The sequence below is a fragment of the Enterovirga sp. CN4-39 genome (assembly GCF_049446235.1).
In the GTDB taxonomy this organism is placed as follows: Bacteria; Pseudomonadota; Alphaproteobacteria; order Rhizobiales; family Beijerinckiaceae; genus Enterovirga.
This window is the reverse complement of sequence record NZ_JBMSEF010000002.1, coordinates 165,069-276,840: the sequence shown is the minus strand read 5'-3', so window position 1 is coordinate 276,840 and position 111,772 is coordinate 165,069. Positions and strand designations below refer to the sequence as shown.

Annotated in this window: 101 protein-coding genes, 2 tRNA genes, 1 other RNA gene and 3 pseudogenes (2 of these 107 only partly in view); 50 read left to right on the top strand and 57 right to left on the bottom strand. The window is 68.1% G+C overall.

Annotation, left to right across the window (positions count from 1 at the left end):
* Positions 1 to 210, bottom strand: the 5' portion of a protein-coding gene (locus ACO2SS_RS05060) for a Mut7-C RNAse domain-containing protein (protein ID WP_423276502.1). Its footprint begins 264 nt before the window's first position; 210 of the gene's 474 nt are visible here — the first part of the coding sequence; its start codon is at positions 208 to 210; the stop codon falls past the left edge of the window.
* A gap of 117 nt (positions 211 to 327) precedes the next feature.
* Here ACO2SS_RS05060 and ACO2SS_RS05055 point away from each other — a divergent pair, with 117 nt between their 5' ends.
* Entirely contained in the window at positions 328 to 1,353 is a 1,026-nt protein-coding gene (locus tag ACO2SS_RS05055; protein ID WP_423276501.1) for a hypothetical protein, read from the top strand.
* A gap of 9 nt (positions 1,354 to 1,362) precedes the next feature.
* Here the strand turns inward: ACO2SS_RS05055 and ACO2SS_RS05050 are convergent, their stop codons facing one another.
* Both ACO2SS_RS05050 and ACO2SS_RS05045 read right to left on the bottom strand, forming a co-directional pair.
* The gene (locus ACO2SS_RS05050) at positions 1,363 to 1,977 is read right to left on the bottom strand and encodes a cysteine hydrolase family protein (protein WP_423276500.1); all 615 of its coding nucleotides are present in this window, start codon (positions 1,975 to 1,977) and stop codon (positions 1,363 to 1,365) included.
* Positions 1,978 to 2,007: 30 nt separating this feature from the next.
* A complete protein-coding gene (locus ACO2SS_RS05045) occupies positions 2,008 to 4,056 on the bottom strand; it encodes an NAD(+) synthase (RefSeq protein ID WP_423276499.1) in 2,049 nt (682 codons plus the stop codon).
* 134 nt (positions 4,057 to 4,190) lie between these two features.
* Between ACO2SS_RS05045 and ACO2SS_RS05040 the strand changes: the two genes are divergently transcribed.
* The 5 genes from ACO2SS_RS05040 to ACO2SS_RS05020 all read left to right on the top strand — a co-directional run bounded on the left by ACO2SS_RS05040 (position 4,191) and on the right by ACO2SS_RS05020 (position 7,601).
* Positions 4,191 to 4,481 carry a BrnT family toxin gene (locus ACO2SS_RS05040; RefSeq protein WP_423276498.1) on the top strand — a complete coding sequence of 97 codons (291 nt, stop codon included), beginning with the start codon at positions 4,191 to 4,193 and terminating at the stop codon, positions 4,479 to 4,481.
* A 10-nt stretch (positions 4,482 to 4,491) separates the two neighbouring features.
* Positions 4,492 to 4,761, top strand: coding sequence for a BrnA antitoxin family protein (locus ACO2SS_RS05035; RefSeq protein WP_423276497.1), 270 nt, complete (start codon positions 4,492 to 4,494; stop codon positions 4,759 to 4,761).
* Entirely contained in the window at positions 4,758 to 5,312 is a 555-nt protein-coding gene (locus ACO2SS_RS05030) for a sugar O-acetyltransferase (RefSeq protein ID WP_423276496.1), read from the top strand. The genes ACO2SS_RS05035 and ACO2SS_RS05030 overlap by 4 nt, the downstream gene beginning before the upstream one ends.
* Before the next feature lie 32 nt (positions 5,313 to 5,344).
* Positions 5,345 to 5,854: a cupin domain-containing protein gene (locus tag ACO2SS_RS05025; RefSeq protein WP_423276495.1), complete on the top strand. Its 510-nt coding sequence runs from the start codon at positions 5,345 to 5,347 to the stop codon at positions 5,852 to 5,854.
* A gap of 208 nt (positions 5,855 to 6,062) precedes the next feature.
* The gene (locus tag ACO2SS_RS05020; protein ID WP_423276494.1) at positions 6,063 to 7,601 is read left to right on the top strand and encodes a YifB family Mg chelatase-like AAA ATPase; all 1,539 of its coding nucleotides are present in this window, start codon (positions 6,063 to 6,065) and stop codon (positions 7,599 to 7,601) included.
* Positions 7,602 to 7,640: 39 nt separating this feature from the next.
* On the opposite strand, the gene ACO2SS_RS05015 is transcribed toward ACO2SS_RS05020, so the two are convergent.
* The 3 genes from ACO2SS_RS05015 to ACO2SS_RS05005 are packed head-to-tail and all read right to left on the bottom strand — an operon-like array spanning position 7,641 to position 9,363.
* Complete coding sequence (locus ACO2SS_RS05015; protein WP_423276492.1) at positions 7,641 to 8,078, bottom strand: acyl-CoA thioesterase; 438 nt, start codon at positions 8,076 to 8,078, stop codon at positions 7,641 to 7,643.
* Positions 8,079 to 8,080: 2 nt separating this feature from the next.
* On the bottom strand, positions 8,081 to 8,443 hold the full coding sequence (locus ACO2SS_RS05010; RefSeq protein WP_423276491.1) for a DUF427 domain-containing protein: 363 nt from the start codon (positions 8,441 to 8,443) through the stop codon (positions 8,081 to 8,083).
* Entirely contained in the window at positions 8,440 to 9,363 is a 924-nt protein-coding gene (locus tag ACO2SS_RS05005; protein ID WP_423276490.1) for a methyltransferase domain-containing protein, read from the bottom strand. Before ACO2SS_RS05005 ends, ACO2SS_RS05010 begins: the two co-directional genes overlap by 4 nt.
* 75 nt (positions 9,364 to 9,438) lie before the next feature.
* On the opposite strand from ACO2SS_RS05005, the gene ACO2SS_RS05000 reads away from it, so the two are divergent.
* Entirely contained in the window at positions 9,439 to 10,188 is a 750-nt protein-coding gene (locus tag ACO2SS_RS05000; RefSeq protein ID WP_423276798.1) for a ComF family protein, read from the top strand.
* On the opposite strand, the gene uvsE is transcribed toward ACO2SS_RS05000, so the two are convergent.
* Positions 10,185 to 11,237 carry a UV DNA damage repair endonuclease UvsE gene (gene uvsE / locus ACO2SS_RS04995; RefSeq protein ID WP_423276489.1) on the bottom strand — a complete coding sequence of 351 codons (1,053 nt, stop codon included), beginning with the start codon at positions 11,235 to 11,237 and terminating at the stop codon, positions 10,185 to 10,187. The genes ACO2SS_RS05000 and uvsE overlap by 4 nt on opposite strands.
* Before the next feature lie 146 nt (positions 11,238 to 11,383).
* Here uvsE and grxC point away from each other — a divergent pair, with 146 nt between their 5' ends.
* The 12 genes and pseudogenes from grxC to ACO2SS_RS04935 all read left to right on the top strand — a co-directional run bounded on the left by grxC (position 11,384) and on the right by ACO2SS_RS04935 (position 22,590).
* Positions 11,384 to 11,641, top strand: coding sequence for a glutaredoxin 3 (grxC, locus tag ACO2SS_RS04990; RefSeq protein ID WP_423276488.1), 258 nt, complete (start codon positions 11,384 to 11,386; stop codon positions 11,639 to 11,641).
* A gap of 17 nt (positions 11,642 to 11,658) precedes the next feature.
* Positions 11,659 to 12,519: a carbon-nitrogen hydrolase family protein gene (locus tag ACO2SS_RS04985; RefSeq protein WP_423276487.1), complete on the top strand. Its 861-nt coding sequence runs from the start codon at positions 11,659 to 11,661 to the stop codon at positions 12,517 to 12,519.
* A gap of 74 nt (positions 12,520 to 12,593) precedes the next feature.
* On the top strand, positions 12,594 to 13,076 hold the full coding sequence (locus ACO2SS_RS04980) for a DUF1178 family protein (RefSeq protein ID WP_423276486.1): 483 nt from the start codon (positions 12,594 to 12,596) through the stop codon (positions 13,074 to 13,076).
* Between the two features lie 12 nt (positions 13,077 to 13,088).
* A pseudogene (locus tag ACO2SS_RS04975) lies at positions 13,089 to 13,606 on the top strand (metallophosphoesterase family protein).
* A 67-nt stretch (positions 13,607 to 13,673) separates the two neighbouring features.
* Entirely contained in the window at positions 13,674 to 14,546 is an 873-nt protein-coding gene (locus tag ACO2SS_RS04970; RefSeq protein ID WP_423276485.1) for an MBL fold metallo-hydrolase, read from the top strand.
* 149 nt (positions 14,547 to 14,695) lie between these two features.
* On the top strand, positions 14,696 to 15,310 hold the full coding sequence (gene rimP, locus ACO2SS_RS04965; RefSeq protein ID WP_423276484.1) for a ribosome maturation factor RimP: 615 nt from the start codon (positions 14,696 to 14,698) through the stop codon (positions 15,308 to 15,310).
* Positions 15,311 to 15,322: 12 nt separating this feature from the next.
* Positions 15,323 to 16,930 (top strand): transcription termination factor NusA, encoded by a 1,608-nt coding sequence (nusA, locus tag ACO2SS_RS04960; protein ID WP_423276483.1) that lies wholly within the window; start codon positions 15,323 to 15,325, stop codon positions 16,928 to 16,930.
* Positions 16,931 to 16,948: 18 nt separating this feature from the next.
* A complete protein-coding gene (locus tag ACO2SS_RS04955; protein WP_423276482.1) occupies positions 16,949 to 17,620 on the top strand; it encodes an RNA-binding protein in 672 nt (223 codons plus the stop codon).
* A 6-nt stretch (positions 17,621 to 17,626) separates the two neighbouring features.
* Positions 17,627 to 20,542 carry a translation initiation factor IF-2 gene (infB, locus tag ACO2SS_RS04950; RefSeq protein WP_423276481.1) on the top strand — a complete coding sequence of 972 codons (2,916 nt, stop codon included), beginning with the start codon at positions 17,627 to 17,629 and terminating at the stop codon, positions 20,540 to 20,542.
* A 124-nt stretch (positions 20,543 to 20,666) separates the two neighbouring features.
* Positions 20,667 to 21,089: a 30S ribosome-binding factor RbfA gene (gene rbfA / locus ACO2SS_RS04945; RefSeq protein WP_423276480.1), complete on the top strand. Its 423-nt coding sequence runs from the start codon at positions 20,667 to 20,669 to the stop codon at positions 21,087 to 21,089.
* Positions 21,089 to 22,069, top strand: a complete 981-nt coding sequence (truB, locus tag ACO2SS_RS04940; protein WP_423276479.1) for a tRNA pseudouridine(55) synthase TruB — start codon at positions 21,089 to 21,091, stop codon at positions 22,067 to 22,069. The genes rbfA and truB overlap by 1 nt, the downstream gene beginning before the upstream one ends.
* Positions 22,066 to 22,590, top strand: a complete 525-nt coding sequence (locus ACO2SS_RS04935; protein WP_423276478.1) for a GNAT family N-acetyltransferase — start codon at positions 22,066 to 22,068, stop codon at positions 22,588 to 22,590. Before truB ends, ACO2SS_RS04935 begins: the two co-directional genes overlap by 4 nt.
* A gap of 24 nt (positions 22,591 to 22,614) precedes the next feature.
* Here ACO2SS_RS04935 and ACO2SS_RS04930 read toward each other — a convergent pair whose 3' ends face one another.
* Complete coding sequence (locus ACO2SS_RS04930; RefSeq protein WP_423276477.1) at positions 22,615 to 23,157, bottom strand: DUF892 family protein; 543 nt, start codon at positions 23,155 to 23,157, stop codon at positions 22,615 to 22,617.
* Between the two features lie 274 nt (positions 23,158 to 23,431).
* Between ACO2SS_RS04930 and rpsO the strand changes: the two genes are divergently transcribed.
* Together rpsO and pnp are read left to right on the top strand one after the other, a co-directional pair.
* Positions 23,432 to 23,701, top strand: coding sequence for a 30S ribosomal protein S15 (gene rpsO / locus ACO2SS_RS04925; RefSeq protein ID WP_423276476.1), 270 nt, complete (start codon positions 23,432 to 23,434; stop codon positions 23,699 to 23,701).
* A 239-nt stretch (positions 23,702 to 23,940) separates the two neighbouring features.
* A pseudogene (gene pnp, locus ACO2SS_RS04920) lies at positions 23,941 to 26,097 on the top strand (polyribonucleotide nucleotidyltransferase); the annotation flags it as partial.
* Between the two features lie 250 nt (positions 26,098 to 26,347).
* Here pnp and ACO2SS_RS04915 read toward each other — a convergent pair.
* Both ACO2SS_RS04915 and ACO2SS_RS04910 read right to left on the bottom strand, forming a co-directional pair.
* On the bottom strand, positions 26,348 to 26,638 hold the full coding sequence (locus ACO2SS_RS04915; protein WP_423276475.1) for a hypothetical protein: 291 nt from the start codon (positions 26,636 to 26,638) through the stop codon (positions 26,348 to 26,350).
* Between the two features lie 103 nt (positions 26,639 to 26,741).
* On the bottom strand, positions 26,742 to 27,974 hold the full coding sequence (locus tag ACO2SS_RS04910; RefSeq protein ID WP_423276474.1) for a pilus assembly protein TadG-related protein: 1,233 nt from the start codon (positions 27,972 to 27,974) through the stop codon (positions 26,742 to 26,744).
* A gap of 191 nt (positions 27,975 to 28,165) precedes the next feature.
* Here ACO2SS_RS04910 and ACO2SS_RS04905 point away from each other — a divergent pair, with 191 nt between their 5' ends.
* Positions 28,166 to 28,951: a 3-hydroxybutyrate dehydrogenase gene (locus ACO2SS_RS04905; RefSeq protein WP_423276473.1), complete on the top strand. Its 786-nt coding sequence runs from the start codon at positions 28,166 to 28,168 to the stop codon at positions 28,949 to 28,951.
* The gene (locus ACO2SS_RS04900) at positions 28,948 to 30,012 is read left to right on the top strand and encodes a patatin-like phospholipase family protein (protein WP_423276472.1); all 1,065 of its coding nucleotides are present in this window, start codon (positions 28,948 to 28,950) and stop codon (positions 30,010 to 30,012) included. The genes ACO2SS_RS04905 and ACO2SS_RS04900 overlap by 4 nt, the downstream gene beginning before the upstream one ends.
* On the opposite strand, the gene ACO2SS_RS04895 is transcribed toward ACO2SS_RS04900, so the two are convergent.
* From ACO2SS_RS04895 to ACO2SS_RS04885, 3 genes are all read right to left on the bottom strand, one after another.
* A complete protein-coding gene (locus ACO2SS_RS04895) occupies positions 29,958 to 30,227 on the bottom strand; it encodes a hypothetical protein (RefSeq protein ID WP_423276471.1) in 270 nt (89 codons plus the stop codon). The two genes, ACO2SS_RS04900 and ACO2SS_RS04895, sit on opposite strands and share 55 nt — an antisense overlap.
* Positions 30,228 to 30,288: 61 nt before the next feature.
* Positions 30,289 to 30,972, bottom strand: coding sequence for a TerC family protein (locus tag ACO2SS_RS04890; RefSeq protein ID WP_423276470.1), 684 nt, complete (start codon positions 30,970 to 30,972; stop codon positions 30,289 to 30,291).
* A 116-nt stretch (positions 30,973 to 31,088) separates the two neighbouring features.
* Positions 31,089 to 31,448 (bottom strand): hypothetical protein, encoded by a 360-nt coding sequence (locus tag ACO2SS_RS04885; protein ID WP_423276469.1) that lies wholly within the window; start codon positions 31,446 to 31,448, stop codon positions 31,089 to 31,091.
* A gap of 199 nt (positions 31,449 to 31,647) precedes the next feature.
* On the opposite strand from ACO2SS_RS04885, the gene ACO2SS_RS04880 reads away from it, so the two are divergent.
* Complete coding sequence (locus tag ACO2SS_RS04880; protein WP_423276467.1) at positions 31,648 to 32,454, top strand: extensin family protein; 807 nt, start codon at positions 31,648 to 31,650, stop codon at positions 32,452 to 32,454.
* A gap of 185 nt (positions 32,455 to 32,639) precedes the next feature.
* On the opposite strand, the gene ACO2SS_RS04875 is transcribed toward ACO2SS_RS04880, so the two are convergent.
* From ACO2SS_RS04875 to ACO2SS_RS04825, 11 genes are all read right to left on the bottom strand, one after another.
* Positions 32,640 to 34,073 carry an MFS transporter gene (locus ACO2SS_RS04875; protein ID WP_423276466.1) on the bottom strand — a complete coding sequence of 478 codons (1,434 nt, stop codon included), beginning with the start codon at positions 34,071 to 34,073 and terminating at the stop codon, positions 32,640 to 32,642.
* Entirely contained in the window at positions 34,066 to 34,878 is an 813-nt protein-coding gene (locus tag ACO2SS_RS04870) for an SDR family oxidoreductase (RefSeq protein WP_423276465.1), read from the bottom strand. Before ACO2SS_RS04870 ends, ACO2SS_RS04875 begins: the two co-directional genes overlap by 8 nt.
* A 2-nt stretch (positions 34,879 to 34,880) precedes the next feature.
* Complete coding sequence (glgB, locus tag ACO2SS_RS04865; protein ID WP_423276464.1) at positions 34,881 to 37,160, bottom strand: 1,4-alpha-glucan branching protein GlgB; 2,280 nt, start codon at positions 37,158 to 37,160, stop codon at positions 34,881 to 34,883.
* Complete coding sequence (gene treS / locus ACO2SS_RS04860) at positions 37,160 to 40,414, bottom strand: maltose alpha-D-glucosyltransferase (protein WP_423276463.1); 3,255 nt, start codon at positions 40,412 to 40,414, stop codon at positions 37,160 to 37,162. The genes glgB and treS overlap by 1 nt, the downstream gene beginning before the upstream one ends.
* 61 nt (positions 40,415 to 40,475) lie before the next feature.
* A complete protein-coding gene (locus ACO2SS_RS04855) occupies positions 40,476 to 43,880 on the bottom strand; it encodes a maltotransferase domain-containing protein (RefSeq protein WP_423276462.1) in 3,405 nt (1,134 codons plus the stop codon).
* On the bottom strand, positions 43,877 to 48,739 hold the full coding sequence (locus tag ACO2SS_RS04850; RefSeq protein ID WP_423276461.1) for a malto-oligosyltrehalose synthase: 4,863 nt from the start codon (positions 48,737 to 48,739) through the stop codon (positions 43,877 to 43,879). The genes ACO2SS_RS04855 and ACO2SS_RS04850 overlap by 4 nt, the downstream gene beginning before the upstream one ends.
* Complete coding sequence (treZ, locus tag ACO2SS_RS04845; RefSeq protein ID WP_423276460.1) at positions 48,736 to 50,559, bottom strand: malto-oligosyltrehalose trehalohydrolase; 1,824 nt, start codon at positions 50,557 to 50,559, stop codon at positions 48,736 to 48,738. The genes ACO2SS_RS04850 and treZ overlap by 4 nt, the downstream gene beginning before the upstream one ends.
* Before the next feature lie 4 nt (positions 50,560 to 50,563).
* A complete protein-coding gene (gene glgX / locus ACO2SS_RS04840) occupies positions 50,564 to 52,654 on the bottom strand; it encodes a glycogen debranching protein GlgX (RefSeq protein ID WP_423276459.1) in 2,091 nt (696 codons plus the stop codon).
* A gap of 25 nt (positions 52,655 to 52,679) precedes the next feature.
* The gene (locus ACO2SS_RS04835) at positions 52,680 to 54,086 is read right to left on the bottom strand and encodes an alpha,alpha-trehalose-phosphate synthase (UDP-forming) (protein ID WP_423276458.1); all 1,407 of its coding nucleotides are present in this window, start codon (positions 54,084 to 54,086) and stop codon (positions 52,680 to 52,682) included.
* 255 nt (positions 54,087 to 54,341) lie between these two features.
* Positions 54,342 to 55,109: a trehalose-phosphatase gene (otsB, locus tag ACO2SS_RS04830; protein ID WP_423276457.1), complete on the bottom strand. Its 768-nt coding sequence runs from the start codon at positions 55,107 to 55,109 to the stop codon at positions 54,342 to 54,344.
* Positions 55,110 to 55,119: 10 nt separating this feature from the next.
* On the bottom strand, positions 55,120 to 55,500 hold the full coding sequence (locus ACO2SS_RS04825) for a DUF2934 domain-containing protein (RefSeq protein WP_423276456.1): 381 nt from the start codon (positions 55,498 to 55,500) through the stop codon (positions 55,120 to 55,122).
* A 149-nt stretch (positions 55,501 to 55,649) separates the two neighbouring features.
* Between ACO2SS_RS04825 and ACO2SS_RS04820 the strand changes: the two genes are divergently transcribed.
* The 3 genes from ACO2SS_RS04820 to ptsN all read left to right on the top strand — a co-directional run bounded on the left by ACO2SS_RS04820 (position 55,650) and on the right by ptsN (position 57,657).
* Complete coding sequence (locus ACO2SS_RS04820) at positions 55,650 to 56,465, top strand: TrmH family RNA methyltransferase (protein ID WP_423276455.1); 816 nt, start codon at positions 55,650 to 55,652, stop codon at positions 56,463 to 56,465.
* Between the two features lie 69 nt (positions 56,466 to 56,534).
* The gene (gene hpf, locus ACO2SS_RS04815; protein WP_423276454.1) at positions 56,535 to 57,152 is read left to right on the top strand and encodes a ribosome hibernation-promoting factor, HPF/YfiA family; all 618 of its coding nucleotides are present in this window, start codon (positions 56,535 to 56,537) and stop codon (positions 57,150 to 57,152) included.
* Positions 57,153 to 57,192: 40 nt separating this feature from the next.
* On the top strand, positions 57,193 to 57,657 hold the full coding sequence (gene ptsN / locus ACO2SS_RS04810) for a PTS IIA-like nitrogen regulatory protein PtsN (RefSeq protein ID WP_423276453.1): 465 nt from the start codon (positions 57,193 to 57,195) through the stop codon (positions 57,655 to 57,657).
* 26 nt (positions 57,658 to 57,683) lie between these two features.
* Here the strand turns inward: ptsN and ACO2SS_RS04805 are convergent, their stop codons facing one another.
* Positions 57,684 to 58,931 carry an MFS transporter gene (locus ACO2SS_RS04805; protein ID WP_423276452.1) on the bottom strand — a complete coding sequence of 416 codons (1,248 nt, stop codon included), beginning with the start codon at positions 58,929 to 58,931 and terminating at the stop codon, positions 57,684 to 57,686.
* A 160-nt stretch (positions 58,932 to 59,091) separates the two neighbouring features.
* On the opposite strand from ACO2SS_RS04805, the gene ACO2SS_RS04800 reads away from it, so the two are divergent.
* The 6 genes from ACO2SS_RS04800 to ACO2SS_RS04775 all read left to right on the top strand — a co-directional run bounded on the left by ACO2SS_RS04800 (position 59,092) and on the right by ACO2SS_RS04775 (position 64,383).
* Entirely contained in the window at positions 59,092 to 60,174 is a 1,083-nt protein-coding gene (locus tag ACO2SS_RS04800) for a TRAP transporter substrate-binding protein (RefSeq protein ID WP_423276450.1), read from the top strand.
* 40 nt (positions 60,175 to 60,214) lie between these two features.
* A complete protein-coding gene (locus ACO2SS_RS04795; RefSeq protein ID WP_423276449.1) occupies positions 60,215 to 60,991 on the top strand; it encodes a phosphatase PAP2 family protein in 777 nt (258 codons plus the stop codon).
* Positions 60,992 to 61,084: 93 nt separating this feature from the next.
* A complete protein-coding gene (locus ACO2SS_RS04790; RefSeq protein WP_423276448.1) occupies positions 61,085 to 61,510 on the top strand; it encodes an OsmC family protein in 426 nt (141 codons plus the stop codon).
* A gap of 82 nt (positions 61,511 to 61,592) precedes the next feature.
* A complete protein-coding gene (locus ACO2SS_RS04785; RefSeq protein ID WP_423276447.1) occupies positions 61,593 to 62,390 on the top strand; it encodes an inositol monophosphatase family protein in 798 nt (265 codons plus the stop codon).
* A gap of 50 nt (positions 62,391 to 62,440) precedes the next feature.
* Positions 62,441 to 63,364 (top strand): flagellar motor protein MotA, encoded by a 924-nt coding sequence (locus tag ACO2SS_RS04780; protein WP_423276446.1) that lies wholly within the window; start codon positions 62,441 to 62,443, stop codon positions 63,362 to 63,364.
* The gene (locus tag ACO2SS_RS04775; protein ID WP_423276445.1) at positions 63,364 to 64,383 is read left to right on the top strand and encodes a peptidoglycan -binding protein; all 1,020 of its coding nucleotides are present in this window, start codon (positions 63,364 to 63,366) and stop codon (positions 64,381 to 64,383) included. Before ACO2SS_RS04780 ends, ACO2SS_RS04775 begins: the two co-directional genes overlap by 1 nt.
* 4 nt (positions 64,384 to 64,387) lie before the next feature.
* Here the strand turns inward: ACO2SS_RS04775 and ACO2SS_RS04770 are convergent, their stop codons facing one another.
* From ACO2SS_RS04770 to ACO2SS_RS04760, 3 genes are read right to left on the bottom strand one after another with little or no spacing between them, the layout of a single operon-like run.
* A complete protein-coding gene (locus ACO2SS_RS04770) occupies positions 64,388 to 64,693 on the bottom strand; it encodes a DUF86 domain-containing protein (RefSeq protein WP_423276444.1) in 306 nt (101 codons plus the stop codon).
* Between the two features lie 41 nt (positions 64,694 to 64,734).
* Positions 64,735 to 65,028, bottom strand: coding sequence for a nucleotidyltransferase family protein (locus ACO2SS_RS04765; RefSeq protein WP_423276443.1), 294 nt, complete (start codon positions 65,026 to 65,028; stop codon positions 64,735 to 64,737).
* Between the two features lie 24 nt (positions 65,029 to 65,052).
* The gene (locus tag ACO2SS_RS04760) at positions 65,053 to 66,465 is read right to left on the bottom strand and encodes a sodium:proton antiporter (protein ID WP_423276441.1); all 1,413 of its coding nucleotides are present in this window, start codon (positions 66,463 to 66,465) and stop codon (positions 65,053 to 65,055) included.
* A gap of 139 nt (positions 66,466 to 66,604) precedes the next feature.
* Between ACO2SS_RS04760 and ACO2SS_RS04755 the strand changes: the two genes are divergently transcribed.
* Positions 66,605 to 67,351, top strand: a complete 747-nt coding sequence (locus ACO2SS_RS04755; RefSeq protein WP_423276440.1) for an SDR family NAD(P)-dependent oxidoreductase — start codon at positions 66,605 to 66,607, stop codon at positions 67,349 to 67,351.
* 5 nt (positions 67,352 to 67,356) lie between these two features.
* Positions 67,357 to 67,638, top strand: a complete 282-nt coding sequence (locus ACO2SS_RS04750) for a hypothetical protein (protein ID WP_423276439.1) — start codon at positions 67,357 to 67,359, stop codon at positions 67,636 to 67,638.
* A gap of 21 nt (positions 67,639 to 67,659) precedes the next feature.
* Here the strand turns inward: ACO2SS_RS04750 and ACO2SS_RS04745 are convergent, their stop codons facing one another.
* Complete coding sequence (locus ACO2SS_RS04745; protein WP_423276797.1) at positions 67,660 to 68,580, bottom strand: DMT family transporter; 921 nt, start codon at positions 68,578 to 68,580, stop codon at positions 67,660 to 67,662.
* Positions 68,581 to 68,788: 208 nt separating this feature from the next.
* On the opposite strand from ACO2SS_RS04745, the gene ACO2SS_RS04740 reads away from it, so the two are divergent.
* The gene (locus ACO2SS_RS04740; RefSeq protein WP_423276438.1) at positions 68,789 to 70,513 is read left to right on the top strand and encodes an L-lactate permease; all 1,725 of its coding nucleotides are present in this window, start codon (positions 68,789 to 68,791) and stop codon (positions 70,511 to 70,513) included.
* Between the two features lie 9 nt (positions 70,514 to 70,522).
* Positions 70,523 to 70,846 carry an MmcQ/YjbR family DNA-binding protein gene (locus ACO2SS_RS04735; RefSeq protein WP_423276436.1) on the top strand — a complete coding sequence of 108 codons (324 nt, stop codon included), beginning with the start codon at positions 70,523 to 70,525 and terminating at the stop codon, positions 70,844 to 70,846.
* Positions 70,847 to 70,858: 12 nt separating this feature from the next.
* Here the strand turns inward: ACO2SS_RS04735 and ACO2SS_RS04730 are convergent, their stop codons facing one another.
* Both ACO2SS_RS04730 and ACO2SS_RS04725 read right to left on the bottom strand, forming a co-directional pair.
* Entirely contained in the window at positions 70,859 to 72,025 is a 1,167-nt protein-coding gene (locus ACO2SS_RS04730; protein ID WP_423276435.1) for a M20 aminoacylase family protein, read from the bottom strand.
* 142 nt (positions 72,026 to 72,167) lie between these two features.
* Entirely contained in the window at positions 72,168 to 73,553 is a 1,386-nt protein-coding gene (locus ACO2SS_RS04725) for a PLP-dependent aminotransferase family protein (RefSeq protein ID WP_423276434.1), read from the bottom strand.
* A 117-nt stretch (positions 73,554 to 73,670) separates the two neighbouring features.
* On the opposite strand from ACO2SS_RS04725, the gene ACO2SS_RS04720 reads away from it, so the two are divergent.
* Complete coding sequence (locus tag ACO2SS_RS04720; RefSeq protein WP_423276433.1) at positions 73,671 to 74,531, top strand: DMT family transporter; 861 nt, start codon at positions 73,671 to 73,673, stop codon at positions 74,529 to 74,531.
* A gap of 19 nt (positions 74,532 to 74,550) precedes the next feature.
* Here ACO2SS_RS04720 and trmD read toward each other — a convergent pair whose 3' ends face one another.
* The 8 genes from trmD to ACO2SS_RS04680 form a co-directional block, all read right to left on the bottom strand.
* Positions 74,551 to 75,246 carry a tRNA (guanosine(37)-N1)-methyltransferase TrmD gene (trmD, locus tag ACO2SS_RS04715; protein ID WP_423276432.1) on the bottom strand — a complete coding sequence of 232 codons (696 nt, stop codon included), beginning with the start codon at positions 75,244 to 75,246 and terminating at the stop codon, positions 74,551 to 74,553.
* On the bottom strand, positions 75,243 to 75,632 hold the full coding sequence (locus tag ACO2SS_RS04710) for a glyoxalase superfamily protein (RefSeq protein WP_423276431.1): 390 nt from the start codon (positions 75,630 to 75,632) through the stop codon (positions 75,243 to 75,245). The genes trmD and ACO2SS_RS04710 overlap by 4 nt, the downstream gene beginning before the upstream one ends.
* A complete protein-coding gene (gene rimM / locus ACO2SS_RS04705) occupies positions 75,629 to 76,249 on the bottom strand; it encodes a ribosome maturation factor RimM (protein WP_423276430.1) in 621 nt (206 codons plus the stop codon). The genes ACO2SS_RS04710 and rimM overlap by 4 nt, the downstream gene beginning before the upstream one ends.
* A 9-nt stretch (positions 76,250 to 76,258) precedes the next feature.
* Positions 76,259 to 76,648, bottom strand: a complete 390-nt coding sequence (rpsP, locus tag ACO2SS_RS04700; RefSeq protein WP_423276429.1) for a 30S ribosomal protein S16 — start codon at positions 76,646 to 76,648, stop codon at positions 76,259 to 76,261.
* A 115-nt stretch (positions 76,649 to 76,763) separates the two neighbouring features.
* The gene (gene ffh, locus ACO2SS_RS04695) at positions 76,764 to 78,344 is read right to left on the bottom strand and encodes a signal recognition particle protein (protein WP_423276428.1); all 1,581 of its coding nucleotides are present in this window, start codon (positions 78,342 to 78,344) and stop codon (positions 76,764 to 76,766) included.
* Position 78,345: 1 nt separating this feature from the next.
* On the bottom strand, positions 78,346 to 78,564 hold the full coding sequence (locus ACO2SS_RS04690; RefSeq protein WP_423276427.1) for a glutathione S-transferase: 219 nt from the start codon (positions 78,562 to 78,564) through the stop codon (positions 78,346 to 78,348).
* A 253-nt stretch (positions 78,565 to 78,817) separates the two neighbouring features.
* The gene (locus ACO2SS_RS04685) at positions 78,818 to 79,105 is read right to left on the bottom strand and encodes an HdeA/HdeB family chaperone (RefSeq protein WP_423276426.1); all 288 of its coding nucleotides are present in this window, start codon (positions 79,103 to 79,105) and stop codon (positions 78,818 to 78,820) included.
* Positions 79,106 to 79,198: 93 nt separating this feature from the next.
* On the bottom strand, positions 79,199 to 79,720 hold the full coding sequence (locus ACO2SS_RS04680) for a PAAR domain-containing protein (protein ID WP_423276425.1): 522 nt from the start codon (positions 79,718 to 79,720) through the stop codon (positions 79,199 to 79,201).
* A gap of 158 nt (positions 79,721 to 79,878) precedes the next feature.
* Here ACO2SS_RS04680 and ACO2SS_RS04675 point away from each other — a divergent pair.
* Both ACO2SS_RS04675 and ACO2SS_RS04670 read left to right on the top strand, forming a co-directional pair.
* Positions 79,879 to 79,948, top strand: a tRNA-OTHER gene (locus ACO2SS_RS04675).
* Positions 79,949 to 80,024: 76 nt separating this feature from the next.
* Positions 80,025 to 80,101 (top strand) — tRNA-OTHER (locus ACO2SS_RS04670).
* Positions 80,102 to 80,142: 41 nt separating this feature from the next.
* On the opposite strand, the gene ssrA is transcribed toward ACO2SS_RS04670, so the two are convergent.
* Positions 80,143 to 80,464: a transfer-messenger RNA gene (gene ssrA, locus ACO2SS_RS04665) on the bottom strand.
* A 15-nt stretch (positions 80,465 to 80,479) separates the two neighbouring features.
* The gene (locus ACO2SS_RS04660) at positions 80,480 to 81,238 is read right to left on the bottom strand and encodes a pentapeptide repeat-containing protein (RefSeq protein ID WP_423276424.1); all 759 of its coding nucleotides are present in this window, start codon (positions 81,236 to 81,238) and stop codon (positions 80,480 to 80,482) included.
* 480 nt (positions 81,239 to 81,718) lie between these two features.
* Here ACO2SS_RS04660 and ACO2SS_RS04655 point away from each other — a divergent pair, with 480 nt between their 5' ends.
* On the top strand, positions 81,719 to 82,306 hold the full coding sequence (locus ACO2SS_RS04655) for a hypothetical protein (protein WP_423276423.1): 588 nt from the start codon (positions 81,719 to 81,721) through the stop codon (positions 82,304 to 82,306).
* Between the two features lie 44 nt (positions 82,307 to 82,350).
* On the opposite strand, the gene ACO2SS_RS04650 is transcribed toward ACO2SS_RS04655, so the two are convergent.
* The 3 genes from ACO2SS_RS04650 to ACO2SS_RS04640 all read right to left on the bottom strand — a co-directional run bounded on the left by ACO2SS_RS04650 (position 82,351) and on the right by ACO2SS_RS04640 (position 84,828).
* Positions 82,351 to 82,515 (bottom strand): hypothetical protein, encoded by a 165-nt coding sequence (locus ACO2SS_RS04650; RefSeq protein ID WP_423276422.1) that lies wholly within the window; start codon positions 82,513 to 82,515, stop codon positions 82,351 to 82,353.
* Positions 82,516 to 82,604: 89 nt separating this feature from the next.
* Positions 82,605 to 84,383 (bottom strand): SLC13 family permease, encoded by a 1,779-nt coding sequence (locus ACO2SS_RS04645; protein ID WP_423276421.1) that lies wholly within the window; start codon positions 84,381 to 84,383, stop codon positions 82,605 to 82,607.
* A 265-nt stretch (positions 84,384 to 84,648) separates the two neighbouring features.
* On the bottom strand, positions 84,649 to 84,828 hold the full coding sequence (locus tag ACO2SS_RS04640; RefSeq protein ID WP_423276420.1) for a Flp family type IVb pilin: 180 nt from the start codon (positions 84,826 to 84,828) through the stop codon (positions 84,649 to 84,651).
* A gap of 251 nt (positions 84,829 to 85,079) precedes the next feature.
* Here ACO2SS_RS04640 and ACO2SS_RS04635 point away from each other — a divergent pair, with 251 nt between their 5' ends.
* Positions 85,080 to 86,087 (top strand): LLM class flavin-dependent oxidoreductase, encoded by a 1,008-nt coding sequence (locus tag ACO2SS_RS04635; protein WP_423276419.1) that lies wholly within the window; start codon positions 85,080 to 85,082, stop codon positions 86,085 to 86,087.
* 37 nt (positions 86,088 to 86,124) lie between these two features.
* On the opposite strand, the gene ACO2SS_RS04630 is transcribed toward ACO2SS_RS04635, so the two are convergent.
* From ACO2SS_RS04630 to ACO2SS_RS04605, 6 genes are all read right to left on the bottom strand, one after another.
* On the bottom strand, positions 86,125 to 88,962 hold the full coding sequence (locus ACO2SS_RS04630) for a phosphoenolpyruvate carboxylase (protein WP_423276418.1): 2,838 nt from the start codon (positions 88,960 to 88,962) through the stop codon (positions 86,125 to 86,127).
* A 130-nt stretch (positions 88,963 to 89,092) separates the two neighbouring features.
* Entirely contained in the window at positions 89,093 to 90,706 is a 1,614-nt protein-coding gene (locus ACO2SS_RS04625) for a GMC family oxidoreductase (RefSeq protein ID WP_423276417.1), read from the bottom strand.
* A gap of 146 nt (positions 90,707 to 90,852) precedes the next feature.
* The gene (locus ACO2SS_RS04620) at positions 90,853 to 91,668 is read right to left on the bottom strand and encodes an alpha/beta fold hydrolase (protein WP_423276416.1); all 816 of its coding nucleotides are present in this window, start codon (positions 91,666 to 91,668) and stop codon (positions 90,853 to 90,855) included.
* On the bottom strand, positions 91,668 to 92,579 hold the full coding sequence (locus ACO2SS_RS04615; RefSeq protein WP_423276415.1) for an alpha/beta fold hydrolase: 912 nt from the start codon (positions 92,577 to 92,579) through the stop codon (positions 91,668 to 91,670). Before ACO2SS_RS04615 ends, ACO2SS_RS04620 begins: the two co-directional genes overlap by 1 nt.
* A gap of 188 nt (positions 92,580 to 92,767) precedes the next feature.
* The gene (locus tag ACO2SS_RS04610) at positions 92,768 to 93,535 is read right to left on the bottom strand and encodes an alpha/beta fold hydrolase (RefSeq protein ID WP_423276414.1); all 768 of its coding nucleotides are present in this window, start codon (positions 93,533 to 93,535) and stop codon (positions 92,768 to 92,770) included.
* A gap of 1,184 nt (positions 93,536 to 94,719) precedes the next feature.
* Positions 94,720 to 95,226 (bottom strand): hypothetical protein, encoded by a 507-nt coding sequence (locus ACO2SS_RS04605; RefSeq protein WP_423276413.1) that lies wholly within the window; start codon positions 95,224 to 95,226, stop codon positions 94,720 to 94,722.
* Between the two features lie 412 nt (positions 95,227 to 95,638).
* On the opposite strand from ACO2SS_RS04605, the gene ACO2SS_RS04600 reads away from it, so the two are divergent.
* The 4 genes and pseudogenes from ACO2SS_RS04600 to ACO2SS_RS04585 all read left to right on the top strand — a co-directional run.
* Positions 95,639 to 97,690, top strand: coding sequence for an ATP-binding protein (locus tag ACO2SS_RS04600; RefSeq protein WP_423276412.1), 2,052 nt, complete (start codon positions 95,639 to 95,641; stop codon positions 97,688 to 97,690).
* 46 nt (positions 97,691 to 97,736) lie between these two features.
* Positions 97,737 to 97,958 (top strand): hypothetical protein, encoded by a 222-nt coding sequence (locus tag ACO2SS_RS04595; protein ID WP_423276411.1) that lies wholly within the window; start codon positions 97,737 to 97,739, stop codon positions 97,956 to 97,958.
* 7 nt (positions 97,959 to 97,965) lie between these two features.
* Positions 97,966 to 98,787, top strand: coding sequence for an SOS response-associated peptidase (locus ACO2SS_RS04590; protein ID WP_423276409.1), 822 nt, complete (start codon positions 97,966 to 97,968; stop codon positions 98,785 to 98,787).
* 266 nt (positions 98,788 to 99,053) lie between these two features.
* Positions 99,054 to 99,334 (top strand): annotated as a pseudogene (locus ACO2SS_RS04585) (DNA ligase D); the annotation flags it as partial.
* Positions 99,335 to 99,362: 28 nt separating this feature from the next.
* On the opposite strand, the gene ACO2SS_RS04580 reads toward ACO2SS_RS04585, so the two are convergent.
* The 7 genes from ACO2SS_RS04580 to ACO2SS_RS04550 all read right to left on the bottom strand — a co-directional run bounded on the left by ACO2SS_RS04580 (position 99,363) and on the right by ACO2SS_RS04550 (position 107,896).
* On the bottom strand, positions 99,363 to 102,536 hold the full coding sequence (locus tag ACO2SS_RS04580) for an efflux RND transporter permease subunit (protein WP_423276408.1): 3,174 nt from the start codon (positions 102,534 to 102,536) through the stop codon (positions 99,363 to 99,365).
* On the bottom strand, positions 102,533 to 104,005 hold the full coding sequence (locus ACO2SS_RS04575; RefSeq protein ID WP_423276407.1) for an efflux RND transporter periplasmic adaptor subunit: 1,473 nt from the start codon (positions 104,003 to 104,005) through the stop codon (positions 102,533 to 102,535). Before ACO2SS_RS04575 ends, ACO2SS_RS04580 begins: the two co-directional genes overlap by 4 nt.
* Positions 104,002 to 104,397, bottom strand: a complete 396-nt coding sequence (locus ACO2SS_RS04570) for a FixH family protein (protein ID WP_423276406.1) — start codon at positions 104,395 to 104,397, stop codon at positions 104,002 to 104,004. Before ACO2SS_RS04570 ends, ACO2SS_RS04575 begins: the two co-directional genes overlap by 4 nt.
* Before the next feature lie 622 nt (positions 104,398 to 105,019).
* Complete coding sequence (locus ACO2SS_RS04565) at positions 105,020 to 106,138, bottom strand: L,D-transpeptidase family protein (RefSeq protein ID WP_423276405.1); 1,119 nt, start codon at positions 106,136 to 106,138, stop codon at positions 105,020 to 105,022.
* A gap of 55 nt (positions 106,139 to 106,193) precedes the next feature.
* Positions 106,194 to 106,703: a signal peptidase II gene (lspA, locus tag ACO2SS_RS04560; RefSeq protein WP_423276404.1), complete on the bottom strand. Its 510-nt coding sequence runs from the start codon at positions 106,701 to 106,703 to the stop codon at positions 106,194 to 106,196.
* On the bottom strand, positions 106,700 to 107,395 hold the full coding sequence (locus ACO2SS_RS04555; RefSeq protein ID WP_423276403.1) for a class I SAM-dependent methyltransferase: 696 nt from the start codon (positions 107,393 to 107,395) through the stop codon (positions 106,700 to 106,702). The genes lspA and ACO2SS_RS04555 overlap by 4 nt, the downstream gene beginning before the upstream one ends.
* 93 nt (positions 107,396 to 107,488) lie before the next feature.
* Positions 107,489 to 107,896, bottom strand: coding sequence for a MerR family transcriptional regulator (locus ACO2SS_RS04550; RefSeq protein WP_423276796.1), 408 nt, complete (start codon positions 107,894 to 107,896; stop codon positions 107,489 to 107,491).
* A 106-nt stretch (positions 107,897 to 108,002) separates the two neighbouring features.
* Between ACO2SS_RS04550 and ACO2SS_RS04545 the strand changes: the two genes are divergently transcribed.
* From ACO2SS_RS04545 to ACO2SS_RS04530, 4 genes are all read left to right on the top strand, one after another.
* Complete coding sequence (locus ACO2SS_RS04545; RefSeq protein ID WP_423276402.1) at positions 108,003 to 110,150, top strand: heavy metal translocating P-type ATPase; 2,148 nt, start codon at positions 108,003 to 108,005, stop codon at positions 110,148 to 110,150.
* Positions 110,147 to 110,764 (top strand): cation diffusion facilitator family transporter, encoded by a 618-nt coding sequence (locus ACO2SS_RS04540; protein ID WP_423276401.1) that lies wholly within the window; start codon positions 110,147 to 110,149, stop codon positions 110,762 to 110,764. Before ACO2SS_RS04545 ends, ACO2SS_RS04540 begins: the two co-directional genes overlap by 4 nt.
* Before the next feature lie 30 nt (positions 110,765 to 110,794).
* Complete coding sequence (locus ACO2SS_RS04535) at positions 110,795 to 111,268, top strand: DUF411 domain-containing protein (protein ID WP_423276400.1); 474 nt, start codon at positions 110,795 to 110,797, stop codon at positions 111,266 to 111,268.
* A 141-nt stretch (positions 111,269 to 111,409) separates the two neighbouring features.
* Positions 111,410 to 111,772, top strand: partial view of an SCO family protein gene (locus ACO2SS_RS04530; protein ID WP_423276399.1) — the 5' portion only. 174 nt of this gene lie beyond the right edge of the window; 363 of the gene's 537 nt are visible here — the first part of the coding sequence; it begins with the start codon at positions 111,410 to 111,412; its stop codon lies beyond the right edge, outside the window.

Sequence of the window (111,772 nt, the reverse complement as noted above, 5' to 3'; positions counted from 1 at the left end):
CAGAAATGCGCCCGCGCCCATCGAAGCGGCGAGCTGCCGGTCTCGGGTCAGCAGAAGGCGCCCTTCCGCCTCCGCTTGCAGGATCAGCTGCCGATCCGGGTGCTCGGAACCAGCGAAGGCCGCGTCGTGGCCGGCCGCCCGCAGCAGCCGCGGGAGCCGTGCCAGCATGACGTCGCACAGCCAGCGATCCGGAACACCTCTCGATGTCATCACGCTGAAAGCCCTGCGGGGCTGCGCCGTTCCGTCACGCGGGCTCCGGCGTCACGGTAAGGCTTTCGTAAACGAGCGTGGTTAGCCTTTCCTCAAATTGCAGTTGTGGAAGGTGCCATGATCCCAGCGACCTGGTTCCGGAAGGGCGCGACCCCTGAAGCGAGTTCGTCCGCGGCTCCCGCTTCGGACCCGCAGCCGGCCACCCCTCCTCCCGCGATCGAGAGCGCAGCGCCGCCGGTGGTCGAGGAGCCCGTGAAGGTCGAATCCGTCGCGCCTCCGGAGAAGGACATCAAGGCGGAGCCGAGACCGGCTCCGACTGCCACATCCAAGGCGTCCCGCTTGGTCGAGGCCGGCAGCAAGGGCTCCGCCAGCCTAAAGGCCCGCCTCGCTGCCGCCGCGGCCGGGACCCAGCCCTGGGCCAAGCCTGCCGCCGCGGCTGCTGCGATCCTGGTCGCGGGCACGCTCGGCTATGCGGGCGGCCAGGCATCCGCCGGGCGCGATTCAGCCGACGATGTGGTTGTCGCGCGCTGGGCCGAGGCTGCCTCGGGCATCCGGGAGAACCGCGAAGACGTGGCCCGCCTCGCCTCCGACATGAAGGCGGTCCGCACCGCTCTCGACGGCCTCAGGAGCGAGCGCCGCGGCGGGGATCCGGCGGCCCGGCAGGCGCAGCTGATCGAGCGCTCCTCGGCCGATACCTCGGCCAAGATCGCCAAGCTCGCAGAACAGCTCGAGCGGATAGAGAAGACGCAACGCGATCCTGCCCGGCTCGGGGCACTTGTCGAGCGGCTCGACCGCATCGAGAAGCAGGTGCAGACGGCTTCAGCTGCGCCGGCTGCCGCTCCGAAGCCCGTCGCCGCCGCACAGGCCGACGTAACCCAGACCGGCAGCCTCCCCACCCCTGTCGTCGACGCGCGCCCGCCGGCCCGCCCGGTCGAGCCGGTCGATCCCCGCAAGCAGCAGGCGGAGGGCTATGTCCTGCGCGACATCGAGGACGGCTTCGCGCTCGTGGAGGGGAGGAATGGCCGCTTCTTCGAGGTCGCGCCAGGCATGAACCTGCCCGGGCTCGGCCGCGTGGAGGCGATCGAGCGGCGTGGCCGGCAATGGGTCGTGGTCACCCCGAAGGGCTACGTGGCCGAGCGCTGAACCGGCAGCTTATGGCCAGTTCGCAACGATGGTCGCGGCCGTCGCGACCTCGACCTGCTGGCCGTAGCGGCGCTGGTACAGCGTGATCGAGGCGTCGTGCGCCGTGTCGGAGGACGAGCACAGGCAGTCCTTCCCGACCACGACGCGATAGCCGCGATCGACCGCGCCGAGCACGGCCGCGAGCACGCAGACGTCCGTCTCGCCGCCCGTCACGATCAACGTGTCCGTCCGCCGCCTCTGCAGCTCCTGCGTCAGCGCGGGCTGGAACCAGGGCGAATAGACCTTCTTGTCGAGCACGGTGGCGGGCGGCACGAAGCGCGCCAGCTCCGGGACGAGCTCGACCATGTCCGGCTCGAGCCGTTCGAGGGTCAGGTCGGCCCATTTCTCGTAATAGGTCTTCCAGGTGCCAACGCCCTCTCCCGGCCGTTCGGCCGGGATGAAGCGCGTGAAGATCGTGCGCTCCGGATGGGCTCCGACGACCCGAACGACCTCCGGCAGCACGCGCCCCATCCAGGGCGTATGCCACGGCGTGTCGCGAGCGAAGATGTTCTGCATGTCGACGCAGAGATGGACCGCGTTCTTCGGCAGCGGGCCCCGCGTGAGTTCCTCGTCGTCCTTGGGCAAGGTCTCCCCCATTCCGGCGCGTGAAAACGCTCAGGCGTGGGGAACGTTGCGCTCCAGTTCGGCGAGCCATGCTGCGGCGTTCCCGTCCGATGGCGCGCGCCAGTCGCCCCGCGGAGAGAGTGAGCCGCCATGCGAGACCTTCGGGCCGTTCGGCAGGGCCGAGCGCTTGAACTGCGCGAAGGCGAAGAAGCGCCGAAGGAACACGTCGAGCCACTTCCGGATGGTCGCGAGCTCGTAGGCGCGCCGCCGCTCCTCCGGGAAGCCCGGCGGCCAGTCGCCCTTTGCCGCATCGCCCCAGGCATGGAGGGCCAGAAAGGCGATCTTGGAAGGCCGGAAGCCGTAGCGCAGCGTGTAAAAGAGGTTGAAGTCCTGCAGCTCGTAGGGCCCGACCTTGGCCTCCGTCGATTGCGGCGTCTCGCCCGCCTCGACGGGCACGAGTTCCGGCGAGATCTCGGTGTCCAGGATCGACAGCAGCGTCCGGTTGATGCCCGTCCCGTGCTCGAACTGCTCGGAGGAGACGACCCAGCGGATCAGGTGCTGGATGAGCGTCTTCGGCACCCCGGCATTGACGTTGTAGTGGGACATCTGGTCCCCGACGCCATAGGTGCACCAGCCGAGGGCGAGCTCCGACAGGTCTCCCGTACCGACCACGATCGCGCCCTGCTGGTTGGCGAGGCGGAACAGGAAGTCGGTCCGCAGCCCCGCCTGCACGTTCTCGAACGTCACGTCGTAGACGGGCTCGCCGCGCCCGAACGGGTGGCCGAGATCGGACAGCATCTGGCGCGCGGCCGGCTTGATGTCGAGCTCGTGCCAGGTGACGCCGAGCGCCTCCATCAGGGCGATCGCGTTCGTCTTGGTCTCGTCGGAGGTCGCAAAGCCCGGCATCGTGTAGGCGAGGATGTCGGTGCGCGGCCAGCCGAGCCGGTCGAAGGCCTTTGCGGCCACGATCAGGGCATGGGTCGAATCGAGGCCGCCCGAGACGCCGATCACGACCCGCTTCGTGCCGATCGCAGAAAGGCGCTGCGCGAGGCCCGCGACCTGGATGTTGTAGCCCTCGTAGCAATCCTGGGCGAGGCGGACGGGATCGTCCGGCACGAAGGGGAAGCGGTCGACCCGGCGCTCGAGCCCGACATCGTCCAGCGGCGGGTCGAGCCGGAAGGGGATCGTCCGGTAGGAGAGCCGGCCACCCTGCGCCCGCCGGTTGTCGTCGAAGGTCCCCATGGCGTTCCGCTCCTGGCGGAGCAGGTCGAGATCGACATCGGCGATCGTGATCTGGTCGGTTGCCGCGAAGCGCTCGCCCTCGGCCAGCAGCACCGCATTCTCGTAGATCGAGGTCTGGCCGTCCCAGGAGAGGTCGGTCGTCGACTCTCCGGCGCCACCGGCCGCGTAGACATAGGCGCAGAGGCAGCGCGCCGAGGTCGACTGGCAGTAGAGCGCGCGGCTCGAAGCGCGGCCGATCGTGATCGGGCTGCCTGAGAGGTTCGCCAGCACCGTCGCACCGGCGAGCGCCGCCTCCGCCCCCGGCTGCAGCGGAATCCACATGTCCTCGCAGATCTCGACGCCGAGGGTCAGGCCGGGGACATCCTCCGCCGGGAAGACCAGGTCCGTCCCGAAGGGCGCCTCGAGCCCGCCGATGCGGATGGTCTCGCCCCGGATGCCCTCCCCCGACGCGAAATGGCGCGCCTCGTAGAACTCGCGATAGGTCGGCAGGTAGACCTTCGGGACAACGCCCAGCAGCCGCCCCCGATGGATGATCAGCGCGGTGTTGTAAATGCGAAGGCCGAAGCGCAGCGGCGCGCCGACCACGAGCACCGGCAGGAGATCGGCCGAGCCTTCGACCAGCTCCGTCACCGCTTCCTCGACGGCATCGAGGAGCACGTCCTGCATCAGCAGGTCCTCGATCGAGTACCCGGACAGGAACAGCTCCGGATAGACCGCCACCGCAACCGCCCGCTCGTGGCAGCGCCGGGCCAGCTCCAGCACGGCTTCCGCGTTCCGCGCCGGATCCGCAAGATGGCAGCGCGGCACCACGGCCGCGACCCGCGCGAACCCTCGAGCATAGATGGAGCGGAAGGTCATCCTGATCCTGCGTTCTCTCTCCGCCCACCTTGGCGGCGGACGAGTTCCCGAGTTCTATACTACGCTCCCGCCCATCCGGATCCCTTCCGGTGATCTCCTCCCGCTGAGTTGTTTCCTGTAGCTACGGGAATTATATGGCGATCACGTTCGATCCGGCCAAGCGGGACTGGACCTTGCGCGAGCGAGGGCTCGATTTTCTCCTCGCCGAGGAGGTGTTCGCCGGGGTCCAGTTGTCATTCGAGGATGAGCGCTTCGACTATCGCGAGACCCGGATCGTGACCGTCGGCATGCTGGATCATCGAATGGTCATCGTCGTCTGGACTGCTCGAGGAAAAGATCGTCACATCATTTCGATGAGGAAGGCCAATGCCCGCGAACAAGCCCGCTACGCGCCCCTCCTTCGATCCCCGGTTCGGGGAGACTGACTTTGCGAAGGTGGATGCCTACGTTCTCACGCAGGCGGATTACGACGAGATCCCCGAACTCACCGATGAGATGATCGAGAGGGCTGATCTCTACGTTGGGGACAAGCTGATCCGCCGAGGGCGGCCCAAGAGCGAGCGGCCGAAGCAGCAGGTGACGATCCGGCTCGACGCCGACGTGCTCGAGCGGTTGCGGGAGACGGGGCCCGGATGGCAGACCCGCATCAACGAGGCGCTCCGCGAATGGCTGGAGCGGCAGCCTGCGCCGGCACCCGCCCCATGACGGAAAAGCAAAAGATGCTGGCCGGCGAGCTGTACCGGCCGGGCGATCCCGAGATCCAGGCAGACCTCGCGGCCACCAAGGAATGGCTCGTGCGCTATAACGCGGCGCTCGCGGCCTCGCCGGCTGAGCGACGGGCCCTGCTCGCCGAGCGCCTCGCCTCGGTTGGCGAGGGTGCCGTCATCCGGCCGCCCTTCCACTGCGATTACGGCTTCAACGTCCATCTCGGCGCGGATGTGTTCCTGAACTTCAACTGCGTGATCCTCGACGTGGTCGAGGTCCGGATCGGCGCCGGCACCCAGATCGGTCCTGCCGTGCAGATCTATGCAGCCGATCATCCGCGCGATGCGGAGATGCGCCGGAGCGGCCTTGAATTCGGCCGGCCGGTCCGCATCGGCGAGCATGTCTGGATCGGCGGCGGCGCGATCATTCTGCCCGGCATCACGATCGGGGACGATGCCGTGATCGGAGCGGGCAGTGTCGTGACCCGGGACGTACCCGCGAACGGAACCGTCGTCGGCAACCCCGCGCGGCCCGTCCGCTCCCCCGCTTGAGCCGGCCCGGACCCAGGGCCTACGATAGGCGAATGAGCCACCATCACGACCACGACCATCCGCACGAGCATTCCGGCGAGCCGCGCTGGAAGCATGACGGCGTGCGCGTCATCAAGGGCGACCAGCTCGATCCGAACACGGCGCAGACGCCCGGCATGTTCCGCCAGGCCGCCATCAATGCCGCCCGGGTCGGGGCGCAGAAGATCTGGGCCGGGACCGTCGCCATCCAGCCGAACGCCAAGACGGGCGTGCACCACCACGGCGAGCTGGAGAGCGTGATCTACGTGGTCCGCGGCCAAGCCCGGATGCGCTGGGGCGACAAGCTCGAATACGTGGCCGTGGCCGGACCCGGCGACTTCATCTTCGTTCCGCCCTTCGTGCCGCACCAGGAGATCAACGCCTCCACGGACGAGCCGCTCGAATGCGTGCTCGTGCGCTCAGACAATGAGGCCGTGGTGGTGAACATCACGGATGTGGAGCCGGTCGAGAAACCGGAAGAAGTCTACTGGGTCGACCCGATCCACAAGCATCCGAACGCCTGAACCGATCCGACATCGGCATGCAGGCCGAGTGCCGTGTCCTCGGGAGATCACCGCTCCGTTGAAATGCTTGCCTGATCGGAAAGCCTAAGATCTTTGGCGTCTCCGCCACGGTGATCAAGGCGAGCATGTCGTTGTAGATTCCGCCTGTTCTTGACCGCCTCTGCCGGACAGCTACCATCGCGCCAGCGGCTCGGGGGTGATGTCCGGCATGGTCACGCGCGTCTCCACCGTCGCCTTCGAGGGGATCGAGGGACGCGCCGTAGACGTTCAGGTGCAGATCTCCGCCGGCAATGTCGCGTTTTCCGTGGTCGGCCTGCCCGACAAGGCTGTGGGCGAAAGCCGCGAGCGCGTCCGCTCGGCGCTGATCGCCTCCGGTCTCGCCCTCCCGGCCAAGCGCGTCATCGTCAATCTCGCGCCCGCCGACCTGCCAAAGGAGGGCTCGCATTACGACCTGCCGATCGCCCTCGGCATCATGGCGGCGATCGGGGCGATCCCGTCCGACGCCCTTTCCGGCTACACGGTGCTCGGCGAGCTGGCGCTCGACGGCACGATCACGCCCGTGGCCGGGGTGCTCCCGGCGGCGATCGCTGCGAATGCCCGTGGACACGGGCTGATCTGTCCCTTCGCCTGCGGGCCCGAGGCGGCATGGGCCTCGGGAGACGCCGACATCCTGGCGCCCCGCTCGCTGATCCAGCTCGCGAACCACTTCAAGGGCGACCAGGTGATGGCGCGGCCGGAGCCGGCCGTGGCGCCTCCCTCGGGTCCTCTTCCGGACCTGCGCGACATCCGCGGGCAGGAGAGCGCCAAGCGTGTGCTCGAGATCGCGGCCGCCGGAGGGCACAATCTCTTGATGTCCGGACCACCCGGCGCAGGCAAGTCGATGCTCGCCCAACGGCTCGCCTCCATCCTGCCGCCGCTCTCGCCCCGCGAGCTGCTCGAGATCTCGATGATCCAGTCGGTCGCGGGGCAGTTGCAGAATGGTGCGCTATCGAGCCGGCGCCCGTTCCGGGCGCCCCACCATTCGGCCTCCATGGCCGCCCTGGTCGGGGGCGGCATCAACGCGAGGCCGGGCGAGATCTCCTTGGCGCATCATGGCGTGCTGTTTCTCGACGAGCTGCCGGAGTTCCAGCCTTCCGTGCTCGACGCGCTGCGCCAGCCGCTGGAGACCGGCGAGGTGATGATCGCCCGCGCGAACCACCGCACGACCTATCCGGCGCGCGTCCAGCTCGTCGCCGCCATGAACCCGTGCCGCTGCGGGCACGCCACGGATCCCGGCTATGCATGCCGGCGCCAGCCGAACGACCGCTGCATGGCGCAGTACACGGCGCGCATCTCCGGCCCGCTGCTCGACCGCATCGACCTCGCGATCGAGGTGCCCGCCGTCACGGCCGCGGACCTGATCCTGCCGCCGGCGAGCGAAGGCTCGGCGGAGGTGGCGTCCCGCGTCGCGCGAGCGCGGGAACTCGCGATGCGGCGCTACGCGGCTCTCGGGATCGAGCGCGTAACGACGAACGCATCCTGCCCGAGCTCGGTCCTCGAGGAGGTGGCCAAGCCCGACGAGGAGGGACTCCGCTTCATCCGCGAGGCAGCCGACGCCATGCGGCTGTCCGCCCGCGGCTTCCACCGCATCCTGAAAGTGGCGCGCACGCTCGCCGACCTCGACGGCGAGCCGCGCGTGCGCCGCCTGCACCTGGCGGAAGCCATCTCCTACCGCACGGCCCTCGACCGGCCGGTCGTCCCGGCCTGAGAGGCGCCGGGATGCTGCCCAGCCAGGCCGGTTTCGCTCTCAAGCCTGCAAGGGCTCCAGCACGGCGCGGGTCGCGGCCGGGATCTCGACCGGCCGCCCGGAGGCCCGATCGACATAGACGTGGGTGAAGCGGCCCTGCGCGGCCGCGAGTTCCGCACGCTCCTTGAAGATGGCGACCCTGTAGGTCACCGAGGAGCGCCCGAGCTTGTCCAGGGCGATGCCGGCCTCGACGGTCTCCGGGAACGAGATGGATTCGAAATAGGTGCAGGAGGTCTCGACCACGAGGCCCGTGACGGGGCTCGTCGCCGGATCGAGCACGCCGTTATCGACAAGATGCGCGTTCACGGCCGTGTCGAAGTAGGAATAGTACACGACGTTGTTCACGTGGCCGTAGACATCGTTGTCCATCCAGCGGGTCGGCACGGGCCGAAACAGACGGAAGGCGGAGCGGGACAGTCGCTCGGGACGTTCGGCCATTCTCAGTAAAGCTCCTCGATTGCATCGACTTTTTCGGGATAGAAGGCGAAATATCCCGCGATCTTCTTAGCGGCCGGCAGGGGAGCCTCGTAGCTCCAGGCTGCGTCCCGCCGCTCCAGCCCGCCGCCCGTGACCGTGTAGTAGCTGGCATCGCCCTTGTAGGGGCAGTGGGACCGCCGTTCCGTGCGCTCGAATAGGTCGAGCTGCACGTCGTCGCGGGGGATGTAGAACACGGGCGGCAGGTGGCCCTCGCGCAGCGTGAGGGCGCGCGTTGTCTCGGCCACGATCGTGCCGCCGAGGACGACCCGGATGCGGTTCGGGTTCGGCTCGATCCTGATCGGATGGGCGCTCGCGGATCCGGTCAACCTTCCCCCTCCTCGCTCTGCTTCGCAGGCCCGATCCGCTGCTCCGTCGTGCCGAGGGCATCGGCCAGGCGCGAACGCGCGGAACCGGGCCGGAGCGGCTTTCGCTGGCTCTCGTGAGGCGCCCAGCCTGACAACCACACCATATCGAAAGTGGCCCGGATCCGGCCATCGGGATCGGCGAAGCGCTCGGCATAGACGGCCGCCATGCGCAGGAGCGTCGCGCGCCGAAGCGGCGTCCGGCGCCGCTGGACGAGCGCGTTGCTCAACCCCATCGCCCGCAGATCCGCCATCAGGCGGAATGCGTTCGCGTACCGCACTGTCACAGTCTCGATATCGACCACCGGAAGCGCGAAACCGGCCCGCTGGAGCAGGCCTCCGAGCGAGCGCACATCCGCGAACGGCGCGACGCGGGGGCTCGCGCCGCCCTCGATCTCGCTCTCCGCTGCCGCGAAGGATTGGCGCAGCTCGGTCAGCGTATCGCCACCGAAAAGGCAGGCGAGTAGGAGACCGTCGGGCTTCAGGGCGCGGCGGATCTGCAGCAGCGCTCCGGGGAGGTCGTTGACCGATTGCAGGCCCAGAAGCGAGACGGCGAGGTCCACGCTCTCCGGCCCGACCGGCAATGCCTCCTCGTCCGCAACCGCGGCCGCAATTGCCCGGCCCGCGGCCGTGGACGGGGCCGGCGCGAGCCGCACGACGTCGATGCCGGCGCGAACCCTCGCGACCGCCTCGGCGGCAGCCGGCGTAGGCGTGCCGATGTCGAGCGCGACCGCGAACGGCCGGGTCACGGCTGCAAGCCGCTCCTCGAGATCGGCGACCGCGCGCTCGAGGAGAAAGCTCTCGAACCCGCCCGCGACGGCCCGGGCAAGCCGGCGCCGCACGAGCGGCCGGTCAAAGACGATGGGGGCGGCGCCGGGCTCCATGGGCCTCTATTGCGCCGTTCGCGACTTGAGCGAAAGATGCTCGCAGGCGGGAAGCAGCCCGCCATGCTGTCATCCATGCTCCAGGCCGCCTTCCCCGCTGTCGCCCGTATCGGCAATGCGCTGGCCGGGCTCGTCTATCCGCCGAGTTGCATCGGCTGCGGCGGGGGAACGGGCGAGCCGCATACCCTCTGCGGCAAGTGCTGGGCCGGTATCCGTTTCATCGAGCGGCCCTATTGCGAACGCCTTGGCACGCCCTTCGCGGTGGATCTCGGGATGCCGCTGGTCTCGCCCGCCGCGATCGCGGATCCGCCTGTCTTCGCCCGGGCCCGCGCGGTCGCCCGCTACGACGACACCGCGGGCAAGCTCGTGCACCGGCTCAAATATTCGGACCGCCTGGATCTCGCCCGCGCCCTCGGCGCCATGATGGCGCGGGCAGGGGCTGAGCTCGCCGGGGAAGCGGACGTCGTCGTTCCCGTTCCGCTGCACCGACTGCGCCTGTGGTGGCGCCGGTTCAACCAGTCGATGGAACTCGCCCGCATCGTGGCCGAGAGCCAAGGCAAGCCGTGCGATCCCTTCCTGCTCGAGCGGGTGAAAAGGACAAGCCCGCAGGTCGGGCTGAGCCGCCACCAGCGCGCAGAGAACCTACAGGGCGCCTTCAAGGTGCCGGAGAGCGCGCGGCCGCGCCTGAAGGGCAAGCGCGTGCTGCTCCTTGACGACGTGCTCACCACCGGAGCCACGGCGAATGCAGCATCCCGCGCCTTGATCCGCGGCGGCGCGAGCGCGGTCGATGTGCTGGCCTTCGCCCGGGTGGTAGCGGAGAGCTAGGCGGCCTCCTCGAGGGCGCCCTCGGTGCCCTCTTCCAGCGCCTCCTCCTCCGCCTCGAGCAGGGCGGCATCGGAGGAGGTCAGGCCGAAGCACGCGGCGACGTCCGGCGCATAGCGCAGGAGGTCGGGCCTGAGCTTCATGAGCGCCAGGTCCTTCGCCTTGCTCTCAAGCATGACGTCGAAGACGAGCCCCTGCGCGTCCCGCATGAAGCGGATGAACTCGAAGGGGTTGGTGAAGTCCGCATGCCCCGTCCAGACAGGCGGCAGCAGAACCTTCGTCAGCTTCTTCGTCTTGCGGTCGCGGCGCTTCAGCTCCCGGAGCTCGGTGCGCGGCGACGAATAGTGGATCTTGGGGCGGATTCCCTCCGGCCAGGTCGCCAGGATCCTGCGCAGGGTGTCCACCATGTCGAGCTGAGCGGGGTTCAGGCACCAGAAATGCTGGTAGTCGAAGATGAGGCGCACGCCCGTCTGCTCGTGGATCCACAGCACGTCGGCTGCGCTGAACCGGAGGTCGTCGTGCTCCAGCACCAGGCGGCGACGCACGTGCTCCGGCAGCGTCGGCCAGGTCTCGGCCCAGCGCGCCCGGCTTGCCTCGACGTCGCCGTAGGTCCCGCCGACATGGGTCACGACCACGGCCTCGGGCCCGAGCCCCATCCGGTCCAGCATCTCCGATTGCGAGGAGAGGTCCCAGATGCTCTTCCGCGTCAGCTCCGGATCGGGAGAGTTCAGGAGCACGAACTGGGACGGGTGGAAGGACAGGCGGATGTCGAGGCGACGCGCCTTCTCGCCGATCGCCCGCAACTCGGCATCGCTTTCCGCCACCATGTCATGGAATTGCGGCATGTCCGGATGCGTCGCGTACGGCGCGAGGTCGGACGACATCCGGTACATCCGGATCTTGTGCCGGGCGAGATGATCGAGGATCGCGTCGATATACTCGAGCGACGTTTTGAGGTGCGGGTTCTTCTGCCAGCGCCGCGTGTCGTTGCTCTTGAGGTCGGGGCGGCTCATCACCTTCACGGGGAAGCCGAGCCGCATCGCATCTGCCATATCCGCCCTCTCCTTCGCGAGGACAACGGGCCAAGGGAGCCCGCGTTCTGCGCAGAAGACGCCACGCACGCGATCGTGAGTGCGGCCGCAGCCTTTGGGAACGGCGGCCGGACTGCTACGTTGCCGTCGCAAACAGACCCACGGCCATGCCTCCCATCACGATCTACACCAAGGGCTGGTGCCCCTATTGCGCCGCCGCCAAGGACCTTCTTCGGCAGAAGAACGCGGCTTTCGACGAGATCGACATCGAGCGGCAGAGCGAGCGGCGCGGCGAGATGATCCAGCGCGCAGGCGGCCGCTCGACCGTGCCCCAGATCTTCATCGGCGAGCGCCATGTGGGCGGCTGCGATGACCTCTACGCGTTGGACCGGCGCGGCGATTTGGATACGCTCCTGGCCGCCTGAGCGTGCCGGAGAGCCTTATGACCGCATCGAAATTCGTGGCCGCCTGCGCGGGCATGCGGTCGGGCCGGGACCCTGTCGCGAACCGCGACGCGGCTGTCGCCCTGATCCGCGAGGCGGCGGGGCTCGGCGCCCACTATGTCCAGACGCCGGAGATGACGTCGCTCGTCGATCGCGGCCGGGCCTCGCTCTTCGAGAAGGTCGGCCCGGAGGAGACGGACGTCACGCTCGCCGGATTGCGCGAGGTCGCGCGCGAGAAGGGCGTCGTGGTGCATGTCGGCTCCATCGCGGTCCGGGCGGGCGACAAGATCGCGAACCGCGCCTTCGTGATCGACCGCGAGGGAGAGATCACGGCGCGCTACGACAAGGTCCATCTGTTCGACGTCGACCTGCCGAATGGCGAATCCTGGCGCGAATCCGCCACCTACACGGGCGGCGACAAGGCGGTCCTGGCGGAGACCCCGTGGGGGCTGCTCGGTCTCACCATCTGCTACGACGTGCGCTTCCCGGCGCTCTATCGCGCGCTCGCGGAAGGTGGCGCCAGCGTGCTGTCGGCGCCAGCCTGCTTCACGCGCCAGACCGGCGAGGCCCATTGGCACGTGCTGCACCGGGCGCGTGCGATCGAGACCGGCTCATTCATGATCTCCGCCGCCCAGGGCGGAAAGCACGAGGACGGGCGCGAGACCTTCGGCCATTCGGTGATCGTCGATCCCTGGGGCCGCGTCCTGGCGGACGGAACGGCCGAGCCGGGCCTCGTCATGGCCGAGATCGACCTGTCCCTCGTGGCGGACGCAAGGGCCCGCATTCCGGCCCTGCAGCACGGGCGCCCGTTCACGGTGGAGGTCGCCCGCGCCGAGGCGCGGCTTGCAGCAGCGGAGTGAGGTGTCGTAACGGGGCCGAAAGTGCTTATCTGTCAGGAAGATGACAGACGCTTTCTGAAGGCTCCGCGTCCAAGATGATCCGTTACGCCCTGGCCTGCGACAACGGCCACGATTTCGAGTCCTGGTTCCCGTCCTCGGCCGCCTATGACGAGCAGGCCGGACGAGGCCTCGTGGCCTGCCCGTTCTGCGACTCGACGCAGGTCGCCAAGCAGTTGATGGCGCCGCAACTCGGGCGAAAGGGGAGTTCCGCCGCGGAGCCCGCAGCAGCGCCCGCCTCGGAGAACCTTCCCGCCCCGGCCGCGGGGACTCAGCCCGTCGCGCTCATGTCCGAGCGGGAACAGGCGATCCGCGCCATGCTGAAGGCCGTCCGGGAGCACGTGACGAAGAACTCCGACTATGTCGGTCCCGCCTTCGCCGAGGAGGCGCGCAAGATGCATTACGGCGAGGCCGAGCATCGCTCCATCTACGGCGAGGCGAATGCCGCCGAGGCGAAGGCGCTGGTCGAGGAGGGGATCGAGTTCCACCCGCTCCCGATGGTGCCAGACGACCGGAACTGACTTGGCCCGCCCTTGGCGGTCTTCTTCACCTCCGACCAGCATTTCGGCGATCACCGGCGCCTTTTCATCGATCGCCGTCCATTCGGCTCCGTCGAGGAGATGGATGGCGCCATGGCGGAGCGCTGGAACGCGGCCGTCCGCCCCGAGGACGAGGTCTGGCATCTCGGCGACCTGACGCGCCTGCGCTCTGCCGAGCGAATTGAGCGCTTCTTTCGCGCCTCAACGGCCGCAAGCACCTGATCGCCGGCAACAACGACGGGCCGGCAACCCTGGCCGCCTCGGGTTGGGCCAGCGTCGGGCATTATGCCGAGATCGAGGAGGACGGCGCCAGGCTAGTCCTCTGCCATTACGCGTTCAGGACCTGGAACGGGTCCGGCCGCGGCAGCCTGAACCTCCACGGACACAGCCACGGGCGTCTGCGACCTGCACCCCGCCAGTTCGATGTCGGCGTCGACCTGTGGGATTTCCGCCCAGTGACGCTCGGCGAGATTCTCGCAAGCCGCAGCCGCCGGAGCCGAGCTTCCGGTTGAGTTTGCGCCGGCCCGGTCCGACAACATCCCCACAAGCCGCCCGATTGCAGCCACTGGAGACCCGCCGATGTCAGACCCTAGCCCGAACGGTTCCGGACGCGCCGTCCGCCGCCTGGTCGGCGAGATCGAGGTAATCGCGCTCAGCGACGGCGAGCAGACCATTTCGCCCGCGCTGTTCCCGGACGCGGAGCCGGAGGAACTCGCAGCGCTCGCCCGGGCGGCGGGTCATCCGGCCGATCCCATGCCCGTCCCGGTAAACACTTTTCTCATTCGGGCGGATGGCTGCACCTACCTGGTGGATGCCGGGACCGGCCCGTCTCGCGGAAGCCATCTCGGCCACGTGCCGGCCTCCCTCGCCCAGGTCGGGCTTACCCCGCACGATATCGACACCATCCTGATGACCCACATGCATGGCGACCACGCCGGCGGGCTGCTTCACCCTTCCGGCGATCCCGCCTTTCCATCCGCGGAGCTGTGGGTGGCGGAGGAGGAGGCCGCCTTCTGGGTCGATCCGGGCCTGCCGTCCCGCGCCCCCGAGAGGATGCAGGCGACGATCGCCAATGCCGTGAAGTCGCTCGGCGCTTATGGGGAGCGAACCACCCGCTTCTCCGCAGGTCGGGAGGTTGCGCCAGGGATCCGGTCCGTGCCTCTGCCCGGCCATACGCCCGGGCAGACGGGGTTCCTCGTGGAAAGCGGGGGCGAGCGGCTGCTGATCTGGGCCGACATCATCCATGTCGCCGCCCTCCAGTTCGCGCGGCCCGATTGGACTGTCGGGTTCGACGTCGACGGCGCGCAGGCAGCCGAGACACGCCGCCGCATCTTCGCCCGCGCCGCAGACGAGAACCTGCCGGTGGCCGGCATGCACCTGGCGTTCCCCGGCTTCGGACGTGTCGTGCGCACGGGGGAAGGCTTTGCGTACGAGGCGGATGCGGTCGCCTGAGGGCGCCGTCGCCTTGCACCTCGGCAGGTGCGATGCTATCTGACTGACGTCAGCTCTGGTGTGGTGCGAAAGCGCCATTGTCGGGAGCGGGCCCGAGAGGGTCCCGCTCTTTTTTATTGCCCCAACGCCGGAGGACGAGCAGCTCGATCATGACCGACGGATCAGAGGCCAGATTCTACCACGAAAAGGGCGTTGCGGCGCGCGTTGCCCAGGTCATCGAGCCCGCGCTCGAGGACCTCGGCTTTCGCCTCGTGCGCGTCAAGGTTTCGGCCCAGAACGGGACGACGGTGCAGATCATGGCCGAGCGTCCCGACGGCACGATGACGGTCGAGGATTGCGAGGCGGTGAGCCGCGCGGTGTCCCCGGTCCTCGATCTCGAGGATCCGGTGGCTCAGGCCTACAATCTCGAGGTCTCGTCGCCGGGGATCGACCGTCCGCTGGTGCGGGCGTCCGATTTCAGACGCTGGGCCGGCTACGAGGCTAAGATCGAGCTTGCCGTCCCGCTCGAGGGGCGCAAGCGCTTCCGCGGCCTGGTTCGGGATGCGGACGAGACCACGGCTTCGATCGAGTTGCCGGACAGTCCCGAGGGCGAGGAAGTGGTGGCGAAGCTGTCGCTCGCCGACATCGCCGAGGCACGGCTCGTGCTGACGGACGATCTGATCCGGGAATCGCTCCGGCGCGGCAAGGCGGCGGAAAAGGGTGACGCCCCGACTGACGAGCTCGATTCGCCTGCCTCTGAGCGGGCCGAGCAGAAGACGGACTAGAGGAGAACGGACATGGCGGTCAGCGCCAATCGGCTTGAATTGCTGCAGATCGCGGATGCTGTCGCCCGCGAGAAGGTGATCGACCGCTCCATCGTGGTCGCCGCCATGGAGGATGCGATCGCGAAGGCCGCCCGCTCCCGCTACGGGGCGGAGACGGACGTGCATGCCGAGATCCATCCGCGAACCGGCGAGCTGCGCCTATCGCGCCACCTGCTGGTGGTGGATCAGGTGGAGAACGACGCGACCGAGATCTCGCTCGAGGATGCGCGACGCCGCAACCCGGCCGCCCAGGTGGGCGATGCGATCTCCGAGCCGCTTCCGCCCTTCGATTTCGGCCGTATCGCGGCCCAGTCGGCCAAGCAGGTGATCGTGCAGAAGGTGCGCGATGCCGAGCGCGACCGGCAATACGAGGAATACAAGGACCGCATCGGCGAGATCATCAACGGCCTCGTCAAGCGCGTCGAATACGGCAACGTCATCGTCGACCTGTCGGGCCGCGGCGAGGGCATCGTGCGCCGGGACGAGCTGATCCCGCGCGAGACCTTCCGGCCGGGCGACCGCATCCGCGCCTATCTGTTCGATGTCCGCCGCGAGGCGCGCGGGCCGCAGATCTTCCTGTCGCGCACCCATCCCCAGTTCATGGCGAAGCTCTTCGCCTCCGAGGTGCCCGAGATCTATGACGGCATCGTCGAGGTGAAGGCTGTCGCCCGTGACCCGGGCTCGCGCGCCAAGATCGCCGTCACGTCCCGCGACAGCTCCATCGACCCGGTCGGTGCCTGCGTCGGCATGCGCGGCTCGCGCGTCCAGGCCGTCGTCGGCGAGCTGCAGGGCGAGAAGATCGACATCATCCCGTGGTCCTACGACCGCGCCACCTTCATCGTGAACGCCCTGCAGCCGGCGGAAGTCGTGAAGGTCGTGCTGGACGAGGAGGCCGAGCGCATCGAGGTCGTGGTGCCGGACGACCAGCTTTCGCTGGCCATCGGCCGCCGCGGCCAGAACGTCCGCCTCGCCTCGCAGCTCACGGGCTGGGACATCGACATCCTGACCGAGGCCGAGGAATCCGAGCGGCGCCAGAAGGAATTCGTCGAGCGCACCGAGCTCTTCATGGGCGCGCTGGACGTCGACGAGGTGGTGGGCCAGCTCCTCGCCTCGGAAGGGTTCCGCAGCGTGGAGGAGATCGCCGCCGCCGAGCCGTCCGAAATCGCCGCCATCCAGGGCTTCGACGAAGATACCGGGGCCGAGATCCAGCGCCGCGCCCAGGAATATCTCGACCGGATCGAGGCGGAGCAGGATACGCGCCGGCGCGAGCTCGGCGTCGAGGACGAGCTTCGCGAGATCGACGGCGTCACGACCCCGATGCTGGTCGCCTTCGGCGAGAACGACGTGAAGACGATCGAGGACCTGGCCGGATGCGCCACGGACGACCTCGTCGGCTATACGGAGGGCCGCGGCCAGGACGCCGTTCGCCACGAGGGCTTCCTCGATGCGTTCGGCATGTCCCGGACGGAGGCCGAGGCCATGATCATGCAGGCCCGCATCAAGGCCGGCTGGGTCGAGGCGCCTGCGGAGGAGCCGGCCGAGGAGGCCGAGCTCGCCGAGACCGAGGCGCAGCCGAGCTAAGCAGCGACCAGGATCGACGTGCCGAAGCCGGAACCCGAGCGCACCTGCATCGTCACGCGCGGCGCGCAGCCCGCCTCCGACCTGATGCGGTTCGTACTCGGGCCGGACGGCGTCGTGGTGCCCGACCTGCGCAACAAGCTGCCGGGCCGGGGTGCCTGGGTGACGCCGACGGCCGCGACGGTCGCCGAGGCCATCCGGAAACGCGCGTTCTCGCGAGCGTTCAAGACGGAGGCCAAGGTTCCGCCGACGCTCGTCGACGACATCGACGCCGCGCTGGTGCGGGACCTGAAGGGGGCGCTCTCGCTGGCCAACAAGGCAGGCGCGGTCGTGACGGGCTTCGGAAAGGTCGAATCGGCGATCGCCAGCGGGGGCGTCGGAGCGGTCATCCACGCGCGGGAGGCGGCCGAGGACGGTCGCCGAAAACTCGCCGGGGCATTGCGAAAGCGGGCCGGGGAACTGATATCAGGCATACCCGTCTTAGACGACCTGCCTGGTGACGATTTGGACGTGGCCTTGGGGCGCGTGCATGTGATACATGCTGCGCTTCTCGCGGGTCCTGGTAGTGAAGGGTGCCTGGCGCGGTGGCGTCGGCTTCGCCGTTTTCGCGGAGTTGACGATGGCGCCCAGCCTTCGCGGGACGTGGATATTCGGCAGGGCGAGGCTCGGTTCGATGCCGAGCGGCAGGACTAGATCTGTATGAGTGACACGAAGACCCCGGGCGATAAGACGCTGCACGTCTCTGCGAAGACGTTGTCGCTGCCGAAGCGCCCGGCTGAGCAGAATACGGTGCGCCAGAGCTTCTCCCACGGCCGCTCGAAGGCGGTCGTGGTCGAGACGGTGAAGCGTCGTACAGGCCCGGCTGCCCCGAAGGAGGCGGCGCCGGCTCCGGCCGCCGCCCCGGCAGCGCCGCGGCCGGTTGCTCCCGTAGCCCCGGCCTCCTCGGCCCGCCAGCCGATCGCGGTGAATCGCCCGGCCCCGCCGGCTGCCGCCGCGCCCGCGCCTGCCCCCAGACCCGCCGCGCCCGCTCCTCGGCCCGCTGCCCCTGCAGCCGCGCCTCGTCCGGCCGCGCCCACACCGGCTCCCAGGGCGGCAACGCCGCCCGCCGCCCCCTCTACGCCCCGGCCCGCCGCCGGCCAGGCCCCGGGCGGACGGCCGACCGGGATCGTGCTGCGCACGCTGACCGATCAGGAGCGTGATGCGCGCGTTCACGCGCTCACCGATGCCAAGCGGCGCGAGGAAGAGGACCGGCGCATCGCGGAGGAGAACGCTCGCCGCCGCGCCGAGCGCGAGGCCCGCGACCAGCAGGAGCGCGAAGCCGCCGAGACCCGCAAGCGCGACGAGGAAGACCGTCGCCGGCAGGAAGAGGAGCGCAAGCGCCGCGCCGAGGAAGAGGCGCGTCGTCGCCTTGGCGAAATCACGCCGCCTTCGCCCGTGACGCCCCGCCCGAGCGACGGGCGCCGGCCGCAGAATCTCGACATGATCGGCCGCCGCCCGGCCCCGGCCGCGCAGCCGACCAACAAGGATGCGCAGCAGCGCCCCGCCGCTTCGGCCGGCGCCGCCACCGCGCGCCCGGCCGCCCCGGGTGGCCGTACCGCGCCCGCAGCCGCTGCCGACGACGAGAGCGACCGCAAGGTGGTCATCCGCCGTCCCGGCATGCCGCTCAAGATCATCACGCCCCCGAAGGCTCCGAAGGGTCCGGGTGGCGGGAACCGTGATCGCCGTGGCCGTCTGACGGTGACGACCGCCACTTCCGGCGAGGACGAGCGCACGCGCTCCGTGGCCTCCTTCCGTCGCCGCATGCAGCGCATGAGCGGCCACCGCCAGGTGGAAGAGAAGGAGAAGCTTTCGCGCGAGGTGACGATCCCGGAGACCATCACCATCCAGGATCTCGCGAACCGCATGGCCGAGCGCGCCGTGGACGTGATCAAGCTCCTGATGAAGCAGGGGCAGATCCACAAGATCACGGACACGATCGACGCCGATACGGCGCAGCTCGTGGCGGAGGAGCTCGGCCACACGGTGCGTCGCGTCGCCGAGGCGGACGTGCTCGAAGGCCTCTTCGACGAGCCGGACCTCGAGGAGCACCTCGAGCCGCGCCCGCCCGTCGTTACCATCATGGGCCACGTCGACCACGGCAAGACGTCGCTCCTCGACGCGATCCGCAAGACGGACGTCGTGGCGGGCGAGGCCGGCGGCATCACGCAGCACATCGGCGCGTACCAGATCACGACGCCCTCGGGTGCGCAGATCACCTTCATCGACACCCCCGGCCACGCTGCCTTCACGGCGATGCGCGCCCGCGGCGCGAAGATCACCGACATGGTCGTGCTGGTGGTTGCGGCCGATGACGGCGTGATGCCCCAGACGATCGAGGCCATCAGCCACGCCAAGGCGGCCGACGTTCCGATCATCGTTGCCATCAACAAGATCGACAAGCCCGGCGCCAATCCGCAGCGGGTTCGTACGGAACTGCTGCAGCACGACATCCAGGTGGAGTCGATGGGCGGCAGCACCCTCGAGTTCGAGGTCTCCGCCCTGACCGGCCAGGGCCTCGATGAGCTGCTGGAAGGTCTGCTGCTCCAGGCGGAAGTTCTCGACCTCAAGGCCGACCCGCTCCGCAACGCGGAAGGGACCGTCATCGAGGCGAAGCTCGACCGCGGCCGCGGCCCGGTCGCGACCGTCCTCGTCCAGCGCGGATTGCTCGAGCCCGGCGACATCATCGTGGCCGGCGCCGAATGGGGCCGCGTGCGTGCGCTCGTCAGCGACACGGGCGAGATGATCGAGGAGGCGGGCCCGTCATATCCGGCCCAGGTCCTCGGCTTCAATGGCACGCCGGATGCCGGCGACCGCGTGGCGGTGGTCGAGTCCGAGGCCCGCGCCCGCGAGATCACCGAGTACCGTGCCCGCGTGAAGCGCGAGCGTGCTGCGGCGCGTGCATCCGTCAACCGCGGCTCGCTCGCGGACATGATGCGCGACCTGCGCGAGGGTGGCGGCCGGAAGGAATTCCCGCTCGTCATCAAGGGCGACGTGGGCGGTTCCGTCGAGGCCATCCTTACGGCGCTCGAGAAGCTCGGCAACGAGGAGGTCGGCGCGCGCATCCTGCACGGCGGCGTCGGCGCGATCACCGAGTCCGACGTCACCCTCGCCCAGGCTTCGGGTGCGGTCATCATCGGCTTCAACGTGCGCGCCCACAAGGAAGCGCGCGAGGCGGCCGAGCGCGCCGGGATCGAGATCCGCTACTACAACATCATCTACAACCTCGTGGATGACGTGCGGGACGCGATGTCCGGGATGCTGCCCCCGAACCTGCGCGAGGAGCGGCTCGGCGAGGCGAAGATCCTCGAGGTCTTCGACGTGTCGAAGATCGGCAAGGTCGCGGGCTGCCGCGTCATGGACGGCCGTGTGGAGCGCGGCGCCCATATCCGCCTGATCCGCGACAACGTCGTGATTCACGAGGGCGGTCGCCTGCAGACGCTGAAGCGCTTCAAGGACGACGTCTCCTCCGTCGTCGCCGGCCAGGAATGCGGTATGTCGTTCGACAACTACGACAAGATCCGTGTCGGCGACGTGATCGAGTGCTTCCACGTGCACGAGGAGCGGCGTTCGCTCTAGGCGCTCGTCTTGGCCGGGCTGGACCCGGCCAACCCCGGAACCTGTGAGACTGGCAGTACGTAGATGGCCGGGCCAAGCCCGGCCATGACGCATTGGAGCCGGTTCAATCCCGGCGATACGAATCATGCAGAAACGTCAGGACACCCCCAAAGGCCCGAGCCAGCGCCAGCAGCGCGTTGCGGAACTGGTGCGCCACGCGCTCGCCGACGTCCTCGGTCGCGGCGACCTTCAGGATCCCGTGCTGAACGCGCACGTGGTCACGATTCCCGAGGTCCGCATGTCGCCCGACCTCAAGCTCGCCACGGCCTTCGTGATGCCGCTCGGCGGCAAGGACGAACGTCCCGTGATCGAGGCGCTCGACCGCAACAAGAAGGCCTTGCGCCAGGAGGTGGCGCGTCGGGTGGACCTGAAATACGCGCCAGAGCTCCGCTTCCGGCGTGACGAGAGTTTCGACGAGGCGGCGCGCATCGACGCGCTCCTCCGCAGCGAGAAGGTGAGGCGCGACCTGGAACAGGACGCGGCTTCCGACGAGACAGAACAGGGCTGATGGATACGATGATCGACGAGGCGCCGCCCGCGGAGGAGCGGAGGCCGGAGGGCCGGCGAGAGCGCCGCCCCCACCAGGACCGCCCGAAGAAGCGGATCGTGAACGGCTGGGTCATCCTCGACAAGCCGGTCGGGATGACGTCGACCCATGCGGTCGCGGTCGTCAAGCGCGCCCTCAACGCCAAGAAGGCCGGCCACGCCGGAACGCTCGATCCGCTCGCCTCGGGCATCCTGCCGATCGCGCTCGGGGAGGCGACGAAAACCGTCCCCTTCGTGATGGACGGGAAGAAGTCCTACGTCTTCACCGTGACCTGGGGCGTCGAGACCGACACGGACGATGCCGAGGGGCGGCCCGTCCAGGCGACGAACCGCGTGCCCGATCTGGCCGATGTCGAGGCCCTGCTGCCCCGCTTCACCGGGCAGATCGAACAGGTCCCGCCGCGCTTCTCGGCCATCAAGGTGGCGGGCGAGCGCGCCTATGACGTGGCGCGCAGCGGCGGCGATCTCGAGCTGAAGCCGCGGGTCGTCGAGGTCGATCGCCTCGCCGTCATGCATCATGCCGAGGACAAGACCGTGCTCGCCGCCGATTGCGGCAAGGGCACCTATGTCCGGGCGCTGGCCCGAGATCTCGGCCGCGCGCTCGGCTGCCTCGGCCACGTCTCGGCGCTTCGCCGCACGCGGGTGGGGCCGTTCACCGAGGCGGAGACCGCCACCATCCAGGAACTCGAGACGGGAACGGCCGAGCCGGGCCGCACCACGCCGATCCTTCAGCCCGTAGCGTCCGCTCTCGTCGACCTGCCGTGCCTCCCGGTATCGCGGGATGCTGCCGGCCGCCTGATGCGGGGCCAGTCCGTCCTGCTGCGGGGCCGCGATGCCCCGACGGAGGGGCGCCTCTACGCGACCTGCAACGGCATCCTCGTCGCCATCGGCGATGTCGAGGAAGGCGAACTCGTTCCGCACCGGGTGTTCAGCCTGGCGTGAAGGCCTCGCAACTGGTGACCATCCGGCCTCTCGGGCGCCAGGACGCTGCTTCCTATCGGGCGCTGCGTATCGCGGCGCTCGAAGCGGAGCCGGAGGCCTTTTCGGCCGATCTGGAAGAGGTTCGGAGGCGGGATTTTGCCTGGTTCGAGCGTCGCCTCGACGTCCAGGCGCCCTCCGCGCACTTCGGAGCCTTTCTTGACGACAATCTCGTCGGCTTGGCGTCGCTGAGCGTCGAGTCGAGCGCCAAGCAGCGTCACCGCGGCCTCGTGACAGGCGTCTTCGTCGCGCAGGAAGCCCGCGGCCGGGGGCTGGCGGCCCGCCTTCTCGGAGGCGTCATCGCCTACGCGTCGAAGCATGTGGACGTACTCGACCTTGCGGTCGGGACAGACAATACGCCGGCTCGCGCGCTCTACGGGCGGCTAGGCTTCCGGCCGTATGGCGTCATGCGCGACGCGCTGCGGGTGGACGGCCGTTCGATCGACGAGGAACTCATGGCTCTCGATCTCCGGGCGCGAGATTAGGGCCTCGCGCCCGGGATCGTCCGGTCAGCGGTCCGCCTTCTCGCCGGCCGCGATCCGCGCCAGGTACTTGCGGGTGATCGGCTCGACCTGATCCTTGATCATCTGCGCCGCCTTCTCGTCCTCGCGCAGGTTCTGCTGGAGAGCCGTGACGAACCGCGTCTCGCCCACGACCTCCGCCATCGTGACGAGAGACTTGTAAGCCGCGACCTCGAAATTCTCGAAGGCATGGTTGGCGAAGGTGTTTTTCAGGATCTCGTCGCCCATCGGCACATGCGCGATGGCCGCGACATTGCCCATGATCTGCGTTGCCCAGTCCTTCAGGACCGAGCGATCCTCCCCCAACGCGTCGAGGATCTCATCCATGCGCTGCTCGTGGCCGTTCGTCTCCTCGAGGTGGCGCCGGACGAGCGCCTCCATCTCCGGGTAATTCGAGAGCCGCTCGAGCTGCCGGGACAGGATCTGGCGGGCTTCCTTCTCCATGGCGTGAGCGTTCTTCACGCCCGTGATGAAGACGGAACGGGCCGCGTCATTGGCCGAAAGGCTGCCGCCGAGTGTGGCTGTTGCCATAGGGGTCCTCCTGCGATGATGGGGGTCAAACCGGCGCTTCCAGGGCGGTTCCCTGTCACGGGCGGACGAAACCGGACGGAGCTGCGGTTGGACGCCCCCCTGGCGCCGCCTCGGGATTCGTGTATAAGGGCGCGTCCCCGATCCGGCTTTCCGGCCGGCGGGCGTTCTCGCGACAATCCGACTGCGCTGGACGACATCCCGGCCCGGCCGCGTTGCGCGAAGGCCGTCACAGCAATCGTGACCGGCCCATCCACACTCACCTGAAAGGAACCCGATGTCGATCACGGCCGAGCGCAAGCAGGCGCTCATCAAGGAATATGCTCGCGAAGCGAACGACACCGGCTCCCCGGAAGTCCAGGTCGCCATCCTGACCGAGCGGATCAACAACCTCACCAGCCATTTCAAGTCGCACGGCAAGGACAACCATTCGCGCCGCGGCCTGCTGAAGATGGTCTCGCAGCGGCGCTCGCTGCTCGACTACGTGAAGGGCAAGGACGAAGCCCGGTACCGGACGTTGATCGAGCGCCTGGGCATCCGCCGCTAAGGCCTTAAGACCTGGCCGGAGCCTGTCGCTCCGGCCGTTTCGCATCCGGGACGCGAAGCGACGTCCCGTTCAAGGCCGGCGGAATGGTCCGCTGGCCCATCAAGCCGGGCGGCCGAGGCCGGCCATGGCAGGATTGCCGGGGGCTCGCGCGGATCGCAGCATCCGCCCCGAGCCCGAGCCCCCCGTCATCTTGCACATGGCAAGGGAACGCCTCCGTCCGCCCCCACGGAAGGCAAGCTATGTTCGACATCCAACGCGAAGAGATCATGTGGGGTGGGCGCAAGCTCACGCTCGAGACGGGCAAGATGGCCCGCCAGGCCGACGGCGCTGTCGTCGCCACCTATGGCGAGACCACGGTCCTGGCGACCGTCGTCTCCATGAAGGAGCCGAAGCCCGGCTTCGACTTCTTCCCGCTCACGGTGAACTACCAGGAGCGCACCTATGCGGCGGGCCGCATCCCCGGCGGCTACTTCAAGCGCGAAGGCCGTCCGACCGAGAAGGAGACGCTGACCTCGCGCCTCATCGACCGGCCAATCCGCCCTCTGTTCGTCGAGGGCTACAAGAACGACACCCAGATCGTCGCGACCGTGCTCAGCCACGACCTCGAGAATGATCCGGACATCGTCGCGATGGTCGCCGTCTCCGCCGCGCTCACGATCTCGGGCGTGCCCTTCATGGGTCCGGTCGGCGCGGCCCGCGTCGGCTACATCAACGGCGGCTACAAGCTGAACCCGACCCTGGCCGAGATGGAGGCGACCACGCTCGACCTCGTCGTCGCCGGGACGAACGATGCCGTGCTCATGGTCGAGTCCGAGGCCAAGGAGCTCTCGGAAGAGGTGATGCTCGGGGCCGTCATGTTCGGCCACAAGCACTTCCAGCCGGTGATCGACGCCTGCATCCGTCTTGCCGAGAAGGCCGCCAAGGAGCCGCGCGACTTCACGCCGCCGGACCTGTCAGAGATCGAGAAGGTCATCCTCGAGATTGCCGAGCAGGACCTGCGCGCCGCCTACAAGATCACGCAGAAGGCCGACCGCTACGCCGCCGTCGACGCCGCGAAGGTGAAGGTGATGAACGCCCTTATCCCGGCCGAGGGCGAGGCACGCTTCGACCCCGAGAAGGTCAAGACCGCCTTCAAGGAGGTCCAGGCCAAGATCGTGCGCTGGAACATCCTGGACACGAAGAGCCGCATCGACGGCCGTGACCTCACGACGGTCCGCCCGATCCTCTCCGAGGTCGGCGTCCTGCCGCGTGCGCATGGCTCGGCCCTCTTCACCCGCGGCGAGACGCAGGCGCTGGTCGTCGCGACGCTCGGCACGGGCGAGGACGAGCAGTTCATCGACCAGTTGGAAGGCACCCGGAAGGAGAACTTCCTCCTCCACTACAACTTCCCGCCCTACTCGGTCGGTGAGACGGGCCGCATGGGCTCGCCGGGCCGCCGCGAGATCGGCCACGGCAAGCTCGCCTGGCGGGCGATCCACCCGATGCTGCCGCCGGCGCACGAGTTCCCGTACACGATCCGCGTCGTGTCCGAGATCACCGAGTCGAACGGCTCCTCCTCGATGGCGAGCGTCTGCGGCGCCTCGCTGTCGCTGATGGATGCGGGCGTGCCGCTCCGGAAGCCGGTGGCGGGCATCGCCATGGGCCTGATCCTGGAAGGCGAGCGCTACGCGGTCCTCTCCGACATCCTCGGCGACGAGGACCATCTCGGCGACATGGACTTCAAGGTGGCCGGCACGGACGGCGGCATCACGTCCCTCCAGATGGACATCAAGATCGCCGGGATCACCGAGGAGATCATGCGGGTCGCCCTCGACCAGGCCAAGGGTGGGCGCGAGCACATCCTCGGCGAGATGTCGAAGGCGCTGACCTCGGCCCGCGCCGAGCTCGGCGAGCATGCTCCGCGCATCGAGATGATGAAGATCCCGACGGACAAGATCCGCGAGGTCATCGGCACGGGCGGCAAGGTGATCCGCGAGATCGTCGAGAAGACGGGCGCCAAGATCAACGTCGACGATGACGGCACGATCAAGATCGCGTCCGCAGACGGCAAGGCCATCAAGGCCGCCTATAACTGGATCCGCTCGATCGTAGCGGAGCCGGAGGCCGGCACGATCTACGACGGCACCATCGTCAAGACGATGGAGTTCGGCGCCTTCGTGAACTTCTTCGGCCCGAAGGACGGCCTGGTCCACATCTCCGAGCTCGCCCCCCAGCGCGTCCAGAAGGTCACGGACGTCGTCAAGGAAGGCGACAAGGTGAAGGTGAAGTTCCTCGGCCAGGACGAGCGCGGGAAGATCCGCCTCTCCATGAAGGTCGTCGACCAGCAGACTGGCGAAGACCTCACGGAGAAGCTCAAGGCCCAGCGCGATGCCGAGCGTGCAGAGCGTGAGGCCCGCGGCGAGGTCGTCGAGGAGCGTGAGGAGCGCGGTGACCGCGGTGATCGGGGCCCGCGTCGGGACCGTGGCGATCGTGGCCCCCGCCGTGATCGCGGCGAATACCGCGGCCCGCGTGAGGACCGCGGACCGCGCGAGGATCGCGAGCCGCGCGCGGAGAGCGATCGTCCTGAGCCGGCCGACGCCGGCGAGTGATCTCGGGCTCGATGCGAGACGATGAAGGCGGCCTCCGGGCCGCCTTTTTCGTTCGGGGCTAGCGTCGACCGCGAGGGAGCGTCACGCGGGCCTCCGCGACGGCCGGCCTCCCCGCTCCGATGCGCACGGGGACCGGCGCTATCCGGGTGCTGCCGGCGAGCAGGACCGCTGCCAGATGCCAGGCGAGCGCCGCCCCGATCACGAGGCTTTCCGCTCCCAGATAGGGCAGCAGCCATCCGGCATGGGGCGACAGCCCCGGGATGGAGAGCAGGAGGGCCGCGCCCGCCCCGGCCGGCAGCGCGAAGGCGACGGGATAGAGAAGGATCGCAAGACGTAAGCGGAGCGGCATCGACGGCACTCCCCGGATCAATCCGGGGCAATGACGCCCGAGCCGCCATGGTTCCCGCAGGCGGCGCTGAGTTCCCTTCCGGTCGAAGCCGCCGGCCGGAGGCTCAGAACTTCAGGAAGACGCTCCGCTCCGCCGGGCCCGGTGTCAGGGCCGAGGGGGATGCGATCTTCTTCGAGCCCTCCCCGAAGGTCCACTTCGTCCCGTTCAGGATGAGCTTGTTGAACACCATGGTGATGTTGCCGCTCGAGATCTGGGACGAGGAGTTGAAGGTCACGTTCCGGCTCGGAAGATAGACGAGGCCAGTCCAGTCGAACCCCTGCGAGGGGTTGAAAATGAAATCCGACTTGGAGAGGTTCGGCGCCTCGAAGAACAGCAACCCGGCATAGGTTCCGGTCGTCGGCGCCGTGAGCGTCGCCTTCACGCCCGAGTTGAACTGGAACTTGGAATTGGCATCCGCGAAGTAGAACGTCACCCCCGCCCCGGCCGTGCAGGCCGGGCATGACCACGTGCCGCCGTTCACGTTCCAGGTGCCCCGGATGACGTACAGCCCAGGCTGGAAGGTCACGTTCGTGGTGCTGTTGAAGTTGATGTTGCAGTAGATTCCCGGCGCGAGCGTGATGTTGCCGCCGTTGTAATTGTTCGACGCGCAGTTTCCGGACGTGCTGGGGGTCGGGAGCTGGCCCGCGAAGGGGTCCGTCGCGGTCGGGCAGTTCACCCGCAGGTTCGGGATCGTGATCGAGTTCTGGGTGACGTTCGTCCCCTGCACGCAGACCTGCTTGAAGTTGAACGTGCTTCCCGAGTTGAACATGGCGGCCGGGTTGCCGGTCGACTTCACGTGGAACTCGCAATCGGGCGCGTTGATGTTGGCGCCGCTGTTGAGGAGCAGCGCCTGCGAGGCGTTCGGGTCGAGCAGCAGGACGCAGACGCCGCCCGAAGGAGCCGCGGTTCCGGTCACGCTGGCCGCAGCCGCCGCGCTGGCGCCGACCGGGATGCTGGTCTTGCCGAAAGCCCGGAGGAACTTGGCCGGGACCTCGGCGGAGGCACTCCCCGTCACCGTGCTCCCGTTCACCGTGAAGGTCGGGGTGACGGACGAGGATCCGAGAACGCCCGAGAAGGTCCGCGCCGCGGTCCCGACCTGGTCGGTCGTCGCGGCGGCGCCGGCCAGAACGGCGGCATCGAGCGCGGCCTGCAGGCGCGTGCGCTCTGCGCTGGCATTGGTGTAATCGACGCTCGCACCGGTCAGGCCGAGCAATGGCAGCAGCGAGAGCCCGAAGAGCGCGGCGACCTGTGCTCGCGTGTCTTCTGCGAAGCGCGCCGTCAAGTGCGAGAGAAGCATAGTCGAGGCCTGCCGAGACGAACCGCTCTCCTTCGCATGTCCGCCTTGCTTCCCCGTTGGTTTCGGGATGGCAATTTTCCTCAAACTGTCACGACCTTGCGGGGCTGGGAGTTCCGACAGGTCGGGGCGGGCGATCGTGACATCCCCCGCCTCCGCGACTACGTCTCGGGGCGGGTATCTTGGAGACCGATATGGCGCTGAACGGAAAGTCCGCCGTCGTTACGGGTTCGACCAGCGGGATCGGGCTGGCCTATGCGCGAGCCTTTGCCAAGGAGGGCGCCAACGTCCTCATCAATGGGTTCGGGGAGCCGGATGCCATCGAGAAGGAGCGCAGCGCGATCGAGCGCGAATTCGGCGTGAAGGCGGTCTACTCGCCCGCCGACATGACGAGGCCGACCGAGATCGAGGCCATGATCCGCCAGGCGGAGGAGCAGTTCGGCGCGGTCGACATCCTGGTCAACAATGCCGGCATCCAGCACGTCGCGCCGATCGAGGAGTTCCCGATCGAGAAGTGGGACCAGATCATCGCGATCAACCTCTCCTCCGCCTTTCACGCCATCCGGGCGGCCGTGCCGGGCATGAAGGCGAAGGGCTGGGGCCGCATCATCCAGACGGCCTCCGCCCACTCGCTCGTCGCCTCTCCCTTCAAGTCGGCCTATGTGAGCGCCAAGCACGCGATCGCCGGCCTGACGAAGACCGTCGCGCTCGAAGTCGCCACGCACAAGATCACCTGCAACTGCATCTCGCCCGGCTATGTCTGGACGCCGCTCGTCGAGAAGCAGATCCCGGACACCATGAAGGCGCGCGGGCTGACCAAGGAGCAGGTCATCAAGGACGTGCTGCTGGAAGCTCAGCCCACCAAGGAGTTCGTCACCTCCGAGCAGGTCGCGGCGCTCGCCGTATTCCTGTGCTCGGACGAGGCGGCGCAGATCACGGGCGCCAATCTCTCGATCGACGGCGGCTGGACGGCCGCATGACGGGCCGTCCTGGAAACGCGAAAGACAGGATTCTCGGCCTTGCCGGCCCCAAGGCCGAGAAGACGGTCTCGCTCGCGCTGCAGGGCGGCGGTGCCCACGGCGCCTTCACCTGGGGCGTGCTGGACAAGCTGATCGAGGACGGGCGCCTCGCCTTCGAGGCGATCACCGGCGCCTCCGCGGGCTCGATGAACGCGGTCGTGATGTGCGCCGGGTGGCAGGAGGGCGGCCCCGAGGGAGCGCGCAGCAAGCTCGAGACCTTCTGGCGCAAGGTCAGCCTCGACGGGAACCTCGACGACCCGCAGCGCCGCATCTTCGACCGCGTGATCGGCTTCTGGTCCCTCGCGGGCGGCGCCCAGAACCCCTGGCTCAACTTCCTGCAGGGCACGGTCTCGCCGTATCTCTCCAATCCGCTCGACATCAATCCGCTTCGCGACGTCCTGGAATCGGTGGTGGATTTCCAGCGGATCCGCAGCGCCGACGTGAAGCTTTTCGTGGCCGCGACCTCCGTCTGGACTGGCAAGATCCGCGTCTTCGAGACCCGGGAGCTCGAAGCCGGCCACGTGATGGCCTCCGCCTGCCTGCCGACGCTGTTCCGGGCGGTCGAGATCGATGGCGAGCCGTTCTGGGACGGCGGCTATTCAGGGAATCCGCCGCTCTTCCCGATCTTCTACGCCGCCCGCACGGACGACGTCCTCCTGGTCCAGATCAATCCGATCGAACGGCGGCAGACGCCTCAGACCGCGGCCGAGATCCAGAACCGGCTGACGGAGATCAACTTCAATTCGGGGCTGCTGCGCGAATTGCGCGTGATCGAGTTCGTGACGCGCCTGATCGACGACGGAAAGCTCTCCCGCGACGAGTACAAGCGCGTCCTCATGCACCGGATCGACGGAGACGGCTTCCTCGACAGGTTCGCGGCCTCCAGCCGCCTCAATCCGGACTGGGACATGTTCGTCCAGTTGCGCGATCTCGGCCGTCGCGCGGCCGAGGCGTGGCTGGAGCGGAGCTACGATGCCGTCGGACGCGAGAGCACGCTCGACATGAAGGCGACCTTCGCCTGAGGCCCACGCCCCTTCCTGCCAGCGCCCAGGTCGACCGGAGTTTCGGCCAGCACCCAGCGATCGGGATGGTCGGGATCGGTGCGGAGAGCCACCGTCACGTCGTGTTCGTGCATCGCGCAGGCATGGCACTGGTAGGCGTAGTGCCGACCGTCATCCGCCGTCATCGGCATCGAACAGGTCAGGCAGACGAGGCGTCGGGAGCGGGCGGCAGGCATGGATCGACCATAGCCCGCCGCCTGACAGCCCGGTGCGCCCGGTTCTGGCTGTCCCCAGCCTTCAGGCGCGACTGACGGCCGCGCGCCGCGTCAGCGCGAAGCCGAGGCCGACCACGAAGACCGCCCCGATCAGCGCGGCCGGCAGATCGAGCCTGTGCGCCAGATCCTCTCCGAGACGGCTGACGAGGGCAGGATCGGAGATCAGCATCTCGCCCGCGATCCACCCCAGGAGAGCCGCTCCTGCCCAGACGAGCAGCGGCATGCGCTCGAGCAGCTTGATGATGAGGGATGCGCCGGCGACGATCAGCGGGATGGAGATCGCCAGCCCGAGCACCAGCATGACGGTGGAATCCTTCGCCACCGCGGCGATGGCCAGGACGTTGTCGAGGCTCATCACGGCATCGGCGATCGCCACGGTCTTCACCGCGTGCCACAGCCGCTCGGATTCGCGGATGCCGGCTTCGGCTTCCTCCTCGCCGGTCAGGAGCTTCACGGCGACCCACAGCAGGAGAAGCCCGCCGAGGATCTTGAGGAAGGGTGTGGTCAGCAGCGTCGCGACCAGGACCGTGAACACGATGCGCAGCACCACCGCCACGCCCGCGCCGAGCACCATGCCGGTTCGCTGCTGGTGAGGCGGCAGGCCCCGGCAGGCGAGCGCGATCACGACCGCGTTGTCACCCGACAGGATGATGTTGATCCAGATGATCTCGAGAACTTTAATGAGCTGAGGTCCGAGCGTTTCCATGTTGGTGAAAGCCGTTGGCGCCGGGCGGGCCGGGCGCGAGGAGAGGTCGGACGCGCGCGCAGAGGCGCAGCCGGCGTCCTTGAATGTTGGGAGAGCGGGCCGGAGCCCGGAACGGCCTAGAGAGAGGGTGGCCCGGTCGCCCCGGGGCCATCCGCGACCCCGAAGGCAAGGCGGCGCTCCCGGGTGGGCCCGGTGGCCGAAGAGAGGGCAGCGACCGCGGCTCGGGCCCCGTTCGCGGCTGGCGCAAGGTCGTCGTCAGGATCGCCGTCGAGATCGCCGACAAAGGCTCGGATCAGCCCGACGGGCTTGTGCAGCGGGCCTGGCTTATCGGTCAGCCCGACCTGGATGGCGGCCTCTGACCAGCCGTGCCCTTGAGGGGCCTTCTGATCGAGGAGGCCAGCAAAGACCGCAGCGACGACGGCGCAGAGAAGCGCGGCGATCGCGAAGACGGAACGTGGCGGCCGTGTAGCAACCATGGCGGGTGCCCCACCTTGGCTGGCATATTGTCGACTGACAAGAGATAGTTCGCGTCCCGGCCGGTTCCAGGGGCCTACCATCCCTCATGTGAGGCATGCCACGATAAAGCCCCCCTTCGGACGGCAGACAGAAGAGCGGGCGAATCTTCGCGCGTTGGCGGCGCCCATTCAGGACGCAGCGGCCGAGGGAGGAAGCAGGATGGATGCTGGTCCGGCGAGCCCCCGCCGGACGGGCGAGGCTGGACGCAGCGCCCGTCACGCACCTGCCTGCTTCGGCAGCTTACTGGTGATGCTCGCATGCAGTGCCGCCCTGGCCGCGCCGCTTCCCCCAGGGCGTCCGCCGGAATTCGGGCGTGTCGGTGCTACCCCGCCCGTTCCGCCTTCCCCCTCCGTTCCGACGAGCCCCGCCGAGCCGAAACCCACCGCGACCCCGGTTCAGCCGGATACAACATGCCTGGACCGGCTGCGGGCAGCCGGGGCCACCGCCGAGTTGGCGCCGCAGCCGAAGCCGGAGGACGGCTCCTGCCAGATCGAGACCCCGGTGCGCCTGACCGCGGTGAGTCCGCCGCACGGAAAGGGGGCCATCGCGCTGCCGGACGGCCCCGTCGTGTCATGCCGCTTCGCCGGTCCGCTCGCGGATTGGGTCGGAGCCGTCGCGGCCCCGGTCCTCGCCTCCGCCCGCGGCAAGCCCCTCAAGGCCGTGCGGACGGGGCCGGGCTTCGAGTGCCGAAACCGCAACCGTCAGGCCGGCGGCAAGCCGAGCGCGCACGGCACCGGCATCGCCATCGACATCTCCGGTTTCGAGTTCGCGGAAGGCGCCGCCCTCGCGATCAAGCCGGACGGCCACTCGGGGCCCGACGGCCAGGCGCTCGCTGCCATTCGACAGGCGGCCTGCGGCTGGTTCACGACGGTGCTCGGCCCGGGGTCCGACCCGTATCACGCCGACCACCTGCATCTCGACGTCCTGCTGCACGGATCGAGCGACCGCTACCGGATTTGTCAGTGAGCACGCAATTTCAGCGGCCATTGCACATGATGTGCGCACGCACACACATCCGGCACTTGAAGCAAGGTGCAGCGCAGCATAGATTGTTTTCACGCAATGCGGCGCTGATGCGCGGCCTTGCTGCCCTCCTTGGGCGTTTCCTCCCTAGACTTGGGCCGCGCATGACGCGGCCCTTTTTCTTCGCCTCAACTGCGGGCGAGCGAGAGCGGGGCGGCGACGTCTTCGAGTGACCGGCGCTCGGCCGCTACGCCCCAGCGCCACTGCACGAATGCCGCGAATGCCATCACGGCAGATCCCATCAGGTAGCCGCCAAAGACCGCATCGCGCGAGCCCGTCTCGACGAGTGCACCAAAAATGAGCGGGCCGAGCGCGCCGCCGATCCCGGTCCCGAGCGCGTAGAAGGCCGCGATCGCCAGCGCGCGGATTTCCAGCGGGAACGTCTCTCCGACCGTCAGGTAGGCGGAGCTCGCGGCCGCGGAGGCGAAGAAGAACACGACCATCCAGGCGATCGTCTGCTCGGTCGCGGTCAGCATGTTCTGCTGGAACATCCAGCCCGACACCGCGAGCAGCAGGCCGGAGATGAAGTAGGTCCCGGCGATCATCGGCCGGCGGCCGATCGTGTCGAAGAGCGGGCCGAGGAAGACCGGTCCGAGGAAGTTCCCCGCCGCGAAAGGCAGGATGTACAGCCCCACCTTGTCCGCCGAGATGCCGTAGAAGTCCGTCAGCACCAGCGCGTAGGTGAAGAAGACCGCATTGTAGAAGAACGCCTGCGCGCTCATCAGCGTGAGGCCGACCAGCGCACGTAGCCGATGCAGGTGGAACAGCGTGTGGAAGACCTCGCGGAGCGGCGTGTGGGTCCGGGCGTGCAGGGCCACCTTGGGGCCGGTATGCGGCGCGAAGGCTCCGCCTGCATGCTCCTCGATCGTGCGGACGATCGCTTCCCCTTCCGCGGCACGGCCATGCGTGACGAGCCAGCGCGGGCTTTCCGGGATGAAGGCGCGCAGGAACAGGATGACGAGGCCGAGCGCCGCCCCAATCCCGAACGCGATCCGCCAGCCGATATCCGGAGCGAAGTGGGCCGGATCGAGCAGGATGACGGATCCCAGGGCCCCGAGGGCCGCTCCGATCCAGAACGAGCCGTTCACGATCAGGTCGGTCCGCCCGCGATACTGCGCCGGGATGAATTCCTGGATCGTGGAGTTGATGGCCGTGTACTCGCCGCCGATTCCCGCGCCCGTGAAGAACCGGAACAGGCAGAAACTCCAGAGATTCCACGAGAACGCCGTGAGGCCAGTGGCCACGAGGTACACGGCGAGCGTGATGAAGAAGAGCTTCTTGCGCCCGAGCCGGTCGGTCAGCCAGCCGAAGAACAGGGCCCCGAAGACTGCCCCGACCAGGTAGGAGGTGCCCGCGATCCCGATATCGGTGTTGGTGAACTGGAGGACCGGGCTTTCCTTCAGGGCGCCCGAGAGCGCGCCGGCGAGCGTCACCTCGAGACCGTCCAGCACCCACGTGATGCCGAGCGCGACGATGATGAGCGTGTGAAAGCGGTTCCAGGAGAGCCGGTCGAGCCGCGCCGGGATATCCGTCTCGACGAGCGTCGGGGCGCCGCTAGCCACCGTCGCGGAACTCCGGATAGAGCGTCATCCCGCCATCGACGAAGAGGCTGACGCCCGTGACGTAGTCGGAATGGTCGGAAGCCAGCCAGACGGCGGCGTTCGCGATGTCCTCCGGCTCGCCGATCCGGCCATAGGGAATCAGCTTCAGGAGTTTCTCCAAGGCCTCGGGCGTGTCCCAGGCGGGCTTGTTGATGGGCGTCCTGATCGCGCCCGGCGCGATGGAATTGATGCGGATCTTCTTCTCCGCATATTCCTGGGCGAGGCTTTGCATCATCAGCATCACGCCGCCCTTGGAAGCCGCGTAGTTCACGTGCCCCGCCCACATGATGCGCTCGTGCACGGACGACATGCAGATGATCTTGCCGAGCGCCTTGCTGACCTCGGGCTGTGGACCGCGGGCCAGGAACTCGCGGATGGCTGCCCGGCAGCACAAGAACTGCCCGGTCAGGTTGACGTCGATGACCTTGCGCCAGTCGTCGAGCGACATCTCGTGCGCGGGCGCGTCCCGCTGCAGGCCGGCATTGGCGACGAGGATCTGGAGGGTGCCGAAGTGCTCCTTCGCCTGCCCGAACAGCTTTTCGACCTCCGCCTCGGACGAGACGTCCGCCTGCACGACGAGCGCCTCGCTCCCCGCCTCCCTGATCGCCGCGGCGGTTTCCTCGGCGCCGTCGCGCTCCGAGCGATAGTTCACGACGACCCTGGCGCCCGCTTGCCCGAGCCCCGTCGCGACCGCCTTCCCGATTCCCGAGGAGGCGCCGGTCACGACCGCAACCTGGCCTGAGAGGTCGATGACGGGCTTTCCCATGTTCAGCCAACCCGCTCGAGGATCAGGGTCGCGAGCGGGGGAAGGGTCAGAGACACGCAGTACGCGTGGCCGTGGGCCTCGCGCTCTTCCGCCCGCACGCCGCCCTGATTCCCGATGTTCGAGCCGCCATAGACGGCCGCGTCCGTGTTCACGACCTCGCGGTAGAAGCCCGGATACGGCACGCCGATCCGGTATCCCTCGCGGGGGACGGGCGTGAAGTTCGAGACCACGATCGCGATCTTTTCCGGATCAGCGCCGCGCCGCAGCCAGGCGATGACGGAATTCTCGGCATCGTCCGCCACGAGCCACTGGAAGCCGCTCGCCTCCGTGTCGCGCTCATGCAGCGCCGGGATCGTCCGGGCAGCGCCGTTCAGGTCGCGGATCAGGTTCTGCACGCCGCGGTGATAACCATCCTCGAGCAGATGCCAATCGAGCGAGGTATCGTGGTTCCACTCCCGCTCCTGCCCGAACTCCCCGCCCATGAAGAGCAGCTTCTTGCCGGGATGCCCCCACATGAAGCCGTAATAGGCGCGCAGATTGGCAAATTTCTGCCAGCGGTCCCCCGGCATCTTGCCGATGAGGGAGCCTTTCCCGTGCACGACCTCGTCATGCGAGAGCGGCAGCACGAAGTTCTCGGAGAAGGCGTAGAGAAGACCGAAGGTCAGGTTGTGATGGTGATAGCGGCGATGGACCGGTTCCTTGGACATAAACAGGAGCGTGTCGTGCATCCAGCCCATGTTCCACTTGAACCCGAAGCCGAGCCCGCCCGTATAGGTGGGATGCGAGACCCCCGGCCATGAGGTCGATTCCTCCGCCACCGTGATGCAGCCGGGATCCGCCGAGTAGACGGTCTCGTTCATCTTGCGCATGAACTCGATCGCATCGAGATTCTCGTTGCCGCCGTACTTGTTCGGTACCCACTCGCCGTGCTTCCGCGAGTAGTCGAGGTAGAGCATCGAGGCGACGGCATCCACGCGCAGCCCGTCGAGATGGTAGCGCTCAAGCCAGAACCGGGCATTGGCGACCAGGAAGGCCTGAACCTCCTGGCGGCCGAAATTGTAGATGTAGGTGCCCCAATCCTGATGGTAGCCCTGGCGCGGATCGGCATGCTCGTAGAGATGCGTGCCGTCGAAGAGCCCGAGCCCATGCGCATCGTTCGGGAAATGCCCGGGCACCCAGTCGAGGATGATGCCGATCCCGGCGTTGTGGGCGGCCTCGACGAAGGCGACGAAATCCTCCGGCGTGCCGAAGCGGCTGGTCGGCGCGAAGAGGGAGACGGGCTGGTAGCCCCACGATCCATCGAACGGAAATTCGGTGATCGGCAGGAGCTCGATATGCGTGAAGCCGAGATCCTTGACGTAGGGGATGAGACGCTCGGCGAGTTCGCGGTAGGTCAGGAAGCGGTTGCCCTCCTCCGGCACCCGCGCCCATGAGCCGAGATGGCACTCGTAGACGCTCATCGGCTTGTACCGTGGGTCGCCCTCGTGGCGGGAGGCCATCCACTCCGTGTCGCGCCGCTCGAAATCGGGCAGGCGCGCGAGCCGCGAGGCGGTCGCCGGCGGCTTCTCGGCCATGAAGGCGACGGGATCGGCCTTCTCGTGCCGGGCGCCGTCGGCGCCGAGGATCTCGAACTTGTAGCGCTCGCCGGACTGGAGGTCGGGGACGAAGAGCTCCCAAACGCCCGCATCGAAGCGGAGCCGCATCGGATGGCGGCGACCGTCCCAGGAATTGAAGTCGCCGATCACGCTGACGCGGCGTGCGTTCGGCGCCCAGACGCCGAAATGGTAGCCGGCCTGGTCGCCGATCGAAGTCGGATGGGCGCCGAGCAGGCGCGGAATGCACTCCGTCCCGACCTGCCGGATGCGCCACATGTCCTCGAAGCCGGGCGTCGGGCCATAGCTGTAGGGGTCGCGCGCCTCCTGCACGCCGCCCGGCCATTCGATGCGTAGCTTGTACCAGGGCCGCTCTCGCGTCCCGAGGCGGGTGACGAAGAAGCCGGCCGGGTCGATCCGGGTCATGGGGATCGGCTCAGCCCGGCCATCCACCAGGACCGCGACCTCCCTGGCGCCGGGCAGCATGGCGCGGATTTCGTACTCGTCGCGCACGGCATGCGGGCCCAGCACCGCGAAGGGATTGCCGTGCCGTGCTTCCACGATCGCGGCAAGGTCGCCGGGGGCGACGCCGAATCCCGCCGAGGAACCCCGCCCGCCTGACGGCCGTACTACTCCGCCCGAGCCGATCCCTGCGTCCCGCGCGCCGTCGCGCGCCTGCAACTCGGCCATTACGCCGCTCCCTGATCCAAGATGGACAGAACGCCCCGTACGGGAGTCTCGATCCAATCCGGCCGGTTATTGGCCTCGTAATTCACCTCGTAGAGGGCCTTCGAGAGGAGATGGAGCTGCAGCAGCCGCGTGCGTGCCACCTCGTCCTCGACCCAGACGGCGCTCCCGGAGGCCGCGATCCTGTAGGCGGCCAGATACTCGGACGAGGCGAGCCGCAGCCATTCGGTGGCGATCTCGGTGATGCGGGGTCCCGCCTCGGGCAGGCGCGCCGCCACGTCCCGGGCGGCCGTATCCGCCGCATAGGCGAAGGACCGCAGCATTCCGGCGACGTCGCGCAGCGGCGAGAATTTCCGGCGCCGCTCCTCGGCCGGACGCGACGGCTCTCCCTCGAAATCGACGATCATGACGTCGTTCTGCACGATCAGGACCTGGCCGAGGTGATAGTCGCCATGGATGCGCGTCTTGATCGCCCCGACCGGTTCGACGGTCAGGGCCTCGATCAAGGCCAGGCACTCCGATTCCCGGGCGCGCAGGGCCTCGACGGCATCGCCGGAAGCACTGAGCACCCGGGATAGTGCCGCAAAGGCGTGCTGTGCCTGCGAGCGCGCATCGGCGGCCGCGGCATCGACGTCCGAAAGACGCATCGGCTCGGCCGCAAAGGCCGGGTCGTCCGTCGGGGTCGCAAGCGCGAGATGAAGTTCGGCCGTGCGGCGGCCGAGGATCTCGGCATAGCGAAGATACGGGGCGAAGACCTCCGACAGCGGATGTTCGTCCTCGGTCGGTGCCAGGGCCAGCGTGTCCAGTTCGCGTGTCAGCCATTCCAGCGTCATGCGCCAGGCATCGCCCTGGTTCCGGATGAAGGACTGCAGGATGCACAAAGCGGTGCTCTCCCCGTCCTCTGCCACGTATTCCACGCTGCCGAGCGTGGGCGGCGTGTTCGCGAAATGCGCGACGTCGGTGAGGAAGCGGCCCATCTCGAGTTCCGGGTGCACGCCCGGCTGGAGGCGGCGATAGATCTTGAGGATCATCGTCTCGCCGAGCTGGATCGAGGTATTCGACTGCTCGGCCGTGAGCCGCTTCACGTCCGAGGGCGCGATCTCGACATCCTGCGGCATCCGGGAAGTTGCCGAGAAGCGGATCGTCGCGCCGGCATTCGTGCGGATCTCCTCGCCATGGCGCATCGCCTCGACGGTTGCGAGCGAGAATTCGGGCGAGGATCCCGCGCCATAGGCTAGCCCGACATGGCGTCCCCTGCGCACTCGGGCCACCGCATAGGGCAGGAGCGAATCCTCGTCGCCGGGCTGGTCGATCGCGACCGGGAAGAAGTAGGTCTGCTGCTCGCCGCCGCGCAGGTAGACGGCAAAGCGCGGCAGGACGAACTCCTCCTGGCCGGAGCGGCTGTTCATCACCGCATGGTCGAGCACCTCGGCGCGCTCGATCCGCTGGCCCTTGGCGGCGAACCATCGCTGGGTGCCGATCATGCGCGGAATGATGGTGCGCTCGATCGCGTCGCGCTCGCGTCCCTCGAGAAGCGAGGCGAGGCCCTTGGTCAGGACGAGCGTGAAAAGCTCCGGCTGTACGGTGGGACCATAGCGCGTCTCCGGCTGAACCGGAGCGGCCTGGAGCTGGAACCAGTAGAAGCCGTAGGCGGGTAGCGTCAGCAGATAGGGCAGCTCGCCGATCCGGGGAAAATCGGTGCCGCCCGTCATCTCGACCGGGATGGAGCCGTTGAACTCGGACAGGTCGAGCTCGACCGCCTGGGGGGCGCGCGAGACGTTGACGACGCAGAGGATGCGCTCCTCCCCGTATTCGCGGATGTAGGCGAGCACCTTCCGGTTTGCCGGATAGAGGAAGCGCAGCGTGCCGCGGCCGAAGGCCTGGCTGGAGCGCCGGATGGCGATCATCCGGCGCATCCAGTTGAAGAGGCTTGCCGGCGTTCTCGACTGGGCTTCGACGTTGACGGAATCGAAGCCGTAGATCGGATCCTGGATGGTCGGCAGGAAGAGGCGGGCGGGATCGCAGCGCGAGAAGCCGCCATTGCGGTCCGGAGACCATTGCATCGGCGTGCGGACCCCGTCGCGGTCGCCGAGATAGATGTTGTCGCCCATCCCGATCTCGTCGCCGTAATACATCACGGGCGTGCCCGGCATGGAGAACAGGAGCGAGTTCAGGAGCTCGATCTTGCGACGATCGTTCTCGAGCAGCGGCGCGAGACGGCGCCGGATGCCGAGATTGATCCGGGCCCGCCGGTCCGCCGCATAGAAGGTCCAGAGGTAATCCCGCTCCTTGTCGGTCACCATCTCGAGCGTCAGCTCGTCATGGTTGCGCAGGAAGATCGCCCATTGGCAGCCTTCCGGGATCTCCGGCGTCTGCCGCATGATGTCCGTGATGGGATGCCGGTCCTCCTGTGCGAGGGCCATGTACATCCGGGGCATCAGGGGGAAGTGGAACGAGACGTGGCACTCGTCGCCATCCCCGAAATACGGCGCCGTCTCCTCGGGCCACTGGTTGGCCTCGGCAAGGAGCATGCGGTCGGGATAGCGTTCGTCCAGCGCCGCCCGGATCGCCTTGATGACCGTGTGCGTCTCGGGAAGGTTTTCGCAGTTCGTCCCCTCGCGCTCGACGAGATACGGGATGGCATCGAGCCTCAGCCCGTCGACCCCCATGTCGAGCCAGTAGCGCATGACGTCGAGGACAGCCTCGAGCACCGCGGGGTTGTCGAAGTTTAGGTCCGGCTGGTGCGAGTAGAAGCGATGCCAGAAATACTGCTTGGCGACCGGGTCCCAGGTCCAGTTCGAGGGCTCCGTGTCGAGGAAGATGATGCGCGTGTCGGTGTATTTCTGGTCGGTATCCGACCAGACGTAGAAGTTCCGCTCCGGCGAGCCGGGCGGGGCGTTGCGGGCGGCCTGGAACCAGGGATGCTGGTCCGAGGTGTGGTTGATGACCAGCTCCGTGATGACCCGGATGCCGCGCGCATGGGCCTCCTGCACCAGCAGCTGGAAGTCTTCCATCGAGCCATAGGACGGATTGATATTCCGGTAGTCCTGGATGTCGTAGCCGTCGTCCCGCAGCGGCGAGGGATAGAACGGCATAAGCCAGATCGCCGTGACGCCGAGGTCCCGGATATAGTCGAGCTTCGCCGTCACGCCGGGGAAGTCGCCGATGCCGTCGTCATTCGCGTCGAAGAACGACTTCACGTGCACCTGATAGATCAGGGCATCGCGGTACCAGTGCGTGTCGGAGCGGTCGATCATGGCTCGAAGGGGAGTCGCGAGGGGGGCAGTGGCGATAGCGGATTCTCCTGCTTGCCGCGCCCTATTCGCTATTCACCCCTTTGGGCGGCACCAGCCGCCAGATCACCACCGGATTGTGGTTGGGATCGAGCGCGATCCGGTGCGTCTTCCCGTGCAGCCGGAAGGTGCCGCCCTTCAGGAGGTCCTCGACGGCGATCGACCCATGGTCCGGCATCCCGAACTCCCATAGCGGCACCTCGTAGGTGCATTCCTGGCGGTTCTTCGGGTCGAGATTGACGAGCACCATGACGGTGTTGTCCTTCGCGGCCGTCGTCTTGAAGAACGCCAGGATGTTGTCGTTCCAGGCATTCAGGAACGTGATGTTCCTGAAGTCCCAGAGAGCCGGGTTATTGCGGCGAATGTGGTTCAGCCGCGTGATGTGATCGCGGAGATGCCCGGGCCGGTCGAAGTCCCAGGCCTTGATCTCGTACTTCTCCGAGTTGAGGTATTCCTCCCTGCCGGGGATCGGCGTGCCTTCGGCAAGCTCGAAGCCGCTGTAGATCCCGTAGACGGAGGACAGGGTCGCCGCGAGCGTGCCTCGGATCACGAAGCCGGGCGGTCCGCTCGTCTGCAGCGGGATGGGGTTGATGTCCGGCGTGTTGGCGAAGAAATTCGGCCGGTAGTACTCGGCCATCTCGGTCTTGGCGAGCTCGGTCATGTACTCGGTGAGCTCTTCCTTGGTGTTCCGCCACGTGAAATACGTGTAGCTCTGCTGGAAGCCGATCTTCGCAAGAGCCTTCATCATCTTCGGCCGCGTGAAGGCCTCGGCCAGGAAGATGGCGTCCGGATAGGCGGTATTCACCTCGTCGATCAGCCACTTCCAGAACGGCAGCGGCTTGGTGTGCGGATTGTCCACGCGGAAGATGCGCACCCGCTCGCGGCACCAGAACAGGACCGCATCGCGCAGGGCGTACCAGAGCGAGGGCAGCGACGTGCCATAGAAATGGACGTTGTAGATGTCCTCGTATTTCTTCGGCGGGTTCTCGGCATATTTCATCGTCCCGTCGGGACGATACTCGAACCATTCCGGATGCTCCTTGATCCAGGGATGGTCAGGCGAGCATTGCACGGCGAAGTCGAGGGCGATCTCCAGCCCGTGCGCGTGGGCGGCATCCACCATGCGGCGGAAGGAATCGATGTCGCCGAGGTCGGGATGGATGGCGTCGTGCCCGCCCGCCTCCGAGCCGATCGCATAGACCGACCCGACATCGCCGGGCTCGGCCTTCAGCGAGTTGTTCTTTCCCTTGCGGTTCTTGGCACCGATGGGATGGATGGGCGGGAAGTACAGGACGTCGAAGCCCATCTCCTTCACGTAGGGGAGATGGCGGATGACGTCGTCGAACGTGCCGTGCCTGTTCGGATCATGGCTCGTCGAGCGAGGGAAGAGCTCGTACCAGGCCGAGAACTGCGCGGCGAGCCGGTCGGCGATGACGACGAGCTCGCGCGGGTAGCGCGACAGGTTCACGCGCACGGCGTGCCGGCCGATCAGTGCCGCATTGTGCTCGTCGAGGAGAATGGCGAGCCGCGCCGCCGGGTCGCCATTGGCGCTCGCCAGCCGGTCGATGATCGCCCACATGGCCGGCCCGTCCGGCCCGCCATCCGCGTTGCGGGCAGCCTCCTCGGCGATCTCGACGCCCTCGATCGTCTCGAGGGTCACGTCGACGCCGGCCTTCTGCTTGGCATGGATCTCGTGCAGCCAGGACGCGAAGGGGTCGCGCCAGCCTTCGATCGTGAAGACGTAGCGCGTGTTGCGCTCGGTCGCGAAGGAGCCCTGCCAGCGGTCGTTGTCGACGAAGTGCATCGGCGCGCGCCGCCAGGCCTCCTCGTCCGCCGGGCGGTAGAGGATCTCGGCCGCGATCTTTTCGTGCCCGTCGGAGAAGATGTCGGCCGTCACGACGACCACCTCCCCGACCAGCCGCTTCACCGGGGTCTGGCCGCCGTCGAGTTCCGGCGAGACCGCCTCGATGATGACCCGCCCCTCTCCCTTCGGGGAGACATCCGGAGCCTTTGCGGGCGCCTCGATGCGCTCGGCCACCAGGATGCGAACCTCATAGGGCCCCAGCAGAACGGGGCAGCACGGGTCGACCACCAGAGGCACGACGCCAGGCGTCCTGTCGATGAAGGGCCCGAGCACGCCGCCCGTCCGGGCGAGCAGCGTTCCGGCATCGATGGTGACGACGGTGCTGCCGGGATTGGCCAGGATCAGCACCGCCTCGGTGGCGGCAAGCATATGGCCCGCATCGAGGCGGAGCAGCGCCAGGTAGTGCGCATCCGCGGCGGAGATCTGGTATTCGGCGCCCTCGAGGTTGGCGGCCGGGATCTCGGCCTTCAGCCGGTTGATCTCCGCAATCCGGGCCGAGATGTCGATCGAGGTCTCGCGCTCCCGATCCTCCGGCACCGTGTCGACGACGTGCACCTTGCGGCGCGCACCCTCCTCGTAGCCGATCGGCATCAGCACGCCCGACGAGAAGAAGGCCGCCAGCGCGTAGCGCATGACGAGCTGGCCCTCGATCTCCGCCTCGCTCGCCTCGTCCGGGATCGCGGCCGCGATCCGGTCCATGTCGTGGTTCTCGGGAAACGCGATGGTGGGCGCGAGAAGGCGGGTCTTCTCCTGCGCCTCCATGGCCCAGGGCTTGCGGAAGTCCCACCAGGCGAAGGAATTGAAGAGGTAGTCGAAGCCGGCCTTCGCGGTCGCGACGGCCTCGTCGAAGGTGCAGCCCAGCGTCTCGGCCGCGAAGAGACAGCCCGCGTTGCGCCCCTTCGCGTTGCGGATCAGCGGCGTCCAGACCTCCGGCGGAACCTTGTAGGCGGCGTCGCACCGGAACCCGGCGATCCCGAGCCCCTGCATCCGGGCGACGTACTGATCCCAATAGCCGAGCAGGAACTCGCGCGAACTCGGGGTTGCGTAGTCGAGCTCGGCGAGGTCGCCCCACACGGTTCGTTTCGTCGGGTCGTCCGGATCGACCGCGTAGGGGCTCTCCAGTTCGCCCCACATGTTGCGGATGAAGACCTCCGGATGCTCGCTCGCCAGCACCGCATCCTTGGAGGTGTGGTTGATGACGAGGTCCGCCATCACCTTCAGGCCATGCCGGGCGGCTTCCTCCACGAAGGAGCGGATCTGGTCGTCGTCGCTGCCGCCGTCCGGATCGCGGAAGCGGTCGTCCAGCTTCGTGACGTCCTTGACCGCGTAGAGGCTGCCCGAGAACCCGGCCTGGTGGAACGGGTTCACGTAGACCCAGTCGAAATTCATGGCCGCGATGCGCGGCAGCTCGGCCTTCCAGGCCGACACACGGCCGACGAGCAGCGGGAAGAGATTGTAGATCCTCGGGCCGGGCTTCACGGTCCGGGCGGGCACCGCGACCGGCTCGCTCCTGCGCTCGGCCGGGGTCTCCGGAACGGACGCCTTGGTCTTGATGCGCGCGCTCATTCGCTTCTCCTGAGGACCGAAACGGGCAGCGCGGCAAAAAGCTCCCGGGCCATTGCGCCGTCCGGTCCGATCTCAACGTCACGGTCGTCCAGGATGCTTCGCCAGCGCCCCGGCGGGAACTGGACGGTCGCATCGCCCCACGTGGCCCCGAGGGGCAGGCCATCCTCGTCGCATAGCTCCGAGGCAAGGCGAGCGACTGCGACCAGCAGCTGCTCCTGGCCCGAACGGCGGCGGAAGGCCAGGATGCGCGGGTCGGATCCGCTCACCGGTTCGTAGTCGCCCTGGCCATAGAGGTCCGGCATGCCGGCGCGATCGGCGAGGAGACATGCGAGGACGTGCTGCTTGACGGGCCCGGTGTGCCAGTCCCGCGCGAGTTCCGCGACCGACCGGCCGTCCTGCAAGGCCGCCATGCGGGCCTGGTAGTCGACCGGGCGGCGATTGTCGGGGTCGACCAGCGAGAAGTCCCAGAACCCGGTGCCCTGATAGGTGTCCGGCACCCCCGGCAGGGTGCATTTCAGCACCGTGCGACTGAGGCCGTTGAGCGCTCCTGCTATGGCGAGCCGCTTCAAGAGCGGCCTGAACGCCCGCAGGAATGCGCTCCCCGGGGTGAGACAGGCTTCGGCCAGTGCGATCGCGGCGCCTTCGTAATCCGCGTTCGGGTTCACCCAGCTGGAATAGCGCTTCGCCTCCCGCAGGGCCTTTTCGACATATCCGCGGAACCGCTCCGCGAAGGCCTGGAGCGCCTCCTCGTCGTCCTGGTCGAGCAGCTCGAGCGGGAAGGCCCCGAGCAGCGATTGGAACAGCATGTATTGGTCGTTCGCATCCGGCGCGGCCGCACCCTCGGCGCGCCCGAGATGCGGCGCGGCGATCTCGCGCCAGGTGTCGAGGGCCTCGCGCCACCGGTCGGGCATTTCGGACAGCGCGTTCAGCCGCGCTCGCGCATCCTCGCCGCGCTTTGTGTCGTGCGTCGCCGTGGCGATCATGGCGTTCGGCCACGACCTGACCCGCTCGCGATTGGCCTTGTGGAAGGCGTCGATTGTGATTCCGAAATGGCCAGGATCGCCGCCGACCTCGTTCAGCGAGATCAGCCGCGCATAGCGGTAGAAGAGCGTATCCTCGAGGCTCTTGGCCATGACCGGGCCGGTGAGCTGCTGGAACCGCCGGCGGAAGCGCGCGACATGGTCCGGCGCCGGGCGCCCCGGTCCCTCCGTCTCGATGCGGCCGAGCAGCGCCGCAGCCGCGAAGTCGTGGACGGAGCGGTCCGGGAGCGAACTCCGCCTCTTCGCGGCCGCGACCGTGGTCTCGATCAGCTCCACGTCCTCGGGAGAGGGCTCGTCCGTGATGTAGCTCCGGTAGACCGGGAAGCGCGCGATGATCTCCACCAGCGCCACCCGGATCGCATAGACCGTGTAGTCCCGCGTCCGGCGATCGCCATCGGCGATGCGCTTCAGGTCCGAGACCAGCACCTCGAGCTCGCTCGCGAAGCTCGAGATCAGGGTCGCGACTTTCGCCGAGCGGAGCTGGTCCCCGTACGATCCCTCGACCTTCGTGAACTCGCGGTAGATGCGCTCGAAGTCGTCCGCTGCTGCGGTATCGACGAAGACCCCGTCCATCAGGTTGAGCACGTCGTAGCCGGTCGTGCCGGCGATCGGCCAGGCGCGCAGCGGCTCGCCGGGCTCGAGGATCTTCTCGACCACGATGTAGAAGCCCGGCCCGAGCGCGCTCTGCAGCTTCTGCACATAGCCTTCGGGATCGGCGAGCCCGTCGATGTGGTCGATCCGCAAGCCCTGGACGCGGCCCTCCCGGACGAGGCGGAACACGAGCGCATGCGCGGCCTCGAAGATCTCCGGCAGCTCGACCCTGATCCCGCCGAGGCCGTTGATGTCGAAGAACCGGCGATAGTTGATGTCGCTCGCCGCGACGCGCCAATGGGCCGGCCGGTAGGCCTGCATCTCCAGGATGCGGTGGAGCGTGCCGAAGCTCTCAGGGAGTCCGGGAACGCCGTTCACGACCGCGACGGCGCGCTCCAGCGCGGCGCGGAGCGCGTCCGAACTCGTCACCGCCGCGGCGAGCCGCCTCTTCAGGAGCTCCGCCTCCTCGGGGAACGCCGCCCGGCGCTCGGGCGAGCTCTCCTCGGCCATCATCCGCAGCCGGTCCGACACGGCGATCACTTCCGAATGACCTTCGAGCTCGTCCAGGACGGCGAGCGCGCGATCGAGGACGAGCGGGTAGGACAGGGGGCTGAGCGGAAGCTTGTGCTCGTGGTGCCAGACGCTGAAGGAGCCTTCGGCCTCGTCGAAGGCCAGCTTCAGGTCGCCATTCTCGAGCGCGTCGCCGTAGCGGTCCCCGAGCACCGGGATGATGAGCTTGCCGTTGGCGCCGAGCCGCTCCCAGTCGATGTCGAAGGCGCGCGCGTGAGGCGACAGCTGGCCCCATTCGAGCGTGGAGAGCCACCAGGGATTGTCGGCGCCGCCGACGCCGAGATGGTTCGGCACAACGTCGAGGATCAGCCCCAGCCCGTGCTCCTTCAGGGCCTCGGAGAGGCGTATGAAACCCTCCTCGCCGCCCAGCTCCGGATTGATCGCGGAAGGGTCCACGATGTCGTAGCCATGGGTCGAGCCGGGCCGTGCCGTGGCGATGGGAGAGGAATAGACGTGGCTGATCCCCAGCCGCTTCAGGTAGGGCAGCGCCGCGACGGCATCGTCGAACGTGAAGCCCTTGTGGAACTGGAAGCGGTAGGTCGCCCGCGGCGGCGGTGACGAGAGCGGGCTCGTGCTCGCCCGAGTTCCCCTTCCCTCGGCCGAGACCGCGGCCGCGACCTTGGCCAGCGGTCCGCCGGGGGCGTTGATGGCCCCAAGGTCGAGATCGAGCTTCCGCCGCCAGTTCGGGTGGCCCTCCGTGGTTCCGGGCATGTTCGGCTGGCTGCGGGCGCCGAGCACGTCCTCGTACTGGATGGCGTTCAGGGAGGATGGCGTGCGCGCCAGATAACGCATCACGGCTTCCGTCGGCGGCTCCTCCGGAGGCTCGGGCGAGGCCAGGAGCCGTTCCGCGAACAGCGCCTCCGACAGCCTGACGCGCTCGATGACGCGCTCGGCGCGCTCCTTCTCGCCGCGCTCGGGGTCATAGATCCCGAGATTCTGGCGCAGGTCGGTGTCGAGGCCGCGCCACCAGCCGACAAAGGTCGGCAGGTCGTGCGTCGTGATCGCGGTCAGGGCGTCCTTCGGGTAGGCGGAGGGCGGCTTGAAGCCGAGATCGTCGGTTCGCTCGAAGGCGAGGACGCGATAGCTCAAGATGCCCGAGCGCATGATCGCGTCCGAGAAGCCGTCCGGCCCGGTCCCGAGATCCTCCGCGATGACCAGCGCCTTGGCGCGGTGGCTCTCCAGCCGCAGCACCGCCAGCATGGCCTCGAACGGATAATTCACATAGGCACCCGATCCACCGCTCTGGCCGACCGGGATCAGGTAGAGCCGCTGCAGCTGAAAGGCGTGATCGATCCGGATCGCGCCGGCATGGCGCATATTCGCCTGGACGAGGTCGCGGAAGGCCGCGAGACCCTGCTGCTCGAGGACGATGGGGTGGAGCGGCGGCAACCCCCAATCCTGCCCCTGAGGGGCTAGCAGATCGGGCGGCGCGCCGATCGACAGTGTGTTGCCGAAGCGCTCCGGGTGCGACCAGATCTCGGACCCGCCCCGATCGGACCCGACCGCGAGATCGCGGTAGAGGCCGAGCGACATCCCGGCGCGCTTGGCGGCCGCCGACGCCTCGGCGAGCTGCCGGTCGGCCAGGTATTGCAGCCAGGCATGGTAGTCGACGCGGTCCCGCCGCTCGGAGGCGAAGCGCGCGACCGCCTCGGATCCGTTCCGGCGATACTCCTCCGGCCAGTCTCCGAGCCACCAGCGCCCCTCGTTCCGGAAATGCTCGTGCAGGGCCTCGAAGGTGGCATGCGCCTCCAGCTTCTCGCCCTCGGCACGGCGGAAGGCCGCGAGGCCGTGCTCGTCGGCGCCGCCGCATTCCGCCCAGAGCGCCTCGAGGACGGGAGACAGCTCAGCCCAGACCGCCGCATGGTCGACGAGCGCAGCGTCGCGCAGGGCTGCGATCCGGGCCGCGCGCCCGCCCTCCTCCAGCAGGGCGGCAGCCCGGCTTCCGGCGAAGCCAGGCACCGCCTTCGGGTCGATATGGATCGTCTCGAGGAACAGCCTGGACGAGGGTGAATAGGGCGAGATCTTGCTGCGGTCGGCCGAGAAAAGCGCGTGGACCGGGCTGAGCCCGAGAAACGAGGCGCCGAGCGGGCCGGCCCCGGACGCAGCCTCCGCGACGTCGGCATAGCTGCCGATGCCCAGATTGGACGCGGAGCGCAGGGAATAGATCTGGGCCGCGAGGCCCCAGGCCCGCCCCTCGCGTCGCATCCAGCCCGGCTGCCAGCAGCGCTCGGGCGCAACGACGAGCGTGGAGCGCGCGCGCTCCCCGCCGGCCTCCACCTCGAGTTCGAAATAGCCTTCCGGAAGAACCGGCAGGTGCAGGATCCGGCTCTGCGCGGCGCGGCCCTCGCGCACCTGCCCCGCCTCGTCCCTCAGCCGCCAGTACACGCGGCCGCCTTCGTTCGGGCGCAGCGGGATGTCGGCCGGCCGCCGCGGCGCGCGCGTGACGAGATGCGGGACGAGCGTGCTCCGGAAGGCTTCGATCCGCGCCAGGCTGTCCCGCGCCGCCGCGTCGCTGTCGGCCGGGAAGCCGAGATGGCCCAGGATCCCGCGGCGGCGCCCGGGGTCTATGTCGACCGGATCTCCATGGGCATCGATATAGCGGCTCGGGATACCGACCAGCTCCGAAAGCCGGTCGATCACGCTGTCCCCACCGCTCATCCCGCGTCTCCGGTCATGAAGAACCCGGCCCAGGCCGGAAGCAACGGGCCGAGCCCGGTCGCGTCGAGGCCTGGGCTCGCCCAGATCACACGACCGGGATAGCCGCCCCGCAGTTCCATGGCTTCCGTGCCGAAATTCGCGACGAAACGAAGCGTGCCGCCGTCGAAGCGCCACGTCACCTCGATCGCGCGGGGATTGGGCATGCTGCCCTCGGCCCCCCTGAAGCGAGTCCTCGTCAGCGGGATGACGTGCTCGCGGCGAAGCGCGAGGAGCCGGCGCGTGTCCGCCAGCACGGAGGCATGGGGCTCCCGCGACGCCTCCTCCCAGTCGAGGGTGGAGCGCGTGAAGGTCTCCTCGGCGGTCGGGTCCGGGATGGCCTCGGAGGCGCCCGGGTCGCTGAAGGCCGCAAAGTGCTGGAACTCTCGCCGCCGACCCTCGCGGACCGCCCCGGACAGGTCCTCGTCAGGCGCGAAATCGACAAAGAACTGGTAGGGCGCCGAGGCGGACCATTCCTCCCCCATGAAGAGCATCGGGATCTGGGGCGAGAGGAGGAGGCCGGCGCGCGCCAGCGCCAGTCGATCGGGATCCGCCAGCGCGGAGAGACGCTCGCCGAAGGCACGGTTGCCGATCTGATCGTGGTTCTGGAGGAAGGCCACGAAGGCGGATGGCGGCAGATGGCCCGAGGGCTCGCCACGCGGCTTCCCGCCGGCATGCGCCGAGGGATCCCCCTGGTAGCCGAAGCCTTCCACGAGGCACCGGACGAGCCGCTCGACGGGCTTGTCGGAGAAATCCTGGAAATAGGCCTCGCTCTCGCCGGTCAGCAGTACGTGCCAGCAATGGTGGACGTCGTCGTTCCACTGGGCGGTATGCAGCCGGGGCGTGCCGGCCTCGTCGCGCTCCAGCCAGCGCGCCTGGTTCTTCTCGTTCTCCAGCACGAGGTGGATGTGGCGGCCCGGCGCGGCCGCGCGCACCCGCTCGGCGAGTTCGGCCAGGATGTTCCTGTCGCTGTCGTCCAGGATCGCGTGGACGGCGTCGAAGCGCAGCCCGTCCACGTTGAACTCCTCGATCCAGTAGAGCGCGTTGTGCACGAAGAAGTCGCGGACCGGCTTCCCGTCCGCGCCGTCGAAGTTCAGGCCCGCGCCCCAGGGTGTCTGGTGGCGCTCAGTGAAGAACTGCTCGGCATATTGGTGGAGATAATTTCCGGCCGGCCCGAAGTGGTTATAGACCACGTCGATCAGCACCATGATGCCGAGCGCATGCGCCCGGTCGATGAACTGCTTCAGGTCTTCCGGGCGGCCATAGACGCCATCCGGCGCGAATGGCAGCACGCCGTCATAGCCCCAGTTCCGCGCGCCGGCGAAGTCCGCCAGCGGCAGGAGCTCGATCGCCGTGATGCCGAGATCACGCAGCCCCTCGAGCTTCCCGGCGAGTGCCGCATAGGTGCCTTCGGGCGTCGCCGTTCCGACGTGCGCCTCGTAGACGACGGCCTCTTCCCAGGGCCGGCCGGCCCAGCCGCGGTCGCGCCATTCGTAGTCGCGCGGATCGACGACCTCGCTCAGGCCCGAGACGTCGTCCGGCTGGAAGCGCGAGGCCGGGTCGGGAACGATCGTCTCGCCCCCATCGATGCGGAATCCGTAGCGGCTGCCGGACTTCGCCTTGGGGAGCAGGAGCCGCCGCCAGCCCTCGCCGACGTGTGGCATCTCGTGTTCCGCGCCATCCACCACGAGCGCGACCTTTTCCGCGCTCGGTGCCCAGAGAGCGAACCGTACACCACGGTCCGTGACCTCGGCCCCGAACGGCATGGCGTGCCGTCGCCGCATGCTGCTACCCTGTTTGCTTGATGCCCCGGAAGAGTATGAGCGAACGGAAACCGACAACGAAGGTTCCGCCAGCCTCGCGGGTGTGTCCGAAACTGTCCGGCTGCCCTGTTTTCGTACCCGTATCCAGGATGGGCGACCACGAATCCACACCGAGTTCCGGCAGCCTGAACCAGGCCTCGCTCTCTCCGGAATTGAGGAGGATGAGCAGCATCCGTCCGTCCGGCGCGTCGCTGCCGAGGACGACACCCAGCTCGCGCCGGGCCGGATCCTCCCATTCGTCCGAGGCGATTTCCGTGCCGTCCGGCTTCAACCAATGCACGTCCTTGAGGCCCGTATCGGGGTCCGGGATTCCGTGGAGGAAGGTCGTGCGCCGGAGCGCCGCGTGCGTCCGGCGGATTTCCGCCAGATAGGCCACGAAGGCAGGCAATTCGGGATCCCCCGCCGCGCCCCCCTCCCAGTCGAGCCAGGATACCTCGTTGTCCTGGCAATAGGCGTTGTTGTTGCCGCCCTGGCTCCGCGACAGCTCGTCTCCCATCAGGAGCATCGGCACGCCCTGCGAGAGCATCACGGTCGCCAGGAGGTTGCGCTTCTGCCGGGCCCTCAGCGCCAGGATTGCCGGGTCGTCCGTCGGGCCTTCCACGCCGCAATTCCATGACTCGTTATGCGCGTGCCCGTCCCGGTTCTCCTCGCCGTTCGCCCAGTTGTGCCGCTGTTCGTAGGAGACGAGGTCGGCGAGCGTGAAACCGTCATGGGAGGCGACGTAATTGACGCTCGCCAAGGGCCCGCGGCCGCTCGCTTCCAAGATCTCGCGCGAGCCCGCCAGGCCTCGCACCAGCTCGGGCACCTGCCCGTCGGCGCCACGCCAGTATCGCCTCGCCGAGTCGCGGAAGAGATCGTTCCACTCCCCCCAGCTGCGCGGAAACCCGCCGAGCCTGTAACCGCCCTCGCCGATATCCCAGGGCTCGGCGATGAGCTTGACGCGGGAGAGAACCGGATCTTCGGCAAGCTGCACGAAGAACGGCGCGTCGCGGTCGAACTCATAGGGGTTGCGCCCGAGCGTCGTCGCGAGATCGAACCGGAACCCGTCGATCCGATACTCCTCGACCCAGAGCCGTAGCGAGTCGAGCACGTGCCGAACGACGGCCGGCTGGCTCAGGTCGAGCGAGTTGCCGCATCCCGTGCAGTTGAAGGTGCGCCGCCGATCGCCCGGCATCGCCTTGTAGTAGACGGCGTTGTCGATGCCCCGGAACGAGAGCGTCGGCCCCGTCTCCTCCAGCTCCGCCGTATGGTTGTAGACGACGTCGAGGATGACCTCGATGCCGGCCCGGTGGAGGGCCGCGATGGCGCCCTTGAAGCCCGGGATGCCGCCGGGGCCGAGATAGCGGGCTTCCGGCGCGAAGAAGCCGAGCGAGGAATAGCCCCAGTAATTCACCAGCCCCTTCTCGACCAGGAAGCGGTCGTCCGAGAAGGCATGGATCGGCAGGAGCTCGAGGGCGGTCACGCCGAGGCGGAGCAGGTGCTCGACGACCATCGGGTGGCCAAGCGCCTCGAACGTGCCGCGCAACTCGGGCGGCAGCCCCGGATGCAGCTTCGTCAGCCCCCTGGCATGGGCCTCGTAGATGAAAGTCTCGGACCAGGGCCGGCGCGGCGGCGCGTCGTCGCCCCAGTCGAAGGACGGGTCGACCACGACCGACCGGGGCATGAACGGGGCGCTGTCGGCGCTGTTGAAGCTCAGGTCGGTCTCCGGCGAGGCCGGATCGAAGCCATAGGTGGCGTCCGACCAGATGATCGAGCCGGAGAGAAGCCGCGCACAGGGATCGAGCAGGAGCTTGTGCGGATTGAAGCGGTGTCCCTGCTCCGGCTCGTAGGGCCCGTGCACCCGGTATCCGTAGAGCTGGCCGGGCCCGAGCCCATCGACATGGACGCGCCACACGTCGCCGGTTCTCGCGAGCGGGATGCGGGCCCGCTCTTCGGGGGACCCTTCGTCGAAAAGGCAGAGCTCGACGGCCGTCGCATGGCGCGAGAACAGGCCGAAGTCGACGCCGGTATCCGTCGGGCTCGCCCCGAGCGCGCGGGGCCGCACCGACCGCGTCACGCTCCAGGTCCCGTCGGAGACGGCGTTAGGCGCTGACCCCCAGGAAATTTCCCTGCCCGACCGGCTCGGAAGCCTTGGCCAGGGCCCCGATGAACCCGCGCCACCAATCCCCGACCGTATGGGTATCGAGGTGCCGCATCATCTCGTCCCAACGCTCCCGCCGCTCCTGGACGGACATGGCGAGCGCGCGAGCGATCGCATCGCCCGTCTCGGCCGCATTGTAGGGGTTCACGATGAGTGCGCCGTGCAGCTCGAACGCCGCCCCGGCATAGCGGGACAGGACGAGCACGCCGGGATCCTCGGGCGACTGCGATGCCACATACTCCTTGGCGACGAGATTCATCCCGTCCCTCAGGGGTGTGATCAAGCCGACCCGCGCCGCACGGTAAAGGCCCGCGAGCGTGGTATGCGGGATATTCTGGTTGAGGTAGCGGATCGGGGTCCAGTCGACATCGCCGTAACGGCCATTCGCCTCGCCGACGCGGGCCGCCACCTCCTGCTGAATCCGGCGGTATTCAGGCACCTCCGAGCGCGACTTGGGCGTGACCTGAAGGTAGGTGACGCGCCTGAGCTCCTCCGGATGCGCCCCCAGATAGGAGCAGAAGGACTGGATGCGCTCCTCGATGCCCTTGGAATAATCCAGCCGGTCCACGCCGATCAGCAGCTTCTGGCCCGCGAGGGTCGAGATGAGGCGCTTCACGCTGGGCGCGTGCTCGGCCTTTGTGGCCGCCTCGCGGAACGCCGGGGTGTCGATCCCGATCGGGAAGGCGGCCGCGCGGAAACTGTGCCCCTCCGGGGTCTGGAACCAGCCGTCTCCGATCTCCGAAGCGATGCCCTCCTCCACCAGGCAGCGGCCGAAATTGGCGGCATCCCGCGGCGTCTGAAAGCCGACCAGATCGTAGGCCGAGAATCCCTTGAGGAGGCGCTTGTATTCGGGCAGCGCGCTCGCGATCTCGGGCGCAGGCCAGGGGATGTGGTGGAAGAACCCGATGCGGCCGTCGAAGCCGCGTTCCCGCAACTCCGACGCCATCGGGATCAGATGGTAGTCGTGCACCCAGACGAGGTCGCCCGGCTCCAGCAGGCGGATGAGCTTGCGCCCGAACAGGCTGTTGACGCGGAAATAGGCCGCCGTTTCCCGCTCGGAGAAATGCGTGAGGCCAAGCCGGTAATGGCAGACGGGCCAAAGAGCCCGATTGGCGAATCCGAGGTAATATTCGTCGACGTCGCGCTTGGTGAGGTCGGTCACCGCGAAGGTGATACGCCCGACCTGCCGCACGTCGAGGGCGTCAGCATCGATCGCCGGGCGGGAATCGCCCGACCAGCCGAACCAGATCCCGCCATGCTCCTTTAGGGCCGCCTCGAGCGCGACGGCGAGGCCGCCTGGGCCGGCAGCCGCGCGGCGCCCCGGAACGGGAACGCGATTGGAGACCACGACCAGACGGCCCCCGCCGCCCGATCCTCCCCCGTGTTGCCCTTCGACAGCCTGGTCCCCGCTTAGGCGGGCCCGACCCCCAGGGCGGAAACCTGCACCCGGCAGCTCGCTCCGTCCCTTCATTTCCGGACGGTGCCCCACCGCGTCGCCCGGTTTGATTCCCTGTGACCTTATCATTCTCGACGCCACCTGTACCCCAACGATGAACCCTTTCGTTGGGGACAGGGTTCCCGGGAGGGGTACCGGCGCGGCGTTTTAGGCGTCCCGGAGCGCGTCGGTTTCCAGGCCTGTCTCGAGCCAGCCTGCCATGGCGAGGCGGAGGCTGGCCGGCGAGGCCAAGCGGTAGCGCGCCAGGGTCTCCCCCTCGCCGATCTTGATCGTCACGCCCCCGAGCTCGTCCACGGCCGCGAAGCCGTGCTCGTCCGTCTTGTCGTCGCCGATGAAGACAGGGCGGCGGCCGAGATAGGGCGGCGACGTCATGAGCTGCCGTATGCCGTCGCCCTTCCCGGCCCGGCCGGGAACGATCTCGCGGACCGCCTTTCCGTCCTGGATCTTGTAGGTGGGGCCCAATTCAGCCGCGAGGTCCTCGACGGCGGCTCGGGCCTCCTGCTCGAACTCGGGCGCGGTCCGCCAATGAACGGCGACGCCGATGCCCTTCTCTTCGACGATCAGCCCGGGAAAGTGCGAGAGCCGCGCCCGCAAACGGGCGACAGGCTCGCGGAGATCGGCCAGCCCTTCCGGCAGGAACAGCCTGCCGTCGATCCGGCGCTCGAGCCCGTGCATGCCGCAGACATCGAGCCCCAGTCCGGGCAGGAAGTGATCCACCTCCGCGACCGGCCTCCCCGTCACGACCGCAAGCGCGCCGCCGAGCCGGTCACGGAGGGCCGACAGCAAAGGGGGAAGTTCGGGATCGACCACGACCGAGTCGGGGGTCGGGGCGATCTCCACCAGGGTGCCGTCGAAATCGAGGAAGAGGGCCAGGTGGTCGAGCCGGATAGGAGGCTCCTTTTCACGTGATGCCATTGAGGCGCGATCAGACCTTCTTCTTGGATTTCGTGGCGGCAGCCGGGGCAGCCTTCGCGCCTTTGCCGGTGCTCTTGGGAGCGCTCTTCGCAGCGCTCTTGGGGGCGGGCTCCTCCTCCGCCCTGGTCTTGGCGGCGGCAGGCTTCGCGGAGGCCGCCTTTCCCTTCGGTACCTCGGCTGCGGCCGCGGCCGTCTTGGACGGTTTTGATTTGGCGCCAGATGCGCCGGCCGCGGGTTTGGCGGCCTTCGGGGCAGCGGAACGGGCCTCGCCAGCCTCGATCTCGCGCACCGCCTGCGCCCAATGCTCCTCGGCCTTGCCGTGCTGGCGGCCGCTCGCTTCCCAGATCTCGTAAGCTCTCTGCCGAATCTTGCCGTCCCGCTCTGACGCCATGTTGCACCCCGTTCAGCCCCGCTGGCGCACTCGGAACCAGCTTGGCACTAAGTGACGAGCGATTCGCTGTTAGTCTTCAAGCGTGGCTGCGTCATGCAGCGTAGACGAGAAGGTACGAACCCGGACATCAGAACGGACAGCTTGCGATAATGATCCGCATCGAGGACCCGGATGATCCCAGGGTCCAGCACTACCGGGCCGTCCGCGACCGGGATCTCGCCGGGCGGGAAGGCCGCTTCATCGTCGAGGGCGAGGTCGTCCTGCGCAACCTCCTGAGCGCCGCCTCGCGCTTCCGGACGGAATCCATCCTCCTGTCCGAGACCCGTGCGGCGGCGCTCGAACCGGCTCTCGAGGCGCTCCCTCCCAGCCTGCCGGTCTATGTCGCGAGCCAGGCCGTCATGGACGCGACCGTGGGCTTCCACATTCATCGCGGCGTGCTCGCGGTGGGCCTGCGGGGTGAGAACCTCGGGGTCCGGGCGCTGCTCGGCCGGCTTCCGGAGCGCTGCCTCGTCCTCGGCCTGATGGGCCTGTCGAACCACGACAATATCGGCGGTATCTTCCGCAACGCCGCCGCCTTCGGGGTCGATGCCGTCCTGCTGGACCGGAGGTCCTGCGACCCTCTCTACCGCAAGGCCCTGCGGGTCTCCGTCGGAGCCTCGCTGCTCGTCCCGTTCGCCTGGTCCGAGGACCCCGGCGCGTTGGTCGGTGAACTCGAGGCAGCGGGCATAAGCCCCTTCGCGCTCAGCCCTTCCGCCCAGACCACGATCGACGAGCAGGCCTGGCCGAAGCGGACGGCCCTGCTCCTGGGCGCGGAGGGCCCGGGCCTTCCGGCCTGGCTGCTCGCTCGCGTCCCGGCTCTGCGGATCGCCATGGCGCCCGGCTTCGATTCCCTCAACGTCGCGACGACCTCGGGCATCGCCCTCCATGCCGTGCGGCGCGGCCGTGTAGGCCGGCCGGCCGATTGACGGCCGCGCCGGCGCGAACCACCTTGGCAGGAACCGCGGGGTGCGACGCGCGGCCGCAAGGGAGGCGACATGGCCATCAGGGTGTCCGGAAAGAACCTGGATGTCGGCGAGGCGCTCAGATCCCAGGCGGAGACACGGCTGCAGGCGGCGCTCGGAAAATACTTCGACGGTGCGGGGGCGGCGCACGTGATGGTCTCGCGCGACGGAGCCGGCTTCCGGACCGATTGCATCGTGAAGCTCGGCCATGGCGCGACCCTTGAAGCGTCGGGCACCGCGCAGGACGCCCATGCGAGCTTCGATCTCTCCGCCCTGCGGATCGAGAAGCGGCTGAGGCGCTACAAGCGGCGAATCAGGGACCGCAGCGGCGAGGGCGGATCGCATCCGCCGAGTACCGAAGCGGAGAGCGCCTACGTCATCATCGAGGCACCCGGCAGGGAGGAGATCGAGGCTGACGACGAGGATTACCATCCCGTCGTCATCGCCGAGACCACCAGGCGTCTCGACCGTCTCACGGTGGGTGATGCCGTGATCGAACTCGACCTCGCGGGCGCTCCCGCCCTGGTTTTCAGGCATGCTGGCCATGGCCGAGTGAACGTCGTATATCGCCGGCAAGATGGCTCGATCGGGTGGGTCGACCCACCGCTCGATGATGCAGATGACCCTGGCCGAAGGCTTGCTAAGCAGTGAGCGGGATGGCCACGCCAAACCTCACCTGAGTTCTCGACCAATGCCTTTGCTCGACTTCCTGAGCCCGGAGGCGGTTGCGCCTTCCCTGAAGGCCAACTCCAAGAAGCAGGCCCTCCAGGAGCTCGCCGTGCACGCGGCACGGCTGACCGGCCGCGACGAGCGCGAGATTTTCGATACTCTCCTGCAGCGCGAACGCCTGGGCTCGACCGGGATCGGGGAAGGCATCGCCATCCCGCACGGCAAGCTGCCGAAGCTGGATCACCTGTTCGGCCTTTTCGCCCGGCTCGAGAAGCCGATCGACTTCGAGGCGCTCGACGGCGAGCCGGTCGACCTGCTCTTCCTGCTCCTCGCGCCCGAGGGTGCCGGGGCAGACCACCTCAAGGCGCTCGCCCGCGTCGCGCGCGTGCTGCGCGAGCCCGGCTGCCATGACCGGATCCGTGCCGCCCGGGACGCGAGCGCCCTCTACGCAGTGCTGACGCAGGAGCCCGCGCCGCACGCCGTGTAGCAGGCGGGTCGCGCCCGCCGCCGCCCTCAGGCGGTCGGCTGCGCGACCGGTACGGGAACCGCCGGCCGGCGATCGACCGGCGGGCGCACGTTCATCAGCATCTGCGCGAAGCCCGCGATCAGGCCGATGAGCACGGCCGCCTTCCAGGCGACGTCGTAGCTGCCGAGCGCGTCATAGACCATGCCGCCGCCCCAGGCGCCCAGGAACGAGCCGACCTGGTGGCTGAAGAACGCGATGCCGACGAGGGTCGTCATGTAGCGGAGGCCGAACAGCTCGACGACGAGCCCGTTCACGAGCGGCACGACCCCGAGCCACAGGGTGCCCATCGCGGCGCCGAAGACCAGCGTTGAGGCCGGCGTCGGCGGGAGGAGGAAATACGCCGCGACGAAGAGCGAGCGCAGCACGTAGACGCCGCCGAGGAGGTACTGCTTGGGGTAGCGCCCTCCGAGCCAGCCGAAGAGATACGAGCCGATCACGTTGAAGAAGCCGATGGCCGCGAGCGCGGCCGCGCCGACGGACGGGTCCATGCCGCAATCGGCCAGGTAGGTCGGCAGGTGCGTCGTGATGAAGACGAGCTGGAGGCCGCAGACGAAGAAGGCGAGCGCCATCACGACATAGCCGGAATGGCCGAAGGCGGAGCGCAGGACCTCCGACAGGGATTGTTCGAGCTGCTGGGTCTTGGCCGGCTCCATCCGGTCGACCCGCCCGGCCCCGATCGCGGCCGGGATCATGACGCAGGCGAGGCCCATGAAGCCGATCAGGGCGACCTGCCAGCCGGAGGTGGAGATGAGCGTCTGGGCCATCGGGGAGGCGATGACGAGGCCGAGCGAGCCCAGCGCCGACACCATGCCCATGGTGACGCTGCGGCGGGCCGGCGTCACGGCGCGCGAGGAGATGCTCATTGCGACGCTGGAGGCGCAGCAGGACAGCGCGAGCCCGATGCAGATCCCCGATCCCAGGATGAGGTGAAGCGCCGAGGTGGCCGTGACCATGAGGCCGAGGCCGGCCATGTAGACGGCGACGCCGGCGAGCGTCAGCCAGCGAAACCCGAGCCGGTCGGCCAGGATCCCGACGAAGGGCTGCGAGATGCCCCAGACGATGTTCTGGATCGCCATCGCGAGCGAGAAATCGGCGGTGGTCACGCCGATGTCGCGCACCATGTGCGGCTGGAACAGCCCGAAGCTCTGCCGCATTCCCATGGCGAGGCTCAGCATGATCGCGGCCCCACCCAGGATCGACCAGCGCTGGACGGGGCTCAGGCTCGCAGGCGTCATGCTTCCTCCAAACTTTCAGGGGCTTATGGCATGGAAGGATCTTCTCCGCCTGCGCCTCCCGAGAGGCTGGGGCGTGCGTCCAGCGCAGGACTCTGCCGACTTAACCCCGGCGGGCGGGAGGTCTATTGACGGCGCGAGAGATCTCTCGAGGGAGCAAGGAATGGATCGTCGGTCTTTGTTGAAGGGCGGCGGGATCGCGGCCGGAGCCGCGGCGGTCGCCAGCCCGGCGATTGCGCAGGGCCTGCCGGAGATCCGCTGGCGGATGGCGTCGAGCTACCCCAAGAGCCTCGACACCCTTTTCGGGGCGGGTGCCCACATCGCCAAGCGGGTGGCGGCCGCGACCGACAACAAGTTCCAGATCCAGGTCTTCGCGGCCGGCGAACTCATCGGCGGCCTGCAGGTGCTGGACGCGGTCCAGAACGCGACCGTGGAGTGCGGCTACACGCTGTCGAGCTTCTATATCGGCAAGGACCCGACCTTCATGTTCGAGGCCTCGGTCCCCTTCGGCCTCAACACCCGGCACCATAACGGCTGGATGATCCACGGCGGCGGGCTGCAGCTCGTGCGGGACTTCATGGCCGACTACAACATCGTCAACTTCCCGGCCGGCAACACGGGCGCCCAGATGGGCGGGTGGTTCCGCAGGGAGATCAACTCGGTCGAGGACCTGAAGGGCCTCAAGTTCCGGATCGCCGGAATGGGCGGGCAGGTCCTCTCCCGCCTCGGCGTCGTCCCCCAGGTCCTGGCGGGAGGCGACATCTATCCGGCGCTCGAGCGCGGCACCCTGGACGCGGTCGAATGGGCCGGCCCCTACGACGACGAGAAGCTCGGCTTCGCGAAGGTCGCCCGCTACTACTACTACCCGGGCTTCTGGGAGGGCACGGCCGGCACCTCGCTCTACGTGAACAAGGACAAGCTTGCGACGTTGCCGGAGGCCTACAGGAACGTGCTGGAGGCAGCCTGCGCGGAGGCCAATCTCTGGTGCCTGTCCAAGTACGACGCGGAGAACCCGGACGCGCTGCGCCGCGTGATCGGCCAGGGCGCGCAGCTCCGCGCCTTCCCGCGCGAGGTGCTAGAGGCGGGTTACAAGCAGGCCTTCCAGCTCTACGGCGAGATCGCCGCGCAGAATCCGAAGTTCAAGAAGATCTACGACCACTGGTCGGCTTTCCGCGAGAAGGAGCTGACCTGGTTCCGGATCGGCGAGTTCCCGTTCGACTACTTCATCTATTCGCAGCGGAACTGAGGGTGCGCGCCCGCAGGCCGGTGGGAGCGGGGACCCGTTCATGAAATTTCCCGCCGGCCAGCCCCGCCATGGCGCCGTCCAGCACCTGTACCGCAACCTGACGCTCCGCCTCGGCCTGACCGAGGCGGGGCCGCTCGTCACCCTGGCCCTGGTGGGCCTGTTCGGGTGGGGTTTCGTGGCTCTCGCCGGCGAGGTGATGGACCACGACACCCTCGCCTTCGACAGGACCCTGCTGCTCGCGCTGCGGAGCCCGACCGATCCGGCCGACCCGCTCGGTCCGGCCTGGCTGGAAGAGAGCGCGCGGGATTTCACCGGCCTCGGTGGCCACGCGATCCTGGGCCTGGTGACGCTCGCCACGCTGGGCTACCTCCTCATGACGCGCCGGCGCGGTGCGGCCGCGCTCGTGTTCTTCGCCGTCGCGGGCGGCATGGTCGTGAGCGCGCTCCTCAAACTCGGCTTCGAGCGGCCGCGACCCGACCTCGTCCCGCACGGGGTGCGGGTCTACACGGCGAGCTTCCCGTCCGGGCACGCGATGCTCTCCGCCGTGACCTACCTGACCCTCGGGGCGCTCCTGGCGCGCGTGCACAAGCCGAGGCGCGTCAAAGTGTTCTTCCTCGGGCTCGCCGTCGTCCTGACCGTCCTGATCGGGCTCTCGCGCATCTATCTCGGCGTGCATTGGCCCTCGGACGTACTCGCCGGGTGGTGCGTCGGAGCCTGCTGGGCCAGCCTTTGCTGGTACGTCGCGCTCCTCCTCCAGCGCAGGGGCCAGGTCGAGACGGAGGCGCCCCCAGCGACGCCCGGCCGGTCGGCTACCTGACCGGCTGCCGGCGCCGCGAAATTTCGCGGGTGCTGTCGACAAACGCGCCCGGACGGCTCAATTGAACCGCTTCACCAACCCGGAGGGCTGCAGATGTCGGTCAGGAAGGCGCGCGCGGTTTGGCAGGGGACGGGCAAGGACGGCACGGGCCAGCTTACGAGCGACTCGGGCGTGCTGAGCTCGACCCCCTATTCGTTCAAGACGAGGTTCGAGGACGAGAAGGGGACCAATCCCGAGGAACTGATCGCGGCCGCGCATGCCGGCTGCTTCACCATGGCGCTGGCTTTCCAGCTCCAGGGCGCTGGCTTCACGCCGACCGAACTGTCGACGGAGGCCGCCGTGACGCTTGAGAAGGACGGACCGGGCTTCAAGATCGCGAAGTCCGCCCTTACCTTGCGGGCGCAGGTCCCGAACATCGACAAGGCGAAGTTCGACGAGCTCGCGAAGGCCGCCAAGGAAGGCTGCCCGGTCTCCAAGCTCTTCAACGCCGAGATCACGCTCGACGCCACGCTCGGCTGAGCGGAGAACGGCACCACCGTATCCGGCGACACGCTCGCCCCGCTGCCGGCGTGCCGCCGGCAGCCATTCCTTTGGAAGACAGATGATCCGCTCCCCCCTGATGACCGTGATGACGGAGGCCGTCATGAAGGCGGCCCGGTCGCTCAAGCGCGATTTCGGCGAGGTCGAGAACCTGCAGGTCTCCCGCAAGGGCCCCGGGAACTTCGTATCGGCCGCCGACCACCGCGCGGAGGAGATCCTCCGCGGCGCGCTGGAGAAGGCCCGCCCCGGCTATGGCCTCGTCATGGAGGAGACCGGCACGATCGAAGGCACCGACACCACGCATCGCTGGCATATCGACCCGCTCGACGGCACCACGAACTTCCTCCACGGCATCCCGCATTTCTGCATCTCGGTCGGGCTCGAGCGCGATGGGCAGATGGTGGCGGGCGTCATCTACGATCCCATCAAGGACGAGCTGTTCATGGCGGAGCGGGGCAAGGGCGCCTACCTGAACAACCGCCGGCTCCGCGTCGCCTCGCGCCGCGACATGGCGGATGCGGTCGTCTATTGCGGCCTGCCGCATCTCGGCCGCCCGGCCCATCCCCGTTTCCTCCAGGAGATCGCGTCCGTCATGACGGTCTCAGCCGGCCTGCGCCGGATGGGCTCGGCCGCGCTCGACATGGCCTATGTGGCGGCCGGCCGCGCCGACCTCTACTGGGAGCGCGACCTGCAGACCTGGGACATGGCGGCGGGCATCGCGATCGTTCGCGAGGCCGGCGGCTTCGTCAGCGATTGCGACGGCGGCTCGGACCCGATGACCACATTGTCGGTGTGTTGCGGCAATGAAGTCCTTCACCGCGAGTTGCTTGGACTTCTGCGGAAGCCGCTGGCTCGCTAAGCTCACCGTGCGGCCTCTTGCCGGAGGGGCCACGCCACGATGAGCTGACGATGCTGCACCCGACCCCGCTTCAGCACGAGGCGCGCCCGCTCTCCTCGCCCCGCATCTACCTCGTGCGGATGGCCGTGTTCCTGATCCTGGTCGGGTTCCTGGTCCTGATCCTGTTCGAGCCCCTGAAGCGGGCCTTCTTCGGCAATCCCGGCCTGAACGCGCTGATCGGCGGCGTCCTGCTCGTCGGCATCGTGCTCGCCGGTCGGCAGGTCATCCGCCTCTTCCGCGAGATCCGCTGGGTCAACCACATCAGCGGCGCCGATGGCCGGACGCTCGCCCGGCCGCCGATCCTGCTGGCCCCCATGGCGGCCCTGATCGGCGATCCGGCCAGCCGCGCCGGCCTCTCCGTCACGACCGTGAGGTCGCTGCTCGATTCGATCTCGGCCCGGCTGGACGAGAGCCGCGAGCTCGTGCGCTACCTCGCCGGGCTTCTCGTCTTCCTCGGTCTCCTCGGCACCTTCTGGGGCCTGATCGAGACCGTGAACTCCGTCGGCCGCATCATCGGCTCGCTCCGCACCGGGTCGGACGCCGCCGTCCTGTTCGACGAGCTGAAGACGAGCCTCTCCGCGCCCCTCGCCGGCATGGGCATCTCCTTCTCGGCCTCGCTGTTCGGCCTCGCCGGATCACTGATCCTCGGCTTTCTCGACCTCCAGGCCGGGCAGGCCCAGAACCGGTTCTACACCGAGCTCGAGGATTGGCTCGCGTCGGCCACCGCCGCCAACGCGATGGGCGCCGAGGCCGCGCCCGCGGACCCCGCCATCGCCGCCCAGGCGATGGCCAACCTCGCCGATAGCATCGAGGGCCTCGTCCAGAATATGCGCTCGGAGCAGAAGCTGCTTCGCGAATGGATGGAGACGCAGGCTGCCCGCGACCGTGACGTCCGCGCTCTGCTCGAGCGCTTCGCGCGCGATCGGGTGCTCTGATGCCGGTCGCCGCCGGGCGGGCCTCGCGCCGCGGCTCGCTCAATTACTGGCCGGGTTTCGTCGACGCCCTGACGACCCTGCTCCTGTCGATCATCTTCCTCCTGTCGATCTTCATACTCGGCCAGTTCTTCCTGGCACGGGAGATCTCGGGGCGGGACAGCGTGCTCGACCGCTTGAACCGGCAGATCGCGGAGCTGACGGACCTCCTCGCCCTGGAGCGCTCCGGCCGGCGCGACATGGAAACCCAGGTCAGCAGCCTGCAGAGCACGCTCCAGGCGAGCGCCAACGAGCGTAGCCGCCTCCAGGCCCTCATCGATGCCGGCAGCTCGGCCGAGGTCCGGGCCGGTGCCGCGAGCGCGGCCCTGGAGGCCGAGAAGGCGCTCACGGCCCGCGCGCTCTCGACGGTCGACCTCCTGAACCAGCAGATCGCCGCCATGCGGCGGCAGCTGGCCGCGCTCGAAGAGGCGCTTGCCGCCTCCGAGAACCGGGACCGGGAATCGCAGGCCCGCATCGCCGATCTCGGCAGCAGGCTGAACGTCGCCCTGGCCCAGCGGGTCCAGGAACTCGCCCGCTATCGGTCCGACTTCTTCGGGCGCCTGCGCCAGATCCTGGGCCAGCGCCCCGACGTGCGGATCGTCGGCGACCGCTTCGTGTTCCAGTCGGAGGTGCTGTTCTCGGCCGGGCAGGCGACCCTCAAGCCGGAAGCCGGCCCCGAGCTCGACCGGATCGCGGCCGTGATCCTCGACCTGTCGAAGGAGATCCCGCCCGACATCCCGTGGGTGCTGCGCGTCGACGGCCACACCGATGCCCGTCCGATCTCCTCCTCCCAGTTCCCGTCGAACTGGGCGCTGTCGGCCGCCCGCGCCATCTCGGTCGTGCAGGCGCTGGCCGCGCGGGGCATCCCTCCCCAGCGCCTCGTGGCCGCCGGGTTCGGCGAGTTCCAGCCGCTCGACCTCGGGACGACAGACGAAGCCTACAGCCGCAACCGCCGCATCGAGCTGAAGCTGACGGAGCGCTGAGGTCTCAGGCCTCGTTCACCTGCTCCAGCAAGGCCGCGATGATAGGCCTTAGCTCGGGGAGCGACTGGGTAGCGGTATGCCAGACGACCGACGGCGAAGTTCGATGGTACTCGTGCCGCAGGATATTCCCCATTGCGGCAATCCGAGGCCAGGGCACATGTGGGGTCCGTGCCTTGTCCGCGGCTGAAATCCGCCGACTGGCCTCCGAGACGATCTCGATGCACCGCTCCACAGCTAGACGCGTGCGCTGGTCGGCAGCAAATCGTTCTGCACTCTGGCTGGCTGTCATCTCGGCAGCAGCGTCGATCATGGCCAGCATGTCGTGAAGGTGAGCTGCAGCCGTACTTCGCATTAAAAAATCCGGAGAGCCTCCGCCTCGATCCGCGGCCGAAGCAGCGGGTGAAGACCTTGCCGAGTCGTCACGTCTGCTCGCGTGCCCAAGATCGACGAGACCTCCTCCTGGAGCTCTGCCAATTCGATAAGGCCGAACCGTGCCGAATCCTCTTCGACGAAGAGATCCACGTCGCTCGCATCGGTCGCTTCGTCACGAACGGTTGACCCGAATAGGTAGAGCTCGCGAACGCCGAGGCGACGCAATCTTGGAGCTTCTCGGCTCAATCTGTTCACCGCGTCGGCTCGGGTCATGACACAGGTCCTTGGACGAGCATCTTACCGGAAGAAGATGAACGTCACGACGACAAATATCGGCACCAGGATCGCGCCCGACCAGAGCATGTAGCCGAAGAAGCTCGGCATCTTCACGCCGCCGTCCCGCGCGATGGCGTAGACCATGAAGTTGGGTGCGTTCCCGATATAGCTGTTGGCGCCCATGAAGACGGCCCCGGTCGAGATGGCCGCCAGCGTGCCGGCGAGCGGGCCCATGAGCTGGACCGGATCTCCGCCCGCGAGCTCGAAGAAGACGAGGTAGGTCGGGGCATTGTCCAGGAAGGAGGACAAGATGCCCGTAAGCCAGAAGTAGGCGACCTCGTTCGGCGATCCGTCCGGCCGGGACACGAGCGCGAGAAGCGGCGCGAAAGCACCCTCCCGCCCGGCACCGAGCGCCGCCGCGACGGGGACGAGGCAGACGAAGATCCCCGCGAAGATCTTGGCCACCTCGATGATCGGACGCCAGTTGAAATCGTTGGCGGCGCGGTTCCGCTTGCTGGTCAGGGCGAGCGACAGCAGCGCCAGGATCACCATGGCGGCGTCCCGCACGAGGTTCTGCAACTGCAGCTCCACGTGGAGGACGTGCAGGCTGATCCCCGGCCGCCACACGCCGCTCAGCACGATCACGCCCACCAGGGCGGCGAGCAGAACGAGGTTCACGACGCCGCGGATGTGCAGCCGCTCGTCGTCCGGCGTCGGATCCGGCACTGTCACGCCTTCCCGGCGGTACCAGTAGGTGTCGAGCACAAAGAAGATCGCGAGCAGCACGCCGGCCGTGAACAGGGTCTCGGCTGCCAGGAAGCGAGTGGTCCAGAAGAAATCGACGCCCCGGAGGAAGCCGAGGAAGAGCGGCGGGTCGCCGAGCGGCGTGAGGGCCCCGCCGACATTCGAGACCAGGAAGATGAAGAAGACGACGACATGCACGTTGTGCACGCGGTTGTCGTTCGCGCGCAGGAGTGGCCGGATCAGGACCATGGAGGCGCCGGTCGTGCCGATGCAGCTAGCCAGCACCGTGCCGAAGGCCAGGAGGCCGGTATTCAGGGCAGGCGAGCCGTGCAGGTTGCCGACCACCACAAGGCCGCCGGCGATCGTGAACAGGGCAAACAGAAGCAGGATGAAGGGCATGTACTCCGTCAGGAGGACATGCATCACGACGTCCAGCGTCGGCGCGAAACCCTGCGTCAATCCGAGCGGCACGAGGACGAGGAGGGCCCAGAACGCCGAGAGGGCGCCCATATGGCGGTCCCAGAAGCGGTGGGCGAGTTGCGGCAGGATGGCGATCGAAAGCAGGATCCCGACGAACGGGATGGCCCAGACGAGGCCGAGGGCTTTTCCGTCGATCGCGCCGGCGGCCTGCGCCGGCCCAGCCCAGAATCCGGCGGCGGCAGCAGCCGCCAACCCAAGCCCCACCCGCATGCCGTCGGTCCCCGCTCTGTTTCACGCGCTCGTCGATTGGCCTTAGGCGGCAACCCTGGCCCGTTCAACACGGCTTTCGGCGGGCTCGCTCTTGCCAGCGAGCGCAGCTAGGCTCGGGCAAAGTGCAAGGGGAGGATGGATGAACCAGATCGATCTGAACGGTCACGTCGCCGTGGTGACCGGCGGAGCCCAGGGCATCGGGCAGGCGATCGTCGAGCGCTTCGCCGCGAGCGGCGCAACCGTGGAGATCTGGGACCTGGATCTCGACCTGGCGCAGGAGACCGCCGAGAACACGGGCGGGAAGGTCATCGCCCGCGCCGTCGACGTCACCGATCCACAGAGCACCGTGGCGGCCGCGAAGGCGGCCGAGGCGGAGCACGGCCCGATCGACATCCTCGTGACCTCCGCCGGCATCGCGGGCCCGAACGTGAAGACCTGGGATTATCCACTCGACGAGTGGTCGCGGATCTTCAAGATCAACGTCGACGGCACCCTGCATTGCTGCCGCGCCGTCGTGCCATCCATGATCGCGCAGGGCTACGGCCGGATCGTCGCGATCGCGTCCGTGGCCGGCAAGGAAGGCAATCCGAACGCGTCGGCCTATTCGGCCTCCAAGGCCGCCGTGATCGCGCTGACGAAGTCGCTGGGCAAGGAGCTCGCCGGCTACGACATCGGCGTGAACTGCATCACGCCCGCCGCCGCCCGAACGCGCATCTTCGACCAGATGACCCAGGAGCATATCGACTTCATGCTGTCCAAGATCCCGCGCGGCCGCTTCGTCGAGACGCGAGAGATCGCCGCCATGGTGGCGTGGCTGTCATCAGCCGAAAATTCCTTCACGACCGGGGCGGTCTTCGACCTCTCCGGCGGCCGCGCCACCTACTAGGGCCGATGATGCCGACACGGACCGGCTACGCCTTCATCGCCGGGATCTGGGTGGTGGGCGCCCTCACGGGCCTCGTCCTGGGCCGGGCGCCCGCCACGATCCCGCACTGGGTCCCGACCCCTGCCCTCACGGTGCCGCTGGTGGCGGGCTTCATCGTCGACATCGCGCTCCGGCCCGCCACCGAGAGCGGCCGGATCTTCCCGCTCACCATGAACGAGCGCGCCATCGGCGTGATCGGCGCGGCCCTGATCGCCGCCGGCGCGAGCGCGCTCGTGCAGCCCGGCTGAGCCTGCCGGGGTCGCGTCGCGTCATGTCCGGCCGTCGAGTGAGGCACGCCGGAAGGCGGCCCAGGCCAGGAGGCGGCCGTCGATTGCGGCGAGGCCTGCGCCGATCAGGGCCATGCCGGCCAGTTGCTGCGGCTGGACCGGCTCGGCCAGGAACGCGGCCCCGAGCAGGAGAGCGCTTGCCGGGATCAGGAAGGTGACCAGCAGGAGGTTCGTGGCCCCGGCGGTCTCCAGGATCCGGAAGAACATGATGTAGCCCAGCGCCGTGGACAGGCTCGCGAGCCCGAGCACGGCCAGCCACGTGGATGCGCCGGGCGCCGGAAGCGTCCAGGGCTGGTCGACGAGGAGCGCGAGCGGCAGGAGCAGCACCGTCGAGACCGTCACCTGCCCGGCCGCGGTCTGGATCGGCGAGATGCCGAGTGCCGCGAAGCGTCGTCCCCACAGGCCCGCAAAGGCATAGGTGAGCGCGGCAAGGAGGCAGGCAGCCTCCGCGGCGATCTGATGCCCAAATCCGGCCAGCGCTCCGGGCCCGATCATGATCAGGACTCCGAGAAAGCCTAGCAGCACGCCGGCACCGCGCCGCCAGGTCAGCTTCTCGTCGGCCAGGAAGGCATGCGCGACGAGGACACCGAAGAGCGGCGTCGTCGCGTTCAGGATGGCGGCGGCACCACCCGTGAGACGGGTCTGGGCCCACATGAACAGCGTGAACGGCACAAGGTTGTTCAGGACGCTCATCACGGCGATCGTCCCCCACGCCGCGCGCGTCCGGGGCAGCCCGGTCCCGAGCAGTGGCAGGAGGACGTTGAGGATCAGCGCCGCGAGCCCGACCCGCAGGAGCACGAGCGTCAGCGGCGGGATTTCCTTCACGGCCACCGCGACGAAGAAGAAGGACCCACCCCACAGGACGGAGAGGCCGAGCAGCAACAGCCACTCGGTCGAGTTCATCGTGCGCTGGATCGGGGACTGACGAAGCACTGTGCGACCTCCACGCCCCGGGCTAGCCGGACCCGGCGGCAGCCGCGACCCGGTTTCTGAAGGGAGAGACTTGCAAGACAGGCAGCCCAGCCCTGCCGGGCACCGGGAAATCGGGCGTTGACATTCGTTGCTTCCAGGCAGACGGGCAATTCGGACGATCTTGGTAGGAGAAGCCAAGATGTGGCAGCAGGTCTACGACCCGTTCGGCAACGTCGTCTTGTCGACGATTGCAGCGGCCATCCCGGTGGTGACGCTGCTGGTGCTCATCGCCTCCGGCAAGGTGAAGGCGCATATCGCGGCCGTCGTTGCGCTGGTGGTGGCGATACTGGTCTCGGTCTTCGTCTTCACCATGCCGAGCGGGCTCGCGATCCGGGCCGCGCTTTTCGGCGTCGCGACGGGCATGTTCCCGATCGGCTGGATCATCCTCAACGTCATCTTCCTTTACCGGCTCACGGTCGAGAAGGGCTGGTTCAAGGTCCTCGAACGGTCGATCGGCGGGATCACGCCCGATCGCCGGCTCCAGCTTCTCCTGGTGGCCTTCGCTTTCGGCGCCTTCTTCGAGGGCGCGGGCGGGTTCGGAACGCCCGTGGCCGTGACGGGCGCCATCCTGATCGGGCTCGGCTTCTCGCCGCTCGCGGCCTCGGGCCTCTCGCTCATCGCCAACACGGCACCCGTCGCCTACGGCGCCCTCGGGGCCCCCATCCAGGGGCTCTCCTCCGTCACGGGGATCGATCCGTTCCTGCTCGGCGCCATGGTGGGGCGCCAGCTGCCGTTCTTCTCGCTGATCGTCCCCTTCTGGCTCATCTGGGCCTTCGCGGGCTTCCGCGGCATGAAGGAGATCTGGCCGGCGATCCTGGTGACGGGCGTCTCCTTCGCGGTCCCGCAATACCTAATCTCGAACTTCATCAATCCCTGGATCGTCGATATCGGCGCCTCGCTCGTCTCGATGGCGTGCCTGATTGGCTTCCTGAGGATCTGGCAGCCAGCGGAGGTCTGGACGTCGCCCGCGTTGCGCACGCGCGACGACTCCGTCGGCACCCTGAAGATTGCGCCGGGCCAGCCAAGGCATGCGCCGGACCCTGGTCTCGGCGTCACTGGGGGTGGCGCCGTAACGGCGAACGGGACGCTCGCGGCAAACGGTACGATGATGGCCTATGTGCCGTGGATCATCCTGTGCGTGATCCTCGCGTTCTGGGGCACCAACTGGTTCAAGGGGATCGTCAACCCGATCTTCACCTGGAACTACCCGGTCGAGGGGCTGCACAACGCCATCCAGAAGGTGGCGCCGATCGTCGCCAAGCCGACCCCCGAAGGTGCCGTCTTCGCCTTCACGTACATGTCCTACACGGGCACAGGCGTGCTCTTCACGGCGATCATCTCGGGCCTGCTGATGGGCTTCTCGCCGCTTAGGCTCGTGACAGCATTCCTCGAGACCATCTGGGTCCTGCGGTACTCGCTGCTGACCATCGCCTCGATGCTGGCGATCGGCACGCTGACCCGGTTCTCGGGCCTGGACGCCACGCTCGGACTCGCCTTCGCGGGAACCGGCTTCCTCTACCCGTTCTTCGGCACGCTGCTGGGATGGCTCGGCGTCGCGCTGACCGGATCAGACACCGCTTCCAATGTGCTGTTCGGCGGACTGCAGCGGATCACGTCCGAGCAGCTCGGCCTCTCGCCGATCCTCATGGCAGCGGCGAATTCGTCCGGCGGCGTCATGGGCAAGATGATCGACGCCCAGTCGATCGTCGTCGCCTCCACGGCCACGAACTGGTTCGGACACGAGGGCACCATCCTGCGTTTCGTGTTCTGGCACTCGATCGCGCTGGCCTGCCTGGTGGGTGGGCTCGTGATGTTGCAGGCCTACGTCCATCCTTTTACCCTCATGGTCGTCCCGGGACCCTGAGCGGAAGGCATGGCAACGGAAGACGACCTGCGCCGGATCGCGCTCTCGCTGGCCGGCACCGTCGAGGCGCCGCATTTCGACCGGACGGCCTTCAAGGTTGCCCGGATCTACGCGACGGTTCCGCCCGGCGGGGCGAGCGCCAATCTGAAGCTCTCGCCCGAGGACCAGGAGTTCAAGTGCCTCCTGAAGCCCGCCGCCTTCGCGCCAGTGCCGAATGCCTGGGGCCGGCAGGGCTGGACCACGGTCACGCTCGGAGCGCTGGACGAGGGCGAACTCGCCGGCATTCTCGAGACCGCCTGGCGCGGCGCGCAGCCGAAGGCGCGCCGCCGTTGAGCCCGGGCGGGATCAGGCCGCCGCCGGCATCCCTTCCTCGATGATCTTCGCCCAGAGCGAGACGCCGTACGGGATGGCGCCGTCGTCGAAATCGTAGGCCGGATGGTGGCACTGCGCGGAGTTGCCGTTGCCGAGGAAGATGTAGGCGCCCGGCTTTTCCTGCAGCATGTAGGAGAAATCTTCCGCGCCCATCTGCGGCGGTACGTCCCGCTTCACGCCGGTCCCGACCATCTCGGCGATCTTGGCCATGAATTCCGTCTGCTCCGGATGGTTGAAGGTCACCGGATAGCCGCGCGCATATTCGACGGTGGCATGGGCCCCGAAGGCGGCCGCGACGCTCTTGGCCACTTCCGAGATCCGCACCTCGACGAGGTCCTGCACCTCCGGCTTGAGGGTGCGCACGGTGCCGAGCAGCGTCGCGTGCTGGGGAATGACGTTGTAGGTGTCGCCCGCCTTAAAGGAGCAGACCGACACGACCACGGATTCGAGCGGGTCGACATTGCGGGAAGCGATGGACTGGAGCGCGACCACGATCTGCGAGGCGACGAGCAGGGTGTCGACGCACTTGTTCGGGTGCGCGGCATGGCCGCCCCGACCCTCGACCTTGATCGTGAAACGGTCGGCGGCCGCCATGACGGGCCCGGACCGGATCGCGAAGGCGCCGACCGGGTGGCCCGGCCAGTTGTGGAGCCCATAAACCTCCTGGATGCCGAAGCGGGTCATGAGCCCGTCCTTCACCATCGCGTCGCCGCCGCCGCCGCCCTCCTCTGCCGGCTGGAAGATCATCACGGCCGTGCCGTCGAAATTGCGCGTCTCGGCAAGGTACTTGGCGGCCCCGAGCAGCATGGCCGTGTGGCCGTCATGCCCGCAGGCATGCATGAGGCCGGGCGTCTGCGACCTGTAGGGAGCGTTCGTCTCCTCCTCGATCGGCAGCGCGTCCATGTCGGCCCGCAGCCCGATCACCTTGCCGCCCGTCCCGCGCCGGCCCTTGATGACGCCGACGACACCCGTCCGGCCGATCCCGGTCACCACCTCGTCGCAGCCGAAGGCCCGGAGCTTGTCGGCCACCAGGGCGGCCGTGCGATGCACGTCGTAGAGAAGCTCCGGATGGGCATGCATGTCGCGGCGCCATTCGGTGACCTCGTCCACGAGATCGGCGACGCGGTTGATGACGGGCATGCTGCTCTCCTCAGCCGGATCTCCCGGCCCTCAACGCGAAAACTGAACTCTCAGCCCGGGCTTTGGTCAACCGGGGATGCAGGGGTGAGAAGCAATAGGCGCGCCGCCATGCGTCGGATGCAGTGCCTGCCGCGCCCTGCTGCTACGCCATTGGCCTGGCGAGCGCCCGCGACAGCAGCATCATGGCCCGGGGGTCCGCCATCTGGGCGACGTTGAAGCGCATGAAGCCGGACGCCGAGCGGGAAGGACTGAATACGTCGCCTGGCGCGAGCACCAGCTTTTCGGAGAGCGCCGCGCGGGCGAGGTCCGCCGCGTTCAGGCCGTCGGGTAGGCGGCACCACAGGAAGAAGCCACCGCGGGGCATGAGCCAGGGCGTGATCCCTAGGCCGCCGAGCCTCTCCTCGGCCTGCCGACGCGCCTTTGACAGGCGACGCCGCAGCGCGTCCAGGTGCTTGCGGTAGCTGCCATCGCCCAGGGCGCCGTGGACGAGCTCCGCGGCGACGGGGCTCGGCCCCCCGAAGCTGGTCGCCACCTGCAGGTCGAGCAGCGCCTCGATCCAGTCCGGACGGGCCGCGATGTAGCCGCAGCGGATCGAGGCCGATAGCGTCTTGGAAAAACTCCCGATGCGGATGACGCGGGAGAGGCCGTCGAGCGCCGCGAGCCGCGGAGAGGGTTCGGGCTCGAGATCGGCGAAGATGTCGTCCTCCACGATCGTCACGTCGTGTTCCGCCGCCGCATTCAGGACTCGGTGCGCCGTCTGCGGGGAGATCGTCGCGCCGGTCGGGTTGTGGAGTGCGGAATTGGTTATGTAGAGCCGCGGCCGGTGAGCCGCGAGCGTCTCCGCGAAGCGGGCCGGATCCGGCCCGGTCGGCGTGTAAGGCACGCCGATGATCCGCGCCTGGTGGACGCGCAGCAGCGCCTGGAAGTTGAAGTAGCAGGGATCGTCGACCAGGACGCCATCTCCCGGCCGGAGCAGGAGGCGGCAGATCAGATCGATCGCCTGGGTGCCCGACGCCGTCAGGAGAATCTGGCTCGGCCCAAGATCGAGGCTCTCGGCCGCGAATTGGCGGGCAAGGAGGCGGCGCAACGGCAGCGAGCCCCGGGTGCTCCCGTAATCCGCCAGCACGGCATCCTCGGCCCTGGCCAAGCCTCGCGCGGCGCGGCGGATGGCGGCATTGGGCATCCAGTCGGCCGGCAGCCACCCGCATCCGAGCTTCACGACGTCGACGCCGGCATCGAGGGACTGGCGCGAGACCCAGAACGGATCGACCGCCTGATCGCGCGGCGGATCGACCTCCGCAGGCACGAGGGCGGGCACAGAGCCGGAGACGTAGAAGCCGGAGCCCGGGCGGGACTGGATCAATCCCTCGGCGGCCAGCCTGTCGTAGGCCTCCACCACGGTCGAGGGCGACACCTTCATGTCCGCCGCGAGGCGCCGGATGGAGGGCAGCCTCTCTCCCGCGGCCAGCGCCCGGCTGGCCAGCCTGCGGCGGACCGCATTCATGACCGCGCCGATGCGGCTCTCCATCCACGCCTCCCCAACCGTACCGGTTCGGTCAGCCATACAGTTCCGACCAATCGTATGGGAGTGTGCCTTCCCGAACTGTCCCGCCTGGCCTAGCTCGCAGCCGGGGGAAACAGGCATATGGTTCGTTCGAGGGAAGGCTGGGGCAGCGGGCTGCTCGGCGTGGTCATCTTCAGCGCGTCCCTTCCGGCAACGCGCGTGGCCGTGGGCGGGCTGCCGCCGGTCTTCCTCACCTCGGCACGCGCCGCGATCGCGGGCCTGCTCGCCGCCGCACTCCTTGTCGTCCTGAGGCAGCACCGCCCCGCCAGGAGCGATCTCGGGTCGCTCGCCATCGTGGCATTCGGCGTGGTGGTCGGCTTCCCGCTCCTGACCGCCCTCGCCCTCCAGTACATGACCTCGGCCCGGTCGATCGTCTTCATCGGGTTGCTGCCCGTCGCGACCGCCCTCTTCGGCGTGCTACGCGGCCGGGAGAGGCCGAAGCCTGTCTTCTGGTTCTTCTCGCTCCTCGGGAGCATGCTGGTGGCCGGCTTCGCGCTGTCGCAGGGCGGCCATTCCTCCCTGGAGGGCGATCTCCTGATGCTCGGCGCGGTGCTCGTCTGCGGCCTGGGCTATGCGGAGGGGGCGGTGCTGTCGCGGCGGCTCGGCGGCTGGCAGGTCATCTCCTGGGCGCTCCTGCTGTCGCTGCCCGCCATGGCGCCGCTCGCCCTCCTCACCCTGCCGGACAGCCCGAGCGCCGTCGCCCTCCCGGCCTGGGCGGGCCTCGCCTACGTGTCCGTCTTCAGCATGCTGGTGGGATTCATCTTCTGGTACCGCGGCCTTGCGCTCGGCGGCATCACGGGCGTCGGGCAATTGCAGTTGCTCCAGCCCTTCCTCGGGCTCCTCTTCGCCGGTCTCCTCCTCGGGGAGCCGATCAGCTCCGCGATGATCGGCGTGACGGCCCTCGTGGTGCTTTGCGTGGCGGGGGCCCGGCGCTTCGCCTGAGAAGGCGGAAGCCGAAGGTTCAGCTCTTTCGGCCGGGGCCGAACAGGTCGGGCCGGCGCTCGCGGGTGATCCGCTCCGCCTCGCTCCGGCGCCAGCGCGCGATGGCGGCGTGGTTGCCGCCGAGGAGCACGTCGGGGATCGTGCGCCCCTCCCATTCGCGCGGCCGGGTGTAGTGCGGATATTCCAGGAGCCCGGCCTCGAAGCTCTCCTCTGCCTCGGAATCCTCGGCGCCCATCACGCCGGGCAGGAGGCGTATGCAGGCATCGAGCACGGCCAGGGCCGCGATCTCGCCGCCGGACAGCACGTAGTCGCCGATCGAGACCTCCTCGAGCGACCTCGCCGCGATCACCCGCTCGTCGATCCCCTCGAAACGGCCGCAGACTACGACCACGCCGGGGCCGGCCGCGAGCTCGCGCACCCTCCCCTGCGTCAGGGGCTTTCCGCGGGGGGACATCAGGAGGCGGGGACGCGCTTCCTCCGCGGGAGAGGCGGCATCGAGCGCAGCCGCCACCACATCGGCGCGCATCACCATGCCGGGGCCGCCCCCGGCAGGCGTGTCGTCCACCCGGCGGTGCCGGCCGATCCCGTGCTCGCGGATCTGGCGTGCCTCGAGCACCCAGCGCCCCGCCTCGAGCGCGTCACCCGCCAGCGAGAGCCCGAGCGGGCCGGGGAACATCTCGGGGAAGAGGGTCAGGATCGTCGCGCGCCAGGTCACGGCGCAGCGACCCCGCCCGCCGCCGGCCTCTCGCAAAAATGGATTCGGTTCGCGAACGGATCGGTGACCGAGACGACGCGGCCCCAGGGCTGCTCCTCGATGCCAGGCCGGTTGTACGGGTACTTCTTTGCCGTCAGCTCGGCATGGAACTCGTCGATGCCGATCATCCGGACGAACACCGCCGAGCCCGGCGTCGCATCGCCGTGGTGCTCGCTGAGGTGGAGCTCCAGTTCTCCGCGGGAAATTCCCAGATACAGCGGGAAGTCCGGCCCAAATCTGTGCTCGAATTCCACCGAGAAGCCGAGGAAATCGAGGTAGAACTCCCTCGCCTTCTCGACGGAAAAGATGCGCAGCACCGGCGCCGTCGCCTCGAAGCGGATCGTCATGCCTCGGCTCCGTCGGCCTTTCCGGCCTCCGGTTCCGCCTCGCTGCCGGCCGCCAGGGCCTCCTCCGCCACCGTGACGAAGCCGCCCTTCAGATCCACGCCCGGCACGGACTCCCTCGTGAACGGAACGAGGATCGTCGGTCCGCGCGGAGGCGCGATCTCGAGGAGATCGCCGCCGCCGTAATTCGGCACGCCGACGATGCTGCCGAGTTCTTCCCCCGCCTCGGACCTCGCCGTGAGGCCGATGAGGTCGGCCAGGAAATACTCGTCCTCGTCCTCGGGCTCGCCCAGTTTCTCGCGTGGGACGAACAGCTTGGCCCGGTTGAGAGCCTCGGCGGCCTCCCGGGTCTGCACGCCCTCGACCCTGGCGACGAGGAGATCCGGCTGGTCTCCCGCCGCCTGCCGCACGGAGGCGAGCGCGACACTACGCCCGTCCGCCAGAAGCAGCGGGCCGTAGGAGGCGATCGCGAGCGGGTCGCCGGTATGCGACTTGAGCCGCAGCTCGCCCTTGAGGCCGTGCGCGCGCCCGAACTCGCCCATGAGGACGAGATCCTTGCGGGCGGGCGCAACGGCGCCCGCCTCGTTCATGCCGGCCGGAGGCCGTGGCCCGCGGGCCATGACGGCGCGTTACGCCGCAGGCTCGTTCGCGTCGCCGCCAGCCGCCGCCATCGCGGCCGCCGCCTTGGCCTTCAGGTCGCGCGCATTGGCGAGTTCCTGGGCCTTCTTGCCGGGCTGCGCCTTCTTCGGGTTGTTGCGGGCCGGACGCTGGGCGAGGCCGGCGGCATCGAGGAAGCGCAGGACGCGGTCGGTCGGCTGGGCACCCTTCGTGAGCCAGGCCTGGACCTTCTCGGTCTCGAGCGTCACGCGGGACGGGTCGTCCTTCGACTTCATCGGATCGTAGGTGCCGACCTTCTCGATGAAGCGGCCGTCACGCGGGGAGCGCGAGTCGGCAATGACGATGCGGTAGTAGGGACGCTTCTTGGCGCCGCCGCGGGCGAGACGGATCTTCAGGGACACGGTTTTCTCCTAACTCAGCTTGTCCTGGCCGGGCTTGCCCCGGCCATCTCGATGGGTCCTGTGAACGGATGTCCGGTTGCCCGGGACACGCCCGGGCCTGACGGGCTCTCGGCCGTCACTTCTTCTTGCCTCCCCCGAACGGGAAGCCGCCGAGGCCCGGGAGCTTCGGCATACCCGGCCCACCGAGGCCGGGAAGCTTGGGCATTCCGCCCGGCCCGCCGAGGCCAGGCGGGAGGGCGGGCATCTTGCCGCCGGGCATGCCCGGCATGCCGCCGGCGCCGCCCATCTTCTTCTGCAGCTCGGCCATCATTTCAGGCGTCGGCTGCGGCATGCCGCCCATGCCGCCGCCGCCGAGCCCCATCATCTTGCCGAGCATGCCGGAGAGACCCTTCGCCTTGCCGCCGCCCATCATCTTCATGACGTCGGCCATCTGGCGATGCATCTTGAGGAGCTTGTTGATCTCCTCGACCTTGGTGCCCGAACCGGCCGCAATGCGCTTCTTGCGCGAGGCCTTCAGGATATCCGGATTGGCCCGCTCGGCCTTGGTCATGGACGAGATGATGGCGCGCTGGCGCTTCACCATGCCGTCGCCGAGACCGGCCTCCGCGATCTGGTTCTTGATCTTGCCCATGCCGGGCAGCATGCCCATGAGGCCGCCCATGCCGCCCATGCGCTCGACCTGGCCGAGCTGGTCCGACAGGTCGTCGAGGTCGAACTTCCCCCGGCGCATCTTGTCGGCGATCTTCTGCGCCTTGGCGGCGTCGATCGTCTCCGCCGCCTTCTCGACGAGCGAGACGACGTCGCCCATGCCGAGGATGCGGTTGGCGACGCGGCCCGGGTGAAACTCCTCGAGCGCATCGACTTTTTCGCCCGTGCCGACGAGCTTAATCGGCCGGCCGGTCACCGCCCGCATGGAGAGGGCCGCGCCGCCGCGGGCATCGCCATCCATGCGGGTGAGCACGATGCCCGTCACGCCGATGCGGCCATCGAAGGCGCGAGCCGTGTTGACGGCATCCTGACCCGTGAGGGCATCGGCGACGAGCAGGACCTCATGCGCGTCGGTCGCGGCCTTCACGTCCGCCGCCTCGGCCATCAGGGCCTCGTCGACGGTTACGCGGCCGGCGGTGTCGAGCATCACGACGTCGAAGCCGCCGAGCCTTGCGGCCTCCATGGCGCGCCGGGCGATCTGGACGGCGCTCTGGCCGGCGACGATCGGCAGCGTCTCGACCCCGACCTGCTTGCCCAGGATCGCGAGCTGCTCCATCGCGGCCGGGCGCCGCGTATCGAGCGACGCCATCAGCACGCGCCGGCCGGACCGGTCGGTCAGGCGCTTGGCGATCTTTGCCGTCGTGGTCGTCTTGCCCGACCCTTGCAGGCCGACCATCAGGATCGGCACCGGCGGGACCGCATTCAGGTCGATCGTCTCGGCGTCCGAGCCGAGCATCTCGACAAGCTGGTCGTGGACGATCTTGACGACCATCTGGCCGGGCGTGACCGACTTGACGACCTCGGCGCCCACCGCCCGGGTGCGAACCTTGTCGACGAAGCTCCGCACCACCTCGAGCGCGACATCCGCCTCGAGCAGCGCGCGCCGCACTTCCCGCAGGGCGGCGTTGACGTCCTCTTCCGTGAGCGCCCCGCGGCGCGTCAGGCCATCGAGGATCGAGGAGAGTTTTTCGGAGAGACCTTCGAACATGCTACTCGGCCGTCCCACCCATCGAGGCTTCGAGCCGTCTGCTCGCCAGCGCGGCCTCGAAATGATTGACGGCCTTTTCGAACTTGTCGCGGCAGCCGGGATTGCAGAAGCCGACGACGGCCCCGGCATAACGGGTGAGCGAATCCGCCGCGATCGGCTTTCCCGACCACGGGCAGGTCTCGTTCACGGCATCTTCGATGCGCAGTTCCTGGTCCGCCATAGCTTGCACCCATTCGGGCCGCATGTGGCGAGCGTGCGCCCAAACGCCAACAACGCCCGAGGGCGCATCGCGCTGTCGGGCGTTGACCTCCGGCGAAGCCTGTGACGCTGCTGCGTCGGACCCCGGACCGGTCGGCGGCTGAAAAGCTCGCTCGTCTCGATTGTGGCCGTCGACTTAGGCAAGACCTGCCTGAAAGTCAAATTCCGCAGCGACAACCGGCGATTAGACTGCCCTGGCCTGGCACGAGCGGCCTCTATTGCATCGCGTTCTCGGCTGCCGTCATCAAGCCGGAAGCAGGGTTCTGCGCACAATAAGCGCCGAGTTTCTTGCCGTTCTCGGCCATCTTGTCGAAATCGATGACCGGGTCAGCATCCTCATCCGCCATGTAGCCGGTAAGCCACATAAGGACCTGACCATGGAACTCTGAAGGAGCTTTGAGAAATTCGTCGCACTTGATCGTGCCCATGTCGACCTTCTGGGCGCTAGCAGCAGTGCTGGCAACGAAAATCGCGGCGACGGCAAGAACTCGCGCAAGATGCATCGATGATCTCTGAGAGAAGGGACGCCGCCAGAACAACTTCGCACGCGCCCGACCGATCGTCGACTCGACTTTAGCTGGAGGAGACCCCCTGCCTCACCCGCCAACCAGCACAGTGAACTCTCCCTTCGCGATCGGATCGGGGCCTCCAAGCGCCTCGAGCACCTTGTCGCCTTGCCGGCAGAGCGGGAGGCCGTTGACAAGCACCGTCTGCGATCCGTCGATCACGTAGCCGGGACCGTGCGGCGGGACCGGGGTGGGGATCGGGCAGACGTGCATGTCCGGCGCGCCCATCCCGCCCGTCGAGGCAGCTGCCCCCGCTGCCAATCCGCTCATCAGCGAACTCATCGCCGTGGCGGCAGCCGTCTTCGCCGCCTGCTCCGCCGCATAGGCGGCGGGTGCGCCGGGCGTTCCGGCCGCCGCAACGGTGGCCGCCTCCGCAGTCTTGATGACGGCGTCGCTCGCCTGCTGGGCCGCTTGCAGGGCGGCCGCGGCTGCAGCCGGAAGCCCCCGCCAGGCGGGCAGCTTTCCGATGAGCACGTTAGGGCTGCCGGGTCCGGGATTGAGCGGCGGGCCATGCGAGGTGATGTCGGTGACCCGCGCGGCTGGACGTCCCATGTGGCACCACCTCGAGCAGTCGGGCGCAGCCGATAATGTGCCAGAATGGCCGCCCCCCGTCGAGCAGCCGCGCCGGGCGCGCTAGTTAACCAACACTTAACGAAGCGGTCGACAGCGCCGTCAGGCGCGCTATCCGTTCTGTGCTCCCGGGCGGGCACGGGGCCATAGCTCAAGGCAGAGCGCTTCGTAAGAAGAGGTGGGCGGTTCGACTCCGCTCTGGTTCCACCAATCCGCCGACGCTCGGGCGGGTTGAAGTCGTTCTGATAACCTTTTCTTGTGAGACACTGCGCTACACCGGTCCTGCGGCCCGGTGGAGGAGTGGCTACTCACGAGCGGTGCAACGTTCTGCAGCCCTGGTTCAAATCCAGGGCCGGGCCTCCAGTTTTCAAGAAGCATCGACCCCAAATGGGAACGGCGCCCGAAGGCGCCGTTTCTGTTGCTAGGCTTTCCCGAGCCCCGGATGGTTACGCCGCGAGGCGAACCTCACCCATGTCAACGTTGTCGTTGGCATTTGTGAATTTGCACTATCAGGGCCGTAGCTCAGCCCAATCGCAGCCTAGCCTTTACCGCGCCTAGTCGAACCCAAGTCGCCCCCGTCAGGAACGCACGAACCCATGCGCTCCTGGTGGAGGCGGCGGGAATTGAACCCGCGTCCTAAACGCCTATTCCACTCTGCCTCTACGATCATAGCCGGGTTGCCCCGACCTCCTGAATATAGGCGACCCGGCGCCCTGCGCCAAGGGTGCCCGAAGCGGAGTTTCAGTCGTCCTCGGTGTTGCACGGCCAATGCTTCGGGGCGGTCAGCCCCGCGGGAAGCTTGGTCTGAGGAGTTCCGCAGGCGAGGTCGATCTGGGCCTGGGTCAAACCGCTCGACTTTGTGAGATCCGCGCCCCCAAGCTGTGCACGATAGAGATACGTGCCGGTGAACTTGGCGCCGTCGAGATGTGCACCGTCGAGCCGCGCGCGGGACAGGTTGGAGTAGCTGAAATCCGCCTGTCCCAGTGCGGCCTTCGTGAGGTCCACCCGTGCCAACTCCGCCCGGGACATTCGGGCGCCGGTCAGGTCCGCGCCCTCGAAATCGGATCGGTTCATCTCCGATTTCAGGAAGTTCGCACCCGCAAGCTTGGCCTTCTCGAAATTGGCGCGGCTCATCTGCGCCATCTCCAGGCTCGCCTGCGTGAGGTTCGCGCCCTTGAAGGAAGTGCGCCAGCCGACTGCCCGCGAGAGATCGGCATTCGAGAGATCCGCGCCATCGAGTCGAGCGAAGCTCAGCTCGGTTTCGCCCATCTTGGCCCCTTTGAGGCTTGCGCCTTCAAGGGTCGTCGACGTGAGCATCGCATTGGGCATCGTGGCCCCGGAGAGGTCCGTCCGATCGAGGAGGAGCGAGGTCTTGCTGCAGCCCTTCCAGTCCACCTTCGGCTCCGGGGCGGACCTGCAATCCGCAGCGGCCGGACCGGAGCCCATGACGAGGGCCGCAATCAGGGCCGCGACATAAACCGCCGATGAGGGCTGAACCATGTCCGGTCTCACATCTCTGCGGCGCCCCGGACGTCGGATGGAGCGCCTTCCGCATCATACCACGAACCCCGTCGGAGCTGGGGGGCCAACGCTGGGACTGGGCGACGGCAGGGGGAGCTACGCTCCCACGGCCGATTCGCGAACCGCGGACCGGAATCTGTCAATCCTTGCCGCAATTCCTAATCTTCGTTAATCTTCCTTAACCACAAGTTTGTGGCCAAGGAGCCGATGCGAGGCTCGGATCGGCGTATGCGTAAGTTCGAGTATCCTCTCGCAAGAGCAAGGCGCATCCGGTCGCAGAGGGCGTCGTTCGGCGGCTCGTCACTGCTGCTCTGCGCCGGACTGGCCTTCATCTTTGTCGCCCCGGACGAAGGTAGAACGCCTGGCGCCGCTTCAGTTTCGCCGACGATCGAGGTGCACGCCGCCCAGGCAATGGCTCCCCTCCCGCGTCGGCAGATCTCTCTGCCGATCGATCGGGTCATGAACGCCGCGCCGGACGTGATGGGCCGCGAACAGGCACCCGACATCTGGTCGACCCCTCTCCAGATTGGCGAGGCGTCCGAGGAGGAACTCGCCGGGACGGGGCAGCCCGCGTTCGCAGCGGCAGACTCGGGCGTCGATGGGCTAGATCTTCAGGAGCAGAAGCCTCTGCCGAGCATTCTGTTCAGCCTCGCCAGCCTGATAGACGAGAAGGTGCCGATCGAGGGGGAGCGGGAGAGCGGAAGGCCCGCTGAGCCGGGCGCCGATAGCCCGGTGGCTGCCACCGCCCAGCAGCCTTTGCCCACGTTTCGCGCACTTGGGGGCAGGTGGGCTCCTCATCCCGCGGCATGTTCCCAGCGCAATCGGACGGCCTACCTGCCGCTCACGCTCGACGAGCGCGGGGCGAAAGCGGGATCGGCATCGTGCACGTTCAGGCGGACGGAACAGAACGGCCTGCGCTGGCTGGTCAGTGCCGCGTGCAGCGGCCCGGGCGAGAGTTGGAACGCGCAGATCCGGCTGGCCCTGGCGGGAGACAAGCTCACCTGGGCGAGCGAGCGGGGAACTCAGGTCTACACACGCTGCCGCTGAGCGGGCTGGAATGCGAGAGGCCGTGCCGCGTTGCTTCGGGCCGATCAGTACAGATGAAAGATCCCATTCTCGATCGCGACGAACAGAATACAGCCGAGGATCGTCGCGGCGATCAGGATGTTGCAGAGCCCCATGGCGAGGGTCCAGCCAAGCGGATCGGCTGCCGCGCTACCCTCGTCGGGGTGGAAATTCTGTTCCGTCCACTTCACGACATCAAGTAAACAGCCCTGCAATGCTCGCGTCTACGTCAGGCTTAACAGCTGGTTAATGCGGCTCTCCTGCCGGCCCGCAGCCCTCGTCAGTGTATCGGCCAGACTGCAAGGATGAGCGGCACTCCGACGGCGATCACGATGATCGAGAGCGGCAGCCCGAGCCGCGCATAATCGCCGAACTTGTAGCCTCCGGGGCCCATCACGAGCGTGTTGCACTGGTGCCCGATCGGCGTGAGGAAATCGCAGGCGGCGCCGATCGCGACCGCCATGAGAAAAGCGTCGGGTTTAAAGCCGAGCCCGGTCGCGAAACCCGCCGCGATCGGCGCCATGACCAGCACGGTTGCGGCGTTGTTGAGGAAGGGCGTCACCGCCATCGCCGCCATGAGGATCAGGGTGAGCGCGCCCCAGGGAGGTAGGCCACCCGCCACATGGGTCAGCCATCCCGAGAGCAAGTCTGTGGTCCCGGTAGTCCGCAAGGCATCGCTGACCGGGATCAGCGTCGCCAGCATGACCAGGATTGGCCACTCGATCGAGTCGTAGGCCTCCCGGATGGGCAGGGCTCCGAACAGGATCAGGAAGGCGGCGGCGCCGAAGAACGCGACGGCGACCGGCACGACACTGAAGGCCAGGAGCACCACCGTTGCTGCCACGATGGCGACGGTCAGCCAGGCCCGGCGTGCACTCCCGAGTTGCAAGGCCCGCTCGGCGAGCGGCAGCAGCCCGAGTTCGCGCATCCGCTCGGGAACGATGTCCAGATCGCCCTGCAGCACCAGCACGTCGCCGGCGCGGAGCCTGATGTCCCGAAGCCGCTCGGTGAAGCGCTTGTTCGAGCGGCTGACGGCCAGGATGTTGAGCTGGAAGCGCTCGTGCACGGCCAGGCGTCGAGCGGAATGCCCGATCAGGAGCGAGTTCGGGCCGATGACGGCCTCGACCACGCCGATTTCGTGCGAGGGATCCGCGGCCTCGACCGCTCGGCGCTCAGCCTCCAACTTCAACTCGGCCCGCGCCACCACACGTTCGAGCGCGTCCGGCTCCCCCTCGAGGAGCACGATGTCCCCCGCCTTCAGCGTCGCGTCCGGCAGGGGCGAAAGGCTCTGGGTGTTGTTGCGGACGATCGTCGTGACAGTGACGTCGCCCTCGGCCAGGCGCTTGAGATCGGAGACCGTCTGCCCTGCGAGCGGCGAGCCTTCGGGAATGGCCGCCTCGGTGATGTAGTCCTTGATGTCGAGCGCCTCGTCGAGCGTCGCTGCCCCGCGCCGGTCCCGCGGGAGCAATCTGTACCCGAACGCCAGGAACGCGACGCCCGCCGCGGCAAGGCCAAGGCCCACCGGAGCGAAGTCGAACATCTTGAACGGCTCGCCCACGATCTCGCCGCGGACGCGGGAGACGATGATGTTGGGCGAGGTTCCGATCAGCGTGATGATGCCTCCAAGCAACGCGCCGAAGGACATGGGCATCAGAAACACCGACGGGGACTTGCCGCTGCGCCGAGCGATCTGGAACGCGACCGGGATGAGCATCGCGAGCGCGCCGATATTCTTGATGATGGCCGACAGGACCGTCACCGTGCCGACCAGCACGACGACCTGGGAGCGCGTCGTTCGGGCATAGGGCGCGACCTGGCGCAGCGCATGCTCCATGACGCCGGAACGGCCCACCGCTGCGCTGACGACCAGCGCGCTCGCGACGATGATGACGATGTCGTCGCTGAAACCCGAGAAGGCTTCCTTCGGGCTCACGATACCGGCGGCCAGTGCGGCCAGCAGGGCCAGCGCCCCGACTAGGTCGTAGCGGAACCTCCCCCACAGGAAGAGCCCCATCATGGCGACGAGGATCGAAACGGCAAGAATTTGGGGGGTGGTCATCGCGCCCGGAGTGGCGGACCGATCGCCCGCGCCAACGAAAGCACGAGCCCGCCTCCGAGTTCCGGAGTCGGGCGAGGCCCCCGGTTACGCCGGTCTATTTGCCGAAAGCGCGACGAACCCGGGCCGTGATCGAGCGAATACCGGAGACGACCTCATCCTGGTCGCGGCGCTCCTCCGTGCAGGGCCTGCAGGGAGCGCACGCGCCGCCGAGGCCGGTACCCTCGACGGCGCATGAGAGCTGCGGCGGCTCAGCCGCCTCAACGCGTCAGCGAGTCCCCAGGGACGTTCCGATCGTATTGAACGCGGTGTTGAGGTTCGTACCGATCGTCGAGAGCGCACCGATGATGACGACGGCGATGAGGGCGGCGATGAGCCCGTACTCGATCGCGGTCGCGCCCGAGTCGTCGCGGACGAAGGTCTTCGTGATCCTGCTTAGCTTTGCCATGGTCTGGTCTCCGAAAAGGCTCCGAGACCATGGCAGCCAAGCCTGGACGATTGCTTAAGCGGAAGGGTTACGAACGGCTTGCGGGGCAGATGCTAATTCTGCTCAGTCCGCCGAAGACCGGCCGGGATACGGAGGCAGGCCTTGCGTGACGGAACGTGCTGGCCATGTCCGGGGCCGGGTTGCAAGCGCACGAAACAGCCTCATGTGTGTCTGGACTCCGGACAAGCCGGCCCCGCTCGCCATGGATCGCCATGATCTCCTTCTCCGTTCTTGATCTCGCACCGGTTCCCCAGGGCTCGTCGCCCGGTGCCGCGCTGCGGAATTCGCTCTCTCTGGCCCGCCTGGCGGAGGCGCGCGGATACAAGCGCTTCTGGGTCGCCGAGCACCACAACATGATCGGCATCGCGAGCGCGGCGACGTCGGTCGTCATCGGCTACCTCGCGGGCGGGACCAGCACCATCCGGGTCGGGTCGGGTGGCATCATGCTGCCGAACCACGCGCCGCTCGTCATTGCGGAGCAGTTCGGGACCCTCGAAGCGCTATACCCCGGCCGCATCGACCTCGGCCTCGGCCGGGCTCCCGGCACCGATGGGAGGACGCTGCGGGCACTGCGGCGGGATCCTTCCGCAGCGGACCGGTTCCCTCAGGATGTGCTCGAGTTGCAGGCGCTGCTTGGCCCCGTCCAGCCGGACCAGGTCATCAGGGCCGTCCCAGGGGCGGATTCGAACGTCCCCCTCTGGATCCTCGGCTCCAGCCTGTTTGGCGCGCAGCTCGCGGCCATGCTCGGCTTGCCCTACGCCTTCGCCTCGCATTTCGCCCCCGAGGCGCTGCTCCCGGCTATCCGGGTCTATCGCGAGCGGTTCGAGCCCTCGGCACAGCTCGAACGGCCTTATGTCATGGCAGGCGTGAACGTGGTCGTGGCGGATACCGACGAGGAGGCTCGCCGGCTCTTCACCTCGCCCCAGCAGAGCTTCACGAACCTGGTGCGCGGCACGAGGGGCCAGTTGCCTCCACCCATCGACGACATCGAATCCTACTGGTCGCCGGCCGAGAAGGCACAGGCCTCCGCCATGCTGTCCCGGTCCTTTGTGGGATCCCCGGAGCGGGTGCGGGATGGTCTCCAGCGCTTCGTCGCCGAGACGGGCGTCGACGAGATCATGGTGGCATCGGCCATATTCGACCACGAGGCGAGGTTGCGGTCTTACGATCTCCTGGCGGGCGTGAGGGAGCAGCTCGCCCCGGCCGGCGCCGCCCCGTAGCATCCGAACGCGGGGCGGCTCGACCTCGCTTTCGGGTTCAGCCGAACGCACCGACCTCGTGCTGGATGGCGCCCGTGATCTCCCGCACGAGGTCGAAGGATCGCCGCATCGGTTCGAACAGGTCCCGATGCAGCGGCCCGTAGGTGCCGCCCTCCCGGGGCCCGGGCGGCTCGCCGAAATCGACACCCTCGGTGGGATCGGGCCGGAGCGGGAACGTTTCCGCGAGGAGGTCCAGCGAGCCCGGGATGTCGAGGCGAAGGATGCGCTCCAGGAGCGCCGAGCGGCTGAGCCCTGCCTGCGGCCGGAAATCCGGGACGTGCGTCGCAGACAGCCAGATCCGGTGAATGATCGCGAGCCTCAGGGCATGCAGGGCCGCAAGTCGCGCCGGCATCTCGGGCAGATTGCCCGCCACGCCCTTGAGCCTGAGCCGATCCGCCACGAGCCGTCCGAATAGCCGACGCAGGGCGGGTGCGAGGTCAAGTCGCTCGAGCGCGTCGGCGACACCAAGGAGTTCGTCGCGGCGCTGGTCCCGACCCGTCCGCCTGGCCCGGTCGTACCAGGTCCCGGGATCAAGCGTGTCCACATAGGCGCGGATCACGTCCAGGTCGCTGCAGGACATCGCGTACTCGGCCAGGCGATAGGCCCGCTCGAAGCGATCGGAGCGCGACCGCATGGTTTCGAACAACTCGGGCGCCCGCGCTGCGCCGTGGCCGATGCCGTGGAAGCTGTTGGCGAGCCAGCCGAGCTGGTGGAGGATCGCGTTGTTCGGAATGGCCCGCAATTCGCGGGGGTGCCGGAGCCTCGCCGGCCCCGCTCCCTCTGCCTGGCGCGCCACCGGGCGCGAGCCCGTCTTGTCGAGGAGAGCCGGCCCGAATGTACCGATGAGCGCCGCGTAACCGGGATCGTCGACGAGCGCGACCATCTCCTGGCGCAGCGTCTGGAAGAACTCGGTGGCGAAATCCGGCTCGTCGTAGATCGGATCACGGTCCGTCGGAGCCGGCGCGAGAACCTGCTCGGCGATCCGCGCAATCGTCGCCGTCGCGAGCGGCCGGGTGCCGAACAGGGCATAGCCGTCCGTGCCCTGGAAACTCGTTTCGCGGGCGATCCGGATGCCGGCCTTCGCGAAGAGTTCCTCGCTGTGCGGCGGCGACAGATAGAGAAGGCGGTCGGCGAGGCTCCCCGGATGGGCGCCGCGGCCGGGCGATTCCCCGTGCGTGTCGAACAGGACGAGTTCCACATCCTGCAGGCCGTATTGGGCCATCAGCTCGCAGATGCGCAGTCGCAGCCGCTCGACCCAGTAGGTCGCCGCGACCTGCCCGATATAGCGGCCGGAATCCGAGTAGCCGAACTGGATGCAGAGCCGGCCCTGCCGGCGCAGGTAGCTGCGCCAGTGCGGGCTGCGTAGCGCCTCGTCGATGATCCGCGGCCCCTGCTCCAGGGCCTCGGAGGTCTCGAAGAGCGGCGAGATCTCGAGCCGGTCGGCAATGCCGAACCGGCTGGCGAGCCAGAGCGCCGACAGAAGCGTGTAGCCGGTCTCCGTCTCGGCGATCAGGAACCGGACCGGACGCGAGCCGTCGAGATGTTTGAGGATCTGGGCGATCGTCATCAGCATGCGGGTCGCGGACGCCCGCTCGGCTGCAAGCGCACCGAAATCGACCGGGACCGTCTCCACCCGCTCGAGGGCGGAATTCATGGCGGCGAGGTAGGCGCGCCGCTGGGCCGGCTGGGTCGGATCGCCGTCGAGCGAGATCATGCCGCGCAGAGCGTTGTGGATCTGCGAGGCGTTGAGCCGGAAATGCGGCAACGCGATCGAGACGCCATGCGCCTTGCAGCCGGCCCGGATCAGGCAGAGCGGCATCCGCTCTTCATCATCCGCGGCCCGATCTATGGCGCCGTCGAGCAGAGCCAGAAGACCGGAGGCATCCGGCAGTGCCGTCTCCCGCCCATGCACAAGCGCCAGGGAGAAGGCCCGCAAGTCCTCGACGCTCGGCTCCGAGCCTGTCGGCGGCGCGAGCGCGACCTGCCGCTCGACGGCTGCAAGAGCCTGTTCCACCAACGAGCGGATTTCAGCCGTGTTGGCGCCGGGCGGGAGTTTCTCCAGGATCCGGCTGAATTGCCCACGCTTGGATTCGAGGCGGTATCGCAGCGTGTCCCACCAGCCGATATCGGTGCGGCCGTCCGTGTCGCAGCCGACCCACGACCCGAGCGCGACAGGTCGCGGCGCGAGGGCCTGCCAGCTTGTGGGCCAGCGCTCGCGCGCCTCTCGCAACAGAGCCTCGTTCAGGCTGTCGATCGCGTCGCGCGCGTGCCGGACGGCATATCGCGCCTGCTCGAACTCGTCGTGGAGCGTGATGGCGGTGTCGGGCCGGAACGACAATCCGCCATCACCGTCCGGCTCGAAATCCCCGGCGGGATCCGGCGCAGTCGCCGCCTCGGCGATCCTTTGCGCGAGATCACGGCGCATGCCGAAGGTCGGGTGCGCCGTGAATACGGCCGCGAAGCTTGTGCGCTGGACCGTCGCGGCAAAGCGGGCGAAGCCGTCCGTATCCTCGGGGCACGCCTCGGCGACGAGGGCCGCCACTCGCGCCAGGGGAGCGCCCGGATCGCCGTCCAGACCGACATAGCTCCTCAGCCGTGCCGCCCGCTCAGCCAGGGCCTCCCGCCCGAGATGACGGATCACGCCGAGCGCTTCCGCATCGTCGATCTCACCGCGGTCCATGCGGCGGGTAAGCCAAAGGGCGACCCAGAGGATCGGGTTTCCGAACGGATCCTCCTTCGCGCCTTCCCGGGCGGTCGCGAGCGCTGCCTCGATCTCGGCAGCGAGCGCTGCGGGATCCGTCTGCCGGCTGTCGGCCTCGTGGTGCGGATCGGTCATGGGCGCCCCTCGGAAACACCGAAGCAATCACCGTACCGCCAGCGGCACCGATCGCGAACGAGGCGTCGGTTCACCTCGCTCGCCCGCGTCGCCGCGGCTTACCGCGCCGCCGGGACCTGCTCGTGGACGATTACGACGTCTGCTCGCGCCTGATCATCTGTGCCGCCCGCTCGCCGATGATCGCGCAGGGCGCCTGGGTGTTTCCGGTCGTCACCCGCGGCATGATCGAGGCGTCCGCAACGCGCAGAGCGTCCACGCCGTAGACCTTGAGCGAGGCATCGACGACCGACATGGAATCCCGCCCCATCTTGGCCGTGCAGCTCTGGTGCCAGTACGTGACGGCGGCGTCCCGGATGAACTCCTTCAGGGCGTTTCCACGAAGGTCGCCCGGCATGGTCTCGCCTTTCACAAAGGGCCGGAAAGCGGCTGCGTTGCCCAGGCTGCGGCACAGCTCGACGCAGGCAAGAGCCGTCTGCATGTCGGCAGGATCGGACATCATGTTCGCGTCAATCTCCAGCGGCGCCGAGGGATCGGCGCTTTGAAGCCGGAGGCAGCCGCGGCTCGCCGGGTGCGCGAGACCGGCAAACATCGTCCAGCCATGCGCCGGCACCCCTCGGGCTGCGGTCCGCTCGCTGGGAACCGGAAACTCCACCTGGCAGAACAGGACGTCGGGTGCGTCGAGTTCGGGACGGCTCGTCCAGTAGAGGGTCGCCTCGCTTCCGCTGTTCCGCGGCGCGATCGGCTCCGCGTACTCCCAGAGACAGCCGAACGAGACGTGGTCCTGGAGATTCCGTCCGACGCCCGGCAGGTGCTGCACCACCGGGATGCCGAAGCGGGTGAGCTCGGCACGATCCCCGATCCCTGAATGCATCAGCACCTTTGGCGTCTGCATCGCACCGAGGGAGAGGACAACCTGCTCGCTGGCGCCGATGGTCAGGATCTCGCCTTCGCGAAGCACCTCGACGCCGATCGCGCGCCGGCCCTCGAACACAACGCGGCGCACCGTCGTCCCGGTTAGGACCGTCAGGTTCGGACGATCCAGCCAGGGACGGACATAGGCCCGGAAGAGCGAATGCCGGCGACCGTCGCGGACCAGAATGTCCGTGATCGCGGCACCGCCCTGCCCTTCCATCATCTCCCCGTTGGGATGATCGAAGCGCGGGATGCCGAGTTCCTGGGCGGCATCGAGCATTGCCCCGGCGATGGGGTTCGGATCGGATGCGGGCTGCACCCAGACGGGCCCCGACGTTCCGCGGTGTCTCGGGTCGGGCGCGCCCTGCCAGTTCTCGATCCGGCGGTAGATCTGGAGGACGCTGTCATAGCCCCAGCCTGGGTCGCCCGCCTCGGCGGCGAAGAAGTCCCAGTCGGTGCGGTGTCCGTGCGCCCAGACCGTCACGTTGATGCTGGATCCCCCTCCGAGTCCCTTGCCCATTGACATCGGAAGTGTCCGTCCGTTCAGGTGAGGGTTCGGCTGCGCCTGGAATCCCCAATCGCGTTCGCTGCCCAGATTCGTGGGCCAGAGGGACGGGTTCAGGACCGCTTCCACGTCGTCACTGCCGCCCGCCTCGATCAGCAGCACCCGGGCGGCCGGATCCTCGGCGAGCCGACGCGCGACAACGGACCCGGACGCGCCGGCGCCGCACACGACGAAATCGTAGCTTGCGCTCAGCCCGGCGGTGAGCCGCGCCTGGTTCTCCTGCGCGCGGCGCGAGAAGTCCGGATCTTCGGAAACGAATTGGGTCATGATCGAGATGTCCTTCTGCAAGCGGCTTTCGAAGTCGCGACGCGTGTGTTTGAGGGGCCGCGCCGGCGCCGGGAGCCGCACCCGAGGCGAGGCCGACGGCGCGCGCTGATCTGGCGCGGGGCTCCGGGACGGTCGGGGGCGCTCGCCTAGGCGGCGCCTTCCATCACGTCCGCCATGAAGCGGGAGACGAGGAGGTTGAACTCCGTCGCGGCGTGCCAGAACGGGGCATGGCCGGCGTCGAGCCGGTGGCAGCGGCCGTTCCACAGCTTCGGGAAGGTCACGGTGTCGATGTAGTCGAGGTTGATCAGCGGATCGGCTGCGCCGTTGATCACGGCGATCGGAACCGAGCTCCTCTCCACCGCAAGACGCTGGTCGACACCTTCGCCCGTGCGCGCGGCCTGGAAGAGCCGCTCCCGGCACCGCCCATCGGACCGGACGATCGCGCGAGAGAGAAAAGGCTCGACCGGCTTGCCGAAGACCGCCTGCCCGAATGCCTCGACCTCGGGACGAGACAGATGCCTGCGACCGGCCGAACGGAGATGGGGCGAGGAGAGGAAGCCTTCCGCCATCCCACCCCGGCGGACCGGCGGGGCGCCAATGATGACGAGCCCCCTGATCCCCCGGATGCGGGACAGCATCTCGATCGCAACGTGACCGCCGAGCGACCAGCCCAGCACGACGACTTTATCCAAGCCCAGGATGTCCAGGACTTGAGTGGCCGCATCGGCCAACCCTCCGAGCGTGTAGGTGCCGAGGGGTTCGGCCGCATCTTCGGATTCGCCATGGCCCGGCAGATCGAAGGTGATCAGCCGGCACCCGTGCGCGAGCCCGCCCTCGACCTGGCGACGGAACACCTCGCGAGAGGAGGAATTCCCGTGAATCAGCAGGAGCGGCGTTCCGCTTCCACCCGTATCCTCCACCATCAGGCGACCGTGCGAGGTGGCGATCCTCCGCGCGCTCATCACGCGGACCGTCGCGCCGAGTGGCGCGACACGGCCGCGCGTTGTGGGTTCTGAAGGGGTGGCGTGGCTCCCCAGCCGATCTCGTCCAGGAAGGCCAGCAGTGCGGCGTTGACCTCCTCCGGCCGCTCGAGCCCGGCGCTGTGTCCGGCGCCCTGGATCACCACCAGTTCGGCCGGGAACAGGTCCGCCATGATGCGGCTCTCGTCCGGCGGCCTGCCCTGGTCGTTCGCTCCGGCGAGGATCAGCGTCGGCGCTTTGATGCCAGCCAGCACGCCAAGCGCATCGGGGCGATCGAAGATCAGGCGCCCGAGCGGCACGACCGACTGGCGCAGCCTGCCGGGACTGAAACGGCGGAGCCGCTCGCGCAAGCACTGCGGCAGGTAGGGGGCACGCTGCTCGATGCCCTGCGCGAAGAAGAGCGGCGTGATCGCGGCCATGAGGCCGTCTCCGATCCGTCCCTCCGCCTCGATCTGGTCGAGCATCGCGGCGTAGTAGAGACGCTTGGGTTCCGGCTCTTTTCCGAGAGAGGTGTTCATCAGCACGAGGCCGGCGACCCGCTCCGGGGCGCGGGCGGCGAGATGCGCACCCCACATTCCACCGACCGAGCACCCGACGATGACGCAGCGGTCAATCTCGAGCTGGTCGAGCATTTCGAGCATCTGGGCCGCCACGTCGGCCAGCGAAGCGGTGCCCGAGGGCAGCGGGCCGGAATCGCCATGCCCCCACAATTCGGGGACGATGACCCGGCAGCGCGACGCGAGGGCCTGCATCTGCGGCTGCCACATCCGCCAGTCCCAGAGATAGCTCTGGCCGAGCACGACCGCCGGGCCCCGCCCTTCCTCCACGACAGCCAGGACGCTGTCCCCGACAGCGATCTGATGGCGTAGGCGCGGGGTGTAGTCGCCGTTCATCTTGATCTCCGTTGCGCCGGGACATGACTGGACGGATTTCGCCGGATGCCGTGTCCGGCGCGCTTCAAGGCTGAACGATCGCGTTTCGAATGAAACCTGCGGTCTCTGCCGGTACGACGTGAGCGCGAAGCCGGCAGAGCCGCATGGGCCCGGATCTCGGGCCCGACTTGGCTCAGGCCGGACTTGGCTCAGCCCACCCGAGAGGCCTCGACGATGAGCTGCGTGATCGCGTCGGGATGCGAGATCATGGAGAGGTGGCTCGACCTCAGCTCGATGGTCTTCGCGCCCATGCGCTTGGCCATGAAGCGTTCGAGATCGGGATTGATCGTCCGGTCCTCCGTCGAGACGGCGTAGAAGGACGGCTTCGACCGCCATGCGGCCTGTGTGACCTTGCCCTCCAGGAGCGCCTTGTGGAACGGCTCCTGCACGGCATAGAGCACCTTGGCCTTCGCCCTGGGCAGGTCCCCGGCGAAATCGCGCAGGAACGCCTCCTCGGTGAGCCGGCCCTCGTCGCCGTCGAAGACGATGCCGGCGGATGCGGGCGGCGTCGGATAGGTCTTGGCCAGCGCCGTGTAGTCCTCTCCGGCATCCGGCGCGCGGGCCGCGACATAGACGAGCGAGGCCACCTTCGGATGGAGGCCGGCTTGGGTGACGATCATCCCGGAGAACGAGTGCCCGACGAGCACGGTCGGGCCATCCTGCCGGTCGAGCACGCGGATCGCCGACTGCACCGCCTCGTCGAGCGTCGTCAGCGGGTTCTGCACGGCGGTGACATTGTAGCCCTCGGGCTGCAGCCGGGCGATCACCTCGGACCAGCACGACCCATCGGCAAAGAGACCGTGGACTAGGACGATGTTGCGGGCCCGGGCCGCGCCCTGGGCGCGAAGGCCGGCCGGGACCAGGGAAGCGGCAGCTCCGAGCGCGAGCATGGACGACAGGTCTCTGCGGCTCAACATCGTGTCTCTCCTGCGGTTTGGGGGCTTCGATCTCGCCATCGAAGCTATCGGCCGCGACCGCCGGGAGACACCGAACCTAGGCTTGGCCGGGACAGGACTTGGTCTTTTCGAAGCATACGGAGGTTTGGGAGCGTACGGCTGCCTTGGTGGGCTCGCTCCTCGAGCAGCAAGGAGCGGAAGCCCGGAGGAGCGGTCGCTCGCTCAACGCAACGGCCTGAACCGAGCCCTGCCTTGGACGAGGGCCACCGGGCGGGCACACGGTTGCCCTCCTCGCCGCGGCCTCGCTGTTCTCCGCAAGAACAGGCCCGGCTCGCAGGGCCGAACAGGCGTTACCCGAACACGCCGGCAATCACCTGAAAGAAGCTGATCGCGAGCCATACGCTTCCGGAGACGGCCGCAGTCGCAAGCGCGGCCGTTGCTGCTCTCCCCGGGCCCAGGCCGTATGCGACAGTCAACGACCTCGACCAGGCATGTTCGTCCGGAAGGGCACCCTGCCACAGCCGGGCGGGCTGTACGTTGTCATTCGCGGCGCGGAAAACGCTCGCGCGCACGAGAAACCGGACCGTGTAGTCGGCCGTCCTTGGATCGCCTCTCACGAAGCACATGGTGCCTCTCCGCGCCTTGCGGCGTCTGATTCGCCACCGTCTCAAGGCAGGGTGGCCAACCCAAGGCGGACCTGTTCACGTTTGCTTGTGCAGGCCGGGAAAGGTTCGATCGCTCGCCGGGAAGCGGAGACGTCAGGCAGTGACACCGCGTCCGACGCTCGGTCGACGCATCGGCAGGCCGGCGCAGAACGGCAAACAGAGCCGGATCCGACGGCGTCTTAAGCTGCTGATTTTCTTAGAAGAGGTGTCGTCTGCCACAAAAGTTCCGACTAGCGAACCTGTGGTCTCAACGGCTTAAACGCCCTCGTGCCAGATGGTTCGCGACTCTGCGCCACCAAAGATCCGACTGGCGCTGTCCCGCGCCAACAATGATCCGACCGATTGAGCCCCCTTCTGGGCCACCTGAAGCGAACTGCGCACCGCGTGTGTACCGAGCGTAGTCGCTTCTCCAAGAGGATCCCGCGTTAGCGAAGCGGTTACACGTACCCTCGCAGACCTGCACCCGGCCGTGACGCCCCAGAACGCCGGTCGGGTGCACATGCTGGAGGCGGTGCCGCTCGCCTGGCGCGATTAGCCGCCCTATGCTCGCCGAGCGACCCCACCCTTGTAGATCGCGCACGCGGCGGCATCGTAGGCGTCGTGATTAGGGGGCGGTGAAGCCGGTCCCCCGACGGCCTTGATCAGGCCGGTCGCGATCAGCCAGCATCCGAGCGCCGCGCCGAGGTGCACGACCATCAACGCGGCCGCTATCCCCCAGGAAATTGGTCCCCAAACGAGCAGCATTAGGCAACCGCCCGCGAGCGCTGCCGTGACCATCACGGCTCGAAGGCTGACTCGCGTGTAGTCCGAAAACCCGAATGTCAGGGTTGCAACAAGGCTGGTGAGGAGCGCCTGTGCCCCGCCGAAGGCATACGCGGCGGCCACCAGAACCCCGATCTCAGAAGACGATGGAACGCGCCAAGGTCCAAGGGGACCTGCTTGAGGAATCAGCCCCGTCCACGCTCCCACGAATGTCTCCAGGACGAGCACGAGAACGCCGATGGATGGCCCCACCACGACGAAGATCAAGAACACGAGAAACGGCATGGACGTCCACGTCAGCGTTCCGGCCCGCTTCTACACCCCGAGTGCTTCCCACGGCGCCGGCCACGCCCAATCTGGTTAAATCTCTGCCGCCCATCGCTCCCCGGAGCACCCGGTTCCAGTATCGGATCGCGGAAGCGCGCGACCGCGAGCCAAGGGCGCCGCGCCGACAGCGGTACTGTTCACGTTCAACCTGCTGCACCTCGATGGCGAGACCTACGGGAGCGGCAGCTTGCGCACGCGCCGGGACGAGATCCCCAAAGTGCGAGCGGTCTGACGAAGCGGTTTGACGAAGCGGTTTATCCGGAGGCATCACGCTTCAACAGGTCGGAGTGCGGACCCCAGTCCTCGGTGCTATTCAGAACATAAGGCGGGCTCGGATCTCGGCGCGCGCCAGCGAGGAGGAAGCGTCCGAATGAGCTTGAGCCCTTCCAGGCCCGGCGACTTTGAGGCGGATGTCGGGGCCGTTGAGGGCATCGCGGCCGTGCCGACGATCCTGGAGGTGATCTGCCGGACGACGGGCATGGGCTTCGCGGCGGTCGCGCGTGTAACGGAGGAGCGCTGGGTCGCTTGCGCCGTCAAGGACGATATCGCGTTCGGTCTGAAGCCAGGTGGAGAGCTCAAGGTCGAGACCACGATCTGCCATGAGATCCGGCAGAGCGGCACCGAGGTCGTCATCGACCACGTCGCGGAAGACGGCGGCTTCTGCAAGCATCACACGCCCGCCATGTACGGCTTCCAGAGCTACGTCTCGATGCCGATCCTTCTGCCGAACGGGCGCTTCTGGGGAACGCTCTGCGCCATCGACCCACAACCGGCTCGGGTCAACACGCCTGAGACTGTCGGTATGTTCAGGATGTTCGCCGAGCTCATCGGCTTCCATCTCGACGCGAACCTTCGCGTCGCGACCAGCACGGCGAAGCTGCGGCTCTACGAGAATATCGTGCAGTCCGACACGGCGCCGATCTGCGTGTTCGACATCGAGTACCGCCTGATCGCCTTCAACAAGGCGCACAACGACGAGTTTGAGCGGGTCAACGGCTTTCTGACGAAGATCGGCGACGTGTTTCCCGACCTATTCATCCCGGAACAGGCAGCCGTCATGCGCAAGAACATGGGGCGTGCGCTGGCCGGCGAGGCATTCAAGGTGGAGGAGGTTTTCGGACGGCCCGAATACGGCCAACCCAGTTGGGAGATCACCTATACGCCCCTGCGGGACGAGACCGGACGGATCATCGGCGCATTCCACCACGCCCACGACATCAGCGCCCGATTGACTGCAGAGGCCGATCTTCGCGATGCGCAGGAGGTCGTTCGCCAGTCACAAAAGCTCGAAGCGGTCGGTCAGCTCACCGGCGGCGTGGCGCATGATTTCAACAACCTGCTCACGGTCATCAGGTCCTCTTTCGACCTTCTGAAACGACCGGATCTCCCTGAGGCACGCCGTAAGCGGTACATGGATGCCATCTCCGACACCGTCGACCGCGCGACGAAGCTCACGGCGCAGCTTCTCGCCTTCGCGCGACGGCAATCGCTGAAGCCCGAAGTGTTCGAGGTCGCCGACGCGCTCCGGCGCGTCGCCGACATGATCGACACGGTGATGGGAGGCCGGGTGCGCATCGTCACCGAGATCGCCTCGGAACCGTGCTTCATCCGCGCGGATCGCAGCCAGTTCGAGACCGCGCTGGTCAACATGGCCGTGAACGCTCGGGATGCGATGAACGGCGAGGGGACGCTCACGCTCCGGCTCTCCTGCGGGCTGCCGCTGCCACCGATCCGCCGACACTCGGGAGCCGCGGGACCTTTCGCGAGGATCACGCTCACGGACACTGGCGCCGGCATCCGTCCCGAGACGCTCAGGCAGATCTTCGAGCCGTTCTTCACGACGAAGGAGATTGGCCGAGGAACCGGGTTGGGACTGTCCCAGGTCTATGGCTTCGCCAAGCAATCCGGCGGCGATGTCGATGTCACCAGTCGCGTCGGCTTTGGCACCACATTCTCATTGTATCTGCCCGAGACAGCGGCGGAGGTCGATCAAGTTCCAGCGACCGGCGACGCCACGGGTCAGCCAAGCCGCGGGCAGGGAATCCGAGTGCTCGTCGTCGAAGACAACGATGGCGTTGGGCGCTCGGCGACGGACGCCCTGGCGGACCTCGGGTTCGTTTCGACGTGGGCGTTCGATGCCCGACAAGCGTTGGAGCACCTGGCACGTGCGCCGGAGGAATTCGATGTCGTATTCTCGGACGTGGTCATGCCAGGTATGAGTGGGTTGGAGATGGCTCAGGTTATTCGCGAGCGCCATCCCGGCATCCCGATCATCCTGACTTCCGGCTACAGCCACGTCCTCGCGGAAGAGGGCCGGCATGGGTTTGAGCTCCTGCAGAAGCCCTATTCCGTCGACCAGCTGTCGCGCATCCTGTGGCGGGCAACGGCCCGGGGACCGGGGGGTAGTGCCGCCGTTCCGTGAACCGACCTGTCGTGATCTCGTTCACTTGCCGAACGGGGAGCGAACGATGACGATGGGCGGCAAGAGATTGAGCGGTGAGTACGCGGTCCGCGATGACGGCCGGGCGACGCCCTATGCGGGGACGGGTCGTCGAGCGACCTCCGGCTACGGCCTGATCTTCGTTCTCGGCCTGCTCGTGGCCGGCGCCTTCCTCGGCTACGGCATGTTCCACAAGGGCGAGGTGAACGAGCAGGCGAAACCCGAGGCGACGGTCGGCTCGACGCGGTAGCCCAGGCATGTGCGGACGCGTTGTCCAGGCGGCCGACCCGACGCTCTACACGCGCGTCGTCGGCGGCGAGCCCGAGCGCCCGATCCCGAACTCCCCGCCGCACTACAATGGTGCACCCAGCCAGGACTTCCTCGTCGGCCGAATGGACCCCAAGACGGGCGAGAAGAGCCTCGACCTGCTGCGCTGGGGCCTGATCCCGTCCTGGGCCAAAGACCGGAAGATTGCCTGGAAGATGATCAACGCCCGGGCGGAGACCGTCGCGACCGCGTCGGCGTTCAAGGCCGCTTACGGCAAGAAGCGGCGCTGCCTCGTCCCCGTCGACGGCTTCTACGAGTGGCGGAAGATGGGAGCAGCCAAGCAGCCCTACGCCATCGGCATGGCGGACGGAGAGCCGTTCACGCTGGCAGGCCTCTGGGAGAACTGGAAGGACCCGGACAGCGGCGAGTGGCAGCGCACCTTCACGATCGTGACGACGGAGGCCAACGAGCTCGTCGGCAAGCTGCACGACCGTATGCCCGTCGTCGTCGCGCCGGCTGACCGTGACCGCTGGCTTACCGATGACGGCCCGCGCGACCTGCTGAAGCCGTACGCGGCCGAGAAGATGCGAATGTGGCCTGTGTCCCGCGACGTGAACTCGCCAAAGAACGACCGACGCGATCTGCTCGACCCAATCCCCGACCTGCCTTGGCCGGAGCCGGGCGGCGATGAGGTCGCGAACGCGAACAGCCCGGAAGCCGACACGAAGCCGGCGAATTCTGTGCAACTGCGTATAAGTCGAGTCTACTGCGTAAAAGCCGAGTCTGATCAGGCAGGGACGCTGGCAAGCTAACGCATGATCCGCAATCTCACGGTTCATGAACGAGAGTGTATTCTGAGCGCTTGAGTGACCGAGTTCGCTCAAGTGAACAAGGTGTGCAAGCAGTTGCGCTGAGGTCTACGCTCCGAACAGGGCTAGAACGTACTCCGCTAGATCTAGCGGAGTACGAAGCTGCTTAGCCGTCCGAACTGCCCTGCGCCACTAATCCGGGAAGATCTCTGCAGAAGCCCTGAGCGGGGCGGCTACCCCCACATCTGGATCTGAAACTGATTGGCGCCGTTCCGGCCGAGAACGTCCTTCAGCTACTGCCTGACGCGGTCGTTCCCTCACGCGAGGAGCTGGCCGTCTACTGGCGCTGCGTCGGCGTGGAGGCTCTGGAGCACCTTGCCCGCAGTTGGTCCGGCACGTCAAAGGAACGACCTTCTACCACCGGGGACCGCTGCCGCAGGTTCCCCATCCCATCCACAAGCTGACCACCGAAAAGCGGGAAGCTGGCGAAGGCACCCGGCTCTGGGGCAGCCTCGACGGCCTGCTCGGCCTGTTGGAGAGCGGCGTGGTCGCATTTGGTGTTGGAGCACGTCCGTGCATCATCTCGCCACCTCTGCTTCCGAGACAAGCGTTGCCGAGTGCTTGCCGTCGGATATGGCTTCGTCGGGGAGATCGCGCCCTTTCACCAGGGCGTAGATCGCCGGGATCACCAGCAGGGTCAGGACGGTCGAGGACACCATGCCACCGATCATCGGGACGGCGATCCTCTGCATGATCTCCGACCCCGCGCCCGTGCTCCAAAGGATCGGCACAAGACCGGCCATGATGGCGACCACCGTCATCATCTTCGGCCGGACACGCTCCACCGCGCCGACCATGATGGCTTGGCGAAGGTCAGCCTGACTGAATGAGCTACCGTCCCGCTCACGCTCCGCCCGGATCTCCGACAGGGCCTGATCCAGGTAGATCAACATGACGACGCCGGTCTCGGCGGCGACGCCTGCAAGGGCAATGAAACCGACGGCTACGGCCACGGACATGTTGAAGCCGAGCCACCACATCAGCCAGACCCCGCCCACCAGCGCGAACGGCAGCGACAGCATGACGATGAGCGTTTCAGTGAGCCTCCTGAAATTGAGATACAGCAGGAGGAAAATGACCAGCAGCGTGACCGGGACCACGATGCGCAGGCGCGCCTCCGCTCGCTCCAGGTACTCGAACTGCCCGCTCCACTGGACGGTGGTGCCGGAGGGCAGTTTCACTTCCTTCGCGACCGCCTCACGCGCCTCCGCGACGTAGCCGCCCAGATCGCGGCCGGAGATGTCCACGAAGATGTAGACCGCGAGTTGCCCGTTCTCGGTCCTGATGGAGGTCGGCCCACGGGTCAGTTGCACCTTCGCGATCTCGCCTAACGGAACGGCGCCCCCGTCCGGCATGGGTACCTGCACCTCGCTCGCGATGGCTTGCGGGCTTGAACGGAAGGCACGCGGATAGCGGACGTTCACCGTGTAGCGCTCTCGGCCCTCGACGGTGTTCGTGACCGTCTCGCCTCCGAGCGCCGTCGCGATCACGTCCTGCACGTCCCCGACCGTCAGGCCGTAGCGCCCGAGCGCGACGCGATCCGGGACGACGTCGAGGAAATACCCGCCGATGACCCGTTCGGCATAGGCGCTCGACGTACCCGGGACGGCGCGTACGACCGCCTCGACCTGGCGCGCGGCCGCCTCCATCTCGGTCAGATCCTTCCCGAAGATCTTAATGCCGACCGGCGTGCGGATGCCGGTCGCCAGCATGTCAATGCGCGCGCGGATCGGCTGCGTCCACGCGTTCGACACGCCGGGAAACTGCAGCGCCTTGTCCATCTCGGCGCGTAGGCTCGCGAGGGTCACTCCTCCCCGCCACTCGGATCGCGGCTTCAGATTTATGATGGTCTCGAACATCTCCATCGGCGCTGGGTCGGTCGCGGTCGCGGCCCGCCCTGCCTTACCGTAGACGGACGCGACCTCCGGGAACGACTTGATGATCCGGTCCTGGGTCGCGAGCAGCTCGCCGGCCTTTGTCACCGAGAGTCCTGGCAAGGTGGTCGGCATGTACATGAGGGTGCCCTCGTTCAGGTCCGGCATGAACTCGGACCCGAGCTGACGGGCAGGCCAGATCGTTGCTCCGAGCGCCACGACCGCCACCAGCACCGTCAGCACGCGTGCCCGGAGCACGCCGGCGATGACGGGGCGGTACGCCCAGATCAGCAGGCGGTTGATCGGGTTCCTGTGCTCGGGAACGATCCGCCCCCTGACGAACAGGACCATGAGCGCGGGAACGAGCGTCACGGACAGGAGCGCCGCGGCGGCCATGGCGAAGGTCTTGGTGAACGCGAGCGGCCCGAACAATCGTCCTTCCTGGCTCTCCAGCGTGAAGATCGGCAGGAACGAGACGGTGATGATCAGGAGGCTGAAGAACAGGGACGGCCCGACCTCGGCCGCCGCCTCGACGAGAACATCCGTGCGGGACTTCCCAGCCGGCGCGCGCTCCAGGTGCTTGTGGGCGTTCTCAATCATGACGATTGCCGCATCGATCATCGCGCCGACGGCAATGGCGATGCCGCCGAGGCTCATGATGTTCGCGCCAATGCCGAGCGCCCGCATCGCGGCGAAGGCCATCAGGATGCCGACTGGTAGCATGATGATGGCGACCAGCGCGCTCCGCACGTGAAGGAGGAACACGATGCACACGAGCGCGACGATCACGCTCTCCTCGATCAGGGTCGTTTTCAAGGTTTCTATGGCCGCCTCGATCAGCTGAGAGCGGTCGTAGACCGGCACGATCTCTGTCCCGGAAGGCAGGCTCGCGGCGACCTCGGCGAGGCGCGCTTTCACGCTCTGGATGACGTTGAGCGCGTTCGCGCCGAACCGCTGGAGCACGATCCCGCCGGCGACCTCGCCCTCCCCGTCGAGCTCGGCGATACCGCGTCTCTCGTCCGGCCCGAGCTCAACTCGCGCGACGTCGGAGACGCGCAACGGCGTCCCGTTCTCGGTACGCAGGACGATGTCGCCGATGTCCGCGACGTTTCGCAGGTAGCCGCGGCCTCGAACCATGAACTCGAACTCGGAGAGCTCGACGGTCCGTCCGCCCACGTCCGCGTTGCTCGTTCGGATCGCGTCGCGCAAACGAGCCAGCGTCACGCCTTGCGCACGCAGCCGGTTCGGGTCGACGATCACGTTGTACTGCTTGACGAAGCCGCCGACGCTCGCGACCTCGGCGACGCCCTCCGCACGAGAGACGCCGAACCGAACGACCCAGTCCTGCATGGACCGGAGCTCGGCCAACGTCCTTTCCTTGGCGAGGATCACATACTGATAGACCCAGCCGACCCCGGTAGCGTCCGGCCCGAGCGTCGGGGTCACTCCGCTGGGCAGCCGCCGTGCGGCCCCGTTTAGGTATTCGAGGACACGGCTGCGCGCCCAATACGGGTCTGTGCCGTCCTCGAAGATCACGTAGACGAACGATACGCCGAAGAACGAGAAGCCGCGCACCACCTTGGAGCGCGGCACGGTGAGCATGGCCGTCGTGAGCGGGTACGTGACCTGGTCCTCGACCACTTGCGGCGCTTGGCCCGGAAATTCCGTGTAGACGATGGTTTGTACGTCCGAGAGGTCCGGGATGGCGTCCAGCGGAAGCGTGCGGAGCGCGAAAAGGCCGGCAGCGACCGCGAACGTCGTCCCAATCAGGATGAGCACGATGTTGCGCGCCGACCAACCGATGAGGCGCCCGATCATGGGGCTTTCTCACCGGCCATGGCCTGGGTGGTCGGCGCCGAGGGCGGTACGGTCAGGGCCTGCAGTGCCGCCTTCAGGTTGCTTTCCGCGTCGATGAGGAAGTTGGCCGAGGTCACGACGGTGTCGCCGACAGCGAGGCCCTCTCGCACCTCCACGTACCCCTCCCCACGCTGGCCCAACTTCACTTCCCGAGGCTCGAACCGACCTTCGCCGCGGTCGAGCAGCACGACCTGTTTCGTCCCGGTATCGAGGATCGCGTCCTCGGGAACGCTCGTCACGGGACTTTGAGCGCCCGTCTCGATCCGAACCTCCGCGTACATCGCGGGCCGCAAGGCTCCCTCCGGGTTGGCGAGCTCGATCCGGAGCCGGGCGGTCCGGGTCCCGGCCGCAAGGTGCGGGTAGATCCGGGTGACGGTTCCGACGAAGCTTCGGCCGGGAAAGCTGCGTACCCGCACCGTCGCCGCCTGTCCCTCGGCGACCCGGCCCAGGTCGCGTTCCGACACGTCGGCCACGACCCAGACGCGGCTGTGGTCGACGATGCGGAACAGGACATCGCCCGCCCGAGCACGCATTCCCGTCGACACGTTACGCTCGACCACGACCCCGTCGCGCGGGGCCGACCAAGTGATGACGGCCGGCACCTTTCGCGTACGTTCGATTTCGTCGATCACCTCGCCCGGGATGGCGAGGTTCTCCAACCGCCGCCGGGCTCCGTCGTATCCGATAGCGGTCAGGTATTGGGCGGCCGCGGAAGCTATCTCCGGCGAATAGAGCCGGAAGAGCGGCTGGCCCTTGTGCACGTGGTCTCCCGTCGTAACGTTCTCGACCGCTTCCACGAAGGCGTCTGTGCGGGTCGCGACGACTGAGATCCGACGCTCGTCCTCCTCCACAGTGCCCGGGGCTCTGACCGGCGCCGAAAGCACGCGCTCCAGGGCTTCGGTCGTGCGTACTCCCGTGCGCTGGATCTTTCCTGGAGAGAGCCTGATGACGTTTCCGTCCTCTGCCTCGCCTTCGAGCACAGGGATGTAGTCCATCCCCATCGAGTCCTTCTTGGGCACGGGTGACGTGTCAGGCAGGCCCATTGGATTGCGGTAATAGAGCACCCGCTTCGTGTCGGCAGAGGCCTCGGACGCGTGCCCGGCCCCGGACGGCGTCTCAGCTGCGGGCTTGTCCTCGAAGCTCACGTCCTCGCTGGCTCGCACGGCCAAGTAGTCCCGGCCGTCCGCCGTCTTGCGTGGTCCAGCCGAATAGGCCGGCTTACCGTCCGGGTCGCGGTAGTAGATGACAGGCCCGGAGGGGGGCGGCGCGGCGGCTTTGGTGTTCGAACCGGGCCGGCGTGCCGCTTGCAGCGCTTCCTGGGCCATATCGACCATTGCGGCGAGGGGTGCGCCGTCTCGGCCGACTACGTAGCCGGTCACCCCCGCCGCAATCGCGGCGAGGGTCCCGGCGAGCCATGCCGCCCGTCTCACTTGGTGGCCTTGAACGTCAGCCTTCTCTCGACCGTCCCCGCTTCTCCCTGCACCTTGGCGGCAAGCGACAGGCGCCAGCCTCCGGCCATGGTGAGCTTCACGTTGAAGCGATACACGCCCGGCTCCGTCGAGGGTGCCGGTTCGATGCTGGACGTCATCGTCTCCATGCCGTCGGGAGCCATGTCGATGCGCTTCGCGACGATGACGGCATCGGGGACCGGCTTGCCGGTCTTCTTGTTCACCAGGCGGACGGCGAGGACGGCGTCACCCTGCTTGAGCTCGTTCTGGACGAGTTGGAACTCGTAGTCCTTGACGTCGGCGAGGGCCGGCCCTGCCAGGGCTGCGGAGAGGAGCGCGACGCCTGCGGCGCGCGCAAATGGGTTGATGCTCACGATTTGATCTCCTGATTCGACGATGACCGCGCACGCGGTCGCGTTCGGCCGCTAAGCACGGCCGAGTCCGGCGAGGCCGGGGTCGAACTCAGAAGTTCGGGGGTCTGGGCAGGCGTGGCCGATCCGGTCCCTCAGGAACCGCGTCGTTCGTGGCCAGGATCTTCGATGGGAAAGACCGCCGAACCGGAACTCCCACCGCGACGGCGATGCCGCCGACGCACTTCGCGACGCAAAGGGCTATGAGCGGGCACGTCTTCTGACAATCGGGCGAGGGAGGAGCGTCCGGCGGACAGCACGGCATTCCGTCCGGCATCAAGCCTGACCCGGCGCCGCCGACGTGCAACGCTGCCTCCGGTCGCGCGGCAGCCGCTGCCGAGGGCGCAGCGAACTGGCCTACGACGAGGCTCGCGACCGCCAGGATCGAAAGCATCCGGCAGATGAGGGCGAAGATGCTCACTCGGGGAGTGTCTCACATCCGGTCCGCCGCCGAAAGGAGCGTGCAGGGTCGCACCCAGCCGGATCGAGCCGTCGCTCCGTTTGGCCCAGAAAGCATCGGCGACGGTGGCAACCAGACTTGAGGTCACCGCAGCTGCGGCCCCGTCCGCCTAGATCGGCTCCGATCTCAGCGGAGCGCTCGCGGCGGGGCATCCTTCTGCCTCGTCTCGGCCAGCGTCGTCTGCCCGGGCGTGGGCAAGCGACGGGGGGGAACGCCTGCGGCAGGTGTCGCCTGGGCAGAACGTGCGGCCGTCGACTTCGCCGGATAGGACGGCTCCGCGTTCAGGGCGATCTCGCGCGGTCCCCCGGCCAAGGCGTCGGGCCGGCTCACTTCACCGAGCTTGTTCCGAGCGCCCCTGGCGTCAAGGAGCGCGAAGGCCCCCTCGCCTGCCGCGGAAGATCCGTCCAGGAGCTCGCGGAACACGGGGTGCTGCCCGCCGTCCTCGTAGGCCAGCCTGATCGCCGGCGTGCCCTTGGCGACGAGTTCGGCCACCTCCCGGTCGTCCTTCGCGCGCTTGCTCGCCGCCGCGGCAGAGACCTGTCCGCCGTTGAACGCGTACCTGCCGGCGACCACGGAGACCCGAGGTGCCTCGCCCGAAACGTCGAACTCGTCGGAGCCTTCCTTGAGATTGCGCCAGAACGCGATGTGAGGGTCCCGCCGATGCTTCGCCAGGTTCTCCGCCGTCATGCGGAAGGGGTACGACTGGAACTGGATGGAGCGCTGTCCCGAGGCGAAGGCCTCCCGCGTGAGGGCGTACACCTCCGACATCGCCTCGTCCGTCATGGCGTAGCAGCCGCGCGACGAGCACTGGCCGTGGACCATGATGTGCGCGCCGGTTCGGCCGTGCTCGCGGTCGTACTCGTTCGGATAGCCCAGGTTGAAGGACAGATAGAGGCTGGAGTTCGGGTTCATCGCCCCAGGGGTGACGTCGTAGAAGCCTTCCGGAGCCTGCCGATCCCCTTCCCGGATCTTGGGCCCCAGCTGACCGGACCAGCGGCAGATCGGGTAGGTCTTGAGGTGGACGTACTTGCCGTCGGCGGCCTTTTTCCAGAGCTCGATCTCGGCCTCCTTCTTGTACGACCGCATCACGATGGGATCGGAGGCCGACACTCCCTTCGAGGCCATCAGCGCGACCGTGGTAGAAGGGATCGGCGCGAGATGCCGATTGCTGCCCCCCAGCTTCGCTTCCTGGCAGGCCGACAGCGCGAGCGCGAGCACAGCGCACAGCGACAGCTTCTTCAACATGTGTCCCCCATCGGTCGCGGCGGCCCTTGCAGGGTCGCTCGTCAGATTGTTCCGGCTACGCGTCCCGGGACGCCAGGCGGTCCTTGGTCGTCGGCGGCGTCGGCCGCCACAGGGCGTCCACGAGCAGCAGCGCCACCCCGGCGGATATCCACACGTCTGCCAGGTTGAAGGTGAAGAAAGACCTGCCGAGCGCGTGCAGGTGCAGGAAGTCGGTCACGGCACCGTCTGGGACCCGGTCGAGCAAGTTGCCAACCGCGCCGGCCAGCACCGCCGTAAGCGCGACGACCTCCAGGCCGCCCCGGGCTCGCAAAGCCCACGCGAACAGGAGGCCTACGAGTACGGCCTGGATGCCGAGGAGCAGCACCGTCTCGCTCGCGTCGCGTGTCGCGAACAGGCTGAAGCTGATGCCCCGGTTGTAGACGAGGCTCAGGTCCACGAACGGGATGAAGGGCGTCCGGGACGGATCGAGCATGGTCTCGGCGACCGACTTCGTCCCGCTGTCCGCCGCGGCGCCTACGCCCGTGCCGGCGAGGATGGCCGCGAGCCTGGCCCGCCATTCGCTCATCGCGTCGCCTCGACGAAGGCGAGGCTGCCGAGCGCGGTGCGCCGCCGGTATGTCTCCGAGACCTGCCGGAAGCCCGCTTCTTGCACCAGGACGGGCAGAAGGCCCTGGAGGTTGTCGCGGGTGTTCGGGAACCCGTCCGCGATCTGCACCGGCAGGTAGGCGAGCCGCATCAACAGGTCGTGCGGCTTGGCCCAGTCGGCGAGCACGAGGCGGCCGCCCGGTCGGAGGACGCGGTATGCCTCGTGGAGGGCCGCCCGCTTGGTGTTCCGCTGCATGTGGTGGAAGACCAGGCTGGAGACCACCTTCGTCACGGACCCGTCCCCGAGCGGCAGCCGGTCCGCGCGGCCGGTCCTCAGGTCGACCTCGACGCTGGCCGAGCGGACCTTGTCGCGCGCAGGACCGAGCATGGCCTCGTCGGGGTCGATCCCGATCACACGTGCTTCGCGGCACGCCTCCTTGAGCATGATCGCCAGCGTACCCGTCCCGCAGCCCAGGTCGACGACGATGTCGTCCGGCGCGGGCGCCACTCGTTCGACAAGTCGCTTCTTCCAGGACCGCTCGGCCAGCGCGCCCGCGATCAACCGGTCGTAGAAGCGGGTGAGCGCGTGCACCCCGAGCGCCGGCACGAACGGCTCCGCGACGGCCGGCGACCCTGGACGCGGGTGGTGCGAACGGTCCTGTTCCTGGATCACTTGGGCCGCCTGCGCGAATGCTGCGGCCCCTTCGCTACATGCTGTACCCGCTACAGGAGCAAGCGCTTTTCACCGGCCGGCGGAATACCGGGGTCAGTTCGGTAGGCTGGAACCCGTGGCGAGCGCCTCGACCACCCGGCATTCCGCCACGCAGCCGCCTTCGCAGGCCTCGATCATGCGGGCGAGCTCGGCCTTCAGCGCAGATAGCCGGGCGATCCGCTGCTCGACCTCGACCAGCTGCGTTCGCGCCAGATCGGAAGCCGCCTCGCAGGACATGTCCGGACGCTCCTGCAGGGCCAGCAGGGACCGGACGGCCGGCAGACCGAACCCGAACTCCCGGGCGTGGCGGATGAAGGCCAGCCGCCGCACGTCCGCCTCGTCGTAGAAGCGCCGTCCGTTCTCCGCGCGCGAGGCCTTGGGCAGCAGCCCGACGCGCTCGTAGTAGCGGATCGTCTCGATGTTGACGCCGGTCCGCTTCGACAACCCGCCAATCGCCAGCATCATCGGCCCTTGCTCCTGTAGCGCCTACAGGATGTAAGCCGGACAGTAACGACGGCAAGGTTCAACTGCATAAGCACGGTCGAACGAAGCCGAGAGGCATCAAGTCATGACGATCAACGTCGACCCGCGCACGCTCAAATACCGCGTGGCCGGAATGGACTGCGCGTCCTGCGCATCCAAGATCGAGGCGGCGGTGAGCCGCTTCGCCGGAGCGGAGGAGATCACCGTCAACTTCGCCAACCAGGTGCTCGCCTTCAAGCTCGACGAGGCGCGAACGAACCCGGCCTCCATCGAGAAGACGATCAAGGGTCTCGGCTACGGCGTGACGCCTCTCGACGGCGCCCGTCCGGGCGACGGCGACGACGAGGACGAAATGGCCGAGCGCGCCTGGTGGCGCACTCGAAAGGCCCGCCTGACGCTCCTCGTCGCGGGCCTCACCGTCCTGGGTGCCGCCGTGCATTTCGGCGCGGGCGTCCCCGAACGGTGGGCCTACATGCCCGCAGCCGGCTTCGGGCTCGCATTCTTCGGGCGACGGGCGTGGGCGGGCGCGCTCGCCGGCACCCCTTTCAGCATCGAGACGCTCGTGAGCGTGGCGACCGCCGGTGCGCTGGCCATCGGCGCGAGCTCCGAGGCCGCGGTCGTAATCGTCCTGTTCCTCGTCGGCGAGCTCCTTGAAGGGCTCGCAGCAGGAAGGGCTCGGGCGGGTATCCGTTCACTGGCCGACCTCGTGCCCCGGACGGCGCTCGTGCTGGACGGCGACGACACCCGCGAGGTTCCCGCCGAGAAGCTGGAGGTCGATCAGATCGTGCTCGTTCGGCCGGGAGACCGCGTCCCGGCCGACGGGGAGATCGTCGAGGGCGCGTCGGACGTGGACGAGGCGCCCGTCACGGGCGAGTCCGTCCCCGTGGCGAAGACTGTGGGCGGCAGGGTGTTCGCCGGAAGCGTGAACACGACCGGGTCGCTGAAGCTGCGGGTGACCAAGACGGCCGCCGACAACACCATCGCCCGGATCATCCGCCTCGTCGAGGAAGCCCAGGCTGCGAAGTCGCCGACCGCGCGCTTTATCGACCGGTTCAGCAAGATCTACACCCCGTTCGCGATCCTTTTCGCCGCGCTGGTAATGGTGCTGCCGCCGCTCGTCCTGGGCGGCGATTGGTCCACCTGGATCTACCGCGGCCTGGCGCTCCTGCTCGTCGCGTGCCCATGCGCGCTGGTCCTGTCCACGCCGGCCGCCATCGCCTCGGCGCTAGCCGCCGGCGCCCGGGCCGGGCTGTTGATCAAGGGCGGAGCCGCCCTCGAAGCCATTGGTCGCGCGAGGACGGTCGCATTCGACAAGACCGGAACCCTGACCGTCGGGCAGCCCAAGGTCACGGACGTCAAGGCGCTTGGAGACGTCGAGGAGGCCCGCGTCCTGGAGCTCGCGGCCGCGGTGGAGGCTCGCTCCGCCCATCCCATCGCGGCGGCGATCCTGGAGCGCGCCCTCGCCGACAGGCTCCCGGTCAAGCCGGCGCTCGCGGCCCGGGCCATCGCGGGCAAGGCGGTCGAGGGTCGGGTCGGGGGGAAGGTCGTCCTCGTGGCCTCGCCGCGGCACGCGCGCGAGGTGGGTGCCCTCTCCGTCGAGAACCCGCTCGTCGAAAGCATGGAGCGCGAGGGCAAGACGGTCGTCGTTGTGACGCTGGACGGCGTGGCCGTGGGCCTGGTCGCGGTCAGGGACGAACCACGTCCGGACGCCGCGACCGCCATTCGCGGGCTCTCTGGACTGGGCATCTCCTCGGTCATGCTGACGGGAGACAACGCACGCACCGGGGAGGCCATCGGCGGCGCGCTCGGGCTTACGGTCAGGGCCGAGCTCCTTCCGGATCAGAAGCTCGCGGAGATAGCCAAGCTGAAGGCGCTGGGTGGCGTGGCGATGGTCGGGGACGGCATCAACGACGCCCCCGCGCTCGCGGCCGCAAACGTCGGCATCGCGATGGGAAGCGGCACCGACGTGGCGCTGGAAACCGCGGACGCTGCCCTCCTTCGGGAACGGGTGGGGGGCGTCGTCGACATGGTCCGACTGTCGCGCGCGACGCTCGGCAACATCAAGCAGAACGTCGCAATCGCGCTCGGGCTGAAGGCCGTGTTCCTCGTCACCACCATAACCGGAACCACCGGGCTGTGGCTCGCGATCCTCGCCGACACCGGGGCGACCGTGCTGGTCACGCTCAACGCCCTGCGCCTGCTCGGCTTCCGCTCGGAGACCATCCGGCCATGAGTTGCGACGACGACGACGGGCTGCAGGACCTCACGGGCGCCACCCCGGCCTACCGAAGGGCGCTCTGGCTCGTCGTCCTCCTCAACCTCGGAATGGGTGCGGCGGAGATCGTGGCCGGTTTCCTCGCGGGCTCGCAGGCGCTGAAGGCCGACGCCCTCGACTTCCTGGGTGACGGCACGATCACGCTGCTCGGTCTGGTCGCCATCGGCTGGAGCACGGTCTGGCGCGCCCGCTCGGCCCTGGCGCAAGGCGTCTTTCTCGGCCTCCTCGGGCTCGGCGTGCTGGCCACCTCCGCCTACCGCGTGCTGGTCCTGCACCGGCCCGACGCGGATGTCATGGGGATCTTCGGCGTCGCCGCCTTGGTCGTGAACGTCCTGTCCGCCTGGATACTGCTTCCGCACCGGACGGGCGACGCGAACGTGCGCGCCGTCTGGCTGTTCAGCCGCAACGATGCGGTCGGGAACGTGGCCGTGATCGTCGCGGCGGCCCTGGTGGCCTGGACGGGGACGGCATGGCCGGACCTCGCCGTGGCCGCCATCGTCGCCGGCCTCTTTCTCCAGTCCTCCTTCGCCATCATCAAGGACGCCCGCGGCGACCTCGCCGCCGCGCGGTGAGCGTCGTCCGGAACCGAAAGGAAACTCGACATGTCCAGCGCCTTCCGAACCAGCCGTCGAGCCCTGCTACTCGGCCTCGGCTCGGCCGCGGTCTCCACTCGGTTGCGGGCCGAGGGACTGCCCGAGATCAAGGTCACCAAGGACCCGAGCTGCGGCTGCTGCGACGCGTGGGTCGAGCACCTGAAGGCGGCCGGCTTCCCGGTCTCGGTGACGCAGCTTCCCGTGAACCCGCTGAAGGCGAAGCTGGGGGTGCCGAAATCCCTGTATTCCTGCCATACGGGCCAGGTCGCCGGCTACGTCGTCGAGGGCCACGTGCCGGCCTCCGCGATCAGGCGCCTCCTCGTGGAACGGCCGCGCGGGACCGGGCTGGCCGTCCCCGGCATGCCCGCGGGCTCGCCCGGGATGGAGGTCGAAGGCATGGAGCCCGAGACGTACGAGGTGACCCTGTTCGGCCCAAGTGGACAGCGGACCTTCGCCCGGTATCGCGGCAATCAGGCGCTGTGACATGGCCGCTGCCGCCAGCACGGAGACCTGGTCCGTTCCTCGGGACGGCGGGGCGGTGAATTGAACCTGCGCTGGACGGTGGCCGGCTTGTGTGCGGTCGCCCTCGCCGCCGGCGCCTCTCTCGGCCTTTACCGAGAAGGCGTGATCCCCCGAAAGGCCGGCCGGAGCGAGACGGCCCATGCAGCGGTCCAGGGCATCGGCGGGCCGTTTGCCCTGATGAGCCACAAGGGCGAACTCGTCACGGAGGCGACCCTACGAGGACGACCATTTCTGGTGTTCTTCGGGTTCACGCATTGCCCGGTCGTCTGTCCGACGACGCTCTTCGACGTCACCGACCTGCTCAAGGAGCTCGGTCCCGACGCGGACAGGCTGCAGGCCCTATTCGTGACCGTCGACCCCGAACGAGACACGTCGGAAGTCCTGGCGGAGTACATGCGGTCCTTCGACGAGCGGATCTTGGCCCTGAGGGGCACGGCCGTGGAGACGGACGCGGCCGTGCGTGCC

Bases quoted from the DNA above. Each gene is read 5' to 3' on its own strand.
- ACO2SS_RS05055 (WP_423276501.1), top strand. From the start codon at position 328: ATGATCCCAGCGACCTGGTTCCGGAAGGGCGCGACCCCTGAAGCGAGT.
- ACO2SS_RS05045 (WP_423276499.1), bottom strand. From the start codon at position 4,056: ATGACCTTCCGCTCCATCTATGCTCGAGGGTTCGCGCGGGTCGCGGCC.
- ACO2SS_RS05040 (WP_423276498.1), top strand. From the start codon at position 4,191: ATGGCGATCACGTTCGATCCGGCCAAGCGGGACTGGACCTTGCGCGAG.
- ACO2SS_RS05030 (WP_423276496.1), top strand. From the start codon at position 4,758: ATGACGGAAAAGCAAAAGATGCTGGCCGGCGAGCTGTACCGGCCGGGC.
- ACO2SS_RS05025 (WP_423276495.1), top strand. From the start codon at position 5,345: ATGAGCCACCATCACGACCACGACCATCCGCACGAGCATTCCGGCGAG.
- ACO2SS_RS05020 (WP_423276494.1), top strand. From the start codon at position 6,063: ATGGTCACGCGCGTCTCCACCGTCGCCTTCGAGGGGATCGAGGGACGC.
- ACO2SS_RS05015 (WP_423276492.1), bottom strand. From the start codon at position 8,078: ATGGCCGAACGTCCCGAGCGACTGTCCCGCTCCGCCTTCCGTCTGTTT.
- ACO2SS_RS05005 (WP_423276490.1), bottom strand. From the start codon at position 9,363: ATGGAGCCCGGCGCCGCCCCCATCGTCTTTGACCGGCCGCTCGTGCGG.
- ACO2SS_RS05000 (WP_423276798.1), top strand. From the start codon at position 9,439: ATGCTCCAGGCCGCCTTCCCCGCTGTCGCCCGTATCGGCAATGCGCTG.
- uvsE (WP_423276489.1), bottom strand. From the start codon at position 11,237: ATGGCAGATGCGATGCGGCTCGGCTTCCCCGTGAAGGTGATGAGCCGC.
- grxC (WP_423276488.1), top strand. From the start codon at position 11,384: ATGCCTCCCATCACGATCTACACCAAGGGCTGGTGCCCCTATTGCGCC.
- ACO2SS_RS04985 (WP_423276487.1), top strand. From the start codon at position 11,659: ATGACCGCATCGAAATTCGTGGCCGCCTGCGCGGGCATGCGGTCGGGC.
- ACO2SS_RS04980 (WP_423276486.1), top strand. From the start codon at position 12,594: ATGATCCGTTACGCCCTGGCCTGCGACAACGGCCACGATTTCGAGTCC.
- ACO2SS_RS04970 (WP_423276485.1), top strand. From the start codon at position 13,674: ATGTCAGACCCTAGCCCGAACGGTTCCGGACGCGCCGTCCGCCGCCTG.
- rimP (WP_423276484.1), top strand. From the start codon at position 14,696: ATGACCGACGGATCAGAGGCCAGATTCTACCACGAAAAGGGCGTTGCG.
- nusA (WP_423276483.1), top strand. From the start codon at position 15,323: ATGGCGGTCAGCGCCAATCGGCTTGAATTGCTGCAGATCGCGGATGCT.
- infB (WP_423276481.1), top strand. From the start codon at position 17,627: ATGAGTGACACGAAGACCCCGGGCGATAAGACGCTGCACGTCTCTGCG.
- rbfA (WP_423276480.1), top strand. From the start codon at position 20,667: ATGCAGAAACGTCAGGACACCCCCAAAGGCCCGAGCCAGCGCCAGCAG.
- truB (WP_423276479.1), top strand. From the start codon at position 21,089: ATGGATACGATGATCGACGAGGCGCCGCCCGCGGAGGAGCGGAGGCCG.
- ACO2SS_RS04930 (WP_423276477.1), bottom strand. From the start codon at position 23,157: ATGGCAACAGCCACACTCGGCGGCAGCCTTTCGGCCAATGACGCGGCC.
- rpsO (WP_423276476.1), top strand. From the start codon at position 23,432: ATGTCGATCACGGCCGAGCGCAAGCAGGCGCTCATCAAGGAATATGCT.
- ACO2SS_RS04915 (WP_423276475.1), bottom strand. From the start codon at position 26,638: ATGCCGCTCCGCTTACGTCTTGCGATCCTTCTCTATCCCGTCGCCTTC.
- ACO2SS_RS04910 (WP_423276474.1), bottom strand. From the start codon at position 27,974: ATGCTTCTCTCGCACTTGACGGCGCGCTTCGCAGAAGACACGCGAGCA.
- ACO2SS_RS04905 (WP_423276473.1), top strand. From the start codon at position 28,166: ATGGCGCTGAACGGAAAGTCCGCCGTCGTTACGGGTTCGACCAGCGGG.
- ACO2SS_RS04900 (WP_423276472.1), top strand. From the start codon at position 28,948: ATGACGGGCCGTCCTGGAAACGCGAAAGACAGGATTCTCGGCCTTGCC.
- ACO2SS_RS04895 (WP_423276471.1), bottom strand. From the start codon at position 30,227: ATGCCTGCCGCCCGCTCCCGACGCCTCGTCTGCCTGACCTGTTCGATG.
- ACO2SS_RS04890 (WP_423276470.1), bottom strand. From the start codon at position 30,972: ATGGAAACGCTCGGACCTCAGCTCATTAAAGTTCTCGAGATCATCTGG.
- ACO2SS_RS04885 (WP_423276469.1), bottom strand. From the start codon at position 31,448: ATGGTTGCTACACGGCCGCCACGTTCCGTCTTCGCGATCGCCGCGCTT.
- ACO2SS_RS04880 (WP_423276467.1), top strand. From the start codon at position 31,648: ATGGATGCTGGTCCGGCGAGCCCCCGCCGGACGGGCGAGGCTGGACGC.
- ACO2SS_RS04870 (WP_423276465.1), bottom strand. From the start codon at position 34,878: ATGGGAAAGCCCGTCATCGACCTCTCAGGCCAGGTTGCGGTCGTGACC.
- glgB (WP_423276464.1), bottom strand. From the start codon at position 37,160: ATGGCCGAGTTGCAGGCGCGCGACGGCGCGCGGGACGCAGGGATCGGC.
- treS (WP_423276463.1), bottom strand. From the start codon at position 40,414: ATGATCGACCGCTCCGACACGCACTGGTACCGCGATGCCCTGATCTAT.
- ACO2SS_RS04855 (WP_423276462.1), bottom strand. From the start codon at position 43,880: ATGAGCGCGCGCATCAAGACCAAGGCGTCCGTTCCGGAGACCCCGGCC.
- ACO2SS_RS04850 (WP_423276461.1), bottom strand. From the start codon at position 48,739: ATGAGCGGTGGGGACAGCGTGATCGACCGGCTTTCGGAGCTGGTCGGT.
- treZ (WP_423276460.1), bottom strand. From the start codon at position 50,559: ATGCGGCGACGGCACGCCATGCCGTTCGGGGCCGAGGTCACGGACCGT.
- otsB (WP_423276457.1), bottom strand. From the start codon at position 55,109: ATGGCATCACGTGAAAAGGAGCCTCCTATCCGGCTCGACCACCTGGCC.
- ACO2SS_RS04825 (WP_423276456.1), bottom strand. From the start codon at position 55,500: ATGGCGTCAGAGCGGGACGGCAAGATTCGGCAGAGAGCTTACGAGATC.
- ACO2SS_RS04820 (WP_423276455.1), top strand. From the start codon at position 55,650: ATGATCCGCATCGAGGACCCGGATGATCCCAGGGTCCAGCACTACCGG.
- hpf (WP_423276454.1), top strand. From the start codon at position 56,535: ATGGCCATCAGGGTGTCCGGAAAGAACCTGGATGTCGGCGAGGCGCTC.
- ptsN (WP_423276453.1), top strand. From the start codon at position 57,193: ATGCCTTTGCTCGACTTCCTGAGCCCGGAGGCGGTTGCGCCTTCCCTG.
- ACO2SS_RS04805 (WP_423276452.1), bottom strand. From the start codon at position 58,931: ATGACGCCTGCGAGCCTGAGCCCCGTCCAGCGCTGGTCGATCCTGGGT.
- ACO2SS_RS04800 (WP_423276450.1), top strand. From the start codon at position 59,092: ATGGATCGTCGGTCTTTGTTGAAGGGCGGCGGGATCGCGGCCGGAGCC.
- ACO2SS_RS04795 (WP_423276449.1), top strand. From the start codon at position 60,215: ATGAAATTTCCCGCCGGCCAGCCCCGCCATGGCGCCGTCCAGCACCTG.
- ACO2SS_RS04790 (WP_423276448.1), top strand. From the start codon at position 61,085: ATGTCGGTCAGGAAGGCGCGCGCGGTTTGGCAGGGGACGGGCAAGGAC.
- ACO2SS_RS04785 (WP_423276447.1), top strand. From the start codon at position 61,593: ATGATCCGCTCCCCCCTGATGACCGTGATGACGGAGGCCGTCATGAAG.
- ACO2SS_RS04780 (WP_423276446.1), top strand. From the start codon at position 62,441: ATGCTGCACCCGACCCCGCTTCAGCACGAGGCGCGCCCGCTCTCCTCG.
- ACO2SS_RS04775 (WP_423276445.1), top strand. From the start codon at position 63,364: ATGCCGGTCGCCGCCGGGCGGGCCTCGCGCCGCGGCTCGCTCAATTAC.
- ACO2SS_RS04770 (WP_423276444.1), bottom strand. From the start codon at position 64,693: ATGATCGACGCTGCTGCCGAGATGACAGCCAGCCAGAGTGCAGAACGA.
- ACO2SS_RS04765 (WP_423276443.1), bottom strand. From the start codon at position 65,028: ATGACCCGAGCCGACGCGGTGAACAGATTGAGCCGAGAAGCTCCAAGA.
- ACO2SS_RS04760 (WP_423276441.1), bottom strand. From the start codon at position 66,465: ATGCGGGTGGGGCTTGGGTTGGCGGCTGCTGCCGCCGCCGGATTCTGG.
- ACO2SS_RS04755 (WP_423276440.1), top strand. From the start codon at position 66,605: ATGAACCAGATCGATCTGAACGGTCACGTCGCCGTGGTGACCGGCGGA.
- ACO2SS_RS04750 (WP_423276439.1), top strand. From the start codon at position 67,357: ATGATGCCGACACGGACCGGCTACGCCTTCATCGCCGGGATCTGGGTG.
- ACO2SS_RS04745 (WP_423276797.1), bottom strand. From the start codon at position 68,580: ATGAACTCGACCGAGTGGCTGTTGCTGCTCGGCCTCTCCGTCCTGTGG.
- ACO2SS_RS04740 (WP_423276438.1), top strand. From the start codon at position 68,789: ATGTGGCAGCAGGTCTACGACCCGTTCGGCAACGTCGTCTTGTCGACG.
- ACO2SS_RS04735 (WP_423276436.1), top strand. From the start codon at position 70,523: ATGGCAACGGAAGACGACCTGCGCCGGATCGCGCTCTCGCTGGCCGGC.
- ACO2SS_RS04730 (WP_423276435.1), bottom strand. From the start codon at position 72,025: ATGCCCGTCATCAACCGCGTCGCCGATCTCGTGGACGAGGTCACCGAA.
- ACO2SS_RS04725 (WP_423276434.1), bottom strand. From the start codon at position 73,553: ATGGAGAGCCGCATCGGCGCGGTCATGAATGCGGTCCGCCGCAGGCTG.
- ACO2SS_RS04720 (WP_423276433.1), top strand. From the start codon at position 73,671: ATGGTTCGTTCGAGGGAAGGCTGGGGCAGCGGGCTGCTCGGCGTGGTC.
- ACO2SS_RS04710 (WP_423276431.1), bottom strand. From the start codon at position 75,632: ATGACGATCCGCTTCGAGGCGACGGCGCCGGTGCTGCGCATCTTTTCC.
- rimM (WP_423276430.1), bottom strand. From the start codon at position 76,249: ATGGCCCGCGGGCCACGGCCTCCGGCCGGCATGAACGAGGCGGGCGCC.
- ffh (WP_423276428.1), bottom strand. From the start codon at position 78,344: ATGTTCGAAGGTCTCTCCGAAAAACTCTCCTCGATCCTCGATGGCCTG.
- ACO2SS_RS04690 (WP_423276427.1), bottom strand. From the start codon at position 78,564: ATGGCGGACCAGGAACTGCGCATCGAAGATGCCGTGAACGAGACCTGC.
- ACO2SS_RS04685 (WP_423276426.1), bottom strand. From the start codon at position 79,105: ATGCATCTTGCGCGAGTTCTTGCCGTCGCCGCGATTTTCGTTGCCAGC.
- ACO2SS_RS04680 (WP_423276425.1), bottom strand. From the start codon at position 79,720: ATGGGACGTCCAGCCGCGCGGGTCACCGACATCACCTCGCATGGCCCG.
- ACO2SS_RS04660 (WP_423276424.1), bottom strand. From the start codon at position 81,238: ATGGTTCAGCCCTCATCGGCGGTTTATGTCGCGGCCCTGATTGCGGCC.
- ACO2SS_RS04655 (WP_423276423.1), top strand. From the start codon at position 81,719: ATGAACGCCGCGCCGGACGTGATGGGCCGCGAACAGGCACCCGACATC.
- ACO2SS_RS04645 (WP_423276421.1), bottom strand. From the start codon at position 84,383: ATGACCACCCCCCAAATTCTTGCCGTTTCGATCCTCGTCGCCATGATG.
- ACO2SS_RS04640 (WP_423276420.1), bottom strand. From the start codon at position 84,828: ATGGCAAAGCTAAGCAGGATCACGAAGACCTTCGTCCGCGACGACTCG.
- ACO2SS_RS04635 (WP_423276419.1), top strand. From the start codon at position 85,080: ATGATCTCCTTCTCCGTTCTTGATCTCGCACCGGTTCCCCAGGGCTCG.
- ACO2SS_RS04630 (WP_423276418.1), bottom strand. From the start codon at position 88,962: ATGACCGATCCGCACCACGAGGCCGACAGCCGGCAGACGGATCCCGCA.
- ACO2SS_RS04625 (WP_423276417.1), bottom strand. From the start codon at position 90,706: ATGACCCAATTCGTTTCCGAAGATCCGGACTTCTCGCGCCGCGCGCAG.
- ACO2SS_RS04620 (WP_423276416.1), bottom strand. From the start codon at position 91,668: ATGAGCGCGCGGAGGATCGCCACCTCGCACGGTCGCCTGATGGTGGAG.
- ACO2SS_RS04615 (WP_423276415.1), bottom strand. From the start codon at position 92,579: ATGAACGGCGACTACACCCCGCGCCTACGCCATCAGATCGCTGTCGGG.
- ACO2SS_RS04610 (WP_423276414.1), bottom strand. From the start codon at position 93,535: ATGTTGAGCCGCAGAGACCTGTCGTCCATGCTCGCGCTCGGAGCTGCC.
- ACO2SS_RS04605 (WP_423276413.1), bottom strand. From the start codon at position 95,226: ATGCCGTTTCTCGTGTTCTTGATCTTCGTCGTGGTGGGGCCATCCATC.
- ACO2SS_RS04600 (WP_423276412.1), top strand. From the start codon at position 95,639: ATGAGCTTGAGCCCTTCCAGGCCCGGCGACTTTGAGGCGGATGTCGGG.
- ACO2SS_RS04595 (WP_423276411.1), top strand. From the start codon at position 97,737: ATGACGATGGGCGGCAAGAGATTGAGCGGTGAGTACGCGGTCCGCGAT.
- ACO2SS_RS04590 (WP_423276409.1), top strand. From the start codon at position 97,966: ATGTGCGGACGCGTTGTCCAGGCGGCCGACCCGACGCTCTACACGCGC.
- ACO2SS_RS04580 (WP_423276408.1), bottom strand. From the start codon at position 102,536: ATGATCGGGCGCCTCATCGGTTGGTCGGCGCGCAACATCGTGCTCATC.
- ACO2SS_RS04565 (WP_423276405.1), bottom strand. From the start codon at position 106,138: ATGTTGAAGAAGCTGTCGCTGTGCGCTGTGCTCGCGCTCGCGCTGTCG.
- lspA (WP_423276404.1), bottom strand. From the start codon at position 106,703: ATGAGCGAATGGCGGGCCAGGCTCGCGGCCATCCTCGCCGGCACGGGC.
- ACO2SS_RS04550 (WP_423276796.1), bottom strand. From the start codon at position 107,896: ATGCTGGCGATTGGCGGGTTGTCGAAGCGGACCGGCGTCAACATCGAG.
- ACO2SS_RS04545 (WP_423276402.1), top strand. From the start codon at position 108,003: ATGACGATCAACGTCGACCCGCGCACGCTCAAATACCGCGTGGCCGGA.
- ACO2SS_RS04540 (WP_423276401.1), top strand. From the start codon at position 110,147: ATGAGTTGCGACGACGACGACGGGCTGCAGGACCTCACGGGCGCCACC.
- ACO2SS_RS04535 (WP_423276400.1), top strand. From the start codon at position 110,795: ATGTCCAGCGCCTTCCGAACCAGCCGTCGAGCCCTGCTACTCGGCCTC.